The organism is Streptomyces sp. NPDC005262 (assembly GCF_042872425.1).
GTDB lineage: Bacteria > Actinomycetota > Actinomycetes > Streptomycetales > Streptomycetaceae > Streptomyces.
Genome location: NZ_JBIAKK010000007.1, coordinates 228,198 through 341,430 on the forward strand (window position 1 = coordinate 228,198; position 113,233 = coordinate 341,430).

The 113,233-nt window shown below is 69.7% G+C and carries 97 protein-coding genes, 1 tRNA gene and 3 pseudogenes (2 of these 101 only partly in view); 43 read left to right on the forward strand and 58 right to left on the reverse strand.

Features of this window, described 5'->3' with window-relative positions; genetic code table 11:
* Window positions 1-519, reverse strand: partial view of a molybdopterin oxidoreductase family protein gene (locus ACFYP5_RS19985; protein ID WP_389037547.1) — the 5' portion only. The gene continues 1,791 nt to the left of window position 1, outside the view; 519 of the gene's 2,310 nt are visible here — the first part of the coding sequence; the start codon lies at window positions 517-519; the stop codon falls past the left edge of the window.
* A complete protein-coding gene (locus ACFYP5_RS19990) occupies window positions 516-1,652 on the reverse strand; it encodes an MFS transporter (RefSeq protein ID WP_389037550.1) in 1,137 nt (378 codons plus the stop codon). The genes ACFYP5_RS19985 and ACFYP5_RS19990 overlap by 4 nt, the downstream gene beginning before the upstream one ends.
* Before the next feature lie 198 nt (window positions 1,653-1,850).
* Between ACFYP5_RS19990 and ACFYP5_RS19995 the strand changes: the two genes are divergently transcribed.
* The 3 genes from ACFYP5_RS19995 (at window position 1,851) to ACFYP5_RS20005 (ending at window position 5,077) form a co-directional block, all read left to right on the forward strand.
* Window positions 1,851-3,032 carry a low temperature requirement protein A gene (locus ACFYP5_RS19995; protein ID WP_389037913.1) on the forward strand — a complete coding sequence of 394 codons (1,182 nt, stop codon included), beginning with the start codon at window positions 1,851-1,853 and terminating at the stop codon, window positions 3,030-3,032.
* Window positions 3,033-3,042: 10 nt separating this feature from the next.
* The gene (locus ACFYP5_RS20000; protein WP_389037553.1) at window positions 3,043-4,149 is read left to right on the forward strand and encodes a P1 family peptidase; all 1,107 of its coding nucleotides are present in this window, start codon (window positions 3,043-3,045) and stop codon (window positions 4,147-4,149) included.
* 157 nt (window positions 4,150-4,306) lie between these two features.
* Window positions 4,307-5,077, forward strand: a complete 771-nt coding sequence (locus tag ACFYP5_RS20005) for a DUF6227 family protein (protein ID WP_389037556.1) — start codon at window positions 4,307-4,309, stop codon at window positions 5,075-5,077.
* A gap of 121 nt (window positions 5,078-5,198) precedes the next feature.
* Here ACFYP5_RS20005 and ACFYP5_RS20010 read toward each other — a convergent pair whose 3' ends face one another.
* Window positions 5,199-6,755, reverse strand: a complete 1,557-nt coding sequence (locus ACFYP5_RS20010; protein ID WP_389037559.1) for an MFS transporter — start codon at window positions 6,753-6,755, stop codon at window positions 5,199-5,201.
* Window positions 6,756-6,816: 61 nt separating this feature from the next.
* Here ACFYP5_RS20010 and ACFYP5_RS20015 point away from each other — a divergent pair, with 61 nt between their 5' ends.
* Window positions 6,817-7,788 (forward strand): helix-turn-helix transcriptional regulator, encoded by a 972-nt coding sequence (locus tag ACFYP5_RS20015; RefSeq protein WP_389037562.1) that lies wholly within the window; start codon window positions 6,817-6,819, stop codon window positions 7,786-7,788.
* Window positions 7,789-7,889: 101 nt separating this feature from the next.
* Here the strand turns inward: ACFYP5_RS20015 and ACFYP5_RS20020 are convergent, their stop codons facing one another.
* Window positions 7,890-8,888, reverse strand: a complete 999-nt coding sequence (locus ACFYP5_RS20020) for an RNA polymerase sigma factor RpoD/SigA (protein WP_389037565.1) — start codon at window positions 8,886-8,888, stop codon at window positions 7,890-7,892.
* 148 nt (window positions 8,889-9,036) lie between these two features.
* Here ACFYP5_RS20020 and ACFYP5_RS20025 point away from each other — a divergent pair, with 148 nt between their 5' ends.
* Both ACFYP5_RS20025 and ACFYP5_RS20030 read left to right on the forward strand, forming a co-directional pair.
* Window positions 9,037-9,585, forward strand: coding sequence for a GNAT family N-acetyltransferase (locus ACFYP5_RS20025; protein ID WP_389037567.1), 549 nt, complete (start codon window positions 9,037-9,039; stop codon window positions 9,583-9,585).
* A gap of 72 nt (window positions 9,586-9,657) precedes the next feature.
* A complete protein-coding gene (locus ACFYP5_RS20030; RefSeq protein WP_389037570.1) occupies window positions 9,658-10,812 on the forward strand; it encodes a questin oxidase family protein in 1,155 nt (384 codons plus the stop codon).
* Here the strand turns inward: ACFYP5_RS20030 and ACFYP5_RS20035 are convergent.
* Window positions 10,760-11,542 carry a dioxygenase gene (locus ACFYP5_RS20035; RefSeq protein ID WP_389037573.1) on the reverse strand — a complete coding sequence of 261 codons (783 nt, stop codon included), beginning with the start codon at window positions 11,540-11,542 and terminating at the stop codon, window positions 10,760-10,762. The two genes, ACFYP5_RS20030 and ACFYP5_RS20035, sit on opposite strands and share 53 nt — an antisense overlap.
* Window positions 11,543-11,692: 150 nt before the next feature.
* On the opposite strand from ACFYP5_RS20035, the gene ACFYP5_RS20040 reads away from it, so the two are divergent.
* Window positions 11,693-12,196, forward strand: coding sequence for a MarR family winged helix-turn-helix transcriptional regulator (locus ACFYP5_RS20040; RefSeq protein ID WP_389037575.1), 504 nt, complete (start codon window positions 11,693-11,695; stop codon window positions 12,194-12,196).
* Between the two features lie 123 nt (window positions 12,197-12,319).
* Here the strand turns inward: ACFYP5_RS20040 and ACFYP5_RS20045 are convergent, their stop codons facing one another.
* Together ACFYP5_RS20045 and ACFYP5_RS20050 are read right to left on the reverse strand one after the other, a co-directional pair.
* Window positions 12,320-13,852, reverse strand: coding sequence for an MFS transporter (locus tag ACFYP5_RS20045; protein ID WP_389037577.1), 1,533 nt, complete (start codon window positions 13,850-13,852; stop codon window positions 12,320-12,322).
* Between the two features lie 218 nt (window positions 13,853-14,070).
* Window positions 14,071-14,745, reverse strand: a complete 675-nt coding sequence (locus tag ACFYP5_RS20050; RefSeq protein ID WP_389037580.1) for a TetR/AcrR family transcriptional regulator — start codon at window positions 14,743-14,745, stop codon at window positions 14,071-14,073.
* 284 nt (window positions 14,746-15,029) lie between these two features.
* Here ACFYP5_RS20050 and ACFYP5_RS20055 point away from each other — a divergent pair, with 284 nt between their 5' ends.
* Window positions 15,030-16,304, forward strand: coding sequence for a M6 family metalloprotease domain-containing protein (locus ACFYP5_RS20055; protein WP_389037583.1), 1,275 nt, complete (start codon window positions 15,030-15,032; stop codon window positions 16,302-16,304).
* A gap of 17 nt (window positions 16,305-16,321) precedes the next feature.
* Here the strand turns inward: ACFYP5_RS20055 and ACFYP5_RS20060 are convergent, their stop codons facing one another.
* On the reverse strand, window positions 16,322-18,076 hold the full coding sequence (locus ACFYP5_RS20060) for a class I adenylate-forming enzyme family protein (protein WP_389037586.1): 1,755 nt from the start codon (window positions 18,074-18,076) through the stop codon (window positions 16,322-16,324).
* Window positions 18,077-18,270: 194 nt separating this feature from the next.
* Between ACFYP5_RS20060 and ACFYP5_RS20065 the strand changes: the two genes are divergently transcribed.
* Window positions 18,271-18,343 (forward strand) — tRNA-Arg (locus tag ACFYP5_RS20065).
* An 81-nt stretch (window positions 18,344-18,424) separates the two neighbouring features.
* On the opposite strand, the gene ACFYP5_RS20070 is transcribed toward ACFYP5_RS20065, so the two are convergent.
* From ACFYP5_RS20070 to ACFYP5_RS20090, 5 genes are all read right to left on the reverse strand, one after another.
* Window positions 18,425-19,552 carry a tyrosine-type recombinase/integrase gene (locus ACFYP5_RS20070; protein ID WP_389037915.1) on the reverse strand — a complete coding sequence of 376 codons (1,128 nt, stop codon included), beginning with the start codon at window positions 19,550-19,552 and terminating at the stop codon, window positions 18,425-18,427.
* Window positions 19,552-19,761 carry an excisionase family DNA-binding protein gene (locus ACFYP5_RS20075; protein ID WP_389037918.1) on the reverse strand — a complete coding sequence of 70 codons (210 nt, stop codon included), beginning with the start codon at window positions 19,759-19,761 and terminating at the stop codon, window positions 19,552-19,554. The genes ACFYP5_RS20070 and ACFYP5_RS20075 overlap by 1 nt, the downstream gene beginning before the upstream one ends.
* A 2-nt stretch (window positions 19,762-19,763) precedes the next feature.
* Window positions 19,764-21,176 (reverse strand): replication initiator protein RepSA, encoded by a 1,413-nt coding sequence (gene repSA / locus ACFYP5_RS20080; protein WP_389037921.1) that lies wholly within the window; start codon window positions 21,174-21,176, stop codon window positions 19,764-19,766.
* Window positions 21,177-21,202: 26 nt separating this feature from the next.
* Window positions 21,203-21,457 carry a hypothetical protein gene (locus tag ACFYP5_RS20085; RefSeq protein ID WP_389037588.1) on the reverse strand — a complete coding sequence of 85 codons (255 nt, stop codon included), beginning with the start codon at window positions 21,455-21,457 and terminating at the stop codon, window positions 21,203-21,205.
* Window positions 21,458-21,588: 131 nt separating this feature from the next.
* Complete coding sequence (locus ACFYP5_RS20090) at window positions 21,589-21,843, reverse strand: hypothetical protein (protein WP_389037591.1); 255 nt, start codon at window positions 21,841-21,843, stop codon at window positions 21,589-21,591.
* Window positions 21,844-22,010: 167 nt separating this feature from the next.
* On the opposite strand from ACFYP5_RS20090, the gene ACFYP5_RS20095 reads away from it, so the two are divergent.
* The gene (locus tag ACFYP5_RS20095) at window positions 22,011-22,367 is read left to right on the forward strand and encodes a winged helix-turn-helix domain-containing protein (RefSeq protein ID WP_356320668.1); all 357 of its coding nucleotides are present in this window, start codon (window positions 22,011-22,013) and stop codon (window positions 22,365-22,367) included.
* A gap of 129 nt (window positions 22,368-22,496) precedes the next feature.
* Here the strand turns inward: ACFYP5_RS20095 and ACFYP5_RS20100 are convergent, their stop codons facing one another.
* On the reverse strand, window positions 22,497-23,717 hold the full coding sequence (locus tag ACFYP5_RS20100; RefSeq protein ID WP_356320670.1) for a helix-turn-helix transcriptional regulator: 1,221 nt from the start codon (window positions 23,715-23,717) through the stop codon (window positions 22,497-22,499).
* 1,059 nt (window positions 23,718-24,776) lie between these two features.
* Here ACFYP5_RS20100 and ACFYP5_RS20105 point away from each other — a divergent pair.
* Both ACFYP5_RS20105 and ACFYP5_RS20110 read left to right on the forward strand, forming a co-directional pair.
* Window positions 24,777-25,316 (forward strand): hypothetical protein, encoded by a 540-nt coding sequence (locus ACFYP5_RS20105; RefSeq protein WP_389037595.1) that lies wholly within the window; start codon window positions 24,777-24,779, stop codon window positions 25,314-25,316.
* Between the two features lie 95 nt (window positions 25,317-25,411).
* Complete coding sequence (locus ACFYP5_RS20110) at window positions 25,412-25,981, forward strand: SMI1/KNR4 family protein (RefSeq protein ID WP_389037598.1); 570 nt, start codon at window positions 25,412-25,414, stop codon at window positions 25,979-25,981.
* Between the two features lie 355 nt (window positions 25,982-26,336).
* On the opposite strand, the pseudogene ACFYP5_RS20115 reads toward ACFYP5_RS20110, so the two are convergent.
* The 3 genes and pseudogenes from ACFYP5_RS20115 to ACFYP5_RS20125 form a co-directional block, all read right to left on the reverse strand.
* Window positions 26,337-26,771, reverse strand: a pseudogene (locus tag ACFYP5_RS20115) (tyrosine-type recombinase/integrase); the annotation flags it as partial.
* 86 nt (window positions 26,772-26,857) lie between these two features.
* Complete coding sequence (locus tag ACFYP5_RS20120) at window positions 26,858-27,268, reverse strand: VOC family protein (protein ID WP_389037601.1); 411 nt, start codon at window positions 27,266-27,268, stop codon at window positions 26,858-26,860.
* Between the two features lie 465 nt (window positions 27,269-27,733).
* A complete protein-coding gene (locus ACFYP5_RS20125; RefSeq protein WP_389037604.1) occupies window positions 27,734-28,726 on the reverse strand; it encodes a hypothetical protein in 993 nt (330 codons plus the stop codon).
* A 513-nt stretch (window positions 28,727-29,239) separates the two neighbouring features.
* Here ACFYP5_RS20125 and ACFYP5_RS20130 point away from each other — a divergent pair.
* The gene (locus ACFYP5_RS20130) at window positions 29,240-29,530 is read left to right on the forward strand and encodes a hypothetical protein (RefSeq protein WP_389037607.1); all 291 of its coding nucleotides are present in this window, start codon (window positions 29,240-29,242) and stop codon (window positions 29,528-29,530) included.
* A gap of 327 nt (window positions 29,531-29,857) precedes the next feature.
* Here ACFYP5_RS20130 and ACFYP5_RS20135 read toward each other — a convergent pair whose 3' ends face one another.
* The gene (locus ACFYP5_RS20135; protein ID WP_389037610.1) at window positions 29,858-30,721 is read right to left on the reverse strand and encodes a site-specific integrase; all 864 of its coding nucleotides are present in this window, start codon (window positions 30,719-30,721) and stop codon (window positions 29,858-29,860) included.
* Between ACFYP5_RS20135 and ACFYP5_RS20140 the strand changes: the two genes are divergently transcribed.
* Both ACFYP5_RS20140 and ACFYP5_RS20145 read left to right on the forward strand, forming a co-directional pair.
* Window positions 30,714-30,977, forward strand: a complete 264-nt coding sequence (locus tag ACFYP5_RS20140; protein WP_389037612.1) for a hypothetical protein — start codon at window positions 30,714-30,716, stop codon at window positions 30,975-30,977. The two genes, ACFYP5_RS20135 and ACFYP5_RS20140, sit on opposite strands and share 8 nt — an antisense overlap.
* A 537-nt stretch (window positions 30,978-31,514) precedes the next feature.
* A complete protein-coding gene (locus ACFYP5_RS20145) occupies window positions 31,515-33,566 on the forward strand; it encodes a PA14 domain-containing protein (RefSeq protein ID WP_389037615.1) in 2,052 nt (683 codons plus the stop codon).
* Window positions 33,567-33,933: 367 nt separating this feature from the next.
* Here ACFYP5_RS20145 and ACFYP5_RS20150 read toward each other — a convergent pair whose 3' ends face one another.
* Window positions 33,934-34,437, reverse strand: coding sequence for a GNAT family N-acetyltransferase (locus ACFYP5_RS20150; RefSeq protein WP_389037617.1), 504 nt, complete (start codon window positions 34,435-34,437; stop codon window positions 33,934-33,936).
* Between the two features lie 227 nt (window positions 34,438-34,664).
* Between ACFYP5_RS20150 and ACFYP5_RS20155 the strand changes: the two genes are divergently transcribed.
* The 3 genes from ACFYP5_RS20155 to ACFYP5_RS20165 all read left to right on the forward strand — a co-directional run bounded on the left by ACFYP5_RS20155 (window position 34,665) and on the right by ACFYP5_RS20165 (window position 37,895).
* Window positions 34,665-36,500, forward strand: coding sequence for a serine/threonine-protein kinase (locus ACFYP5_RS20155; RefSeq protein ID WP_389037620.1), 1,836 nt, complete (start codon window positions 34,665-34,667; stop codon window positions 36,498-36,500).
* A 39-nt stretch (window positions 36,501-36,539) separates the two neighbouring features.
* The gene (locus tag ACFYP5_RS20160; protein WP_389037623.1) at window positions 36,540-36,764 is read left to right on the forward strand and encodes a hypothetical protein; all 225 of its coding nucleotides are present in this window, start codon (window positions 36,540-36,542) and stop codon (window positions 36,762-36,764) included.
* A 636-nt stretch (window positions 36,765-37,400) separates the two neighbouring features.
* Window positions 37,401-37,895: a cupin domain-containing protein gene (locus tag ACFYP5_RS20165; RefSeq protein WP_389037626.1), complete on the forward strand. Its 495-nt coding sequence runs from the start codon at window positions 37,401-37,403 to the stop codon at window positions 37,893-37,895.
* A 307-nt stretch (window positions 37,896-38,202) separates the two neighbouring features.
* Here ACFYP5_RS20165 and ACFYP5_RS20170 read toward each other — a convergent pair whose 3' ends face one another.
* Window positions 38,203-38,553: a hypothetical protein gene (locus ACFYP5_RS20170; protein ID WP_389037629.1), complete on the reverse strand. Its 351-nt coding sequence runs from the start codon at window positions 38,551-38,553 to the stop codon at window positions 38,203-38,205.
* Window positions 38,554-38,873: 320 nt separating this feature from the next.
* A complete protein-coding gene (locus tag ACFYP5_RS20175; RefSeq protein WP_389037632.1) occupies window positions 38,874-41,690 on the reverse strand; it encodes an AAA family ATPase in 2,817 nt (938 codons plus the stop codon).
* A 210-nt stretch (window positions 41,691-41,900) separates the two neighbouring features.
* Between ACFYP5_RS20175 and ACFYP5_RS20180 the strand changes: the two genes are divergently transcribed.
* Together ACFYP5_RS20180 and ACFYP5_RS20185 are read left to right on the forward strand one after the other, a co-directional pair.
* Entirely contained in the window at window positions 41,901-43,100 is a 1,200-nt protein-coding gene (locus tag ACFYP5_RS20180) for an epoxide hydrolase family protein (RefSeq protein ID WP_389037634.1), read from the forward strand.
* Between the two features lie 368 nt (window positions 43,101-43,468).
* Window positions 43,469-43,678 carry a hypothetical protein gene (locus ACFYP5_RS20185; protein ID WP_389037637.1) on the forward strand — a complete coding sequence of 70 codons (210 nt, stop codon included), beginning with the start codon at window positions 43,469-43,471 and terminating at the stop codon, window positions 43,676-43,678.
* Window positions 43,679-44,024: 346 nt separating this feature from the next.
* Here the strand turns inward: ACFYP5_RS20185 and ACFYP5_RS20190 are convergent, their stop codons facing one another.
* The gene (locus ACFYP5_RS20190; protein WP_389037639.1) at window positions 44,025-44,600 is read right to left on the reverse strand and encodes a hypothetical protein; all 576 of its coding nucleotides are present in this window, start codon (window positions 44,598-44,600) and stop codon (window positions 44,025-44,027) included.
* Between the two features lie 233 nt (window positions 44,601-44,833).
* On the opposite strand from ACFYP5_RS20190, the gene ACFYP5_RS20195 reads away from it, so the two are divergent.
* The gene (locus ACFYP5_RS20195; protein ID WP_389037642.1) at window positions 44,834-47,722 is read left to right on the forward strand and encodes a BTAD domain-containing putative transcriptional regulator; all 2,889 of its coding nucleotides are present in this window, start codon (window positions 44,834-44,836) and stop codon (window positions 47,720-47,722) included.
* 188 nt (window positions 47,723-47,910) lie between these two features.
* Here the strand turns inward: ACFYP5_RS20195 and ACFYP5_RS20200 are convergent, their stop codons facing one another.
* From ACFYP5_RS20200 to ACFYP5_RS20225, 6 genes are all read right to left on the reverse strand, one after another.
* Window positions 47,911-48,738, reverse strand: coding sequence for an isocitrate lyase/phosphoenolpyruvate mutase family protein (locus ACFYP5_RS20200; RefSeq protein WP_389037645.1), 828 nt, complete (start codon window positions 48,736-48,738; stop codon window positions 47,911-47,913).
* Entirely contained in the window at window positions 48,735-49,280 is a 546-nt protein-coding gene (locus tag ACFYP5_RS20205) for a hypothetical protein (protein WP_389037648.1), read from the reverse strand. Before ACFYP5_RS20205 ends, ACFYP5_RS20200 begins: the two co-directional genes overlap by 4 nt.
* A gap of 281 nt (window positions 49,281-49,561) precedes the next feature.
* The gene (locus ACFYP5_RS20210; RefSeq protein ID WP_389037651.1) at window positions 49,562-49,843 is read right to left on the reverse strand and encodes a hypothetical protein; all 282 of its coding nucleotides are present in this window, start codon (window positions 49,841-49,843) and stop codon (window positions 49,562-49,564) included.
* 66 nt (window positions 49,844-49,909) lie between these two features.
* Window positions 49,910-50,818: an adhesin gene (locus ACFYP5_RS20215; protein ID WP_389037654.1), complete on the reverse strand. Its 909-nt coding sequence runs from the start codon at window positions 50,816-50,818 to the stop codon at window positions 49,910-49,912.
* Window positions 50,819-50,962: 144 nt separating this feature from the next.
* Window positions 50,963-52,846 carry an MFS transporter gene (locus ACFYP5_RS20220; protein WP_389037657.1) on the reverse strand — a complete coding sequence of 628 codons (1,884 nt, stop codon included), beginning with the start codon at window positions 52,844-52,846 and terminating at the stop codon, window positions 50,963-50,965.
* A gap of 161 nt (window positions 52,847-53,007) precedes the next feature.
* Window positions 53,008-55,578 (reverse strand): D-alanyl-D-alanine carboxypeptidase, encoded by a 2,571-nt coding sequence (locus tag ACFYP5_RS20225; RefSeq protein ID WP_389037660.1) that lies wholly within the window; start codon window positions 55,576-55,578, stop codon window positions 53,008-53,010.
* 195 nt (window positions 55,579-55,773) lie between these two features.
* Between ACFYP5_RS20225 and ACFYP5_RS20230 the strand changes: the two genes are divergently transcribed.
* The 3 genes from ACFYP5_RS20230 to ACFYP5_RS20240 all read left to right on the forward strand — a co-directional run bounded on the left by ACFYP5_RS20230 (window position 55,774) and on the right by ACFYP5_RS20240 (window position 58,076).
* Window positions 55,774-56,496: a GPP34 family phosphoprotein gene (locus tag ACFYP5_RS20230; protein WP_030927908.1), complete on the forward strand. Its 723-nt coding sequence runs from the start codon at window positions 55,774-55,776 to the stop codon at window positions 56,494-56,496.
* Window positions 56,497-56,710: 214 nt separating this feature from the next.
* Entirely contained in the window at window positions 56,711-57,580 is an 870-nt protein-coding gene (locus ACFYP5_RS20235; RefSeq protein ID WP_356496261.1) for a helix-turn-helix transcriptional regulator, read from the forward strand.
* Window positions 57,581-57,869: 289 nt separating this feature from the next.
* Window positions 57,870-58,076 (forward strand): DUF397 domain-containing protein, encoded by a 207-nt coding sequence (locus tag ACFYP5_RS20240; RefSeq protein WP_313937809.1) that lies wholly within the window; start codon window positions 57,870-57,872, stop codon window positions 58,074-58,076.
* A 107-nt stretch (window positions 58,077-58,183) separates the two neighbouring features.
* Here the strand turns inward: ACFYP5_RS20240 and ACFYP5_RS20245 are convergent, their stop codons facing one another.
* The gene (locus ACFYP5_RS20245) at window positions 58,184-59,023 is read right to left on the reverse strand and encodes a hypothetical protein (protein WP_389037663.1); all 840 of its coding nucleotides are present in this window, start codon (window positions 59,021-59,023) and stop codon (window positions 58,184-58,186) included.
* A 79-nt stretch (window positions 59,024-59,102) separates the two neighbouring features.
* On the opposite strand from ACFYP5_RS20245, the gene ACFYP5_RS20250 reads away from it, so the two are divergent.
* The gene (locus tag ACFYP5_RS20250; protein ID WP_389037666.1) at window positions 59,103-59,885 is read left to right on the forward strand and encodes an SDR family oxidoreductase; all 783 of its coding nucleotides are present in this window, start codon (window positions 59,103-59,105) and stop codon (window positions 59,883-59,885) included.
* A gap of 351 nt (window positions 59,886-60,236) precedes the next feature.
* Entirely contained in the window at window positions 60,237-61,811 is a 1,575-nt protein-coding gene (locus ACFYP5_RS20255; RefSeq protein ID WP_389037669.1) for a sodium:solute symporter family protein, read from the forward strand.
* Between the two features lie 96 nt (window positions 61,812-61,907).
* Here ACFYP5_RS20255 and ACFYP5_RS20260 read toward each other — a convergent pair whose 3' ends face one another.
* The gene (locus tag ACFYP5_RS20260; RefSeq protein ID WP_389037672.1) at window positions 61,908-63,023 is read right to left on the reverse strand and encodes an ADP-ribosylglycohydrolase family protein; all 1,116 of its coding nucleotides are present in this window, start codon (window positions 63,021-63,023) and stop codon (window positions 61,908-61,910) included.
* Between the two features lie 172 nt (window positions 63,024-63,195).
* Here ACFYP5_RS20260 and ACFYP5_RS20265 point away from each other — a divergent pair, with 172 nt between their 5' ends.
* Window positions 63,196-63,564 carry a tyrosine-protein phosphatase gene (locus ACFYP5_RS20265; protein ID WP_389037675.1) on the forward strand — a complete coding sequence of 123 codons (369 nt, stop codon included), beginning with the start codon at window positions 63,196-63,198 and terminating at the stop codon, window positions 63,562-63,564.
* Window positions 63,565-63,682: 118 nt separating this feature from the next.
* Here the strand turns inward: ACFYP5_RS20265 and ACFYP5_RS20270 are convergent, their stop codons facing one another.
* A complete protein-coding gene (locus ACFYP5_RS20270) occupies window positions 63,683-66,277 on the reverse strand; it encodes a bifunctional FO biosynthesis protein CofGH (RefSeq protein ID WP_389037678.1) in 2,595 nt (864 codons plus the stop codon).
* A 244-nt stretch (window positions 66,278-66,521) separates the two neighbouring features.
* Here ACFYP5_RS20270 and ACFYP5_RS20275 point away from each other — a divergent pair, with 244 nt between their 5' ends.
* Complete coding sequence (locus ACFYP5_RS20275; RefSeq protein ID WP_389037681.1) at window positions 66,522-68,114, forward strand: phosphodiester glycosidase family protein; 1,593 nt, start codon at window positions 66,522-66,524, stop codon at window positions 68,112-68,114.
* 173 nt (window positions 68,115-68,287) lie between these two features.
* Here the strand turns inward: ACFYP5_RS20275 and ACFYP5_RS20280 are convergent, their stop codons facing one another.
* The 3 genes from ACFYP5_RS20280 to ACFYP5_RS20290 all read right to left on the reverse strand — a co-directional run bounded on the left by ACFYP5_RS20280 (window position 68,288) and on the right by ACFYP5_RS20290 (window position 70,379).
* The gene (locus tag ACFYP5_RS20280; RefSeq protein WP_389037684.1) at window positions 68,288-68,641 is read right to left on the reverse strand and encodes an ArsR/SmtB family transcription factor; all 354 of its coding nucleotides are present in this window, start codon (window positions 68,639-68,641) and stop codon (window positions 68,288-68,290) included.
* Complete coding sequence (locus ACFYP5_RS20285) at window positions 68,638-69,084, reverse strand: SRPBCC domain-containing protein (RefSeq protein WP_389037686.1); 447 nt, start codon at window positions 69,082-69,084, stop codon at window positions 68,638-68,640. The genes ACFYP5_RS20280 and ACFYP5_RS20285 overlap by 4 nt, the downstream gene beginning before the upstream one ends.
* Window positions 69,085-69,533: 449 nt before the next feature.
* A complete protein-coding gene (locus ACFYP5_RS20290; protein WP_389037689.1) occupies window positions 69,534-70,379 on the reverse strand; it encodes an LLM class F420-dependent oxidoreductase in 846 nt (281 codons plus the stop codon).
* Between the two features lie 181 nt (window positions 70,380-70,560).
* Between ACFYP5_RS20290 and ACFYP5_RS20295 the strand changes: the two genes are divergently transcribed.
* The 3 genes from ACFYP5_RS20295 to ACFYP5_RS20305 all read left to right on the forward strand — a co-directional run bounded on the left by ACFYP5_RS20295 (window position 70,561) and on the right by ACFYP5_RS20305 (window position 73,320).
* Window positions 70,561-72,105 carry a CehA/McbA family metallohydrolase gene (locus ACFYP5_RS20295; protein WP_389037691.1) on the forward strand — a complete coding sequence of 515 codons (1,545 nt, stop codon included), beginning with the start codon at window positions 70,561-70,563 and terminating at the stop codon, window positions 72,103-72,105.
* A 92-nt stretch (window positions 72,106-72,197) separates the two neighbouring features.
* On the forward strand, window positions 72,198-72,824 hold the full coding sequence (locus ACFYP5_RS20300; RefSeq protein WP_389037924.1) for an alpha/beta hydrolase: 627 nt from the start codon (window positions 72,198-72,200) through the stop codon (window positions 72,822-72,824).
* Window positions 72,802-73,320, forward strand: coding sequence for a hypothetical protein (locus ACFYP5_RS20305; protein WP_389037694.1), 519 nt, complete (start codon window positions 72,802-72,804; stop codon window positions 73,318-73,320). Before ACFYP5_RS20300 ends, ACFYP5_RS20305 begins: the two co-directional genes overlap by 23 nt.
* A gap of 108 nt (window positions 73,321-73,428) precedes the next feature.
* On the opposite strand, the pseudogene ACFYP5_RS20310 reads toward ACFYP5_RS20305, so the two are convergent.
* Both ACFYP5_RS20310 and ACFYP5_RS20315 read right to left on the reverse strand, forming a co-directional pair.
* Window positions 73,429-73,551 (reverse strand): annotated as a pseudogene (locus ACFYP5_RS20310) (IS5/IS1182 family transposase); the annotation flags it as partial.
* Between the two features lie 67 nt (window positions 73,552-73,618).
* Window positions 73,619-74,956 (reverse strand): MFS transporter, encoded by a 1,338-nt coding sequence (locus ACFYP5_RS20315; protein ID WP_389037696.1) that lies wholly within the window; start codon window positions 74,954-74,956, stop codon window positions 73,619-73,621.
* A 200-nt stretch (window positions 74,957-75,156) separates the two neighbouring features.
* On the opposite strand from ACFYP5_RS20315, the gene ACFYP5_RS20320 reads away from it, so the two are divergent.
* Both ACFYP5_RS20320 and ACFYP5_RS20325 read left to right on the forward strand, forming a co-directional pair.
* Complete coding sequence (locus tag ACFYP5_RS20320; RefSeq protein ID WP_389037699.1) at window positions 75,157-75,795, forward strand: DNA polymerase ligase N-terminal domain-containing protein; 639 nt, start codon at window positions 75,157-75,159, stop codon at window positions 75,793-75,795.
* On the forward strand, window positions 75,792-76,442 hold the full coding sequence (locus ACFYP5_RS20325) for an endonuclease (RefSeq protein ID WP_389037702.1): 651 nt from the start codon (window positions 75,792-75,794) through the stop codon (window positions 76,440-76,442). Before ACFYP5_RS20320 ends, ACFYP5_RS20325 begins: the two co-directional genes overlap by 4 nt.
* An 81-nt stretch (window positions 76,443-76,523) precedes the next feature.
* Here ACFYP5_RS20325 and ACFYP5_RS20330 read toward each other — a convergent pair.
* The 7 genes and pseudogenes from ACFYP5_RS20330 to ACFYP5_RS20360 all read right to left on the reverse strand — a co-directional run bounded on the left by ACFYP5_RS20330 (window position 76,524) and on the right by ACFYP5_RS20360 (window position 87,568).
* A pseudogene (locus ACFYP5_RS20330) lies at window positions 76,524-79,228 on the reverse strand (GNAT family N-acetyltransferase).
* A 193-nt stretch (window positions 79,229-79,421) separates the two neighbouring features.
* Window positions 79,422-80,987 carry an APC family permease gene (locus tag ACFYP5_RS20335; protein ID WP_389037705.1) on the reverse strand — a complete coding sequence of 522 codons (1,566 nt, stop codon included), beginning with the start codon at window positions 80,985-80,987 and terminating at the stop codon, window positions 79,422-79,424.
* Between the two features lie 248 nt (window positions 80,988-81,235).
* Window positions 81,236-82,699, reverse strand: coding sequence for an aldehyde dehydrogenase family protein (locus tag ACFYP5_RS20340; RefSeq protein WP_389037708.1), 1,464 nt, complete (start codon window positions 82,697-82,699; stop codon window positions 81,236-81,238).
* Entirely contained in the window at window positions 82,696-84,435 is a 1,740-nt protein-coding gene (locus ACFYP5_RS20345; protein WP_389037710.1) for an amidohydrolase family protein, read from the reverse strand. Before ACFYP5_RS20345 ends, ACFYP5_RS20340 begins: the two co-directional genes overlap by 4 nt.
* Window positions 84,436-84,587: 152 nt before the next feature.
* Window positions 84,588-85,709 (reverse strand): LLM class flavin-dependent oxidoreductase, encoded by a 1,122-nt coding sequence (locus ACFYP5_RS20350; protein WP_389037713.1) that lies wholly within the window; start codon window positions 85,707-85,709, stop codon window positions 84,588-84,590.
* Window positions 85,710-85,823: 114 nt separating this feature from the next.
* Window positions 85,824-86,609 carry an SDR family NAD(P)-dependent oxidoreductase gene (locus ACFYP5_RS20355; RefSeq protein WP_389037716.1) on the reverse strand — a complete coding sequence of 262 codons (786 nt, stop codon included), beginning with the start codon at window positions 86,607-86,609 and terminating at the stop codon, window positions 85,824-85,826.
* Window positions 86,610-86,620: 11 nt separating this feature from the next.
* A complete protein-coding gene (locus ACFYP5_RS20360; RefSeq protein WP_389037719.1) occupies window positions 86,621-87,568 on the reverse strand; it encodes an LLM class F420-dependent oxidoreductase in 948 nt (315 codons plus the stop codon).
* A gap of 278 nt (window positions 87,569-87,846) precedes the next feature.
* Between ACFYP5_RS20360 and ACFYP5_RS20365 the strand changes: the two genes are divergently transcribed.
* Window positions 87,847-88,284, forward strand: a complete 438-nt coding sequence (locus ACFYP5_RS20365) for a VOC family protein (protein ID WP_389037722.1) — start codon at window positions 87,847-87,849, stop codon at window positions 88,282-88,284.
* 11 nt (window positions 88,285-88,295) lie between these two features.
* Here the strand turns inward: ACFYP5_RS20365 and ACFYP5_RS20370 are convergent, their stop codons facing one another.
* The 3 genes from ACFYP5_RS20370 to ACFYP5_RS20380 all read right to left on the reverse strand — a co-directional run bounded on the left by ACFYP5_RS20370 (window position 88,296) and on the right by ACFYP5_RS20380 (window position 92,674).
* A complete protein-coding gene (locus ACFYP5_RS20370; protein ID WP_389037725.1) occupies window positions 88,296-89,057 on the reverse strand; it encodes a class I SAM-dependent methyltransferase in 762 nt (253 codons plus the stop codon).
* Between the two features lie 311 nt (window positions 89,058-89,368).
* Entirely contained in the window at window positions 89,369-91,291 is a 1,923-nt protein-coding gene (locus ACFYP5_RS20375; protein ID WP_389037726.1) for an AMP-dependent synthetase/ligase, read from the reverse strand.
* 114 nt (window positions 91,292-91,405) lie between these two features.
* Window positions 91,406-92,674: an acetyl-CoA C-acetyltransferase gene (locus ACFYP5_RS20380; RefSeq protein ID WP_389037727.1), complete on the reverse strand. Its 1,269-nt coding sequence runs from the start codon at window positions 92,672-92,674 to the stop codon at window positions 91,406-91,408.
* Window positions 92,675-92,760: 86 nt separating this feature from the next.
* Between ACFYP5_RS20380 and ACFYP5_RS20385 the strand changes: the two genes are divergently transcribed.
* Together ACFYP5_RS20385 and ACFYP5_RS20390 are read left to right on the forward strand one after the other, a co-directional pair.
* Entirely contained in the window at window positions 92,761-94,089 is a 1,329-nt protein-coding gene (locus tag ACFYP5_RS20385) for a 3-oxoacyl-ACP reductase (RefSeq protein WP_389037730.1), read from the forward strand.
* 5 nt (window positions 94,090-94,094) lie between these two features.
* Window positions 94,095-94,967, forward strand: coding sequence for a MaoC/PaaZ C-terminal domain-containing protein (locus tag ACFYP5_RS20390; RefSeq protein ID WP_389037733.1), 873 nt, complete (start codon window positions 94,095-94,097; stop codon window positions 94,965-94,967).
* A 12-nt stretch (window positions 94,968-94,979) separates the two neighbouring features.
* Here the strand turns inward: ACFYP5_RS20390 and ACFYP5_RS20395 are convergent, their stop codons facing one another.
* The 6 genes from ACFYP5_RS20395 to ACFYP5_RS20420 all read right to left on the reverse strand — a co-directional run bounded on the left by ACFYP5_RS20395 (window position 94,980) and on the right by ACFYP5_RS20420 (window position 100,405).
* Window positions 94,980-95,615 (reverse strand): TetR/AcrR family transcriptional regulator, encoded by a 636-nt coding sequence (locus ACFYP5_RS20395; protein WP_389037927.1) that lies wholly within the window; start codon window positions 95,613-95,615, stop codon window positions 94,980-94,982.
* Window positions 95,616-95,859: 244 nt separating this feature from the next.
* Complete coding sequence (locus tag ACFYP5_RS20400; protein WP_389037736.1) at window positions 95,860-97,209, reverse strand: dicarboxylate/amino acid:cation symporter; 1,350 nt, start codon at window positions 97,207-97,209, stop codon at window positions 95,860-95,862.
* A 425-nt stretch (window positions 97,210-97,634) separates the two neighbouring features.
* A complete protein-coding gene (locus ACFYP5_RS20405) occupies window positions 97,635-97,931 on the reverse strand; it encodes a DUF4229 domain-containing protein (RefSeq protein WP_389037739.1) in 297 nt (98 codons plus the stop codon).
* Between the two features lie 87 nt (window positions 97,932-98,018).
* Entirely contained in the window at window positions 98,019-98,543 is a 525-nt protein-coding gene (locus tag ACFYP5_RS20410) for a GNAT family N-acetyltransferase (RefSeq protein ID WP_389037741.1), read from the reverse strand.
* 140 nt (window positions 98,544-98,683) lie between these two features.
* Complete coding sequence (gene mqnE / locus ACFYP5_RS20415; RefSeq protein ID WP_389037744.1) at window positions 98,684-99,847, reverse strand: aminofutalosine synthase MqnE; 1,164 nt, start codon at window positions 99,845-99,847, stop codon at window positions 98,684-98,686.
* 102 nt (window positions 99,848-99,949) lie between these two features.
* Window positions 99,950-100,405 (reverse strand): Lrp/AsnC family transcriptional regulator, encoded by a 456-nt coding sequence (locus tag ACFYP5_RS20420; protein WP_030928011.1) that lies wholly within the window; start codon window positions 100,403-100,405, stop codon window positions 99,950-99,952.
* Window positions 100,406-100,537: 132 nt separating this feature from the next.
* Between ACFYP5_RS20420 and ACFYP5_RS20425 the strand changes: the two genes are divergently transcribed.
* Window positions 100,538-100,672, forward strand: a complete 135-nt coding sequence (locus ACFYP5_RS20425) for a hypothetical protein (protein ID WP_256224108.1) — start codon at window positions 100,538-100,540, stop codon at window positions 100,670-100,672.
* Window positions 100,673-100,695: 23 nt separating this feature from the next.
* On the opposite strand, the gene ACFYP5_RS20430 is transcribed toward ACFYP5_RS20425, so the two are convergent.
* Window positions 100,696-101,358: a UbiX family flavin prenyltransferase gene (locus ACFYP5_RS20430; protein ID WP_389037747.1), complete on the reverse strand. Its 663-nt coding sequence runs from the start codon at window positions 101,356-101,358 to the stop codon at window positions 100,696-100,698.
* Window positions 101,359-101,504: 146 nt separating this feature from the next.
* On the opposite strand from ACFYP5_RS20430, the gene ACFYP5_RS20435 reads away from it, so the two are divergent.
* A complete protein-coding gene (locus ACFYP5_RS20435; protein ID WP_389037750.1) occupies window positions 101,505-102,113 on the forward strand; it encodes a rhomboid family intramembrane serine protease in 609 nt (202 codons plus the stop codon).
* On the opposite strand, the gene mqnP is transcribed toward ACFYP5_RS20435, so the two are convergent.
* Window positions 102,103-103,020 carry a menaquinone biosynthesis prenyltransferase MqnP gene (gene mqnP, locus ACFYP5_RS20440; RefSeq protein WP_389037753.1) on the reverse strand — a complete coding sequence of 306 codons (918 nt, stop codon included), beginning with the start codon at window positions 103,018-103,020 and terminating at the stop codon, window positions 102,103-102,105. The two genes, ACFYP5_RS20435 and mqnP, sit on opposite strands and share 11 nt — an antisense overlap.
* Window positions 103,017-104,474 carry a menaquinone biosynthesis decarboxylase gene (locus ACFYP5_RS20445; RefSeq protein ID WP_389037756.1) on the reverse strand — a complete coding sequence of 486 codons (1,458 nt, stop codon included), beginning with the start codon at window positions 104,472-104,474 and terminating at the stop codon, window positions 103,017-103,019. The genes mqnP and ACFYP5_RS20445 overlap by 4 nt, the downstream gene beginning before the upstream one ends.
* 88 nt (window positions 104,475-104,562) lie before the next feature.
* Between ACFYP5_RS20445 and ACFYP5_RS20450 the strand changes: the two genes are divergently transcribed.
* From ACFYP5_RS20450 to ACFYP5_RS20470, 5 genes are all read left to right on the forward strand, one after another.
* Window positions 104,563-104,967 (forward strand): PLD nuclease N-terminal domain-containing protein, encoded by a 405-nt coding sequence (locus tag ACFYP5_RS20450; protein ID WP_389037759.1) that lies wholly within the window; start codon window positions 104,563-104,565, stop codon window positions 104,965-104,967.
* A gap of 148 nt (window positions 104,968-105,115) precedes the next feature.
* Window positions 105,116-105,607 carry a nucleoside deaminase gene (locus tag ACFYP5_RS20455; protein ID WP_389037762.1) on the forward strand — a complete coding sequence of 164 codons (492 nt, stop codon included), beginning with the start codon at window positions 105,116-105,118 and terminating at the stop codon, window positions 105,605-105,607.
* A complete protein-coding gene (locus tag ACFYP5_RS20460) occupies window positions 105,600-106,565 on the forward strand; it encodes an isopenicillin N synthase family dioxygenase (RefSeq protein ID WP_389037765.1) in 966 nt (321 codons plus the stop codon). Before ACFYP5_RS20455 ends, ACFYP5_RS20460 begins: the two co-directional genes overlap by 8 nt.
* Window positions 106,566-106,693: 128 nt before the next feature.
* Entirely contained in the window at window positions 106,694-108,832 is a 2,139-nt protein-coding gene (locus ACFYP5_RS20465; protein WP_389037768.1) for a hypothetical protein, read from the forward strand.
* Entirely contained in the window at window positions 108,825-110,390 is a 1,566-nt protein-coding gene (locus ACFYP5_RS20470; protein ID WP_389037771.1) for an ABC transporter substrate-binding protein, read from the forward strand. The genes ACFYP5_RS20465 and ACFYP5_RS20470 overlap by 8 nt, the downstream gene beginning before the upstream one ends.
* A 36-nt stretch (window positions 110,391-110,426) precedes the next feature.
* On the opposite strand, the gene ACFYP5_RS20475 is transcribed toward ACFYP5_RS20470, so the two are convergent.
* The 3 genes in view from ACFYP5_RS20475 to ACFYP5_RS20485 are tightly spaced (at most 57 nt apart) and all read right to left on the reverse strand, a layout consistent with a single transcriptional unit that may run on beyond the window.
* Window positions 110,427-110,966 carry an SRPBCC domain-containing protein gene (locus ACFYP5_RS20475; protein ID WP_389037773.1) on the reverse strand — a complete coding sequence of 180 codons (540 nt, stop codon included), beginning with the start codon at window positions 110,964-110,966 and terminating at the stop codon, window positions 110,427-110,429.
* A 57-nt stretch (window positions 110,967-111,023) separates the two neighbouring features.
* A complete protein-coding gene (gene ccsB, locus ACFYP5_RS20480; protein WP_389037776.1) occupies window positions 111,024-112,115 on the reverse strand; it encodes a c-type cytochrome biogenesis protein CcsB in 1,092 nt (363 codons plus the stop codon).
* On the reverse strand, window positions 112,112-113,233 hold the 3' portion of the coding sequence (locus ACFYP5_RS20485) for a cytochrome c biogenesis protein ResB (protein ID WP_389037779.1). It continues 612 nt past the right edge of the window; only the last 1,122 of its 1,734 coding nucleotides appear in the window; the start codon falls outside the window, past its right edge; its stop codon occupies window positions 112,112-112,114. Before ACFYP5_RS20485 ends, ccsB begins: the two co-directional genes overlap by 4 nt.

Below are 113,233 nucleotides of genomic sequence, written 5' to 3' on the forward strand. Positions count from 1 at the left end.
GCCGTTGTAGTCGACATGCCGGGACTTGAGGGCGACCCGGGCGAACTTGCCGACGAGATACGTCTTCTCGGAGAACAGGCTGGCACCGCCGAGGAGCCCGAAGGCGTCGTTGCCGTGGGCCTGTTGGATGCGTTCGATCTCGGAGACCGTGAAGTCGAGCGCCTCGTCCCAGGAGACCTCGCGGAACTCCTCGTCGCGGGAGCGGCGCATCAATGGAGCGGTGAGCCGGTCGGGGTGATTGACCTGCTGATACGCATTGATGCCCTTGGGGCAGAGCCGCATCCGGTTGATGTCGTGGTTACGGGGTTCGACGCCGAAGACCTTGCCGCCGCGGTCGACGCGCAGATACATCCCGCACTGGACGCCGCAGAAGCAGCAGTGGGTGGGGACGAGCGTCTCGCCGTCCTGATCGGCGTGCCACCGGTCGGCCGGGATGCCGCCGGCGTCCCGGAAGGCCCGGGTGCCCGGTGGTGCGAGGGAGGGGTCGAGCGGGACGACCGGGCCCGGGTCGGCAGTCACTTGAAACCCTTCTTCACATGGGAGAGATAGGCGCTGCCGCGCAGCACCCGCTTGCAGCGCGGGCAGTATTCGGCCCATTCGTCGAAGTCGAGGCTGAGATCGCGCATGGTGCCGCGGAGGTTCTGGACGTACGGCCCGGTGTCGATGGGTTCCTCACAGCGACGGCAGCTGAAGATCTCCAGTTCCTGTCGGCCGGTGTACTTGAACAGCTGCATACCGACCGCGGCCGGGCGCTGGACGATATGGAAGAACTTGCCGAACGGGATGTAGATGAGGGTGAAAACCACCGACACCATGTGGAGGATCCCCAGGAATTCGTATCCCCCGCCGTGCAGGAAGATCGACGAGAAGGTGAGCAGCAGACCGGTCACCGAGATGACGATCAGGGCGATCAGCGGCACCAGGTCGTAGCCGAAGCGCTGGCCGGTGATGGCGCCGCGGTCCTTCATGCGGCGCCAGAGGAAGTAGGACGCACCGGGGATGACAAGCACGGCGGCGATGTCCAGGCCGTGGAACATCAGCCAGCCGAGGACGTTCAGCGAATCGAAGCTGATGATCTTGAAGCCCCAGATGCGCATCTCGTAGCCGGGACCCGAGCCGGTGCCGGAGGTGAAGGTGAACCAGCCCCAGGTCAGCGGGAAGGTGATCAGGGAGGCGAGGATGCAGCCCCAGAAGATCAGCTGGTGGGCGGCCCAGCGGGCGTGCGAGCGGGCGCCGAGGAACTTCTGGAAGCCCAGATAGGTGGCGATCATCCTCGGCAGAGCGGTAGGGCCTTTGCGGAAGTTGGCCATGGAGAAGAAGCTCCGCCAGCCCTGCTTGAACAGGCGGCGTGCCCCGGGCGCGGAGACCCAGACCGTGTAGCGGTAGGCGACACCGAAGGCGAGGAAGACCGTGGCGACCGCATACGGGAGGAGGGCGGAGTCGAAGTTCTCCAGAAGCCGGCTGCCGAACACGATCGCGAGGATCAGCAGGACGGAGACGATGACTCCGACCGCGGTGGCACGGGAGGTGACGGAACGGAGGACCGCGGTGCGGGCGCTGCCGGGTGCGGGCGGTACAGGCGTGGCCACGGCCGGGTTCGGCGCGGCGACTGCGGTTGGGCCTTCGTCTGCGGCGTCTGGGGGCTCGGTCACCGGCCCACCGTAGGGCTGGATGGGACGGTTGGTCCTGATTTGACGTCCGGCTGAGTGAGCGCGTCACCCAGCGGCACGAAGCCCGGACGCGCGACGGTCCGCGGCGCGGGACCTGACGCGGGACGCTTTCCCCGTACGATCTGCGCGTCCCGGCACCGACCACCGGAATGGTCTGCTGTGCTGGGCCCCATGCCCCGGATGACCGCCCGCAGCCGCACCGAGAAGCACCGCACCTCGACCCCGCTGGAACTCTTCTTCGACCTGTGCTTCGTCGTCGCCGTCGCCCAGGCGGGCGGTCGCCTCGTGCACGCCGTCGCCGAGGGGCATCCCGGCACCGGGATCGCCGGCTATCTGGCCGTGTTCTTCGGGATCTGGTGGGCCTGGGTGAACTTCTCCTGGTTCGCCTCCGCGTACGACACCGACGACACGCTCTACCGCCTGGTCACGTTCGTCCAGATCACCGGTGTGCTCATCTTCGCCGCCGGGGTGCCGCGCGCCTTCGACGACGGGGACTGGACGCTCGGCGTCATCGGCTACGTGGTGATGCGGCTCGCGCTCACCAGCCAGTGGCTGCGGGTGGCCCACTGTTCCGAGGGCCCGGAACGCAGGGTCGCGCAGCGGTACGCCATCGGGGTCGTCCTGGCCCAACTGGGCTGGATCGGCATGCTGTTCGTGCCCGCCGGCATGGACGGCACCCGTACCGCGGTCTACCTGGTGCTCGCCCTGTGCGAGCTGTCGGTTCCAGCCGTCGCCGAGCGCGACCGCAGGACGAGCTGGCATCCGCATCACATCGGCGAACGGTACGGCCTGTTCACCATCATCGTGCTCGGCGAGACGATCGCCGCGGCAACGGTCGCCGTCCAGGAGTCGGTCGACGAGCACGACGCGCTCGGCGAACTGCTGCCGGTCGCCGCGGGCGGACTGCTGATCGTCTTCGCCGCCTGGTGGATCTACTTCGCCGTGCCGATCCACGACTATCTCCGTGGCAGCAGGCAGGCGTTCGTCTGGGGATACGGCCACTACGTGATCTTCGGCTCGGCCGCCGCGATCGGTGCGGGCATCGAGGTCGCGGTGGAGGAGGCCACCGGAAAGGCCCATCTGTCGACGGCCGCCGCCTCGGCCGCCGTGACCGTCCCGTCGGCAATCTTCCTGCTCACGGTCTGGGTGCTGCACGCCCGCCATTTCAAGCGCGACCTCGCGGAGCAACTGCCCCTCCCCCTGGCCGCGGTGGCCATCCTGGCCTGTACGTTCGCCGGGGAGTACGCAGTCTTCGCGGCCGGCCTGGTGGCAGCCGCGACCGTGGCGGCCGGAGTGGCACTGTCGCGGCGCCCGGCACCGGGCGGACGGGTTTCCACCTCCGTTCCGCCGACCCACGCGTGAGGAGCACACGATGGCCGGACAGCACACCGGGCAGGGCCGGGCGCAGGGCGCGCAGCCGTCGACCGCCCTCCCCTCGGCCGGGAGGGACGCGCTGACTGATGTCGCCGGACTGCGGGTCGGTCATGCGCGGGTGTCCGGCGACGGCGCGCTGAGCGGCACCACCGTCGTCCTCGCCCCCGAGGGCGGAGCGGTCGCCGCTGTCGACGTACGGGGCGGCGGCCCGGGCACCCGGGAGACGGACGCCCTCGACCCCCGCAATCTTGTGCAGCGCATCGACGCCGTCGTCCTGACGGGCGGCAGCGCTTACGGACTGGACGCGGCGTCCGGCGTGATGGCCTGGCTGGAGGAGCAGGGGCGGGGCGTGCGGGTCGGTCCCGATCCCTCGCAGGTGGTGCCGGTGGTGCCGGCCGCGTGCATCTTCGACCTGGGGCGGGGCGGCGACTGGCGGGCCCGCCCGGACGCCTCGACCGGCCGCGCCGCGGTGGAGGCCGCGGCCGGTACGGAGTCGGGCGCCCCGGTCGCGGAGGGCGGCGTCGGCGTCGGCACGGGAGCGGTCGCCGGCCGGCTCAAGGGCGGTGTGGGCACGGCGAGCGCGCTGCTGCCGTCGGGGATCACGGTTGGCGTGCTGGTCGTGGTGAACGCCGCGGGTTCGGTGGTCGATCCGGTGACCGGGGTGCTGTACGGGGAGTACGGAGCCGCCGAACCTCCCGCGTATCCCTCGGCGGAGGTCCACAGGACCGCCGGGCTCCGGCTGGCCGAAGCGGGGGACTCCGAAGCCCGCCCCCCGCTCAACACCACGCTTGCCGTCGTCGCCACGGACGCCGACCTCACCCGCGCCCAGGCGCAGAAGCTCGCGGGCACGGCGCATGACGGACTGGCACGCGCCGTGCGTCCCGTACATCTGCTGAACGACGGGGACACGGTCTTCGCGCTCGCCACCGGTGAGCGACCGCTGCACCCGGACAACCCGATCGCGCTGAACGAACTCCTGGCGGCGGGCGCGGACGTGCTGACGCGCGCCGTCGTGAAGGCCGTACGGGCGGCCGAGAGCGTCGAAGCCCGCCACCCCGGCGCGGGCACGTACCTCTCGTACAGCGATCTCTACGGCACCGGCTGACCGCCGACTCGCCGTCCGCACAAGGAAGTTCGGACGAAACGCCAGGAACTATCCGTGCGTGCCGTACGTTTTCCGGAACCCCGGTCTCGATGTCAGACCCAGGGACTACGTTAAGCACGCATCGTGTGACACGCGGCGACGGCCTGGAGACAGCACCTTGAGCGATCCGTACGAGACAACCGAGCAGCACCTCGAGCGACTCCTGCGACGCGCACTCAACTCTTTCGACCTGCCCGACTGCACGGTCGAGAGGCTCGGAACGGCACTGGCCCACAGCAGCTCCCTGCACTCCTCGCACCACAGTTCCGTACTGCACCGCGAGACCTACCGGCATACGTATCTGCTGGCCGACGGCTCGGCCCTGACCCTGTGGGAGCTGGTCCACGGGGGCGCCAGGGACGCGACGGACCCCCGGTCGCGGACGCGGCCCGGCCCCCAGCGCCACGAGCTGTACGACGACGAGGCCGACGCCCATGTCGCCGCCGCCCGGTTGGCCGGCAGCTTCTCCGACATGCCCGCGTTCGGCGACGACGTCCCGCAGGCGGACCTGGAGATACACACGGTCCTGATGGCCGCGCCGCCGGCGCCGCTGCCCCGGATGTACGCGCCGGACAACTCCGCGGATCACGCCCGCCGCGTACTGCGCCGCGCGGAGAACGGCGACGTGCCGGGCGAGGAGACCGCGCGTCTGCTGCGGGCCGCCTTCGCCCACCACATCACCCAGATCTTCGGCCGGCAGTGCCGGGTCGACGGGCGGGACGCCGGTTTCACCCTGTACGAGCACGCCTTCCTGCTCCTCGACGGCAGCGAGACGAGCCTGTGGGAGGTCGAGCACACGGCGACACCGGACGGCCGCCACATGTGCGAGGTGTACGGGGACGAGCAGGCGGCGCGCGAGGCGATGGAGAGCCGCACGCACATCTGCTGACGGGTGACGGCGCCCACCCGCCGCAGCGGGCGAACGGGCCACGCCTCACGCAAGGGTGCCCGCACCCCCCGAGAGGTGCGGGCACCGTGCCGACCGGGCACGCGCCGCCCGGCAGACGCACTCAGCGCGTCAGTGCGGCCTCCTTGGCCACCTCGCCCTGCGTGGCGTCGGCGTCCTGAACGTCCTCGCCCTCGCCGCCCTCCACGTGCTGCCGCGGCCGCGCCGGCAGCGCGAACATCACCAGGAAGATCAGCGCGAGCACCCCGGCCACCCACCACAGCGAGTGCTGGAACGCCTCGACGAACGCCGGGCCCATCGCCTGGGGCGCCAGCCGGTCGCTGATCGACCCGAAGAAGACGACCGAGACGAGTCCGAGCCCCAGCGCGTTGCCCATCTGCTGCACGGTGTTGATCAGCCCGGACGCCGATCCGGAGTGCTCCTTCGGCACCTCGGACAGCACCGCGTCCGTCAGCGGGGCCACGATCAGCCCCATTCCGAGCCCCATGACGACCAGTGGCAGAGCCATCTGCCACGGGGCGATGCCCATGCCGTACCGGTCGGACTCCCAGATGTAGAGCAGCAGTCCGGCGACCATCAGCAGCGCGCCCGCCTGCAGGACCTTGCGGCCGAACCGGGGTACCAGCTTCTGTACGGAGATCCCGGCGGCGAACGAGACGGCGATCGAGAACGGGATACCGGTCGTGCCCGCCCGCAGCGCGCTCCAGCCGAGTCCCATCTGCATGTACAGCGTCCAGACCAGGAAGAAGATGCCGAGGCCGATCCCGAAGGTCAGCTGGACGGCGATGCCCGCCGCGAAGCTCTTGACCCGGAACAACGAGAGCTCGACGAGCGGCGAACCGTCCTTGCGTACCTTCGCCCGCTCGAACAGCACCAGGGCCGCGAACACCAGGACACTGCCGATCATCGACATGTACCCCCACAGCGGCCAGCCCAGCTCGCGCCCGCGGGTCAGCGGGTAGAGCAGCATCAGCAGTGCCAGCGTCACCAGCGCGACACCGACCAGGTCGAGGCGGAGCGCCTTCGGGGCCTTGGACTCCGTGATGAACTTCCGGCCCAGGAGCAGTCCCGCGATGCCGACCGGCAGGTTGATCAGGAAGATCGGCCGCCATTCCAGGCCCGCGATGTTCCACTCGGTGAGCAGCGCGCCAAGCAGCGGTCCCGAGACCGCGCCGAGGCCGACGACCGCACCGAAGAGGCCGAAGACCTTGCCGCGCTCGTGCGCCGGGAACGTGGCGTGCACGATCGACAGCACCTGCGGGACCATCAGCGCGGCGGTGCCGCCCTGCAGGATGCGGGAGGCGACCAGCATCTCCGGGTTCGCGGCGAAGCCGCAGAGCGCGGAGGCCAGCGTGAAGCCGCCGATGCCGATGAGGAAGAGGCGCTTGCGGCCGTAGATGTCCCCGAGCCGGCCGCCCGTGATCAGACCGGCCGCGAAGGCCAGTGCGTATCCGGCGGTGATCCACTGGATCGAGCTGAACGAGGCACCTGTGTCGCGCTTGATGCTCGGAATGGCGATGTTGACGATCGTGACGTCGACCAGGTCCATGAAGGCCGCGGTCATCACGATGGCGAGCGCGAACCACCGGCGCCGGTCCGACGGGCCCGAGGACACCGTGGGATCGGCCGCCGTGGACGGCAGCGATGCGGAAGAAGTCATATGAAGAAGTTAAACGTCCATTAGGTCAGGTCATGACCCAATGGACCGGCACCCTGGATCCATGACCGATACCCCGGCACGACTGCTGAATCTGCTGTCGCTCCTCCAGACGCCGCGCGAGTGGCCGGGCAGCGAGCTCGCCGAGCGGCTCGACGTCAGCCCGCGCACCATCCGCCGCGACATCGACCGGCTCCGCGACCTCGGCTATCCGGTCGAGGCGTCGCGAGGCTCGGTCGGCGGCTACCGGCTGGTCGCGGGCGCCGCCATGCCGCCGCTGCTCCTGGACGACGAGGAGGCGGTGGCGATCGCGGTGGGGCTGCGGGCGGGGGCAGGGCATGCCATCGAGGGGGTCGACGAGGCATCCGTGCGGGCCCTGGCGAAGCTGGAGCAGGTGCTGCCGTCCCGGCTGCGACACCGGGTCTCGACCCTGCAGAACGCAACCATGCCGCTGACCCGCGGTGACGGTTCGACCATCGATCCGCACACGCTGACGGTCATGGCGGCGGCGGTCACCGGCCGGGAGCGGCTGCGGTTCGCGTACCGGGCGGGGGACGGCGCCGAGACGAGACGGGAGGCCGAGCCCTACCGGCTGGTGAGCACGGGGTGGCGGTGGTATCTCGTCGCGTACGACCTGGGGCGCGAGGCGTGGCGCACGTTCCGCGTGGACCGGGTGAGCGAGCCGTTCGCCACGGGGGCCCGCTTCACACCGCGCGAGCTGCCCACGGGGGACGCCGCGGCCTTCCTCACCGACTCCATCCGGCGCCGGCAGCCGGAGCTGGCGGTCGAGGTGAGCTTCGCGGCCCCGGCGGACTTCGTGTCCGCACGGCTGCCCCCGGCGTTCGGTCCGCTGGAACCGACCGGCGAGCACAGCTGCCGGCTCCGTGCGGTCATGGCGGACTCGCTGGAGTGGGTGGCACTCCGACTGGCGCTGGTCGACTGCGAGTTCACCGCGCATCAGCCCGCGCAGCTGGTGGAGTTCCTGAGCGATCTGGGCGCCCGGCTGACCCGTGCGGCAGCACTCTCCTCACCATGACGGCAAAGAAATGAGCCCCGGCGCCAGGGGGGGTGGGCGCCGGGACTCAGCTCATGGAGTCCGCACGAAGCGGCTCATATCGGAGGCTACTGGACTCGGGCTCACGCCGCAGCGTCAAAACCCGTGTCGTGGGCCATTCGCTTCAGTTCGAGCAGTGCGTGCTTCTCGATCTGCCGGATCCGCTCACGGGTCAGCCCGTGCTGCTTGCCGACCTCGGTGAGAGTCCGCTCACGGCCGTCCTCGATGCCGTACCGCATACGGATGATCGACGCGGTGCGGTTGTCGAGCTTGCCGATCAGGTCCTCCAGCTCCTCGCTGCGCAGCAGCGTCATCACGGACTGCTCGGGCGACACCGCGGAGGTGTCCTCCAGCAGATCACCGAACTGGGTCTCGCCCTCGTCGTCCACGGACATGTTGAGGCTGACCGGGTCGCGGGCCCAGTCCAGGACGTCGCCGACCCGCGTGGGCGTGGAGTCCAGCTCGGCGGCTATCTCCGCGTGCTCGGGCTCGCGCCCGTGCTCGCGGTTGAACTCGCGCTGGACACGGCGGATCCGGCCGAGCTCCTCCACCAGGTGGACGGGGAGCCGGATCGTACGGGACTGATCGGCTATGGATCGCGTGATGGCCTGACGGATCCACCACGTCGCATACGTGGAGAACTTGAAGCCCTTGGCGTAGTCGAACTTCTCGACCGCGCGCACCAGGCCCGCATTCCCCTCCTGGATCAGGTCGAGCAGGGGCAGCCCGGCCCGCGGATAGCGGCGGGCGACAGCAACCACGAGTCGAAGGTTGGAACGGATGAATATGTCCTTGGCGCGCTCGCCCTCGGCGACCAGCGCCTCCAGCTCCTCACGCGTCGCCCCACCGGCTTCGCTCTCCACCACACCGTCGAGAACCTGCCGGGCGAATACGCCCGCTTCGACGGCTTGGGACAGCTCTACCTCCTTGGCGGCGTCGAGCAGCGGCGTGCGCGCGATCTCGTCCAGGTACATGCCGACCAGGTCGCGATCGGCGATTTCCCCGCCTCCGGCGCGAACACTGCTTGCCCGGCTGCTCCCACCAGTGGTGGACGAACGACGGGCGACGGCACGGGTTGCCATGCGTGCTCCCTTGCTGAGTAGGTCGCGACACCCTTTCGGGTGCCCTGCATCCGTTGGAAACAACGACTGGAATCCGGACAGAATTCCCATGACTCGCATTCATTTTCGCGATCATGCAGTACCCTGTCGCGTCGAGAGGGGAGGGTCCGTGCCGGAAACGTCGGAACTCCGCACAGAGGTGCAGGTCAGGCCAGGCGTCGCGGGGGATTTGGCGGCCCTCACCGACGTCTACAACCATTACGTCCGTGAGACTGCGCTCACATTCGACACCGTCCCCTTCACACCCGAACAGCGGATGCCGTGGCTGCTCTCTCACCCTGAAGACGGTCCGCACCGTCTTCTGGTTGCTCAGGATGTCCGCATTGTCGGCCCTGCATCGGTGCTGGGCTACGCGACCAGCAGCGCCTTCCGCCCCAAGGCGGCGTACGCCACCTCGGTCGAGGTGAGCGTGTACTGCACGCCACAGGCCGCCGGCCAGGGCATTGGCACGCTCCTGTACGAGTCGCTCTTCGAGGCCCTCGCGGACGAGGATCTCCATCGCGCTTATGCGGGCATCGCCCTGCCCAACGACGCCTCGGTGCGGTTGCACGAACGTTTCGGCTTCCGCCATGTCGGTACGTACGCCGAGGTGGGCCGGAAGTTCGGCAAGTACTGGGACGTGGCCTGGTACGAGAAGCCTCTGGGCCCGGAGCCCTAGGACCCGGCGGAGTCGCGGCTTAGGTCCGCAGCCCGTTACGGGCGACGGGCCGCGCGCCTAGCGTGTTCCGGCATGACCGACACGACAGGCACGACAGGCACGACAGGCAGGGCAGGCCTCGAAGGCGCACCGGGCACGGCATCGGCCGACCCCACCGGCACGCTCGACGAGGCGCTGGAGCGGCTGCACGCCGCGGGTCCCGAGCGGAACGGCTGGCTGAGCAATCACGGCCCGATGGCCGTCGAGGCGCTCGTACGGCACGGCCAGGCACCGGCCGTCCACCGTTGGCTCGACCACTACAGCCACAAGCTGGAGGACATGCCGGCCCCCGCCGTACGGGTCACCGCTGAGAACTGGCACGAGGCCCTCGGCGACCCGCGCAGGATCGCCGACTGGACGATGTACTTCGAGCGGGAGACCGCCGGGCGCCCCTGGCAGGACGTCCTCACCGAGTGGTGGCCGCGGCTGCTGCCGGGCATCGCCGCGGGTGCCACCCACCCCGTGATCCGGGTCGGCCACGCCGTACGCACCCTGCTGGACGGGGAAGCGAACGCACCCCGGATCGCCGAGCTCGCGCACGGGCTCGGCTACTGGGCCGCCCGCCATCAGCCGCTGCCCGCACTGAACCCACCGGCCTCGCTCGTGCCCGCGCCGAGCGCGGCGGCCGCGCTGGACGCCGTACCGCCGGTGGCCGACCAGACGGGCGGGATCCGCGACCGGCTGGCGCAGCTCACCGTGTTCCCACTGTGGCCGCAGCAGTTCGCGGACGACCCGGATGTGGCGCGAGCCCGGCTGGCGGAGCTGGTCAGGGCCGCGACCCACCGCTACGCCACCCACGGCCATGGCGCACCGATCATGCTGGTGCACGCCGCGACCGCACCCAACGCCGTGCTGCGTACGCTGCCCGCCCTCCCTCGTGAACTGTGGGGACAGAGCCTGGCCGCGGCCTGGGCCGCGAGCGCCGCGGTCACCGCCGCGTACAGCCCCGCCGACCCCGTCCCCTGCACCGCATCGCCGTCGGCACCCTCCGCGGACGAGATCTTCGCGCGGGCGGCGGCGCACGGCGACGACCACACGATCAAGTTCACCGACACCGCACTGGACGTCGGTGACACGACGGCCCTGGCCGCCGCGCTCCGCTCGATCGAGCTGAACCCGCCGGCCCTCTCACCACTCAGCCGAACTGCACCGATCGCTTCGCGAGCCCCATCCAGAACCCGTCGATGACGCTGCGCCCCTGGTCGAGCTCCCCCTCCGAGGCGCCCAGCGTCACGAAGAGCGGCGCGAAGTGCTCGGTGCGCGGATGGGCCAGCCGGCCCGCCGGGGACTTGTGCTCGAAGTCGAGCAGCGCGTCGATGTCCTGGGCCTGCAGCGCCCGGTGCCCCCAGTCGTCGAACTCCACCGACCAGCCGGGGTTGCCGCCACCCGTGTGCCGCAGTGCGGCAAGGTTGTGGGTGAAGAAGCCGCTGCCGACGATCAGTACGCCCTCGTCTCGCAGCGGCGCGAGCTTGCGCCCGATGTCCATCAGCTTCTGCGGGTCCAGCGTCGGCAGAGAGATCTGGAGTACGGGGATGTCGGCGCCCGGGAACATCTCCACCAGCGGGACGTACGCCCCGTGGTCGAGCCCGCGGTCCGGGATGTCCTGGACCGGTGTACCGGCGCCGCGCAGCAGCTTGCGCACGTTCTCCGCCAACTGCGGGGCGCCCGGGGCCGCGTACCGCACTCGGTAGTAGTGCTCGGGGAAGCCCCAGAAGTCGTAGACGAGCGGGACGGTCTCGGTCGCGCCCAGGGCGAGCGGGGCCTCCTCCCAGTGGGCGGAGACCATGAGGATCGCACTGGGACGGGGCAGGTCGGCGGACCACGCGGCCAACTGGCCGGGCCACACCGGGTCGTCGGCCAGCGGCGGCGCACCGTGGGAAAGATAGAGGGCGGGCATGCGCTCCGCGGTGACAGTCATGGCACTCCCCATCCACTGCTACTGAAGACAGATCTTCTACGGGCCCTCGAAGCTCCGAAGTCGAAGTTTCTTGAAGCTTCAAGTTCCCAGCTACGGAGACCTTAGCCCTATCTAGTTCAACTTTCAAGAAAAGGTCGTACAGTGTAGTACATGACCACGGCATCCACCGGCGGGCCCCGCTGGCTCTCCGACGAAGAACAGAGCGTCTGGCGCGCCTATCTCCAGGCCACCACGCTCCTGGAGGACCATCTCGACCGCCAGCTGCAGCGCGACGCCGGCATGCCGCACATCTACTACGGACTGCTCGTCCAGCTCTCCCAGGCGCCCCGGCGTCAGATGCGGATGACCCAGCTGGCCAAGGACGTCAAGATCACCCGCTCACGGCTCTCGCACGCCGTCGCCCGGCTGGAACGCAACGGCTGGGTGCGTCGGGAGGACTGCCCTTCCGACAAGCGCGGACAGAACGCGGTCCTCACCGACGAGGGTTACGAGATGCTCCGCCGGTCCGCGCCGGGTCATGTGCGTGCCGTCCGCCAGGCGATGTTCGACCGGCTCACCCCCGAGCAGGCGCGCTCGTTCGGCGAGATCATGCAGGTCATCGCGACCGGACTGGAGCCGGACAGCACGGACGCGGACCTGCCCTGGCTTCGCTAGGGGTGTCCTGGCGACGCACCGCGCACCGCGCACCGACGCGGGTCTGCCCCGGCTCCGCTGAGCGGAACCGGGGCAGACCCATGTTCACGTCACTTCAGGTGACTCCACGCCGCGCGCCCTGCGTCAGTGCGCGACGACCGGGACCTTGAACTCGTCCTCGACCCCGTCGGCATCCCCCGAGCCGGAGCCCGAGTTCACCGCGGTCGCCGAAGGACGTCCGGCGTTGATGAACGTCACCGCGATCGCGGACGCCACCACCAGGATGCCGACCGCCCACCAGATGGCTCCGGTGAAGCCGTGCACCATCGCCTGGAGCTTCAGCAGCTTCGGGTCCGTGGCGGCCAGCGCAGCGTGCGAGGTGGCGTACGCCGTGGCGGCCGAGGCGGCGATCGTGTTCAGCAGCGCCGTACCGATCGCGCCGCCCACCTGCTGCGAGGTGTTGACCATCGCAGAGGCCACACCCGAGTCCCGCGGCTCGACCCCGTGCGTGGCCAGCGACATGGCCGGCATGAACGCCGTACCCATGCCCAGACCCAGCAGGAGCTGCGCCGGCAGGATGAGCGCCAGGTAGGAGGAACCGATCTCCAGCTGCGTCAGCAGCAGCATGCCGACGGCGGCGGTCAGGAAGCCCGGACCCATCAGCTTGCGGGCCGCGACCCGCGTCATCAGCCGGGCGCCGATCTGCGTCGAACCGGTGATCATGCCCGCGATCATCGGGAGGAAGGCGAACCCCGTCCGGATCGGCGAGTACCCCTTCACGACCTGCAGGTAGTACGTCAGGAAGAGGAACAGCCCGAACATCGCGATGATGGCCAGCCCCAGCGAGAGGTAGACACCGCCGCGGTTGCGGTCCATCACGACGCGCAGCGGCAGCAGCGGCGACTTGACCCGGGCCTCGGTCAGCACGAACGACAGGAGCAGCACACCGGACGCGACGAACATGCCGATGGTCACCGGGTCCGACCAGCCGCTGGACTCGGCGCGGGTGAATCCGTACACCAGCGAGACCAGACCCAGCGCGGAGAGCACCACGCCCGGGATGTCGAGCGGCGAGCGGTTACGGCTGCCGACCGGCTCGCGGATCACGAAGTACGCACCCGCGGCCGCGACGATGGCGAACGGGATGTTGACGAAGAACGTCCAGCGCCAGTTCAGCGTCTGGGTGAGGAAGCCACCGAGGATCAGGCCGACGGCGCCACCGCCACCGGCGATCGCACCGTAGATGCCGAACGCCTTGGCGCGCTCCTTGGCATCGGTGAACATCACGGCGAGCAGCGAGAGCGCGGCCGGGGCGAGCAGGGCGCCGAAGACACCCTGGAGCGCGCGTGAGCCGAACAGCATGCCCTGGTTCTGGGCCGCGCCACCGAGCGCGGAGGCCAGCGCGAAGCCGATCAGACCGACGACGAAGGTGCGCTTACGGCCCCACAGGTCGGCGATCCGGCCGCCGAAGAGCAGCAGTCCTCCGAAGGCGAGGGCGTAGGCCGTGATGACCCACTGCTTGTTGGCATCGGTGATGCCCAGGGCCGTCTGTGCGTGCGGCAGCGCGATATTCACGATCGTGGCATCGAGCACGACCATCAGCTGCGCGAGTGCGATGAAGGCCAGCGCTTTCCAGCGGCTGGGGTCAGGGAGTCGTGGATCAGCTGTTTTTGACATGGGAATAGCCACCTAAGGACGCGCGTGGACGCGAAGGGTCGTGAACCGTGACCGTGAACGCAGAACGTCCCGGCCTGTGAACGGTGAGGGTGAAATGTGCGAAGGGAGAGAGCTGGAAGAACTGGAACTGGACGTGAGGTCAGTCGTGAGGTGGGGGTGGTGAGGGCGCGTCGGACACGCAGCCGGGCGGCGTCTGCTTCAGCAGCCCGGCGCGGGCCTCATGGCCGGCGCCGCAGATCCTCCAAGGTTGCCGCCGTACCGGGCAGTTCGGACCGGGCCGGAGCCTCGAGACCGTCCAGGAACAGCTGGATATGACGGTGGGTGAACCGGTCGATGTCCAGGCACGCGGTGCCTGGCAACGGCCGGGTGAGCTGGGAGAGGCCGACCAGTACGTCACCGACGGCGATGTCGGTACGCAGGCGCCCCGCGGACATGGCGCGCGCCACGAGCCCTTCGACGGCCTCTTCGAGGCGACGACGCTCGGCGAGCAGTTCGGGATGGTCCTTGTCGAAGCCGCCGGACAGCATCGGGCAGAGCGCCCCGACGCGTTCGTCGGCTGCCGCATGGACGAAGCGGCTGAGCGCAGCGAAGGGGTCGGCCTCCTCGGCCGCCGCCTCGTCCGCACGGTCCGTCGTGCGGGAGGTGACCGAGAGAACGACCTCATGGGTCAGCGCGGACCGGTCGGGGAAGTTCCGGTAGAGCGTGGCGTTGCCGACGCCTGCGCGGCGGGCGACCTCGTCGAGCGGCACGTCCGGCCCGAACTCGACGAACATCTCGCGCGCCGCCGTCACGATCCGCTCCCGGTTGCGCAGCGCGTCCGCCCGCGGGCGGGGCGTGCGGCGCGGCGCCGTCCCGGTGTCGGTGTCGGCGGTGATGCGAGTGACGGTCTCCACGACGGCAGCCCTTCCCTTCCGGCTCTTACTGCTCCTGCTGGCTCTTGCGGCGGCCCGGACGATCACAACCGGGGAGCGCCTCCCCGTTTCGCGGGGACACGGGTGCAAACGGGGAATCGATCCCCGGTTATTTCCCATCTCGAATGTGACCTGCGTCACATGCATCGAATGGGGAATCCACCGATCGGCGCACCCAACGCGCGGCCACGCACCGGCCGCCAGAGGGTGATCAGCAGAGCGCAGTCAGGGCCCGTCGGCTGCCGCGGACCCCGGAAGGCGACTCTATGCAGCGACCCCGCCACCGGATACCCAGCCGCCGCACCCTCGTACTCGCCGGGGCAACCACGCTGGTCATCGCAGCCACAGCCTCGGCCAGCAGCACGCTCTCCCCCTCCAACCACGCCTCCGCGGGACCGGTGGCCATCACTGACGAGGCGGGGCTCGGACCGTGCCGGATATCCGCGACGATGGGCGTGCAGATGTCGGAGGGCATGCCGACCCCGGCCGGCTACTCCCGGTCGACCGGCGAGGTGCATGCGCTCAACCTGATGATCGACTTCCCGGACGCACCGGGACTCGGGTCGGCGATGGACCGGCTCGCCGAATTCTTCCCGCAGACCACCGCCTGGTTCCGGGCCAGTTCGTACGGCCGGCTCGTCTACCGGCCCGAAGCCCCGGTGAAGAGCTGGCTGCGGATGCCGCTGCCGTTCACCGCGTACGGGATAGAGCGCGGCTCACCGTACGAGCCGGGCTACCGCCGTCTGGTCCAGGACATCGTGGCCATCGCCGACCAGAAGGTGGACTTCAGCGAGTACGACCTGATCAATGTCCTCGTCACACCGAACGCCGGACCCTCCGCACTGGACACCGTCCTGTCCGTAACCTTTTCAGGCAATTCCGACGCCCCGCTCGCGGACGGCGTCCCGCTCGCCAACACGTCCTTCATCTACAGCCGGCAGGACGACGGCTCCGGGTCGTACGCGCAGACCGGCTACCGCGTCCTGCCGCACGAGAACAGCCATGTCTTCGGCCTGCCCGATCTCTACACCATGGAGGGCGGCGGCTCGGTCGGGCACTGGGACATCATGTCCGAGGACTGGGGGGCCAACAACGATCTGCTCGGCTGGCACAAGTGGAAGCTCGGCTGGCTCGACAACAACCAGATCAGCTGCGCCTCGAAGCCCGGCACCACCGACCGCATCCTCGGGCCGCTGGCCACCCGGGGCGGCGTGAAACTGGCCTTCGTGCCGCTCAGCGCGGAGTCGGGCTACGCGGTGGAGGTACGGACCCAGGCGGGCAACGACCAGGCGGTCTGCAGGCCCGGGGTACTCATCTACAAGGTGCGCTCCGACGTGGACACCGGCCTGGGGCCGATCACCATCGCGGACAGCACCAAGGGCAGCCGAGGCTGCACACGGTCTCCCAATGTGCAGGCCGAACTCTCAGACGCCCCGTACCAGCCCGGCCAGACGTTCGCCGACGCGGCCGAAGGGATACGCATATCTGTGGTCGGCAAGGACTCCAAGGGCAACTACCGGGTCCGTATCACCCGCTCCTGACCGCGCCCCTCCCCCTGCTACCCGCTCTTCGTCCCCTTCCCCCGCACCTCGTCGTCGACCGGCCCGCGCAGCTCACGCTTGAGGATCTTCCCGGTCGGGTTCCGCGGCAGCGGTTCTTCGCGTACGAGGACATGGGCCGGGACCTTGAACGCGGCCAGGGTCCGCCCGACGTGCGCCCGCAGCTCGTCGGCCGTGACGGTGGCACCGGGCCGAAGCCGGACGATCGCGGCGACCTCCTCGCCCAGGACCGGGTGCGCCACGCCCAGCACCGCCGCGTCCTCGACGTCCGGGTGATCGTGGAGCACGGCCTCGACCTCCGCGCAGTACACGTTCTCACCGCCGCGGATCACCATGTCCTTGAGCCGGTCCACGACACTGACCCGCCCGTCACGCACCAGCGCGAGATCGCCGGTCCGGAACCATCCGTCCGTGAACGCCTCGGCCGTCGCCGCCTCGTCGTGCCAGTAGCCGCGGACCAGTGACTGGCCGCGCAGCCACAGCTCGCCGATCTCACCCTCGGGCAGTGCCTCACCCGCCGGACCGGCGATCCGCACCTCGGTGGTGGGGGTCGGCCGGCCGACGCTCCCCGGGTGCAGCCGGTAGTCGGCACCGAAGTTCGCCAGGACGCCACCGCAGGTCTCGGTCAGGCCGTAGCCGTTGCGCGGCTCGATCCGCTCGCCGTAACGGGTGGTGAGCTGCGCAACCAGGTCGGGCGGAGCGGCGGCCCCGCCGGTGTTCACCATCTGGAGGCTCGCCAGCTCGTCGCCCGCCCGCTCGGCAGCGGCGAGCAGCTGGAGGGCGGTGGCCGGGACGCCGGCGTAATGCGTGACGCCGTGCTCCCGGATCAGCCGCAGCGCCTCCTCGTCGTCCCACTTCCACATGAGCACGAGCGCACCGCCCGCCGCCATCGCCGCGTAGAAGGAGGTGAACGCGGCGACATGGAAGAACGGAAAGGTCATCAGGGTGACCGGCGCGGGCCCCTGTCCCGGAATCATCCCGCGGCGGAGTGCGGAAGCGGTCGCGTGGAACCGCGGGTTGAGTGCGGCGCCCACCTGGGCGAGGTGGGTGGCGACGGCCCCCTTGGGCCGCCCGGTGGTGCCCGAGGTGTAGATGATCGTCGCATCGTCCTCGGGGCGGATCTCGACCTCGGGCGGTGCGGCGAGCGGGTCGGGCGCGGGCAGGTCCTCGTATCGCTCGGCTCCCTGCGGAACCTCACCGTCCCGGTGGTGGAAGACGACCACGCGCGCCTCGTTCTTCCCCGCCCACGCGGAGACGCGCGGCAGCCGCTCCCCGTCCACCAGCAGCACCCTCGGTCCGCAGTCGTCGAGCGCGTACGTGAACTCGTCCTCGGTCCACCAGGCGTTGAGCGGTACGGCGACGAGACCGGCCAGCTGGGCGGCCCAGAAGGCGATCTGCCACTCAGGGTGGTTGCGCATCGCGACGACGGCCCGGTCGCCGGGGCGGAGCCCGTACACCTCGGTCAGCCGGCACGCCAGCGCGGACGCCGCGGCGAAGAACTCCGCGTACGAGTAGCTGCGCTCGGCGGCGATCAGGAACGGCTGGTCCCCGAAGGCCCAGGTGGTCTCCACGAATTCGCGGAGCGTTCTGGGCCCGTCCGCATACACGAGCGCCCCGGCCTGCGGGCCGTCCTGCAACCGCACGACGGCGAACGGGGCTCCCGGCCCGGTCAGCGCCGCCTCGATGCGGTCGGCGGCAGACAGGCCACCGGCGTCGGGGGCCGGTTCGGCGGGGATCGGGTCGGTGTGCGGCACGAACGACCTCTCCAAGCGGTTGCTCAGTACTTTCGTGACGCTATGCCTGCCCCCATGCCCCGTCAAGGCAACCCTCTCCCCCCACCGCGCGAGCACCCGGCAGCACCTTCACCGAATGCACCGCCCGCCTGCCTCCATCACCCCTGCGCCTCATCCGCTACCCTGTCCTCGACTGCCGTCAGCGGCAGATCTCCGCCTTCGTAGCTCAGGGGATAGAGCACCGCTCTCCTAAAGCGGGTGTCGCAGGTTCGAATCCTGCCGGGGGCACAGCACTAAGGGCCAGTTCGGAGGCTTGATCCTCTCGAACTGGCCCTTTCGCATGATCACGTCCGTGCCACACACGTGCCACTACGTACCGGCATCTCCCTGCCGCTGGCGGATCATCGACCCCAGCCGATCGGCGATCGCACGGTCCCGGTCGGCGGTCATGTGCTGATAGATCAACGCGGCACGGGCGGTGCTGTGCCCCATGCGCGTCATCAGCTCACGCGTGCTCGCCCCGGCAGCGGCCAGGGTGTTTCCCGTGTGCCGCAGATCATGGAAGTGGACATCGGCAGCGATGCCCGCATCCTTGCGCGCCTTGATCCAGTCGTCCCGGAAGTTGCTGCGCCGCAGCTGTCCGCCCTGGGGGCCAAGGAAGACGTGGCCGTCACGGCCCGCCCCCGCATAGAGCTCCAGGTGCTCAATGACGTCGGCCAGGATCTCGTCCGGGAAGGCGACGGGGCGGACGCCGGCCGCCGACTTCGGAGCCTTGTCGAAGAGCTTGCCGTCCTGCATCTCGGCCTGGGCTCGCTGCACCAGGACCGCCCGCCCGGCAGTATCGATGTCCCGGCGGCGCAGAGACGCCAGCTCACCGAACCGCAATGTGGTGAAGGCCGCGAGCAGGACGAGCAGCCGGTAGCGCGGCGCCATGGCATCAGCCACCGCGTACACCTCGGCCACGGTCAACACCGGCCGCTCGGGCACGTCGTACCGGTCGGCCCCTTTGACCCGGCAGGGGTTGCGGCGAACGAGTTCATCGTCAACAGCCGTGTTCATGATGGCGCGGAGGACCTGATACGCCTTGACGACGGTCGGCTCCCCCACCCCGGCCGCGAGCAGTTGGCCACGCCAGGACCGGACACGGGACGTGGTGACGTCGGCCAAAGATCCCGAACCAAACGTCGGCCTGATGTGTAGCCGGATCACTGCCTCGTTCCGTTCCCTGCTGCGGGCAGCCAGCTTTCGGTCCCGCAGCCACGCATCGGCGTACTCGGCGAACGGAACGGCCTGCTTTTCCGGGGCTTCCCACTGGCCGCGCGAGATATCGGCCTCGATGTGCGTCAGCGCGACTTCCGCGTCCGTCTTCGTCGCGTAGGTCTGTTCGGCACTGCGAAGCTGTCCGGTCGCAGGGTCGCGGTACCGAGCCTGCCAACGACCAGACTTGAGTTGCCGGACCGAACCAAAGCGCCGACGGTTTCCCTTCCTGTTGGCCATCAGGCGACCCTCCGAAGGCCAGCCGAGCAAGGACCGACCGGCTCGACGGTGTGGGCGTCGATGAAGGCGGTGACGGCTCTCTCAGGGATGCGGACGTGACGGCCTACCTTCACGAAGGTGATCCGGCGTTCCTCGATGAGCCGCCGTGGGAACCGGACGGTGGTACCGAGGAGTTCGGCGACCTGGTCAACAGTGAGCAGCCGTTCCATGGTCACCACTCCCCCACGGTGTCGAAGGCTTCCAGCTCGGTGCGGTTCTCTCGCGCAAGTTCGCGGTTCTGCCTGATCTCGGTGGCGATGGATTGGGCAAGCCAGGATTCGCCGGGGGTGTGGCCCTGTCCGGCGTACTCCCAGTGCGCGATGACCAGCGTCGTGCCCTCTCCCGAGCCCTCTGCCATGTCGTCGTCCTGGTCGATGGGATCGAGGCCGCGTTCCCGGCGTTCTTGCTGGGCGCGCCAGTCGGCGCGTGCTCCGCGCAGGGCTCCGAGGGTGGTCGAGTAGCGGGGTGTCTTGGTGGAGAAGTGGCCGCGGAAGCCGAGCATGTGGGACCAGTGGGCGAGGAGCCGGTCCGGGTAGGCGGTGTCCAGTTCCCAGCAGGCTTCGATGAGGCGTCGGGTGTGGTCGGGCAGGTGGGGGTGGAGGTCGAGTTCGCGGAGTTCGCCGATGCGGCGGTCGAGGGTGCCGGTGGTCTCTGCTGCCTTGGTGGCGTATTTGGCGACGTAGGCGCCCACGGCCTGTTCACTGACGTCGGCCTGGCCTTCAAGGGCGCCGATGGGCTGCACGTCGATCTGTGTGCCCCAGCGCAAAGTCCGGGCGGGGAATCTGCCGGCAGAAGGGACGGGAACGGTGGCTCGTGCTGCGGCGGCCCGGATCGCGTCGTCGAGGAGTTCGACGGTGGCCCAGGCCGGGGCCGGGGTGTCGGGCCCGTCCGGTCCGTCGATGCGGATGACCGCGTGGAAGTGGACCGCGCCGCGCTTTTGGAACTCGGCGACCTTCCCGAACGAGACCCGCGCCTCTTCCTTGCAGGCCGCCTGCGTCAGTCCGGCGCTGGCAGCGACCTCACGGCGCAGGTAGATGGTGAAGCGCTGCCACAGAGCTCCCGCGTGGTTGTTCCACAGGACAGCCCCGGCGTAGTCGTAACGCTCAGGGTTGATGGCGGTACCCAGCGCGGGATCGTCCTCGCGGTGGGCGGCGCCGCAGCGACAGCGACCGGAGTCGGGGCGATTGTGGACCGGGCCGAACGACGGGGCGGTCAGGGTGGCGAAGACCCGGGGGCGTTCGGCCACCGTGTCGGGGATGCCCTTGCCGCCGACGAGTCCGGCCATGATCAGGTGATAGGTGTCCCCCGCGTAGGTCCAGGCGCAGGACGGGCAGCGCGAGGCACGGCGGTTGCCGCAGGCGATCCGCAGCCGTCCACCGGGTTCGCTGCTGGTCGAGTACTCGAAGAACTCGCCCGTGCGGGTGTCCACGGTCTGGGAGTGGCCGCTGAGATGGATGGGCTGGGCGCAGCCGCCGGTGCGGCGCACCTGTTCTTTCCAGCGCTCGAAGCGTGGGGAGTTGGCGACGCGCAGCATGTCGACCAGGGTCAGGGGATCAACGCCCACCGCGGCCGCGGTGTCGGCCACGGCCGCCGAGGACAGCGCTGGAAGGGTCACGCAGCCACCTCCCCGAGCCGCTCGGTGAGGCCCTCGATCACCGATTCCAGTGCGGTCAGCCGCTCATTGAGCGTGGACGCGGCGGCGGGACGGGTGAAGCCCAGCTCGGCCGGGGTGGCACGGAAGATCGCGCAGAGCAGGACCTGATACGCCTGTCCCGGGCGGTGGGTGTCGTTCTCCCAGCGGGAGACGAAGACCTTGAGCGAGTTCTCGGCCGCGATGTCCCAGCCCCAGTGATCAGCCAGGAGCATCAGCGCCCGGACCACCTTGACCTGCGACCAGCCCCGAGCCAGCCGGGCACGGCCCAACGGCGTGTCCGGAGCCCGCAACGCAGGCGGCTGAACCGGAGCCGGACCAGCAACGAGAGGGACGATCGAGGCGTTCATGCGGCCACCGCCTCAGTCAGCGCGGGCAGCGGCTTACCGGTCTCCCAGACGAACGGCACGGCCACCGGGCATCGCTCCCGGCCACGGGCGTTGTGCACCAGGACGCCGATGCCGTCCACCTTGATCCAGTCCGCACCACCGGCGACCCCACACGCCTGGCACGGCGAGGCCTCGTAGATGACACCGTCTTCGGTGCGGGACAGCGGAGCGGTTAACGGTGCAGGGTGCAAGACGACGAGCGTCGCGGGCATGATGGAAGCTCCCTTCGAGGGACGGGAGCGGCGTATCTGCTTGGCGGTAGGGCGCCGCTCCTGACCAACTTCTCTAACTTCTCTTGTGTTACCTAGATTAGTTGGCGCATCGAAGAGTGCAAGCCCCTGGGGCAGACTTCTTTAGGTCACTTAGATAACCTGGGGATGTGACTGTGACCCCGGACGATCCCCGCAGCGCCTACACGCAGGTGGCCGACGACCTTCGTAGGCAGATCGCGAATGGTGCGCTGATGGCCGGCCAGCGGCTCGACGGCAACGCCAAATTGGCCGAGCGGTACGGCGTAGCAGCCATGACCGTCCGGCACGCGTTGGGAATCCTCCGCGACGAAGGCTTGATCGTCAGTCAGCAGGGACGCGGAACCTTCGTAGCCAGCGACCCGCCCGGCGGCGGGAATGAACTGGACGGAGCCTTGGACACCGAGCTTGCCGAGATCAAGGCCGCCTTGAATCTGATCAACTCGCGGCTTGATCGCCTCGAAGGGCACCTCGGCGATCAGCCTTGACGGAGGCCGACAGCCGATCGACTCGCTGCCCCGCCTCTGCCAGCTTCTTCCGGATCTCGTGCAACTCCACGAGTAATCGCGCCCTGTCTGCCACCCGCACTGCGGCGACCTCCTTTCCGTCCTAACGGATCAGCCGAGCTTCATGTGTCCGGCCAGGCGCCGGATCTCCTCCGCGTGCGAGTTCCTGTTGACAGACCGAAGGTCGTCCACGAGGTTGCGTGCAACCGGGCGATTCCGAACATGCTGGGGTGCAACCGCGTCAGCATGAAGGATGGACTGCGCCGCGTCTTCGCTCTTCCCGTTCATCATCTGGCCGGCCGCAGTGCAGACCCAGAAGTGCGACTTCCGTTCGCCTGAGGCGATCCGCATGACGTCCACTAGCTCAGACCGCGAAAGCACGTCACGAGGGTGTCCGAGCTCCAAACTGACCTCGACGCTGTGGATCTCAGTGTTCACTGCGTTGAACTGAGTCTGGAAGACATTCCCTTCAGGAGGCAGACCGGCAGCAATCCGGCGTGCCTCCTCCAGGTGGGATTCTGCCTCTGCCCGATCCCAGAGGCGAGACCACGCGACGGCGGCCCGGAGGTGCATGGCGCCCCAGAGCGACCGGATGCTCTCATCGGCAGCGCCGAGGTCAGGTTCAAGGTCGTCGAGCGCCCGCAGCGCCATGTCCCGAGCCGCGGTGACTTCCCCTTCATAGAGCCAGACACCGCAGAGGTCCCATCGGGCGGCGGCCCGGAGGGTCGGAGACTCTGCCCGCTCAGCCGCAACCAGTTCCCTTTGAACAGCACTCCAGCCGAGATCGTGATGACCGAGAAGGTTCGAGGAAACCCGGGCCATGTGGCTCGCGCGAAGCATCAGCCCCTCAGCGCGCCGGAGGTCATCCCCCTCAGCGGTGTCACACGCGACGATGAGGTCTCGGAGGATCTGAGGAAGGACGTCGCCAAGGGCCGTGAACTTCGCGTCTTGGCGGAGCCGCTCCGCTGCCAGCACCCGGGACGAGACATCATCCAGGGACGGCGGTTCCAGCGAGCGCAGGAGGAGGGCACCTCCGGGCATGGTTGCCTGCTGGAGGGCGAGGCGAAGGCCAGGAATCGCGGCATGCCCGGAGTCGAGTTCCGAGCCGTCATGGCGATACGGCTGGCCGGTGAGTTCGACGACCTCGATGCCAAGGGCTTCGGCGAGCTGGCCAACGACGCTCATACGGTCGAGCGGCAGTCTCCCGGTTTCCACCTTCGAGACCCAGCTGACCGAGCGACCGACAGCAGCGGCCAGTCGCGCCTGATCCCATCCAAGTCGGCGACGTGCTCGCGCCACCCTCTGCCCCGTGCTCAGATCCGCCCCCACCATGGGCTCCCTTCGACGCTTTGAAGGTACCCATACCCCAGAGGAGGCACTGTCAGAAAAAGTGCCAGTGGATGCACGAAGTTCCCATGCCCACAAAGCTGTTACAGGTTTCTCTACCTCATCAAGGCTCCTCGCTCCGCTCGTCGCGCGCTCCCCGGCTCACCGCCGGGGCCCTGCGCTCCTGTCTCCGCCCCGCTCTGGGCCCCGGCTACGCCGGTCGCGCAACTAGAGCGAGAGAGCCTGGACGAGGGAAACGGGGCAGGCACGAGCGGTGCCTCCGGCGGGGGCGCTCAGACTCCGGGATGGATCGGGCGCCGTTGGCGAGTGCCGGCCGGATCGTGGTGAGCGTTGAGGGCTCCCATCCCGACCACCTTCGCCCCAGGCAGAGCCGAGCAGCCGCGGCCCAGGGCGTCAAGGTCGTACGTACAGTGGCGCGCTCCACCTTGACGCCCTGAACCACGCCCGCTCCACGACGTGTGGGCCGAAGGCGGACGGGATGGGAGCTGAGGTGAGTGCGGGTTGTGGGGTGCTCGATGAGGTACGAACTGGATAGGTAGAGGGCAGCTACACCGGATGGCCAGGACCGCAGCACCCGCCCGCCGCCCTGCTCGATCCGCACCGGCTGGACGAGGAAGCCCTGAGGATCGTGAGGTCGATCGAGGACGAGCTCGACGAATGGGCCCAGGATGCATACGAGGAGTTGATGAGGGGCGGGAACCTGTGACTTCCGGCTGAGTAATTCCGGAGCCACTTTTAAGGCCGACCCGGGAATTCCGCACCTGCCACTGTTCCCCGACCGCGGCGCCTCCCAGCAGTGAGGCGCCGCCCATTCTGTTCCCGCGTCACGACGGCGGCACGCCGGTGAGGCGGCCGGGGCCACCTGGCGCTGGTGCACGTCTGCCAGCCGGTGCGGTCTATGATCTCGCGGGCCTTCACAGCATTCATGGCACCTCTCAGGGCATACCGGTCGTCTGTGGAGGAAGCGGATGGTATCTATCTGTGACGGATGCCAGCGAGGTTGGCTCTGGCACCGATTCAATCAAGGGGGGAACGATGCGTTCCATGAAGTGGCCCGCTTGCTCAGCTCTGGCCGTCCTGATGCTTGCCGGGTGCAGCGCCGAGGGGGCGGCGAAGGACTCAACGGCCGCGTCCAAGGCGGCCACGTCCAAGACGGCGCCGTCAGAGGGCATGTCCGATGCCAAGCCGGCGCTCGCGGCGGAGCAGGTCAGTGACGAGCTTGCGAAGGTTATCCCGTCGTTCAAGACGTTCCGCGTGTACAGCGAGCGGGACGACCCGAACCAGCTGATGGGTCGGCCGGGCGGCTACACGTCGAAGACCGCGTTCTACGACATGCGTATCGCCAAGGGCGATCTTCAGGGGCTTGAGGATGACGACATCCGCCGTGGCGGGTCCGTCGAGGTGTTTGACACTGAGAAGGCGGCCAAGACTCGTCACGAGTACGTGAAGGCGATCGCGGAGTCGTCCAGCATGTTCGCCGAGTATGACTACCTGCGGGGCACGATGGTGGTACGTGTGAGCAGAGAACTTACTCCGGGTCAGGCCGCCGAGTACGAGGCGGCCCTGAAGAATCTACCGCGCTAGGCAACACTGATCGGCGGCGTGGCATCGACGCTTCGAACGGTAACCCCGCAGTGGCGCAGTCGTATTGGGCAGCCGTCCAGAGAGGGCAGAGGGGAATGAGTGTGGTGGAGAGCTGGTCCCGCGTGATGAATCTTCTTCGGCAGCACGCCCCGGCCGATCACGCGGACCTGCCTGGGCCCGCTACGGAACAGATGCTCGCGGCCGCCGAGGAACGGATGAGTATCCCCCTCCCTCAGGATCTGCGGGCGTGGCTGCTGCAGAACAATCTGGATCTTCCTGAAGAAGATGTGGACGACGATGTGGCATGTTGCGGCTTCGCCGGGTTCCCGGATGAGGGCAGCTTCTTTCTGGGCATCCGGGCGGTGGAGAAGCTCTACGCGAACCGCTCCATGCCCGGTGGATTTGACCCCCCAGACCAGCCGGGCAATCCGTTCTGGCGTAATGAGTGGATCCCGTTCCTGTCGGACCAGGACGGCTGGATGGGAAAGTTCATCGACGTGCGGGACGGGCGTATCGGCAAGTGGTTCGTGGGTGAGATCACGATCACGGGCGAGTACGAATCACTGGCTCACTATTTCGACTCCGTGGCGGAGATGCTGACGAAGATCGCCGATGGAAACCATCCGGTCTGTGAGGTCGCCGAAGGGCGACTCGTCTGGTCGTGAAGCAAAAGCGCTCCCCGCGATCGGCGGCGATGCCAGGCAGGATGCCGTGATGGTCACTCCATTCGTCAACATTCAGGGGAAGGCCGAGGACGGTCCCTAGCTACGGACCAGAAGTTTCCCGTGCCACAACCGTGCCAGATCAGGCGGGGAGTCACGGGGAACTGCGGCGGCTGGCAGGAAGCGCGGTCAGCTTCCGCCGAAGTCGGCGACCCGCAGGTCAGGGCACAACTCGCCCCACCACGCTCCTAAAGCGGGTGTCGCAGGTTCGAATCCTGCCGGGGGCACCAGGCAAAAGGCCCCGGACCGATCATGGTCCGGGGCCTTTGACATCAGTTTTTGACATCAACGAGGGCGGTCACTCAGGGCCGGGGCGCCTCTTGAGCAGCCGGTCCATGTGGCTGATGGCCTCGCGCTGCGTGTCGTGAACGACGTGCGTGTAGACGTCCATGGTGATGCTGATCTGGCTGTGCCCGAGGATCGCCATGACGACGCGGGGCGCGACCCCGGCCGCGGAGAGGAGCGTCGCGCAGCCGTGCCGGGCATCGTGCAGCCGGACGACGCGGAGGCCGGCGGAGTCGGCTACGCGGGTGAAGGAGCGGTACACGTTGCGCGGCTCGACCGGGCGACCGGTGCGGGTGGTGAAGACGTGGCCGTTCTCGTCCCATGACTCCCCCGCACGCTGCTTCGCGGCCGCCTGGCGCATCCGATGCCAGCGCAGCGGCGGGATGCACATCGCCGGGAGTGGCAGGGCACGATGGCGACGATTCTTGGTCTCGTCGTCGTAGAGGACTCAGCAGCCCGACGGCTCTGCCGCGTAGCCGATGCGGGTGCATCGCGCCCCAGCCCCAATGCGGTAAGAAAAAATGAGATGACTTCTTAGTCGCGCGTGGGCCAGGTCGGGCCCTGGTCGGTCCAGATGACGCCCTTGTTGCGGCACAGGCAGAAGGGGTGGCCGATCGGATCGGTGTAGACCTGCCAACCGTAGCCGTTGGGGCCGATGAAGTCCTGCTTCAGCGTCGCGCCGAGGTCGAGGACGCGGCGCTGCTCGGACTCGATCTCGTCCACTTCGAAGTCGAGGTGGAACTGCTTGGGGTGCTCGCTGTCGGGCCACTGCGGAGCGCGGTAGTCGTCCACCCGGATGAATGCCAGCTCGATCTCGCCGAACTGGATACCAGCCCAGTCCTCGGAGCTGCCTTCCTTGATCGGACGGCCCGTCACCTCGGAGTAGAAAGCCGCCAGCTTCATCGTGTCCGGGCAGTCGATAATGAAATCGGTGAGTCGCAGCATCCCGCGATCTTGTCACAAGCTCACACCCGACTTCGAGACACTGCGGTTCTTCTGTGCGATGGCGGCACTGACGCTCGCCGGGCTGCTCGCCATCTAGAGACTTCCAGTCAACGTGCCCCTCCCGTGCCCGTTCGGTCGGAAAACAACGGGGAACCGCGATCGCTGGCGGACAACGCACACGAGAACGGCCCCTGACCGAGTTACCTGGTCAGGGACCGTTCACCTGCGGTGGGTGCGGGATTTGAACCCACGGTGACATCGCTGCCACGACGGTTTTCAAGACTGCCGTGCCGTTGTTGGGACTCTCTGAAAAGAAAAAATTCCCAATGGTGTTCACCGCCCCACTAGGTTGCAGGCTTCAACCAAGAGGTGTGGCCCGCATCTGATCTGATGGCCAGCCGGATCTGAGCACGTCGGCCGCAGGGCATGCCTCGCATCGAAGCGATCGAGCCGTCTTGCGGGATATCAGCCGTGGTCTTCCCACTCCGCTTTGCAGAACCGGGCCTCGCTGACCGCGGTGTCCCCGGTTCTCGTGGCCCGTACGTACATGTTGAGACCGTCCGGTCCGAGGTCTCCGCCGCAGCCTATGACCAGGCCCACTTCGCGCTCTTCGAGGTGCTGGACCAGAGCTGCGTCAACGGCTGAGACTCTCATGCCGATCAGCCGGATGCCGTCGAAGCCGACCTGTGGGCCGGTGCGTCCGTGCACGGTGACAGCGCCCAGGGTGGGGGGCGTGCCAAAACCGCAGGCGTAGTGCGCGGTCACGCCGGCCTCATCGAAGCGATCGTCGTGCAGCATCCACGCTCCGAAGCCTTCCCATGACTGCCCAAAGGGGTACCGGCCGTGGCGGGCGGCCGGTACCTCGTTCAGCGCGGCCGCCACCTGCTGCGGGGTCATGCCGAACCGGAGCGGACCGATGCCCTCCAGTGGTGTCCAGTCCCAGTGTGGCCGGTCCTGCTCGGCCTTCACGGGCCACGCCCCCGGGTTCGGCTTCTCCTCGCGGACGTCGCGCCACTTGATCACCAGCTCAGACCCGTACGGGTCCTCGGCCAACTCAGGGCCAACCAGCAGTGCATGGGTGATCATCGTATCCCGCCGCTCCGCGTACCCCTCGGGCGACAACCCCATCTCATGTCCGGCGCCCATGGAGACTCCCCAGGCCGTGACCTCGGGATCACCGCTCCAGTTCACCCGCACGCAAGCCCCCTCCAGGCGTGCAAGGTCGTGAATATCCGAGCGCACCTCGGACGGCACCCGGGCGATCAGTTCAACGTCCCGCAGTCGCACCAGCGGTCCATCCATCCAATCGATCGCCACCGCGACCAGGCCAGAGTCCTCCCCGTAGATTGCGGTCACACCCCAGTCGCTATAACGCCCCCAGCCAGCCCCGTCGCCCAGGCCAGTCGAGACGTGGGCGATCGCCCCGTCCAGAGCCGATGCCACCTGGTCGGGGTTCATCCCGAACCGCAACGGCCCCACCCCCACCAACGGCTCAAGCACCCACTGTGCCCGTACTTCCCCGGGCTTCCTGTTCCACCAAGGCATCCCAACCCCCACGATCGCTCCGAACACCCCCGACACCACCTGCCGGTGATTTTGCGGGAACCCTAAGTGCAACCTCTGACAACGCAGTCCTCAACAACATCTGCGGCGGCACACGTTCTGTCAGTACCAGTCCGCCCAGTGACTTGCCGAACTCCAGCACCGCGCACTTCAGGGGATAGGGAGGGAACATGAGCAGGTCCGTGGAACGAGATGATCGAATTTCAGGGAGCTGCAACACCGTCCCCGCCCGCAGGCGCCTCTGTCTGCCCGCGATGATGTCCTCCTCATCACGACATCCCTGGGGGACCATGCGCACCCGCACCGCAGCCACCATCACGGTCGGCCTGCTCCTCGCCACGCTCGCCGCATCCAGCAGCGACCTGGAGGACAAGGGGGGTAGGCACGCCCAAGCCGCCGGCCTACACCGTGACGAACAAAATCGAGAAGTTCGGAGTCGGCAGCGTAGACCTCGTCGTCTCGAACGCCACCGTGGACGGCGCCAAGGCAGCCATCCAGGACTACGCCAAGACAATCGACGGCCAACTAAACTACGGCATCAACGTGATCCGCGACAAGGACGACAAGGGCATCGAGGATTACGTCTGTCACGGCGAGTGGGTCAAACACGAGCAGGCCGCCCGGGTGTACACCGCCGGCCGCGTCACCTCGGACACCTGGCCCGCCATCGGAATGTACTGCTCTGCCCCCAGGGGCTGACCCATCGCTTGCCGCTCAAGTACCAAGTTCTGGTGCCCCGGCCAGAGGTACGGCTCAGAAGTTCTCCGTGCCACAACCGCGCCAGATCGGGCGGGGACTCACGGGGAACTGCGGCTGCTGGCGGAGGCTACAGCCAGCAGGCGCCGCAGTCAGCGTCCTGCAGGTCAGACCTCAACTCGCCCCACCTCGCTCCTAAAGCGGGTGTCGCAGGTTCGAATCCTGCCGGGGGCACCATGCCTGATCAGGCACGGAACATCAGAAAGGCCCTCGGAGTTGAGCTCCGAGGGGCCTTTTGGGCTTCAAGGGGAACGAATGGGGAACGCGCCGTTATGCAGCGTCCTCCTGGGGAACGTCGGCCTTTCCTTCCGGCTCCGGGGCGAGGACCCGTTGCGCCGGCGACTTGCGCGGAACGAGAGCAAGCGGCGCCTCGGCCTGGGCTTCCTCGAACTGCGGCAGCACCGAGGTGTATGTGTCAGCGGCCAGCGATAAGGAGGAGTACCCGAGCAGCACCTGGATGGACTTCATGTGCAGGCCGGCGGCCAGAGACAGCGTCGCCGCGCAGTGCCGCAGGTCGTGCAGGCGCACCGGCGGCAGGTCGAGCTTCTTCATCAGGCGCATGAACACCTGCGACAGGTATTCGGGGTGGTATGCGGTTCCGTCCTCCCAGGTGAACACCAGGCCCGTGTTCTTCCAGGCTTTGGTGTTCGCCTCCCATTCGGCACGCTCCTTGTCCTGCCGCTCGCGCCACAGGTCCAGCAGGCTCCGCGTCTCCGAGTCGAGCTTGATCGTCCGCGCGCCGCTTTCGCTCTTGGGGGTGTCCTCCCACACGTCGTATGAGGACGCCACCAGTTGCTCACTGATGTGGACGGTGCCCAGAGTCAGGTCGGTCTCCGCCCACGGAAGGCCGACCGCCTCGCCGCGGCGCAGCCCCCGGAAGACCATGAGGTGGAACATCGGGTACAGGCGGTGCTCGGCGACAGCGTCCAGGAACTCCCCTGTCTGCTCCGGCATCCACACCATGACCTTGCCGGGCTTCTCGCCGGTCTGGCGCCACGCCTCGATCCGGGCCCGTGTCCATAGGACCGGTTTGGGGCGGACGTACTTCGGCAGGACAACGTGCTTCGCCCAGTTCTCGGAGATCAGCTTTTCCTTCACGGCGTCCTCCAGGGCGCCGGAGAGGGTGTTGAGCATTCTCACCTGCGTGCCGGGGCCGGCCACATGCCAGGGCTGGGCGCGGGCTTCCTTGTGGCTGCAGAACCATCTCCGGCTCACGCTTGGAGAACGGGCGCGGACCCGCCGCACCAAGACGGACCCCGCCACCGAACCCAAGCCGCGCCCCACCCGCAAGCGCACCACCACCAAGCCCGCCCCCGCGGCCGCCGCCGAACCCAAGCCGCGCGCCGCCCGCAAGCGCACCACCATCAAGCCGAAGCCCGCCACGTCCTGACCACCCCGCCCGGCCGCCCGCCCACCACAGCGGGCGGCCGGACCCAACCGGCAAGGGGTGCGTTTCTTTCTGAGTGACCGCCATGTACCTGCCCGTCCCCTCGATGCCGGTACTTCGAGCGTCCGATAGCTCCGGCTGTTTTGACTTTCAGCCGAGGGCGGACACCGAGTTGTCGGCGCAGTACTGCGTTCTCATGGCGCAGCGCGAGTAGCTCTACGTCCCTTGCCCGGTCGGCACGGGGGAGGAGCAGGATCAGCCCGAGGAGCCGAATGAAAATCAGATAGAGCATGCGCAAGGCCATGCAGTCCGAGCCTGTCAGGACTGCCGACCCCCGTAAAGTTCCTGGTCAACAGCCCTACATGAGTTTCGGCACCCTACAGGGCCGGCGGAGGACCGAGCCGAGTCACGCAGTGAGATCATCCTCGCAACGGCCGGGCTCGGAGCACACAGGTCAGACGTACAACCAAGCGCGTCCCTCACCAGTCTTGATCGTCGGCGGCGTCGCCCTGCCGCCGACGATGAGGGACGAGGGAACGCATGAACCGACCCAGACGCACAACGGTCGCCACCGCAGGCGCCGTCGTGCTCGCCACCTCGGGCGGGCTGCTCGCCGCGGCCGGCCCCGCCTCCGCCGCAGTGACCTGCGCGTCACCTGTCTTCAAGCGGACGTTCTACGCGAACACCACCTTCTCCGGGACCCCCAAGGGCACGGACTGCGACTCCGTGATCGACCAGAACTGGGGTAACGGCGCACCCGGCTTCAAGGGCATGCCCGCCAACAACTTCGGCGTCCGCTGGTCCACGACCCGCGACTTCGGCTCCGGCGGCCCCTTCACGTTCACCGCCTCCTCCCGCGACGGCATACGCGTCTACGTCGACGGCGTCCGCAAGGTCGACATGTGGAAGAACGTCGCCACCACCGTGTCCAAGACCGTCAACGTGACCATCCCGTCGGGCAAGCACAGTCTCCGCGTCGACTTCGTCAACTGGACCGGCGCAGCCAACGTCAAGTTCGCCTACACCCCCCGCACTTCGGCGACGGTCGACAAGGTCAAGCCGCTCGTCCCGACCGGGACCACCGTCACCTACAGCACGGCGACCACGTCCACGAAGGTCAGCTGGGCCAAGAACAAGGAGATGGACCTCGCCGGGTACCGCGTGTACCGGCGGCTGAAGGGCACCTCCTACCCCGCGAAGCCGATCGCGACCACGACTGCCACCTCGTACACCGACACGACCGTCCCGAAGGACGGCAACGTCTACTACTACGAGGTCCGCGCCTACGACAAGGCCGGCAATGCCTCCTCGGGCACCGCCGACCTCGGCATCACCACCCTCGACCGGACCGCTCCCGCCGCCCCGAAGGGCGTCGAGGACAACTGGGCCATGGGCTACCCGAACAAGATCACCCTCTACTGGGACAGCAACACCGAGTCCGACCTCGCGGGCTACCGCGTGTACCGCTCGACGTCCTCCCCGGTCGCCCTCACCCCTGAGAACCGGCTGACCGGCGACACGTTGTCGGGCGGCGGTTACACCGGGCCCCTACCGCAGACCGGCGCCATCTACTACTACGTCGTCACCGCCGTCGACACGCACGGCCTGGAATCGGCGGCCTCGGGCGCGGCGATGTACTACACCCGCGACCTGACGGGCCCGGTGGACACCGCCCTCAACGCGCGGGCGTCGGAGAGCGAGGCGGGTGTCACGCTGACCTGGGACGCCTCCGAGCGGACCAGCAACGACTTCGACGGCTACGCCGTGTTCCGGTCGACCGAGCCGCGCGGTACCGCCGGCAGCGCGCGTACTGAGGTGGGCCGGTGGGTCATGGGCACCACCTTCACCGACGCGGCGCCGCCGCCCGGCGCCACCTACTACTGGGTGGTCGCGCTGGACCACGAGGGCAACGCGGGCACTCCGTCCCAGGACGTCGTCATCACCGTCGCCGGGAACACGACGGCCCCTGCCCCGGTCACCGGACTGACCGCAGTCCCGAAGGAGAACGGCATCGCCTTGTCCTGGGGCGCCGACACCTCTCCCGGCTTCGACCACTACCGCGTGCTGCGCGGGACGTTCGTCGACGGGCAGTGGACGTACCGGCCGCTGATCGACCCGTACACCCTGCGACCCCGGGAGATCGAGGCGACGACGTTCCACCACAGGGTGGCAGCCGACGGCCAGCAGGTCCGCTACGCCGTCGTCGCCGTCGACCAGTACGGCAACCAGCTCACCCCCGACACCGGCGCCGCTGCCGCCGAGGTCACCGAACTCGACCTCCGCCCCACAGCCCCGCCCGCGACTGGCGCCCCGATCCAGCTCAGCATCGACTCGAACGGCGGCATCCACTGGCTCCTCACCAACGACGAGAACACGGACGGCAGTCCGGTTACGTCCTTCACCGTCCGCCGATGGAACCGCGAGAGCGGGACCTTCGACATCCTCGACACGGTGCTCAGAGGTGACTCCACGGGCTGGGACTGGTACGACCGCCCCCAGCCATCCGCCACCACGGTCTACTACCGCGTCACGGCCCTCTATGCGGACGGCACCGAGTCGGGAGCGTCCGAACGCGCCGTCGTGACCAACTGAGCCTGCCAGCGTCGGCGGCGGCATCGTGGGAGGGGACCGGACACGAGCGTCCGGTCCCCTTCGCCGTGCGGCACGACGGTGTACAGCAGCGGCCGGGACGAGGCACTCGGCACCTGCAGCGACCACGACCTGGTCGTGTTTCTCGAGGGCGCCGGCATTGCCGCCCCGAGGCGGTTCTGGACGACCCGCAGTGGGTCGAATGGCGCGGCGGTCACGCCCACGGCGCCTGCCGAGCCCGCCGCGAAGCGGCCCCGCAGCGCCAAGGCCACTCCTGCGGCTGCCGAGCCCAAGCCGCGCCCCACCCGCAAGCGCACCACCAAGCCCGCTATCAGGCACGATCACAGGCCCTCGAGAGCATGCTCTCGCGTCACGGCAACGAACGCGTGAGCCAGACCACTTCACCGTTGTCTTCCGTGGAAACGTGATCCCGCTCGAACCCGAGCTTCTCAAGGACACGGAGCGACGGTGTGTTCCACGCGCCGACGGTCGACCAGAGCCGTTTCCGCCCGGTCGCGATAGCGGCATCGAGCACCGCGCTGCCCGCCTCGGTAGCGTAGCCACGCCCATGCACGCGCTGGAACAGCTCATAAGCGATCTCAGGCTCCTCTAGGGTGGAGCGGCCGATAATCAGCCCGCAGTAGCCGATGAAGTCACCTTCGTCACGGCGCTGGATGGGCAACAGGGCGATCCCCGTAGCCGCCGTCGCGGTGAGCAGCTCCGCGATGGACGTCCGGATGCGCTCAACCGTAGGGGTCCCCTTGCCACGTTCGGAGAGGAGGGCGCAGAACTCAGCGGCGTCCGACTCGGCCCACGGCCGCAGTATCAGCCGCTCAGTCTCAAGGTGGAACGCCATCGCGTCGTACGTAGTCATGGCCCCACTGTCCCCCACGGATCATCACCAACTACAGCTGGAGTACAAACCGCCTCCGCGAAGCGACCGGGCTCCCGAGCGCGTGACCTCCGGGGTCGCAGTCGGGACAGACGCGGAACGGTACGGTTTCAAAAGCGGAATGGACATGCCAAATCTCTGTTGGCAGACTCCCGACTCCGAGGCGCACACGTCTGACGTGCAGCCCACAGACTGATGAGGAATCAGCCGTGAACTGGGACAACGTTCCGCTGCCGCACTGGATAGGGCCATACCGCATCGTCGGACGGCTCGGCCAGGGCGGCATGGGCCAGGTTTACATCGGCCGCAGCCCCGGCGGCATGAAGGTCGCCGTGAAGGTGATCCGGCCACAGCGCGTCGACGACGCCGAGTTCCGCCGCCGTTTCGCCCGCGAGGTGCAGGCAGCCCGCCAGGTCAACAGCGCCTACACGGCGGCCGTCGTGGACGCCGACCCCGAGGCCGACGAGCCGTGGCTTGCCACAGTCCACGTGGCCGGAGTCTCCCTCGACCAGGCCCTGAGGCAGCACGGGCCGTGGCCCGCATCGTCGGTACGAGCCCTCGGCGCCGGACTGGTGGAGGCACTCTCCGCGATTCACGGGGCCGGTGTCGTCCACCGCGACCTCAAGCCGTCGAACGTCATCCTGACCTCGAACGGCCCACGCGTCATCGACTTTGGTATCTCCGCGGTGGCAGGCGCCACCAAGATGACCACTCCCGGCGCATTCGTCGGCACCCCGGGCTTCGCATCGCCGGAGCAGATCCAGGACCAGCCCATCGGTCCCGCCTCCGACATCTTCTCGCTCGGAGTACTGCTCGCCCACACGGCCACCGGGCACAACCCCTTCGGCCGACACACCACCGATCCCAGCGTCGTCTTTTACCGCACCTTGCACGAGCTGCCGACCCTCGACGGGATGCCGGCCGACCTGCACGCCGTCATCACGCCCTGCCTTGCAAAGGACCCGGCTGCCAGGCCGACCACAGCCGCACTGCTCCGGCAACTGGTCGAGCCGACCGACGACATAGTCACTGTGCTCGGCACCGACGCCTGGCTGCCGCCCTCGGTGGCCGAGCTGGCCGCCCTGAGCGGCGCCGAACTCACCGGTGCCACCCCGCAGGCCACCGCACCGGCGACTGAGCAGGCTACGCCCGCCGCCACACCGACCGCCGCTCCCACCGTCCGGGACGACACCCCCGGAGTGGGCCAAGCTGGAGCCTCGACGAATAGTGTCGGCACCAACCCCGCCTTCCATCAGGCCGACACCGCACCCGACTCCTCCTCGCCCTCCCCATCCCCTCGCTCTGATTCCGAGGTCTCCACCGACGATCACCGGGCCGCAGACCGTCGTGGGCACCGTGCCAATCGCACGCGCCGCCGCCGGATCCTCCCCGGTCTCACCGCCGTCGTCGTCGCCCTCGCCCTGCTGGCCACCGCGGGCTGGTGGTGGAACCAGCGTGAGGACCACCACGGCACAACGGCCGCCGACGGGGTATCCACCACGCCTGCCTCTACGCCGTCCTCCTCCCCCACGCGCTCCCCGTCCGCAAGCGCCTCGCCCACCCCGAAGAGTTCACCCACGCCCAAGCGCAGCCCCGAGTCCGAACCCTCCAAACATCCCACTGCCCACAGCGACGACGGGCCCGAGCCGCCGTCCGAGATCTCGGACCCGGACTGGCGCTGCCGCAGCGGCTGGATGGTCGACCAGCTCCGCAAGTTCTACTTCAATCCGTGCGTTGCCCCCTGGCAGCCGGGCGTGGCCTACAAGGTCAAGGTCAACTCGCCCACAGCCCAGACCGTCACGATCTACTACTGGCTCGGCCGCGCCGTCGGGGGCCAAAACGACGACGTGCTGATCAGCACCCGCCAGAGCTGCAAGCTGGAACTCAAGGCCGGCGAAACCAAGGAATGCTCGATCCGCTCCAGTCAGCCACCGACCCCGGGCGAGGTCCACGCCGCTGCGACCGGCTCACCGACCAGCAAGGACGGAGCCAACAGCACCGCCTGGTACTACGACGGCAATACCCTGACCGACCGTGCCGGATAGCGCATGCCGAACGATGCGCCCGATCCTTTCAAGGAAGTCATGACGCGAGAGTCCCTCGCCGCCGTGATCCGCGACCTCAGCGACGACTTTCACCGACGAGGCGAGGAGTGGGAGAACCGCACTGTGGAGGACTACCTCAGTGCACTCGCCGCGTGGATCACGGACTCGCCCGGCTCGTACCGGTACCTCGGCGAAGAGATGCCGGCGGACGGCGACTGGACGTTCTTTGCGCGGGCTCTCAGCGCGGCCGTGGTCTACGAGTAGCCGAAGGCCGTGCCCCTGCCATGCCCGATCGACCGGTAACTGGCGGGGAATCCCGGTGATTGACGGGCACCGCACATGAGAACGACCCCCGACCGAGTTGCCTGGTCAGGGGCCGTTCAGCTGCGCGGTGGGTGTGGCATCTGAACCCACGGCGACTCGCGCCACGACGGATTTCAAGATCGTGGACTAAACCTGGGGCGGGGCCGGACGTTCGTGCCCAAAGATGGGCGGGGACTCACGGGAATCAGGGCGAGGAGCGGGCAGTATGGCCGCCGTGCGCCAAGCCAGGGAACCCCCGGCTCGGTCCCAACCTCGCTCCGAAAGTGGTTTTCCGGCGCGCTCACCGAGTCCACACCCGCTGGAACTCTTCGGCCGGGATGGCTTCCGACGGCCGGCGGGCGGGGGATGGCGCCAGCGGGGTTCGAGCGGCTCCACAGAGCGATCTTCAGAAAACGAAGGTTAGCTGAAGGGGTGTGCATCCTCCGGTGAGCCGGCTTCGCGGTTCGGTGCGTGGTCGATTCGGTATGTCCTCGTAGTCCCGCAGGTGGGCCGCGACCGTTTCGTCGGTCAGATCCTTGCCCCGCTGGCTGAGGCGTCCTGTGCGGTGCTGCACCGCCGACCCGAAAGGAAGTCGCCATGTCCTATCCAGAGCCCCGCTATTTCGGCGAAAGGGGCCAGGTCAGCGCACTGTTCCTACCTGCATCCCCGCAACCCGGCACCGGTTCCGGCGGCTTCGGGATCAGCTACGTGGCCAAGCAGGAGAACACCAACGGCGAGTTCGGCCTGTACAAGATCGACATGGGGCCGAAAGCCATGGGCGCCACGGAACACTTTCACCGTACGATCTCCGAGTCCTTCTACGTCCTGTCCGGCGAGATCCGGCTCTACAACGGTGAACGCTGGGTCACAGGTGGCGAGGGAGACTTCCTCTACGTACCGGCCGGCGGGCTCCACGCCTTCCAGAACGACAGTGACGACCCGGTGTCGCTGTTGCTCCTCTTCACGCCGGGAGCTCCCAGGGAGGAGTACTTCGAGAAACTTGCGGAGTACTCACAGCGCAGCAGGGAAGAGCTGAAAGCCTTCCGGATCAGGCACGACCAGTACAACACCACCGACATGCTCGACGACTAGGCTGCACCGAGTGCTGCGGTCCCTGCGTCACACGCCCGGGACTGCCCGAAACTCCAGCGGCACGACCGGACTGTAACCAGCACCGATACCGGCCCGGCGGCCTTTCCGTGAACCTCAGCGGCGCCCCCGGCAGATGCGTTAGCCGCCAAGATCGATGTCACTGGGATTTCCTGCACCTCAACTACTCACACCCGGAAGCCCAGAAGCGATCACCGATACAGAAGACCCGGTATCTCTTCGGTGATACCGGGCCTTCTGCGTTCGGTGGTGTACGGGGTGTTTGCGCGTGTCGGGGCTGGCTACGCCGTCAGGGCGCGGCGCAGTACACGAAGGCCTTGATCAAGCCGTCCCGGGCGTTCGAGTTCGTGCCGAAGACGATCCAGCCCTCAGGAGAACCTTCCTGCTTGTAGGCGGCACCGGGGGTAATGAAAACCGTTTGAGAGCTGGTGAAGCCCCTGGAGATCGCCTCGTAGCCGTCTGGGCACAGTGCCGTACTGGACGCGAATCCACCCGCGGGCACAGTTACGGTGGGTCCGTCGAATCGTTGAACGTCGATGTCGGCTTGCCGGCACTCCTTGTCGCCATGCATCATCAGATTCTCAGCGGCTGGTCGGTCCTTGCACGCTTCCGTGCTGTCTGCGCGGACCGACGCGCTCACGTGGTCACGTGGGCTCTGGGCGGCGGCGCCGGCAGAATTGGCCGCTGCGGGCGCGAGGACCAGCGCCAGCGACGCGATTGCGCCGCCGATCCGGATGGGCTAACCCGCCCAGTCGGGCTCCTTCACCGCAGAACCACCGAACTAGCCGGTCTTGGTATCAGCCGTTGCCCACTCGGGGAATCCACGGCAGCTCTCAACAACTGCCCGGGGCCGCCTGTGGACCGTCGGAGGCGAAACAGCCACGGTCAATCAGCCCCAGGGCCGTCAGAGCCGTAATGACGGCAGAATCTGATGGCAACGAGAGCAGCGACACCGGCCGGTCACCGACCCCTGCCGACCATGCCATCAGTCTTGCCGGCCCGGAGGGGGAACACCGAGCGCAGTTGCCTGCGGGAGCTGACTCCGAGCTTGGTGAACACGTTGCCGAGGTGCCATTCCACGGTGCGTGGGCTGATGAACAACTGGGCGGCGATCTCGGGATTGGTGTGCCCGTCTCTGGCCAGCCTGGCGATCTGGGTTTCCTGGCCGGTGAGTTCGGCGAGTGCGCCAACCGTCCGTTTACGTACGGTTTCTCCGGTAGCCAGAAGCTCCCTGCGGGCGCGCTCGGCGAACCCGGCGGCTCCGATCCGGCTGAACGTCTCGTAGGCGGTGCGCAGTTGGGTGCGGCTTTCCTGACGCCGGCTCCGGCGGCGCAGCCACTCGCCGTACAGCAGGCGGGCACGGGCCAGATGGACGGTGATCCGGCAGCGTTCGAGACGCTCGATCGCCTCCTGGTAGAGCACGTCGGCGGCCTGGTCATCGCTCAGCAGCGCGCGCGAGCAGGCCGCGGTGCCCAGGGCCCAGTCGGTGCCGCTCGCACCGGTGCGCTCGGTGAGCTTGTCCAGCGCCGCCGCAGCAACCTCCGGCTGTTCGCTGCGGGCGGCCGCCTCGATCAGTTCGACCAGCGCCCACCCGAAGATGCCCAGGTCCTCGTACTGGCATGCGCGCGTCGCGGCTGTCAGCGCGGCGTCGTATCGGCCCAGGCCGTTGTACAGCAGTGCCCTCGCGTATTCCGCGAGGCCGAGAACGCGTCCCTCGCCCCGGGCGCGCACTTCTTCGATGGTGGCCTCGATGAGACCCAGTGCCTGGGACTCCTCTCCTCGCCAAGCGCCGAGCACGAGTGACGTGTACATCATGGGCACGCCGCCTGCCGCCTCCGAGATCGCCGTGGCCTCGTCGATCAGAGCCGCGGCGGTGTCGAATTCGCCGGCGTGCACGTCGAAGCACGCCTGGTACGTCAGCGCCATGGGGAGGACGGCGAGGGCCCCCGCCTCACGGGCGATGCCCACGGCGCCGGTCGCCAGTTCCTGCCAGGCATCGTCGTCCCACAGCTCCGGCGCGACAGGCTCCGGTGTCACCCGGCACGCCAGCCACATCCAGCGCCGGTCCTCGTCCGTCGCGCCGGATCCCTGCTCGCGCTCGACGAGCCGCAGCGCTTCCCGGAGAGCGCCGACGCCGACGGCGTGGCCGTCGATGGCCAGGCTGGTCATGCCCTCCAGGAGGACGTCCACCATCCGCGGCGGGGACAACGGCGGCGGTCCGGCGCGCACTGCCTCCGCCACCTCTCGCAGCCCGGGTCCTTCACTCAGCCGACCGGCGAACATCGCGGCACCGAAAGCTTCCAGCAAGGTGTCGCGGGCGAGGGCGGCGTCCAGCGGTGCCAGCCGGTGCGCGGCGTCGAGCAGGAGGCGGGGCGCGCCACCGCCGCGTACCTGGGAGAACACCAGCCGGGCCCGAAGCCGCTCCAGCCGGGCGCGCTGCAGGTCGTCGAGGGGACCGGCCTCCGCCACCGCCAGCATGCTGTGGGCCTGATCGACGCCGCCGGCATCGATCGTGGCCTGGGCGGCGGCCAGCGCCCGGGTGACGCGGCGCGCGGGATCGGGCGTCAGCTCGGCTGCCCGCCGCAGGAACGCCGCCGCCGCGGCAGCACCTCCCCGGCCCCGGGCCCGGCACGCCGAGCGCTCCAGGTCGAACGCGACGCTCTCCTTGGGCCGGGCGGCGGCGTGGGCGCGGTGCCAGGCCCTGCGGTCGGGGTCGAGGTGGGGATCGGTGGCCTCCGCCAGCGCCTGGTGCGCCGCCCGGCGCTGCGGTGCGGACGTCCTCCGGTACACGACCGAGCGCACCAGGGGGTGGTGGAACCTCACTTTCGCGCCGAACTCGACCATCCCCGCGGCCTCGGCCGCCGCGGCGGCCGAGGCCGCGGGGATGCCTTGCAGGCCGGCCGCGCGCCACAACAGGTCCACATCCCCGGTCGGCTCGGCCGCGCCGGTCGTCAGGAGCCGTCGGCTCTCCTCCGGCAGCGTCTGGAACCGCTGATCGAGGACTGTCTCGATGTAGCCGGCCACGGGGCCTTCGCCGGGGAAACCGAAGCCGCCCGCCAGTTCGGCGGGGGCGAGCGCGCGCGGCAACTGCAGCAGAGCCATCGGGTTGCCCTGCGCCTCGGCAACGATCCGTTCCCGTACCAGCGGATCGAACGGCACGCGGACAGCCGACGCCAGCAGGGCACGCGCATCGGGCTCCCTCAGACCCTTGACGATCAGTTCCGGAAGACCTTCCAGCTCACGGTCATCAGCAGAATCCCGCCGGGCAAAGACCAAAGCCACTGGTTCGGCCACCAGCCGCCTGGCGACGAACGCCAGCACCTGCAGCGACCCGTCATCAAGCCACTGCGCATCATCGACGATGCAAGCCACGGGCCGGTCCAGGGCGGCGCGGGCCAGCAGACTCAGCACCGCCAGGCCCACCAGGAAGCGCTGCGGCGGCCCTCCCTCCCGCAGCCCGAAGGCGACGGACAACGCAGCGCACTGGGGTGCCGGCAGATCGCCGAGCCGACCCAGCAGGGGTGCGCACAGCTGGTGGAGGCTCGCGAACGGAAGTTCCATCTCCGACTCGATGCCCGCGACGGCGACGGTGCGGAATCCGTCGGCTCGGCCGGCTGCGTAGTCGAGCAAAGCTGTTTTGCCGATACCCGCCACTCCGCGTAGCACCAGTACCGCGCTGCTGTCCGCCCGCGCCGTGGCCAGGACCCGGTCCAATGCGGCCATCTCCTGGCCCCGGCCTCGTAGAGACACCTGCGAATCGATGGCGGGCACGCCCATGGGCCGGTCTCCCCGATGCGTCGATTTACCCCTTCATATGACTTTATTCCCTTTCAGGCGTTATTTAGGGTTTCGCGAGCTCCGACCGGCCCCGGGGTCCGGCCACGGGGCCACCCCCGGGAGTTCCCCCGGGGCGACGCGCACCGCCCCCCGTCCACTGTGGAAGAGCCCGCGGCACAGAGCCGCTGACACAGCAAGGAGAATTTCGACATGTCTGACACTTCCGCGTCGACGGCGATCCGTCCGTTCACGTTCGAGTTCCCCGAGGCGGAGCTCGCGGATCTGCGTACACGCATCAAGGCGACGCGTTTCCCCGAGAGGGAGACCGTCGAGGACCAGTCCCAGGGCACCCAGCTCGCCACCGTTCAGGAACTGGCGCGGTACTGGGCCGAGGAGTACGACTGGCGCAAGGTCGAGGCGAAGCTGAACAGCTACCCGCAGTTCATCACCGAGATCGACGGGCTGGACATTCACTTCATCCACGTCCGCTCGAAGCACGAGAATGCGCTGCCGGTGATCGTCACGCACGGGTGGCCGGGTTCGGTCATCGAGCAGCTGAAGATCATCGAGCCGCTCACGAACCCGACGGCCCACGGCGGCGACGCCTCGGACGCCTTCCATGTGGTGATCCCCTCGATGCCCGGCTACGGCTTCTCCGGCAAGCCGACCGCGAAGGGCTGGGACCCCGAGCGCATCGCCGCCGCCTGGGGCGAGCTGATGAAGCGCCTGGGCTACACCAAGTACGTCGCGCAGGGCGGCGACTGGGGCGCGGTCGTCACCGACCTCATGGGCGTGCAGGAGCCCGAAGGCCTGGTCGGGATCCACACCAACATGCCCAAGGTGATCCCGCCCGCCATCGAGCAGGCCATCATCACCGGCGGCCCGCTGCCGGCCGACATCGTTCTCGCCAATGACGAGGAAAAGGCGGCCGTGGAGCAGCTGGACTTCGTGTACCGGCACGTCTACTACGCCTACATCATGGGCTCGCGCCCGCAGTCGTTGACCGGGCTCGCGGACTCCCCCGTCGGCCTGGCGGCCTTCCTGCTCGACCACGACAAAGCCAGTCTGGCCCTGATCACCCGGTCCTTCAACGGAGTGAGCGAGGGCCTGTCCCGGGACGATGTCCTGGACAACATCACGCTGTTCTGGCTGACAAACACGGCGATATCCGCGGCCCGTCTCTACGCGGAGAACAAGACGCCGTTCTTCGGCTCGAAGGGCGTCAAGCTCCCGGTCGCCGTGAGCGTCTTCCCCGACGAGCTCTACCAGGCCCCCAAGAGCTGGGCGGAGCAGGCCTACCCGAACCTCGTCCACTACAACCGGCTCCCCAAGGGCGGCCACTTCGCCGCCTGGGAGCAGCCGGAGCTCTTCGTGAACGAGGTCCGCACCGGCTTCCGCTCCATGCGCTGACCGGCCCGCGCCTGGCGCCTGCGGGCGCCGGTCCGACGGGGCGGCCGAGTGTCCGGACTCCGGGTCCGCGCTCGGCCGCCCCGCGCTCCCCTGCCGCTACCCGGACGGCTGGATCCAATTGCCAATGAGTGAGGGCTCTTCTGCTCACCCGAGGACGTCTTGCGCGGACTGTCCGACGTTCGCGGTCTCGTCGCTGAAGAAGTGCTGGGGCGCTTCAATGTCTGCTGATCAAACCCGGAACAGGGTTCCTGCCGGCCACGACTCGCGGGGCAGCTCACCGTCACCCATTCTGAGTAGGAGAGCGTCCCCGGCATGAGCCCGGTCATCCCGAAGCCACCCGAACCGGGGGCACTCGAGAGGAGAAAGCCATGCGTATACGACGACTGCTGGGCCTCGCCCTCGCCACAGCAACCCTCGCCGGCGTGAGCGCCGTCGGCGCCGCCACCGCTCAGGCGGCGACGTATCCGACCATCTCGTCCGAGCAGTGCACGGCCCAGGGTGGAACGGTCAATCAGGGTGGCCCCTACCGCGGCCCCACGTGCAGCCTCCCCGACGGGCACTCGGAAGCCATTACCTGAGCGCGCCCGACCGGACGGGCGGGGCATGGCAGCCCCGGCATGCAGGATCAGCACGCACAGACGCTCTTTGATGGCCCATCGGATCGGCCGGGGCTCTTCGTTCGGAGCCTGACGAGCACGCACCGGTACAGCCTTCGGTGGGACGGAACAGCTCGGAGCCGGCCTCCTGCCGGGCACGCACTCCCTCCACAAGCTGCGATGACGGCAATCCCCGACGGCAACGTCTGCACACCGAAGCGGTCCCGGCCGCTTCCCGGAGCACGTACCGCGCCGCCGTCGGATCGGCAGGCAGGCGAGCCGTCCGGACGGTCGCCCGCCGCCCCCGCGGCCGCCGACTCGGACTCGGTCAGCCCGTGCCTCCTTCAGCGCATGCTTCGACGGTGTGCCGCGTCTCGCGGATCAACCGGTACGACTCTCCGCCCAGCCGGATCCTGCCCCCGTCGTCCACGTGGCAGCCGACGCGTTCCGGAAGTCCGCGCAGATACGCGACGGCGGGGCCGGTGAAGCGGACCCTGCCGTTGCCGAGGTGGGTGATGCCTTCGGGCTCGGCGAGCGCGGCGAGCCAGGTGGCGTGGGCCCGGTGCACCTCGGCGGTGTACGTGGTGTCGGAGCCGGCTCGCTGTTCCAGGGCGAACAGGACGTCCCCGTAGCGGGCGTGATCGAGGACGGCGCGTACGGCCTCCTCGACACTCGACAGGCCGGCGTCCACCTGGTCGTTGGCGAAGACGCGGCCGGGGCGGGCTCGGGCGTACGCAAACCAGGTCCCCGCACGGGACGGGATGACGTAGCCGACCGGATAGCCACCGGGGAGTCCGTCGTCCACGCATACGTAGACGATCTCCGCGGCATCGCTCCGCTCGCGCGTGAGGAAGAGCCTCCGCTGTTTCAGCAATCTCGTGAGAGACCTGTCGATGACGGTCACGTCCGGTTCCTTCCTCGGGGGGCGGCGGCCATTTCCCCCGCCAACGGCCGCCGCCCGGTACAGCGCCCACCGGTCCTTCCCGCGGTTGAACCCCGGGGTTTCGATGGGCACTTGCAAACCATGACGGCACACGCTGCAATGCCAATGAAATTCTGATGATGCGCGGAGCGGAGCGGAGGCTTCGGGTGGGCGCGGGTTATTGTCGACGGCTCCGGCTTGCCGTGCTCGGGCCGGTGCGGGCCTGGCGTGGCGGGGCTCAGCTGCCCCTGGGGCCCGTCCGGCGACAGGCGGTGCTGGCCGCACTGGCGCTGCGTCCGGGCTTTCTGGTGAGCCACGAGCAGTTGCTCGACGGGGTCTGGGGGGCCGAGCCGCCGAGAACCGGCCGCAAGGTACTGCCCAGCTACATCTACGAGTTGCGGCAGACCCTCGACGCGGAGGGCACCGGGCCGGCGGAGTCCGTGATCCGCGGGGAAGGGGGCGGGTACCGCCTCGTCGTCGACGATGTCCAGCTCGATGCGGCGGACCTGGCCGAGCACATCGAGGGCGCTCAGCGCGCGAAGGCGTCCGGCGATCCGGCCACCGCGGTGGACCGGTTGTCGGCCGCACTCGCCCTGTTCGACGGCGAGCCGCTGGCCGGGCTGCCCGGACCGTTCGCCGACGTCGAACGGCAGCGGCTGCTGGAGCGTCTCCTCAGGGTTCGGGTGGAGCGGCTCGAGTGCTTGGTTCTGCTCGGCCGATTCGCCGATGCCCTGGACGGTCTCGCCGCCCTGTCGGCGTCCAGTCCGTACGACGAGTCGCTGGTGGCGTTACGCATGCGCGCCCTGTACGGCAGCGAACGCCAGGCGGACGCCCTGGCCGTCCATCAGGACATGTGCGAGCGACTGCGCGACGAGCTCGGGGTCGATCCAGGTGATGAGCTCCGCCGGGTACACGAAGCGGTGCTGCGCCGGGACGACGAACTTCTCCTCGGTCGGGCCACGACGCGCTCCGCCGCTCCTTCCGTCCGGTCCCGGCCCGGTCGCACAGTCAATGAACTGCCGGGCGACGCCGGTCACCTGATCGGGCGGGAGGCCGAGCTGGCGCAGCTGATCGCACCTTCCGCGCCCGGATCCGTATCGATCGTGACGGTGGACGGCACGGCCGGCGTCGGCAAGACCGCGCTCGTGGTGCGCGCGGCCCGGGAGCTCAGCGCCCATTACCCGGACGGCTGCCTGTTCGCGGACCTGCGCGCGCACAGCACGCAGCGGCGGCAATCGCCGGAGCAGGCGCTGCAGCGGCTGCTGCGATCGCTCGGCGTGGCCAAGGGCGAGTTGCCTAGCGACCTCGAAGAGCTCACCGCCGTCTGGCGCGCGGCGACGAGCCCGCTGCGACTGCTCCTCGTGCTGGACGACGCCCTGGACGCCGACCAGATACGACCGCTGCTGCCGGCAGGGGCGGGAAGCAGGGTGCTGGTGGCCGGCCGACGACGGCTGGCCGAACTCGACGCCGACCGACGGGTCACCCTGGAGCCCCTGGACAGCGGGGACGCGGTGTCCCTGCTCACCCACATCATCGGAGAGGAGCGCGCGGGCAGGGAGCCGGAGGCGACGCATCATCTGGTCGGGCTCTGCGACGGACTGCCGCTGGCACTGCGCATCGCCGGCTCGCGGCTGCAGAACCGCAGCACCTGGACGGTGGGGTACCTGGCAGGCCGCATGGCAGGCGACGAGCACCGGCTCGGCGAACTGAGCGTCGGGGATCGCAGTGTGGAGACGGCCTTCACCCTGTCGTACGAACATCTCGCACCCGAGCAGCAGCGCGCTTTCCGCGCCCTGGGCCTGGTACCGACGGTCGAGTTCGACGTGCTGACGCCGGCGACCATGCTCCACGGGCCGTCCCACGCCACCGAACAGATCCTGGAAAGCCTGGTCGACACGAGTCTTCTGCAGCAGCCACGTCCGGGCCGCTACCGATTGCACGACCTGGTTCGCGTGCACGCACGGCACCTCGCGGAAGCCGCGCCCGCCGAAGCGGCCGCCGCACGCACGGCCGCACTCCGCCTGTACCTGGACGCGGCCCGGATCGCCAGCGACTGGGGCTCCCGCAACTTCCCCACCGGACCCCGGCCCGATGGAGCTCCGTTCACGACCTGGCAGGAGGCGGAGGCCTGGCTGGACGCGGCCGGTGGAGAGCTCGCCGACGTCGTCGGACACGCCGCGGCCTTCGGCGAAGCCGACTACGCCTGCTGGATCGCCGAGGCGCTGGTCGACTACTTCGTACGGCAGGGCCGCTACCACGAGTGCCAGACGGCTCTCGAGATCGCACTCGACCACGTGGACGAGGCAACCGACGGGCGGATGGCCGTCGCACTACGGAACTGCCTGGGCTACACCGCGATACACCAACGCAGGTACACACAGGCACGCACCTGCTTCACCGAGGCACTGGACCTCATGCGGCGCCGCCCCGACCCGGGCGAAGAGGTCCGGACGCTCGCCGGGCTCGGGGCTCTCGACCTCAGTGTGGGCGACGGCGACCGGGCGATTCGCCACGTCACCGCGGCGGTGGACCTGGCCGGGCGACTGCGCAACGACTGGGTCGCCTCCACGGCACTCGTCATCCTCGGCCTCACCCACCAATTCGGGGGACGGAACGAGGAGGCGCTGGCCTGCTTCGCCGAAGCCCGCACCCACGCCGAGACGGACGGCAGACCGCGCATGCTCGGCAGGCCCTTGAGCTGCGCCGCCGACGTCCACCTCCGCCTCGGCCACTACGGTGAAGCCAAGAGCCTGTACCGCGAGGCGATCCGCCTGGTCGAGCAGGTCGGGGACGTCTTCCTCTGCGCGCGCAGCCTGACCCGGCTGGGCACGGCGGAGCAGGGTGAGGGAAACCCGGGCGCGGCCATCGCCCTCCATCACCAGGCCCTCCTCCAGCACCAGTTGCTGAACCCACTCACCGACCCCAGTTGCGACTGGCTGGAGATGGACATCCGTAGCCGTCTGGGCCGCGCCTACCTGGCGACAGGCCGCGTCCGCGAGGCGCACGAGCAGTTCCGGACCGTGCTCGACGTGCACGGCGCCCGTACACACCGCGCGGACCGTGCACCGGCGGCTGAACGGCTCAAAGGCCGCGAGCCCCGGTAGCCCGCAGGGGCCTTCCACAGGAGCCTCTGCGAGGGCGGCTCCGCCGGCCTCAAGGCGTCGAGCGAGCTCGCGGGCGGCTACGCGGCCGCCATCGCCGACGTCGACAAGGACGGTTGGTCCGGGTTCGGTCGGCGGGCCTGCCGGGCTCTCCTGCTTCGGCGACGTCTTCGCCGACCGACCGCCAGGGCTCAGCCGGAGCTCGGGCCCGAGCCGTGCCCACGTACGCTCAGGTTCTGCACCTGTGCGTACGTCGGTACGTCCCCGCCCACCGGCCGGCCCGCCCGGACGTTCGCCGCCACGGCCATCGCCTGCCCGAGTGCCGCGCGGTACAGCAGCGAGCCGAGACTCACCCTGCGCACGCCCAGCTCACCGAGCTGCGCGACCGTGGGCCCGGACGGCGAGTAGAGGATGTTGAGGGGTACGTCCAGGGTCTTCACCAGCTCGGCGATCGCAGTGGGGTCGATCAGACCGGGAACGAACACGCAGTCCGCGCCCGCCTGTTGATACGCATCGAGCCGGTCCGTCGTGCCGGCCACCGCCGCCCCCGGGCCGCCGAGCCAGTGCATGTCGGTGCGGGCGTTCACGAAGAGATGCGGGACGGCGGCCTTCACCGCCGCGATCTTCGCCGCGTGCAGCTCCACCGGCGTGAGAGTGCCGTCGCCCCTGCCGTCCTCCAGGTTGATGCCGACCGCCCCTGCCGCCGCCAGTTCACGGGCCAGCTCGGCCACCTCGGCCGGGTCGTCGCTGAACCCACTCTCGGCGTCCACCGAGAGCAGGTACGGCCCGGCGCCCAGGCGCCGGGCCAGAAGCACGGTCTCCGCGCGGGTCGCTCCCGTACCGTCGGGCAGTCCGGCCGCCGCGGCCACTGCGAGGCTTGTGGTGCCGATGGCGGGGAAGCCCTGCTCGCGCAGGGCCGTCGCCGAGGCGTGGTCCCAGGCGTTGGGGAGCAGCAACGGTGACGCGGTCGTCGCACGGTGCAGGGAAGTGAACGCCGTGAAGGCGGCGAAGTCGGTCATGGTGTCAGGGTCCGTTCGGCGCGCTCGGGCATGCGGGCGGGTGCGAGGTCTCCTACGGCATCCGCGTAATAGATCGATTCCGCTACGTGGAACGCGAGTTGGCGGAACGTCCAGCCGGCGCCGGGAGAGTGGTCCAGCTGCTCGGGCGTCAGCGCCTCGAGACGGTTCACCCAGATCATGGCCAGTCGCGTCAGCCGACTGCGGGCCTCGTCGAGATCGGCCCCGGTGAACGGGGCGAGGTCCGCCCCGGTGGTGGTCGCCGATGCGTGCCAGTGGTCCGGCTGCGTCTCCTCCCCCACGAGCCGCGCCTCCATCTCGGCGAGGTGGTCGACCAGATGGTCGGCGACGCGGCGGATCGCCTTGTGCGGGGTGTGGACGCGGTCGTCGGCGGGGATGGGGCGCCCGTCCCAGGCCGTCCAGGTCGCGGCGAGGGCCAGGACGTGGTCGACCATGTCCGCGACGATCCCGGCGGGGTCGCGGCCGTCGGTCGCCGGGGTGGAGCGGGGTGCGGTGCCGGAGGTGGAGCCGGTCGTCGTCGTCATGGTTCGACGCTAGAGGCGGGACTCTTCGGTGGTCGCCGAACCGTGCCGCGATGCGCTGCGCCGCCTGGGGTCTTTCGTCCGGATCAGGCGTGAGGCCGGCATGATCCGGACGAGACCCCAAGGGCTGTCCCGTAATCCCTGGTGGATCAGCGCGCGGCTTCGGACGCGGCGCATCGCAAGACGGAGAGGTGTCCTCGTACCGGTCGTATTCGGGCGTTCCGGCAACGCAGTGAGGTGCTGTGGCTGTCGTCGTGCGCCCGCCAGGGACTACGGAACAGCCCTCAGGAGGATGTGATGCCCCTCGGCCTCGGCCGACGGCCCGGGGCGGCGCAGCCCGGGCACCAGTAGCCCTCCTGCTGGACGTACTTCCAGCCGAGCTCCTCGATGTACGGGGAGGCGATGGTCGCGCTGTGGAGGACGTGACCGAAGAGGTCCGACTCGATGTCCGGTGGCGGGTCCGCGATGACCAGGTCGAACACGGCGCGCGCCTGGCAGCCCCGGCGATCGCACAAAAGGTGGAACCGCACAGGGCCGGGTGGCTCTCCGTCGGTGGTCAGGCTCATGCGTCCACTATGACTCCCGAGCCGGACGGATAGCTGCCGTTCCGCTCGACACCCGGGCCATCGGCCTCAGCGGCAGTTCACCCTCAACTGCGCTGCTGCGTGATGCGCGCCAACCAGTTCCTCGTCACCCCAGTCGCGCCCCCGGTCGATCAGCTGCACCGCGAACGTGTCGCCCTTGACCGGGTAGCTGCTCACATCGACGGCGGTGCCGCGATGCACGGTCTGACGTACGGCGAAGCCGGTATATGCGGAGTCCGCGTCGTCCGGGTTCGAGAGCACCCGGTACACGGTGGGGTTCCCCGCGACATCGCGGTCGCGGCCGCTGTCCGGCACGAACACGGTCAGCGCGCACTCACGGTAGCCACTGCCCAGGTGCCAGGACCAGGTGGCGGTGTTACCCCGGTCCTGGGTCGTGCTGCCCGACATCGGCACGGCGCTGAACCGCCCGTCGCACGTACTGCCCCGGTAACCGCCCGAGTCGACCGTGTACCAGCCGTCGTCACCGTCCTCGAACCGGCCGTGCTCGTGGTATTCGCCCGTCGAGCAGCCGGGCCCGGCCCAGGCCGTGTACGTGTAACCCCCCTTGTCGGGCGGTGACTTGACGGTACGAGACGGGCTGGGCGCCGGATACCGGGGCGACGGTGGTGACGACGGCGACTCCGAAGAGGCGGGTGCCGGGTCCGGGCTCTCCGTTCCGGACGGACCGATCCGGGTCGGGGCGCCGCCCCCGATGCCGTCCGGCGGGATACCCGCGCGTCCCACCGCCCCGGTACGCCGACCGCTGTCGTCGCCGCCTGAAGCGAGCAGCGAGGCGCCCGTGACCAGTGAGCCGGCCACCACCACAACTCCCGCCGCCAGCAGGGCCTTTCTGCTCCGCGGCAACGTGGACAGCCGGCCCGCGAGCGTCTCACGGGCGATCCAGGAACCGTCCTCGCCGGCCGACCGGGTTACCGATCCGCAGTCCGGACAGATCAATCCCGGCAGCGCACCCCGCTGTTCACTGCCGCACCGTTGGCACCTCATGGCAGCACACCATGCCAGGGCTACGCCCTCGGAGGGAGGGACCGTGCACGATTTGCACGCTCTCCCCTTGTCCGCGCTTCCCTGTCCGCGCCCTCCTCAGCGCAGCTCCTCCGGGCACGGCGTACCGGGCGACAGCTGGTACGGGGCCGCCAGCCGGTACACCCCGGGGCGCGGCGCGAGCAGTTCCGTCCACTCGTCGCCGTCCTCGTCCTCGTCCACCTTGAGCAGGCAGCCGTTCGTGTTGACGAAGGTCCGCGGGCTGTCCTGGTCCGCGCGCCGCTTGGACGACTCCGTCTCCTGCGGCCGCTCCACGCTCTTGCCCTCGTAATCGACCAGGGCGAGCCAGCGCGAGTACGGGATCCGGATCAGCACCCGGCCGGCCCGCTGCACATGGATGGTCAGCTCACCCGCACCCGCCCGGTCCACCGTCGCCGGCGGGTCGGCCAGCGGCACCGGGCTGTCGACCTCGAAGAGCTGCCAGTTGGGGTCGGACCAGATGGCCTTCAGATACGGCTGGCCCTTCTGGATCAGCGCCGCCTCCTGCGCCGCGCCGGTGGAGTCCGGCTCCCCCTTGGGCAGCACCACGTAGTGCACCGCCCAGCGGTCGAGCCACTGACGGTAGTTCACCGGGCCCAGCGTGTCGTCGTAGAAGAGCGGGTTGCGCTCCATGTCGGCCTGCCGGTTCCAGCCGCGGGCCAGATTGACGTAGGGGGCGAGCGCGGACGCCTCGCGGTGGCTGCTGGCGGGCACCACCTCGACCCTGCCGCGTTCCGCGCCGACCTCCTGGAGCTCGTTGACCAGCGGGGCCAGTTCCCGCGTCCAGGAGGCGGCAGGGGCGGTACGGACGATGTCGTCGACGCCCTTGACGCCGATCCAGATGTTCATGCCGGCGAATGCCAGGACCAGCGCGTACCAGCGCCGCGAACGCGGCACGGCGTACGGCAGCGCGGCGAGCAGCACCACCCCGGCGAACAGCATCGCCATCCGCGTGACGTTGGAGCCGATCTGCGAGTCGACCACATAGGTCAGCAGGGTCCCCGACCCGTAGACCGCGGCGGCGGTGCGGACCGTGCGCCACTCGCTCGGCACGAGGACGAGGACGAGAACGGCGAAGACGAACGGCAGGGACAGCGTCGCGAGCGACATCGGCTGCGTACCGGAGAACGGGAACAGCCACGCCGACAGTGCGACGACGACGACCGGCGCCAGGCCCAGTGCGTACGCGCCGGGGCGCCGTTTGTTCAGGAACAGCGCGGCGGCCACCACACCGAGGAACAGCCCCGCCACGGGGCTGCCCGCCGTGGCCAGCCCGGCGAGCGGTGCGGCGACGGCCGCCTTCGCCCAGCGCTTGTGGCGCCACCGGTACGGCCAGCAGAACACCGCGGCCACCGCGCCCAGCGCGAACATCATGCCGAGCCCGAACGTCACCCGCCCGGACAGCGCGTTGCACAGGTACGCGAACACTCCGGCGAGCGAGCAGGCGAGCGGGTTCCGGACGGCCCGGACCCGCACCACGATCAACGCGGTCAGCCCTGCCGACACCGTCCCGGCGATCATCATCGTCGTACGGACGCCGAGCACGGACATCAGATACGGCGAGACCACGCTGTACGAGACGGGGTGCATGCCCCCGTACCAGGCGAGGTTGTACGCGGTACCGGGATACCGGCCGACGAATTCGGCCCAGGCGTCCTGCGCCGCGAGATCGCCGCCACTGTTCGCGAAGAGGAAGAACCAGAGGATGTGGGTGACCGCGGCGGCCGCCGTCGCGATGGTGACGGGGTGGCGCAGCAACTGCCGGGTACGGGCCTGCCGACCGCCGGTCGGCTCGGGCGGTTCGGTAGCCGTGGCCTGCGGTTCCGGGGTACGCGGGGCGGGCAGCCGGACATTCATGCCGCCACCACCGCCGCTCGTCACGTCGCCTCGCACATCGCTGTTCCCGGCCGCCTCACGGCCGGGTCTCGGCTCCGCGGTGGTCACTACGGCTTCTCCCCGTCTCCGTACCACCTGTGAGGACGCCGTCCGGCGCTCCCCGGTTGTCCGGGGACGCTAACACGTACGCAAAGAGGAAGTCCGTGCCGGTACCGGCACGGAAAAAAGGGGAGAGGGTGCCGGGAACGGCACCCCCTCCCCCTTCCGCGTCAGCTGATTCGGGTCAGCTTCTGGCCGAAGGACGGGTTCGTCAGATCGCTCTGCAGCGCCACCGCCACCTTCACCTGGCTGGTCCCCTCACCCACGGTGAGCGTGCCGACGTGGGTTCCGGCGGCAGCCTCGTGCGGGAGCGTCTTCCCGTCGTCGGTCAGTTCGAGCTTGACCGTCAGACCGGGCCAGCCGACCGCCGCCACGTCCTCGGTCGCGACGACCGGGGTGGTACCGCCGAACCCGTCGTCGATCGCACCGACGACATCGCCCTTCCTGACCACCTTCCCGCTCTTCAGCAGGTTCTCGGTCGCGACCATCACGTCCTTGCTGACGGCGTTGACCGTGTCGATGATGGAGGGCCCCTTGTGCTGGCCCAGCACCGCACCGACGATCAGCTGGTCGGTGTCGCCGACCATCTTGTGCGCGGCAAAGAGCAGGTTGCCGCCCGCCTTGGTCGTGGAGCCGGTCTTGATGCCGAGGGCGCCGTCGTACGGCACGAGGGTGTTGTAGTTCCGCCAGGGCTTGCCCGACGGGTCGGTCCACGACGGCAGCTTCGTGATCGCCATCAGCGCCGGGATCTCCACCAGCTTCTGGCCGAGCTTCACCTGGTCCTCGGCCGAACTCACCGTGGTCGCGGTGAGTCCGGACGGGTCGGTGTACGTGGTGTTCTTCATGCCGAGGGACTTGGCGGTGTCGTTCATCTTCTTGACGAACGCTTCCTCGGAGCCGGCGTCCCAGCGCGCCAGCAGCCGCGCGATGTTGTTCGCGGACGGAATCATTATGGCCGAGAGGGCCTCCTGCTCGGTGAGCTTGTCCCCGGCCTTCACGGTGTTGAGCGTCGACTCGCCCGTGGTGTCCAGCTTGCCGTCCGACTCCCCCTTGGCATCGACCGTGATGGACGGACCGGCCTGGCCCTTCTTGAGCGGGTGGTCCTTGAGCACGACGTACGCGGTCATCGCCTTGGCCACACTGCCGATCGGCACGGCCTTCTGCTCCCCGAACGAGTCCACCGTGCCGAGGCCGGTCGCCGCCATGTAGCCCTGGCCCTCGTTCGGCCACGGAAGTGAGGGCTTGCTGCCGTCGAAGGCGTACGTCGACTGCGCCGTCAGCCGGAGCTCGGGCGTCGGCAGTGGGCGCACCGCCTGCACGATCGCAAAGACGATCAGCAGGAGCACCGCGAGCGGGGTCCAGATCTTGACCCGGCGCACGGCCGTACGGACGGGCGTCTCCGGCGGCGGAGGCGTGTTCGTCAGCTCGGCCAGCAGGTCGAGCGGCGGCCGGGGCGGCATCGGCTGCTGCCGGGTCCGCTCGGCACCGCTGAGCGAGGGCGCGGCGGCCGACGCGGGTGTCTCGGGCTTGCGGACGGCGGGGGCGGGCCGCGCCTCGTCGCGGCGCAGCGGCACGAACTGACTGGTGCGCTCCGCGGCACTCTCGGCCTCGGCCTCCGGCCTCTGCCGAGGCTTCTGCTCCGGCTTCGGCACGGGCGGGGTGATCTTCAGCGCGGTCGTCGGCTGGTCGACCCGGTCCGGCCGGACCGTCCTGAAGACAGCCGTGGGCTGATCGATCGCGCGCTTGTCCTCGGCAGGCTCGGAGGACTCGGCGGACTCGGCGGACTCGGCGGACTGGGACGTCTCGGCGGCATCGGCTGCCTCGACGCTCTCCCCGCCCTCGGGGCTCCCCTCGGGGGCGCCGGGGACCTGGGCCCCGTCGGCAGCGCCGTCGGCTTCGTCGTCCTCCGCCTCGCCCGCGTTCTCGCCCGGACCCTCGTCCGCGGCATCGGCATCGTCGGATGCCGCAGGCTTCACGGCGCCCTCGGCATGCGCCTCGTCGGCTTCGTCCTCATCCGCAGCAGCGGCATCGGCTGCGTCCGATGCGACCGGCTCGTCAGACTCATCCGACTCGTCCCCGGCCGTGCCGGCGGACGTCGTCCCGCTGTCACCCGCCTCGTCGACGACCTCGGGCGTGTCGCTCCGCGTGACATCGTCACTCTCGGTGACCGCGACCGCGTCGGGCTCCTCGTCCCGCTCGGCCTGCTCGGCCGTCTCCGACTTCTCGTCCTTCTGGGCCTGCTCGGCCTTCTCGGCCGTCTTCGCGCCGGCGGTGCCCTTCCCCACCCATGCGGCGACCGCAGCACGCAGCCGCGCGTCGCTCTCCTCGGGCGCTGCGGTCCCGGTTCCCGCCTCTTCGGCCGACCCGGCCGTCTCCGCGGCCCGGGCGCCCTCCTCGGACCCCTCCGGTTCCTCGGGCCCAGAGGCCGCCTCCGGGGCCTCGGGGGCGTCCTCGGCCCGCTCGGGACCGTGGGAGCCGTGAGAGCCGTTCCTCGCCCCTTCGAGGCCCTCGCCGAGGCCTTCGCGAGAGTCCTGCCCCTCGCCCTCGCCGGCCTCCACGGGCCTCGTACGGAACACCGCCGTCGCCGTATCCGGATTGCCTCGGGTTCCACCCGCGGCTCCGGTTCCGGCATCCGCCACGGCTGCCGCGTCACGGAAGACGGCGAGTCGCGGATCGCTTTCGCTCCGAGCCGCGCCCGACGACTTCTGCTGCTCCGACCTGTCGGGGGACTCGCCCGCCACCGATGCCTCCTCCATGCGCCGCGGGGACGCCCCCCGCACTGTCCGAACCAGCTACCAGTGTCCTGTGTGAACCCTCGGCCGGGCTGCTAGACGAGAACGACATACCTACTGGTTCCCGTACGAAGCACCCAGGCGCCCTCGACAGACCAATGTGAGAGGGGTCACCCTGTCATTCATCCACGCGGGGAGGCATGGATGGGCAGGAGCCGCAGAACAATTCCGGAGGAGCTTCTGCTGCTCGCTCTGGACCCGACCACGGGTACCACAGCGCAGCCGCAGTCGCTCGACCTCGGCCTCGCCGGAGCACAGCTAGTGGAGCTGGCTCTGGCAGGACGGATAGCCCCTGACGGGGATCGTATCGCCGTGGTGATGCCACGGCCGACAGGAGATCCGACACTGGACTCCGCACTGGAACTGCTGCGCCGACGCGGCAGCCCGGTCCGGGCCGTCCACTGGATTGGCGGGCCCCGGCTGGGGCTGCGTCAGACCTATCTCTCGCATCTGGAGCGGTGCGGCATGGTGCATGCCGTGGCGGGACAGATGTGCGGGGTGCTGCCGACGACTCGCTACCAGGCGACGGACACGGCAATCAGCCGGGAGATCAGATCCCGGCTGGACAGTGCGATCCGCACCGGTGTACCGCCGGACCCGCGGACCGCGGCGCTCGCCGCACTGGCCCACGCGGTCGGACTCGGCAAGCACCTCTACCCCGGGAACGAGGGGCGCTCGTCGCGCTCCCGGCTCCGGGACCTGATCAGACACGACCCGATGGGCGGTCTCGTGGCGCACGCCGTGATGGACGTCCAGAACGGGGCGGTCGCACAACCGCGCCGCAACCAGGCGGCGGGAGCGCCATTGCAACCGCAAGTGCAGTCGCAGTCACGCCGCGACAGCATGGTGCACACCGCGGCCCATTAGGGCAGCGGATCGCACCGCACCGCCGGGACAACCGAATACCGCCGCACCGACGTCCCCAAGACCCGGTTCGGGAGCCGCACCACGCGCGGGGCAGCCGGTCCACCGGCTGCCCCGCGCGCCTGCGTGTGGCCATTTCCCAGCGCAACCCGGCCCATGGGTGGCAATCTGCTGAGCAGTAGATACGCACAGCTACACAGCCGGAGGTGCCGTTTCCGTGCCGACCAACGTCAATCCCACCGTCAGGCGACGCCGGTTGGGTCAGGAATTGCGCCGCCTCCGCGAGCTCAAGGGCATGACGGCCGAGGAGGTGGCGGAGCGGCTGCTGGTCTCGCAGTCGAAGATCAGCCGCCTGGAGAACGGCCGCCGGTCCATCAGCCAGCGCGACGTCCGCGACCTCTGCGGGGTGTACGAGGTCGAGGACCACCGGATCGTCGACTCGCTCATGCAGATGGCCAAGGACTCCCGCCAGCAGGGCTGGTGGCACGCCTTCGGCGACATCCCGTACAGCGTCTACATCGGCCTGGAGACGGACGCCGAGTCGCTGCGGGTGTACGAACCCCAGGTCGTCCCGGGCCTGTTGCAGACCCGGAGCTACGCCGAGGCGCTGATCAACGGCGCGCTTCCGGAGGCGCCGCCGAACGACATCGACAAGCGCGTCAGCGTCCGCGCCCGGCGCCAGGACCGGATCACCGACCAGGAACATCCACTGCGGCTCTGGGCGGTCATCGACGAAGCCGCGCTGAGCCGGCAGGTCGGTGGCCGGCAGGTGATGATCGAGCAGTTGGAGCAGCTCGTCGAGCTGTCGCACCTGCCGCATGTGACCGTGCAGGTGCTGCCTTTCGAGATGGGTGCGCATCCGGGCATCAACGGGCAGTACGCCATTTTGGAATTCCCGGACGCCGCGGACTCCAGCGTGGTCTATATCGAGGGCGTCACCAGCGATCTCTATCTGGAGAAAGCGAATGATGTGCAGCGATACAGCGTCATGTATGAGCACTTGCGGGCACAGGCGCTGAATGTGGAGCAGACCCGGCACTTCATCGCCGACATCGCGAAGAAGTACGCCCGGCTGAGCACCGACTGAGCAGTTGCTGAACGCCGGGCGAACACCGGCTGAATGACAGCCGACAGCAGCCGACGGCAGTCCGGAGCCGGTATTCCGCAAAGTCCGTTATGCGGAAAAAGAAGCGATGTTACGGGTGGGGCGACGGCACGGTACACCGTCGCCACCTCAAAGTGGAAGGCCCGAATGGAATATGCCATCCGGTCGAGTGAACGGCGCCTTCACGCAACGATGTTGGCGAGTAGCGTCGATCACGCCAACAGGTTTTGCGGTTGGTACCTCTCACACAACTCTCTGAACCGGAGTGAACATGGCTATTCGTCAGGGTGCTACGGACAATTGGACGAAGTCGTCGTATTCCGGGGGCAACGGCGCATGCGTCGAGGTCAGGTCCCCTCTCGCCCAGGCGATCGCGGTGCGTGACTCGAAGGCCCCCGAGGGCCCCTCGATCACGTTCGTGCCCGGCGCGTGGAACGCCTTCGTCTCCGACATCGCGAAGGGCTCCGTCGACGCCTGACCCAATGCCCTTCCACAGACCGGGGTGCGGCACCGATACCGGTGCCGCCGGAAGCCCTCTCGACTGGTCCGCCGTCCTGGCCGAGGGGGCTCCTCCAGCAGATCCGGTCAACGCAGCTGATCCACGTACCGGTCCGTGCCGGGCACGGTCGGAATGAACGGCGCCACCAGCTCGACCCGGCCCAGGCCGGATTCCGCGACCGCCGCGTCGAGCCCGGTGAAATGCTCCGCCCAGCAGTCCCGCGGGTCCTCCTGGAGGAACCAGAGCAGGGTCAGCCGGGTGTCGACGCCCTCGACCTGCTTCACATAGGTCATCCGGTCACCCGGCAGCGGTGTGGGGCGGAAGACGGTCACCATCGCCGCCGGTGAGCCGCCGAGCCGCTTCGGCAGATGCCGGGAGCGCAGCCACTCCAGCAGCTCGGCCCGCTGCACGGCGCCTTCGGCGTCGATCACCTGGAGCACCAGTCCGCGGTACGGGTGGTCGAGGGCGTGGTAATCCCTGGGGCCCGCGGCGCCGTCCCGGTAGACCGTCGCCTCGTGGTCCTGGAACGCGGTGAACACATGGGTGCGGTCCTGGTAGACCCGGCCGTCCCGGTTCAGCCGCTTGTTGATCCCGACGGTCCACTTCATGTGGTCGTCGTAGCGCCCGTCCGTCACCCAGTACGTGGACAGGTAACACCCGGCGCCGACCGGCTGCGCGACCGCGGACTTCTCCGGGTAGCGCAGCTCCTGGAGCTCCCGGGTGGCCACCCAGCGCCGCCCGGCGAACATCCAGGGCATCGCCATCGCGCCCGCGTAGTAGTGATCATCTTCGTACCATCGGTTGTACGCGTATTCGTGGCCCGGACGCGGTTCCACCATGGTGATCAGCGCGTGGCCGGGATGGACTCCGTACGGCCCCAGCGCGGCCAGTTCGGCGTACGTGTCGCTGCGAGTCCCGTCGCTCATGCCATTCCCCTTCCGCACTCCGCCACAGCGCCCTACTCTGACGCCCCGTCAGGAAAATCGCCAGGGCCGGGAGGCACCGATGTTGCTCGCGGGGAAGACCGTCGTGGTGTCCGGGGTCGGTGCCGGACTGGGGCACCGGATCGCGGAGACGGTGGTACGGGACGGCGGCAGCGCGGTGCTCGGGGCGCGCACCGCGGAGCGGCTCGCCAAGTCGGCCGCCGAGATCGATCCCGAAGGCCGGCACACCGCCCATCTGGCCACCGACATCACCGACGAGGCACAGTGCGAGGCTCTTGCCGCGCTGGCTCTGGAGCGGTTCGGGCGGATCGACGCGGTGGTCCACGTCGCCGCCTGGGACAGCTACTTCGGCGGCGTCGAGGACGCCGACCTCGCGACCTGGCAGTCGGTGATCGACGTCAATCTGCTCGGCACGCTGCGGATGACGCGCGCCTGCCTGCCCGCCCTCAAGGAGCGGGGAGGCTCCGTGGTCGTCATCGGTACGCAGTCGTCGGTCGCCGCGCCGTCCCAGGTGCGGCAGGCGGCGTACGCGGCGTCCAAGGGTGCGCTCACCTCGGCGATGTACTCCATGGCGCGGGAGTTCGGCCCGCACCGGATCCGGGTCAACACGGTGCTGCCCGGCTGGATGTGGGGCCCGCCGGTGCAGGCGTACGTCCGGTTCACCGCGCACTCCGAGGGCCTGCCGGAGGCCGACGTGCTCGGCAGACTCACCGAACGGATGGCGCTGCCCGAGCTGGCCACCGACGGTGACGTGGCGGAGGCCGCGGTGTTCCTGGCGTCCGACCGCGCCCGGGCGATCACCGGGCAGTCCCTGCTGGTCAACGCGGGCGAGCTGATGCGCTGATCCGCTGTCGTTAAGGGCAGTTCTCCTCCTTCTCGGCCGCACGGGACCCGCATCCCGTGCGGTCTTTCTGCGCTCTCCGGTGCTCGTGATTGCTCTGCACAGCCTGACGAAGTGCCTGCTCATCGTGTGGCCGCCGTCACGTTCACGACAACGCCCCCGTGGGTCAAGAACAAGTAAAATCGTTCGACTTACTGATTGGCGTTCACATCCCTGATCGCCAAAAACCTTGACCGAGGTACCGAACAGGCGGTTCAATCCCCGATGTCCCCGCTCCCGCACGGGGCCCCGCTGGGCGGCCGTACTGACGAAGTGCGTAACCCCGTTCATAAGGCGGACCCCAGGAGGGGGCACATGAACAGTCTCGACTGGGTCGTGCTCATCGGCTACTTCGGCGTGATGATCGCGATCGGACTCTGGTCCCACAAGCGTGTGGACAACGTCAGCGACTTCTTCACGGCCGGCGGCAAGATGCCGTGGTGGCTGTCCGGCATCTCGCACCACATGTCCGGCTACAGCGCGGTGATGTTCACCGGGTACGCGGGCATCGCGTACCAGTTCGGCGTCACGTCGTTCGTGACGTGGTCGCTACCGATCGCCATCGGCATCGGCATCGGCGCCCAGCTCTTCGCACCGCGGCTCAACCGGCTGCGCTCGCGACTGCACGTCGCCTCGCCGCTCGAGTACCTCAAGAACCGCTACAACATCCCGACGCAGCAGGCGCTCGCCTGGTCGGGCCTGCTGCTGAAGATCGTGGACGTCGGCGCCAAGTGGGCGGCCATCGCCACCCTGCTCTCCGTCTTCACCGGCATCTCGATCTCCCAGGGCATCTTCATCACCGGCTGCATCACCGCCGTCTACTGCACGGTCGGCGGACTGTGGGCCGACGCGCTCACGGAACTCGGGCAGTTCATCATCCAGTTGTTCGCCGGTATCGCGATGCTCGTCACCGCCATGGCCAAGCTGGACGGTGTCAGCACGCTGTGGACGGTCTGGGACAAGCTGCCCGAGGGCCACACCGACCCCACGGCGGGCCCGTACACGGTGACCTTCCTGCTGGCATACCTCTTCATCAAGACGTTCGAGTACAACGGCGGCATGTGGAACCAGGCCCAGCGCTACATGGCCACGGACTCCGCCGCGTCGGCGAAGCGTTCGGCACGGCTCTCCGCCGTTCTGTGGCTGGTCTGGCCGACGGTCCTGTTCTTCCCGATGTGGTGCGCCCCGCTGCTGGTCCACGCGCAGAAGCCGGACGCCTCCGACAGCTACGCCCTGATGACCGAGCAGCTGCTGCCGCACGGTCTGCTGGGTCTGGTCGTCGTCGGCTTCTTCTCGCACACGATGGCCATGTGCTCCTCGGACGCCAACGCCATCGCGGCGGTCTTCACCCGGGACATCGCCCCGGTCCTCTCGAAGGCGGCCCGGACCTGGAGCAGCCGCACAGGTCTGCTGGCTGCCCGTGTGTCCACGCTCGGCTTCCTCGGTCTGTCGATGGCGCTCGCCACCCAGATCAACTCGCCGACGTTCAAGGACATCATCTCCGTCGTCATCAAGTGGGTGGCCGGCCTGATGGGTCCGATCGCGATCCCGTTCATGCTGGGTCTGCTGCGCAGGTTCCGTAAGTCGGGTCCGACGGCGGCGCTCGTCAGCTGGGCCGCGGGTCTGCTGGCGTTCTACTTCACCAACTACAACTTCGACGGTTCGGTGAAGACGAGCGTCGCGCTCCAGTACCAGGTGGCGCTGCCGCTGGCGATCTCGCTGGTGCTCTACATCGCGATCGGCTTCATCAAGCCGGAGGACACCCCGGAGCGCGACGCGCTGATCGAGCAGATCAACACGGACGGCGACGGTCCGTCGGCGGCCGGCGCGACGGTTCCGGCGCAGGCCGGTGCCGGCGACACCACCGTCGCGGAGGGCATGAAGGACTGATCTGCCCGCACGGAGCCGAGGGGCGGGGTACGGACACGGCGGTGTTCGCACCCCGCCCCTCGTACGTGCTCCGCGGGTCGGCCGCGAGCGCGGTGGTCACCCCCGCGGGTAGCGGGTCAGCCAGCCCGGTGCGGCGGCCGACGGGCTGTGCAGGGCCGGGCCCTGGGTCATCTCCATGGCGAAGTCGTCGGCGAGTTCGAGGAGGGTGGCCCTGCCCTCCAGTTCGGCGAGCCAGGCCGGCGGCAGCGCGGTCTCGCCGTGCAACGCGCCGAGCAGGGCCCCGCACAGGGCCCCGGTGGCCGCGGAAGGGCCACCGTGGTTCACCGCGAGCCGCAGCCCGTGCCGCACGTCCTCGCCGACCAGGGCGCAGTACACGGCGACGGCCAGCACTTCCTCGGCGGAGTCCGTGTCGCCCAGCGCCTCGATGAGGGCCGGGCCCGGGATCCCCTGGCGTACGGAGCCGAGAGCCTGTTTGAGCGCCTCGGTGACCTGTTCATGGCCGGGGCGCTCGGCCAGCAGCGCGAGGGCGTGCTGCACGGAGCCGTCCAGGGTCTCGCCGCGGGCCAGGCCGTGCACCATGACGGCAAGGGCCCCCGCGGAGAGCAGGGCGGTGGGGTGACCGTGGGTCTGGGCGGCGCATTCGACGGCCAGCTGGAGGACGAGCTGCGGCTCCCATCCGACGAGCAGCCCGAACGGGGCGGACCGGGTGAGGGCCGCCGAGTCGCGTGCGGTGGGGTTCTTGGGCCGGTCGAGGGTGCCCATCGTGGCGTCGCCGAACCCGGTGAGGCATTCCCGGGTGGGGGCGCGGCGGGCGTACAACCACTCCTTCTGGGCGAGCCAGCCGTTCTCCTGGCGGCGTTCGTCGGGCCCCCACTCGTGCTGGGTGGCGGCCCAGCGCAGATGGGCACGGTGCACATCGGTGGGCGGGTGCCAGGCGCCGGTGTCGCGACGGACCTGGGCGCGGATCAGCCCGTCGACGGTGAACAGGTTGAGCTGGGTGACCGCGGTGACCGCGCCGCGTCGGCCGTGGACGGGGGCGAAGTCGGTGACGGCGTCGGCTCCGTGGATCGCACGGATCTCTTCGAGCGAGAGACCGGCGACGGCCGCACCGAGCGCGTCGCCGATGGCGCCGCCCAGCAGACAGCCCCGTACCCGGCTGCGGAAGTCCTGCTGCTCGACACGGCCCCAGACAGCTGTGGCTCCTGTGCTCACCGTGCCCCTTCCCCGTCCTCGTACGGCTGCGCAGCTTCGACACCGCAGCACTTTAATCGAACGGGGAACGGGCGGTTGAGGGCCGGAACGGTATGTACGGAGTGACTCCCACGGTCACCTTTGAACGGCAATCTCCGGGGATTTCCGTACCTCGGACAACGGTCACCCCACGGTGTTCTGCGGCGTCGCGGACGACGACGCGCGTGCGGTCGTCTTCCACTGCACGGCGGGCAAGGACCGCACCGGCTGGGCGAACGCCGCCCTGCTGACGGCCCTCGGCGTGCCGCGATCCACCGTGATGGCGGACTACCTGGCCTCCAACGACTACCGGGCCCAGGCGAACGCGGCGGCGCTCGCGTCGATGCCGGCCGAGCAGGCCGCGGTCTACAAGCCGCTGCTCGACGTCCGCCCCGAGTACCTCAACTCGGGATTCCAGGAGGTCTCCGAGAAGTCCGGCTCCTTCGGGGCGTACGAGAAGCAGGCCCTCGGTCTGGACGGCGAGGGTCTGCGCAAGCTGAAGCGGGATCTGCTGGCCGGCTGACGATCAGCCCGCTTTCCCGCGGCCCTGCGCCCGCCGTTCCCGGTGGCGCAGGGCCGCGGTCGTCACCGCGAGGTCGGCCACGGCCGTCACCACTCCGGGGCGGGGCGCGCCGGCGTCCTCACGGACACGTCTCCCCCGACAGGACCGGCAGCAGTTCCGGCAGGTGCCCGTCCGAGGCGGCGGCGGCCGTCACCCGCTCCTGCGGCACTTCCCCGTACAGCGTCGTACGCGGCTTCGCCGGCCGGCCCGCCAGCTCCGCGATGGCGACCAGGTCCTGGACCGAGCGGTACGAGCCGTAACTCGACCCGGCCATCCGGGAGATGGTCTCCTCCATCAGCGTGCCGCCCAGGTCGTTGGCGCCCGAGCGCAGCATCTCGGCCGCACCCTGTGTGCCGAGCTTGACCCAGCTGGTCTGGATATTGGTGATGTGCGGGTGCAGGAGGAGCCGGGCCATGGCGGTGACGGCCCGGTTGTCACGGTCGGTCGGGCCCGGCCGGGCGATGCCCGCGAGGTACACGGGGGCGTTGGTGTGGATGAACGGCAGGGTCACGAACTCCGTGAAACCACCGGTCTCCTGCTGGAGGCGGGCCAGGGTCCTCAGATGGCCGAGCCAGTGGCGGGGCTGGTCGACGTGGCCGTACATCATCGTCGACGACGATCGCAGCCCCACCTCGTGGGCGGTCCTGATGACGTCGAGCCAGGTGGCCGTCGGCAGCTTCCCCTTGGTGAGGACCCAGCGGACCTCGTCGTCGAGGATTTCGGCAGCGGTGCCGGGGATGGAGTCGAGCCCGGCCTCCTTCGCGGCGGTCAGCCAGTCCCGGACGGACATCCCGGTGCGGGTGGCGCCGTTGACGACCTCCATCGGTGAGAAGGCGTGCACATGCATGCCGGGCACGCGCTCCTTCACCGCGCGTGCGATGTCGACGTACGCGGTGCCGGGCAGGTCCGGGTGGATACCGCCCTGCATGCACACCTCGACGGCACCGACGTCCCATGCCTGTGCGGCCCGGTCGGCGACCTGGTCCAGCGACAAGGTGTACGCGTCGGCGTCCGTGCGCCGCTGGGCGAAGGCGCAGAAGCGGCAGCCGGTGTAGCAGACGTTGGTGAAGTTGATGTTCCGCGTGACGATGTAGGTGACGTCGTCACCGACCACGTCCCGCCGCAGCTGGTCGGCGATCCGGCACAGCGCGTCGAGAGCCGACCCGTCGGCGTGGAGCAGGGCGAGTGCCTCCTCGTCGGTGAGCTTCGTCGGATCGTCGGCGGCGGTGGCCAGTGCGGACTTCACGTCCGTGTCGATCCGGGACGGGACCATGCCGGGCGCGGCGGCCTCGCGCAGCGCCTCCCAGTCTCCGTACACCTCGTCGAAGTCGTCCCGGCGGTCGCCGGTGCGGCCCTCGGTGTCGATGGTGCGGTGCAGATCGGTGCGCCCGGAAGCGTTGAACCCCTCGTCGGGCTCCTGCCAGGGCAGTCCGGCCGGGATCGCTCCTTCCTTCGCGAGACCCGTCTCCGGGTCGGCGAGCGCCCGGACGTGCGGGAGGAGACGGGGGTCGAGCCACGGCTCGCCGCGCTGGATGAACTCCGGATAGATGGTGAGCCGTTCGCGGAGCGTGAAGCCCGACTCGGCGGTCCTCGCGGCCAGCTCGTCGATGTGCGGCCAGGGCCGTTCGGGGTTCACATGGTCCGGGGTGAGCGGCGAGACACCGCCCCAGTCGTCGATCCCGGCACCGATGAGCAGCGCGTACTCGGCATCGACGAGGTTCGGCGGGGCCTGGATGCGGGCGGACGGGCCGAGGATGTGGCGGGCGACGGCGACGGCCGCGGCCAGCTCCTCCAGTTCGGCGTCCGGCATTCCGCGCATCGCCGTGTCGGGCTTGGCGCGGAAGTTCTGGACGATGACCTCCTGGATGCCGTGGTAGGCGCGGGCGGTCTTGCGGAGCTCGAAGAGGGAGTCGGCGCGTTCCTCGTACGACTCACCGATCCCGATCAGGATCCCGGTGGTGAACGGGACGTTGGAACGGCCCGCGTCCTCCAGTACCCGCAGCCGCACCGCGGGCTCCTTGTCCGGGGAGCCGTGGTGCGGGCCGCCCGGCTCGGACCACAGGCGGGTCGCGGTGGTCTCCAGCATCATGCCCATGGAGGGGGCGACGGGCTTGAGCCGCTGCAGATCGGTCCAGGTCAGCACGCCGGGATTGAGGTGCGGGAGGAGTCCGGTCTCCTCCAGGACCCGGATCGCCATGGCCCGCACGTACGCCAGGGTGTCGTCGTACCCCTCGGCCTCCAGCCACTCCCGCGCTTCGGGCCAGCGGTCCTCGGGTCGGTCGCCGAGCGTGAACAGCGCTTCCTTGCAGCCCATCGCGGCGCCGTCGCGCGCGATGTCCAGCACCTCGTCGGGCGACAGGAACATCCCGTGCCCGGCCTTGCGGAGCTTGCCGGGGACGGTGACGAAGGTGCAGTAGTGGCACTTGTCGCGGCACAGCCGGGTCAGCGGGATGAAGACCTTGCGCGAGTACGTGATGACGCCCGGCCGGCCCGCGGCTTCGAGGCCTGCGTCCCGCACCCGGGCGGCGGACGCGGCGAGGTCCGTCAGGTCGTCGCCGCGCGCCTGGAGCAGGACGGCGGCCTCGGTCACATCGAGAGCGACCCCGTCACGGGCTCGTTTGAGAGCGCGCCGCATGGAGTTGGTGGTCGGGCGTCCGCGCTGAAGATCGGTCATGAACCGAGCATACGAGCGATGCGGACGAGCGGAAGGAACGCCTGCGGGGTGGCCTGGAACCCTGCCCCGCGTGACGGCCGCTCCTGTGCGGCGCGGCCTTCCCGAGGACAGGATCATGGCCGGGACCCTCGCCGACCGGACCGGCCCCGGCTCGAAGCGCGTCCGATCCCGGAAAGGGCTTACGGGCCACGGGTTCCCGTGTTTAGGTGAGGCCGCCATCAGCGGATCAAGGACGAGGTGTCATATGCGGTTCGGACCCAGGAAGTTCGCAGTCGTAGCAGCGATAGCCCTCGTGGCCGGGACCGTCGGCGGGCCGACGGCGGCCGCCGATCGGGACCACGGGCTGCCGCTCGGCCCGCGCGGCCTTCCCGAGACACGTACGGTCGAGACGCTCCAGCCCGGCGTGACCCTGACCACGATCGTCCGCGGCGAGTCCGATCCGGCCGACGGCTGGACCGTCGAGGTCGCCGTCCCCGGTGGCGGCGACGACCCCGACCCCGACGCGCCGCCCACCGCCGTCGCCGACCGGGCGCATGCGGACGCTCTCGCCGGCGCCCTGTCCGGCAAAGGGTTCGCCGCTCGCGTCGAGGACGTCACGACCCCTGCCGTGGCCGACTTCGCCGGCGGCAGCCTCGGCTTCCGGGTGCGGATCGGGCTCGACGCCGACAAGGCGGCCGCCGCCACCCTCCTCGCGCGGGTACGGGCCGCGGGTTTCACCGCCTCCGCCGTCTTCACCGGGTGGGACGGCGCCTCGACCGACCGCGGTCCGTGGCGCGTTCAGGTACTCACCGTCGACCCCGAGAAATTCCGCGGCGATCTCGTCGGCGACTTCGGGCCGGACATCGAGCGGCGCGAGACCACCAGTGTGCTCGCCCGGGCCCGGAACGCGACTGCGGGAGTCAACGCCGGGTTCTTCGTGCTCGACCCCGCCGCCGGTGCGCCCGGCGACCCGGCAGGTCTGGGTGTCTACGGCGGAAAGCTGCTGAGCGAGTCCACCAACGGCCGACCGGTGTTCACGTTCACCGCCGACGCGCGGCACGCGGGCGTCGGCCGGTACAGCTGGACCGGCAAGGTCAGCGGACGCGGCACCACGCTGACGCTCGACGGCATCAACCGCGTCCCGGGCCTCGTCCGCAACTGCGGCGGCACCCACGACGACCGGCCCACCAGCCACCCGCTCCACGACACGACCTGCACGGATCCCGACGAACTCGTCGCGTTCACCGCGGACTACGGCACCGGCACCCCGTCCGGCCCCGGCGTGGAAGCCGTCCTCGACCGGCAGGGCCGGGTGACCGAGGTCCGCGAGCCGCGCGGCGGCGCGCTTCCGGCCGGCGCCCGCTCGGTCCAGGGCACCGGCACCGAGGCCACCGCCCTCCGCGCGATGGCCGTGCCGGGTGCCCGCCTCGCCGTCAGTGGCCACCTGACCGACGGGCGGGGACGACCGGCCCGCGTCCCGCAGATGGCCGTCAACGGCGGCCCGGAGCTCGTCCGTGACGGCCGTCCCCATGTGACGCCGCAGGCCGACGGCATGGTCCGGCCCGGCGACCCGAGCTTCTACTACGGCTGGGCGGCCAAGCGGAACCCGCGCACGATCGCCGGCGTGGACGGGCACGGCCGGACCATGCTGGCCACGGTCGACGGCCGCGCGGTCGACAGCCTCGGTCTGTCCATCGCGGAGAGCGCCGCGGTGGCCGACTCCCTCGGCATGGAGAACGCCGTCAACCTGGACGGTGGCGGCTCGACGACGATGGTCGTCGACGACAAGGCGATCAACCACCCGTCCGACGCGGCGGGCGAGCGCCCGGTCGGCGACGCGATCCTGGTGCTGCCCTGACCCAGCGGCGGCCGGCGGCCACGTCACGCGTGACCGCCGCCCCCATCCGCCGTGACCGGCGCCGATCCGGCCCGACCGGCGTCAGAGGACAGAAACCGTGGCCCGGGCATCCGGCCCCATGCCGGGGCCGGATGCCCCCGTCCGGTCCGTCCGGCGCACGTCGCGCCGCAGCACTAGCGCGAGTCCCGCTCCGCCGCCTCGGCGAGGCGCTTGATGCGCGCCAAGCGCCGATCCCAGTCGGCCGCGAGCGCGGCCATCCACCGCGCCGTCGCGTCCAGCGCCTCGGGCCGCACCGCGTACCGCACCTCGCGCCCGGCCCGTCTGCCGGAAACCAGTCCGGCGGCGTCCAGGACGGCGAGATGCTTGACCACCGCCTGCCGCGAGACGGGCACTCGTTCGGCGAGCGTCGTCGCACTGACCTCGCCCTGCGCGGCGAGCAGATCAAGCAGCTGCCGTCGCATCGGGTCGGCCAGCGCGCCGAGAACGCTGTCGACCGCTTCGCCAGGGCTGCGGCGTTCGTCCGTCACACGGATGACTGTTCGGCACGCGTCTTGAGCGCGTCGAACACCTGTGGCCAGCCGCCGCTGTTGTCCTTCACCGCCTGGGTGCGCAGCTCCTCGGACCCGGCCAGCGCCTCGAAACCGCTCTCGACGACGCGGAGCCTGGTCTTGTCGCCTTCCGGGGTCAACGTGAACTCCAAGAGGGTGCTGTTGTCCTCGCGCAGCTCTTGTCCGGGGAACGCGCTGGCCCAGCGGTACGCCACGTACGTAGGTGGCTCGACCTTCTCCACGCGCACCGGGAAGTCGCCGTACTCGGCGTTCTTCGCCAGCACCGACTCGCCTTCTTCGGCCACGGTGCCACGGAGGCTCGCCGGCTCCGCCACCCAGAACCCGGGTTCGGTCACCAGCGACCAGACCCGCTCCAGCGGTGCCGCGATCAGGGTTTCGCACTCGATCCGTTGTTCGCCCATGAGGGGACTCCTTCATCGCCGCCGTTGAATGCAACCCCAGAGTTGCACATCCAACTCCCTGCCGCAATCCACGGGTTGCACTTGGCTCGACCATTCGTCCCGACACCATGGGCGGACGCGGGTCCGGTCTCACCGACCTGACGTGAAGGGGCGCCCCACCGGCGGTGGGGCGCCCCTTGTGCATACGTACCGCTACCGCTTCCCCCGTCCGGTCGGCGGGCGACCGCCTTGGTCGCGCTGCTGGTGGCCGATCGCGTACCACTGGTAGGCGTACGAGGTCCCGGCGTCCAGGCGCCGTGGCCCGCCTTGAGGGTGCGGCCCGCCTTCGCCGTGCCGGAGATCGTGGGCTTCCTGGTGGTCTTCGAGGCACTACCCGTGGCGATCTTCACCGGGGCGGTCGTCGCGGAGCCGTGGGCGTGGCCGCCAGGGATTACGGGACAGCTCTACGGTCAGAGATACTGCGCGTAGTCGTCCAGCGTGCGCAGTACCTCCGCCTCCCCTGCCGGGGGCAGCTGCAGCACCACCTCCTCGATGCCCAGCTCCGCGTAGTGCGCCAGCTTCCCCGCGCTCGGCAGCACCGCGTACGGCACCACCTGGAGCTGCTTCGGGTCGCGGCCCGCCGACTCCCAGGCCGCGCGCAGCACGGGCACCGACTCCGTGAGCCCCCGGCCGCCGATCGGCAGCCAGCCGTCCGCGTACTCCGCGATGTGGGAGAACAGCTTGGGGCCGGCCGCGCCGCCGATCAGGGTGCGCGGGCCGGACACCGGTCCGCGCGGTTCCTGGACCGGCTTCGGGTGCGCGTGGCTGGCCCGGACCGAGCCGAACTCGCCTGCGTACCCCGTGGGTTCGTCCGCCCACAGGGCGCGCATCAGCGCCATCCGGTCGCGGCCCAGCTCCCGCCGCGTCGACCAGGTCACCCCGTGGTCCGCGGCCTCCTCGACGTTCCAGCCGAAGCCGAGGCCGAGCGTGAACCGGCCGCCGGAGAGATGGTCGAGCGTGGCGATCTGCTTCGCCAGGTCGATCGGGTCGTGCTGGGCGATCAGCGTGATGCCGGTGCCGAGCGCGAGGTGTTCCGTGACCGCGGCGGCCTGGCCGAGGGCGACGAACGGGTCGAGGGTGCGGCCGTACTCGGGGGGAAGTTCGCCACCCGCCGGGTACGGGGTGTCCCTGGTCACCGGGATGTGGGTGTGTTCGGGCAGATAGAGCCCGGCGAAACCGCGCTGTTCGAGTTCGCGCGCGAGCCGTACCGGCGTGATCGTCTCGTCGGTGAGGAAGATCGTTGTGGCGATCCGCATGCGAGGGCACCTCCGTCGTCGTCTGGCCCCAACCTATGCGGTGCCGGTCAGGACGCCCAGGGCCTCCCGGGTCACGGTTCTTGTCCGTGAACCTTCTTCCGTTCGCCGTGAGTTCATGGCCCCATAGCAGGGTTCGGATCCGTCACCCTCGTCACTCACGACACCCCGGGGAGCCACTCGCATGACCGGATCGCACACCCCGCAGAACGGCCCGCTCGGCAGGCGCGGCCTGCTCGTCGGGACCGCCGCCACCGCCCTAACGTTGTCCACTGTGAGCTTCGCGCACGCCGCGCCCGGCGAGGACAACGGCAAAGGTGGCGGAACGGACCAGGCCGACCTGACGAAGACCGTGCGCGGCACCCTGCCGACCGGTTCGCCCGACTTCGTCTATCTGCCGGTCGAAGTGCCGCGCGGGGTACGGGAGATCGCCGTCTCGTACACCTACGAGAAGACGCCCGTCCCGGCCGGCACCCAGGGCAACGCCCTCGACATCGGCATCTTCGACGAGCGTGGCACGGCGCTGGGCGGGCGCGGGTTCCGTGGCTGGTCCGGCGGGGCGCGTGGCGACTTCTTCATCCGGGCGGACGAGGCGACGCCCGGTTATGTCGCGGGTCCGGTACGGGCCGGGACCTGGAACATCGCGCTGGGCCCGTACACCGTCGCGCCCGAAGGGCTCCCGTACGAGGTGACGATCACCCTCCGCTTCGGCGAGCCCGGCACCACGCCGACGCCCGGGTACCCGCCCGAGCGCGCCAAGGGCCGGGGCCGCGCCTGGTACCGCGGCGACTGCCATCTGCACTCCGTCCACTCGGACGGCAAGCGCACCCCCGCCGAGATCGCCACCGCCGCGCGCGCCGCCGGGCTCGACTTCATCAACAGCAGCGAGCACAACACCCACGCCGCACACAGCGCGTGGCAGGGCCTGTGGGGCGACGACCTGCTCATCCTGACGGGCGAGGAGATCACCACCCGCAACGGTCACGTGATCGCACTCGCCACGGACGCGGGCACCTTCGTCGACTGGCGCTACCGGGCCCGCGACAACCGCTTCGGGCACTACGCGAAGGCCGTTCGCCGGGCGGGCGGTCTGGTGGTCCCCGCCCATCCGCACGCCACCTGCATCGGCTGCCACTGGAAGTTCGGCTTCGGCGAGGCGGACGCGGTGGAGGTGTGGAACGGTCCGTACACCCCGGAGGACGAGATCGCGCTCGCCGAGTGGGACAACTCCCTCGTGGCGGCCGTCCGCGCGTCGAAGCCGTGGATCCCGGCGATGGGCAACAGCGACGCGCACCGCGAGCCGGACAAGGTGGGGCTGCCGCAGACCGTCGTCCTCGCCGAGGAGCTCTCGCGCGACGCGATCGTCGCGGGCATCCGGTCCGGGCACTCGTACATCGCCGAGTCGTCCGCCGTCAGCCTCTCCTTCGGCGCCTCGGGCGGGCGGGGCGGGCACGCGGGGATCGGTGAACGGCTGCGGGCCGACGCGGACAGCCCGGTCACGGTACGGCTGGAGGTGACCGGGGCGCCCGGCTGCACCGCCCACTTCGTCACGGACCAGGGCACGCTGTTCACCGCAGCGCTGCCGGAGTCGGGGACGGGGGTGGTGGAGTGGCGTACGACGCCGGCCTACGCCGCATATGTGCGGGCCGAGGTCCGGCACCCGGCGACGGTGCCGGGGTTGCCAGGAGCGCCGGCGGCGCTCACCAATCCCGTGTTCCTGGAGGGTTAGGGGCAGCCCCTCCTGGCTCTCGCCCTTTCGGTAGCTGGGACGATGAACCTTGTCGATCCTACGTCCCCGGTACATTCGCAGGCACAGAATCCATCGGCGGCGGCGGGGATACTCATGGGGACCTCGGCCGTGGCGAACGACTCTGGGCCGAGAGTCACCGCCTCACTCCCGGCCAGAACGTCTCCACCATCACGTGGCTCGACTACAACGCGCCGGACAGCATCGTTCCGGAGGCGACACGCGGGCAGTACGCGGACGAGGGCGGCCCACGACTCTACGACTTCCTGCAGGGGAACGGAGCTGCGCAGCAGACTGCCGACGGCACTCGCGCGCACACCACTGTCATCGGGCACAGCTATGGCAGCACGGTGGTCGGCGTCTCGGCACAGTCGGGGAATTGGAATGACCCCGAGGCCGCCAACGACTTCGTCTTTGCGGGCAGCCCCGGTGTCCAGGCGGATCACGCGGCGGACCTGGGCGTCGGAGCCGACCACGTGTGGGCAATGGGCGCCCCCTGGGACGATCAGGTGGTCCGGCAGGGCGGTCGGCTGATGGGGCTCGGTGACAACGGGGTCATTCCCACCGACGAATCCTTCGGCGGGAACATCATGGAGAGCGACTCCGGCGGCCACACCGGGTTCTTCGACGAAAGCTCTCTCAGCATACGAAACCAGGCAGCCATCATCGCCAGCCAATATGACAAGGTACAACTTGAATAGGCGAATTTCGAAATTCGGATTCATTATCGCGACGTGCGCGCTGGCGATGGCGTGCTCGAACGGAAAAGAGGCGGCGGTGAAGACACAGGACGGCGATACCGTGAAGGCGGACGTCGAGAGGACGTCCAGCCGGATTCTCGAGATCCTCGACGTCAGGGGGAAGGTCACGGAGACGGGTGCGATGACGTCGCGTTGCTCGGACTACGACTCCGACGAGGAGGTCTACCGCGCACGTCACCCCTGGAGCATCTACAAGGCCCCCTTTGCCGATATGCAAAAGGGCATGGATCGCCTGCGGGTCGAGCTCCCGAAAGACGGCTGGAAGATCATCAAGGACGGCGTGGACGCCAGCAAGGCCAAGAGTCCGCAGATCGTCGCGGAGTCCAAGGGGGGTGGATTCGCAGTCGACGTACGGTTGCACAAGGCGAGCAAAGTCGGAAACGCCCCGGACCTCCTGGAGGTCACCGTCGAATCAGCTTGCTACCGGCCGAAATAGCCCACCGTGAGGCAAGACGACCTGCCCTGCGGGCTGCCCCTAAAGCGGGTTGCATAAGGGTGTGGGTAAGGGCTGCCCCGTAGGCAGGTTGAGCTGCGGTTCGGAGCCTTGCGCCAACGGCAGGCACCACGGACGACCAGTCCGCGGACCATCACCACCTCGTTCCCGGACAGCTCCCAGCGACCCGTCGAACTGCCGCATCCGCAACCCGGTGAACGTCTCCACCCACAACGGCTCAGCACTCGATACCGCACCCCTGCAAGGGAATTGCCCGGTCCAAGCCCTTCCGCAACACGCTTCAGGACACCGGCGCGGGGACGGTCCGCTTCGGGACAGGTGGTGGGAGAGTCCGAAGCCGTCGCGTGCAGGCTCGTCGTTGCACGACCGAGAGGCTCGCGACCAGTGCGCCCAGCACCAGCCATCCCGCCGGCCCGGCAGCCATCACCGCCCCGGTCAGCAGCGGTGGCCCGGCGGACTTCTGGATGGACTGGGACATCCCCGCCACCCCCAGATACGCGGCGCGGGCGTCCTGGGGCGCGAGGAGGACCGCCAGCTCCCAGGAACTCACCGAGCGCATCAGTTCCGCGAGTGTGACCACCAGCGCCGCGGCGAGCAGCCCGGCAGTGGCCACCCAGGTCCCGCCCCGGGTGGCCGCTGCCAGGAACGCACAGCACACGAACATCATGGCCCCGTACAGCAGCACCGCCCGGGTGGCCCGGCGCGGACCCTCGGCCCGCGCCGACACGCTGATCTGCAGCACCACGACCGTCACGGTGTTGATGATCAGGAAGGCCGGGGCGAGGGCGTGAGGTGCCGAGGTGCGGTTCACCAGCCACAGCGGCAGGCCGACGTTGAGGATGGAGTCGTCGAGGCTCATCGGGATGTCCAGCAGCACGAAGGTGAGATAGCCACGGTCCCGCCACGGGTTGCCCCTGCGGACGGGCGGCTGCTTCCCGGCCGGGGCCCCGACGCCGTCGGACCGTGCCACCTCGACGGCCTTGTCCCGCGGCTCGCTCGTGCGCCACACCAGCGCCGCGGCGACGACGAAGGACAGCGCGTTGCCCAGGATCAGGGCCCGGTAGGCGTCGCTGGTCCCCACGGCCAGGCCGATGGCCGCAATCCCCGCTCCCAGGGCGTATCCCCCGTTGGCCACGCTGCGGGACAGCGCCTGGTAGGCCGCGCGCCGCTCGCCCGCCGTCCTGGTGGCGAACAGCATCTCCAGCATCTTCGCCGCCCTGTCGCCGAGGTAGGTGACGGCGATGACGGGCAGCAGTGCCTCGAAGCCGCTGCACACCAGCACCAGGACGAGCGTCACCAGACGGAGCAGGTGGCAGCCGATCAGCAGCGGGCGCACCGGGAACCGGCCGGCCAGACGTCCCGCCAGCGGTGAGCCGGCGATGCCCGCCACTCCGGCCACACCCAGCAGGACGCCGATCTGCTGGGCGCTCAGGTGCGTCACGAAGGTGAGATACAGGACCGAGGACGCGGCCCACAGCCCCGAGCCGGTCCGGTCCAGGGCGAGCGCGAGCAGCATGACGCGCGCGTTGCGACCGCCCGGCGGATTGCGCAGCCGGGCCGGCAGACCCTGCCGGCCCTTCCGGGTCTCCGGTTCCCCGCTCCCGTTGCCGTGCCGCATCGGATGCCCCCTCGGATATGTCTCGACATCAAGCGATCAACGAGCCAAGAGAGGAGCCTGCGGGAGAGCCATCTCGATGTCAAGATACTTGACGTCAACACACCTGCACCGGCCCACCCCGTCCCTGTGCGCTTCGGCGACGGGCGCGACACAGTGGAAGGGGGACACCGGGCGGGGCTGCCGGGAGGAGGTGTCCGGACATGACCGGTGAAAACGACGACCGGCTCCGGGACTACCGCGGCAAACGGCACTTCGACGCGACCGAGGAGCCACGCGGCAACACCGGACGGACGGGTGCGGCGCCCTGCTTCGTCGTCCAGATCCACCAGGCGCGGCGCATGCACTTCGACTTCCGCCTGGAGGTCGACGGCGTACTGAAGTCGTGGGCGGTGCCGCGCGGCCCTTCGGAGAACCCGCGCGAGAAGCGGCTGGCCGTCCCCACGGAGGACCACCCGCTGGAGTACCGCACGTTCGAGGGGGTCATCTCGAAGGGCGAGTACGGCGGCGGCACGGTGATCGTCTGGGACCAGGGCACCTACCGGCCGCTCAGTCACGACCGCTGGGGCGCACCCGTGCCGTTCGAACAGTCCCTGGAGGACGGGCACGCCACCTTCTGGCTCGACGGCACCAAGCTGCACGGCGAGTTCGCCCTCACCCGCTTCAAGGGCGGCGGTGAGAGCGATGCCCCGGGCGAGGAGATATGGCTGCTGATCAAGGCCAGGGACGGGCGCGCCACCCATGACGGGCCCGGCACGCCCGACCCCTACCGGGCACGTTCGGCCCGTACGGGGCGCACCCTGCAGCAGGTCACCGCCGAGGAAGGGGGCGGACCTTCATGACCGCCCGCAGGACCATGGAGATCCTTCTCAGCCGCTACGGCACCACCTATGCCGCCGAGGCCGGCATCCAGCTGCGGGACACACCGCAGCCGCTGTACCAGCTCCTCGTGCTCAGCGATCTGCTGAGCGCCCGCATCCGAGCTTCCGTGGCGGTGGCGGCGGCACGCGCACTGTTCGCCCACGGCATGCGGTCCCCGGACCGGATGATCGGGGCGACCCGGCAGCAGCGCGTCGACGCGCTGGGCGAGGGCGGCTACCAGCGCTACGACGAACGCACCGCCACCCAGCTCGGCGACGGTGCACAGCTCCTGCTGGTCGAGTACGGGGGAGATCTGCGGCGGCTGCGCAAGGAGGCCGACGGCGACCTGGACATCCTGCGGGGCGGACTGCGCAGAACCCCGGGCATGGGCCCGGCCGGTGCGGACATCTTCGTGCGCGAAGTGCAGGCCGTGTGGCCGGAGACGGCACCGTTCCTGGACGCCAAGGCTCTTCAGGGCGCCGAGAAACTGGGGCTGCCCACCGCGCCGGAAGAGCTCGCGCGGCTGGCGGAGCAGGCCGACGACCGCGGGCCGGCCGTGCTCGCGGCGGCTCTGGTGCGCGCCGCGCTGGACAAGCACGTCGTCGAGGACGTCGGAGCGCCGGCCTGAGGGGGCGGCCGTCGGCGCGGGCCTGGCACCGGTTTCCGGCGGGGTGGGCCGACCCGCACGGCCCATCGGCCCCCTGCGCCCCTACGCTCCCGCGACAGCCCTCCGGCTCAGGAATGCCAGCCGGGCCCGCTTCTCCGGCTTGTCGATCTCCGGGCCCAGCTCGAAGCCGGCCCGGACCATCCTCGCGACCCCCTTCGCGTTGCGGGCGTCGGGCTCGACGACGATCCGCAGATGGGCGGGGTCGCTGAAGACGTAGTCGATGAGTACGGAGAGCAGCGCACCGGTGAAGCCCGCCACGGGTCCGCCGGCGCCGGCGGGACCGATCAGCAGGTGGACACCGTGGTCCCCGGGCTGGACGTCGTAGCACTCGCCGAGCGGGTCGGCGTCCGGCTCGTACGTCTGGAAGAGCGCGACCGGGACACCGCCGCGGTACGCGAGACAGGCGTGATGCGTGGTGAGCGAGTCCAGGAACTCGTAGGTCTCCAGGACCTGTTCGCGGCTGTACCCGCCCATGCCCCAGAAGCGGGCGCGGTCCTCGGTGACCCAGGCGTGGAGCACGTCGAGGTCGCGGGCCGGATCGACGGGGACGAGGGACACGGTGCCGAATCCGTCGACCTCTCGTTCGAACACGGCCGACTCGGTTCTCGCCCGGGGGCCTGTCTCGGCACTCACGTCACATCTCCCTCTTCTCGGTGCAGCAGATTCCAGTCCGTGACGACGGGGACGAGCTCCCCCCGTACCCACAGCGGAAGTTGATCACGCCGGTGCGCGCCCCCCGCGACACCGGACGCCCCGAACGGGACCACCCAGAGGCTGTCCTCGCGCCGCGCCAGGTCCCATACGTAGCGGGCGGCGGGGCCGCGGGCGCTGCGATCGGTGACGCCGGGGACGCTGGACGTGGACAGCACACAGTCGTGGTCGCCCGCGAGCCCCGGCAGGCTCTCGTCGGAGTCGGTGCCGGGCAGCGCCTGCCAGGGCGCGAGCCGGTGCAACTCACCCCAGGGACATGTCACTTCCGCGCCCGCGACGCGCACCATCGCGCCCGCGACCACCGCCACCCGGTCCGCGTGCGTCAGCGGCCCGTCCTCCCCCGTCAGCAGTCCCTCCAGGGCGTAAGCGATCCTCGGCACCGTCGCCAGCCACGGGCGGAACAGTTCCGGGTACGGATCCGAGTGCGCCGAACCGTGCAGCGGAGCGAGGGCCGGGTGGGCCGCCAGCCGGTGCACGACCTCGGCGCGCAGCACCGCGTACAGCGTGGCGTCCGTGCTGTCGGCGTCCATCCTCCGGTCCCAGCGCAGCAGCCGGTCGCGCTGTCGTACGGCCTCCGGGCCGTCGAGCTCCGGCACCTCTTCCAGCAGCCTCAACAGGGGTCCGGCGGAGGCGAGATGGGTGTCCATGTGGAGGGCCGCCATGTCCTTGGCGGTCCAGCGGGCGGACTCGTCGAGCAGTTCCTGAATCCGGTCGGCGCGGTGCGGGGGCGCGAACTCGACGCCGAGCGGGGCGGCGATCCCGCGCTGGTTGGCCATCACCGCCGTGCCGTGGACGTCCGCGCGCACCATCGGCGCGCGGCGGGCCTGCCAGGCGTACGCGGCCTCCCAGGCGGGCACGGTGCGCAGCCGGTTCGCTTGCGGGCGCATGGGTACGTGCCCGGCGACCCGGTGCAGCGTCGCACCCGTCGTGTCCGCCGCCAGGACCACGTTGACTGGCTCCACCCAGCGGTCCAGGGCGAGGTCGAGGTCGGCGACCGAGCGGGCGCGGAGCAGTGCGGGCAGGACGTCGAAGCCGAGTTCGCCGGTGACGCGGGGCGGGTGGCGGAGGCTGACGGCTTCCTCGCCGGTGTCCGGTCCGCCGCTGATCACCGGCCCGCGGCCGGTCTCGAGGACCTCGACGGTCACGGTGGCGGCACCCGCCACCTCGATGGTCTCGATGTGGGAAGCGGCGGTCTCCCAGCCGTCGGGACCGAGCGCCTGCACCCCACCAGCCGGCGTACGCCGCAGCCGTTCCCGGTAGAGGTCCTGGTAGTCGGCCATGGCATTGGTGATCGCCCAGGCGACGTCCCCCGTGTGCCCGAAGTGCGCGATGCCGGGAACGCCGGGGACGGCGAGGCCCACCACGTCGAACTCGGGGCAGGCGAGCCGGATCTGCTGGTAGACGCCGGGGTCCTCGATGAACCGGTGCGGGTCGCCCGCGATGATCGGCGCCCCGGTCGCGGTGCGCTCGGCGGCGACGAGCCAGCCGTTGCTGCCGGAGGTGCCGGGACCGTCGGTGGCGAAGAGTTCGATCGCGTCGTCGCCCAGCCGGCGGGCGACCTCCTCGCGCCAGAGCTTGGTGGGGAAGCCCGCGAACAGGATGTGGGTGGCGAGCCAGACGCCCAGCGGGGTCCACGGCTGCCAGGTGCCCGGGGCGAGCCCGGCGGCGGCGAACTCGGGTGCCCCTCCCGCCCCTTCGCCCAGTCCCGCGTTGACGCCGTCGACGTACGCCCGCACCCAGTCGGCGGTCTCCGGAGCGAGACGCTCGAAGCAGCGACGGGCGGTGTCGTCCAGTCGGGCCCGGCGGGCGAACCGGTCCCACTCCACGGCCTCCGCGCCGAGGAAGGCGGCCGTCGTGCCCTGCACCCGGTGGCGTTCGACCTCGATCTGCCAGGCGCGGTCCAGGGCGGCGTTGCGCCCCTGGGCATGGGCGAGTTCGCGGGCACCGGCCGCCCGCAGATGGGGTATGCCCCAGTCGTCCCGGTAGACCCCGTTGCGCATGCCGTTCCCGCCCTCCTTCGACTCCCCAGCCCCCATAATTTAGGTTAGCCTAACCTAAAAGACGAGATGGTTCTCTGGGGAGGAGACAGCTGTGGGGCATGGCTGGGCCACGTACGTATGCAAGGAACTGGCCGTCGCCAAGGAGCGGGTGAACGCGCTGGGTTACTGGCGCACGGCCGCCTGAGCGCCGCCCGCACCGCCTCGCGCCGCTACCGCCGCGGGCGGCCGCTCAGTCCTCGACGACCAGCGCGGGAGTCTCCTTCGTCAGCACGTCTCCGCGGAAGAACGCAGGGCTCCTGCGCTGCATCACCAGCATCAGGACCACACCTAGCAGCAGCAGCCCGACGCCGATCACGAACACCGAGCCGACGCCGAGCACCGACGAGCCGGAGCCGTAGGCCGGGTCCCACATGTCGTAGAGGGTCTTGGAGAACACCGCGGTGAGCAGGATGCCGCCGACCGCCGGGAAGAGGCCCTTGAGGACCAGGTCCCGGGCGGAACGGGTGAGTTCGGCGCGGAAGTACCAGGCGCAGGCGAAGGCCGTCAGCGCGTAGTAGAAGCAGATCATGAGGCCCAGCGCGTAGATCGTGTCGACCAGGACGTGCTCGCTGACCAGGGTCATGACGGTGTAGAAGACACCGGTGGCGACACCCGCCGTGACGGTTGCCTTCCCCGGGGTCCTGAAGCGCGGGTGGACGCGGGCGTACGAGGCGGGCAGCGCCTCGTACGTGGACATCGCCAGCACCGTGCGGGCCACCGGGATGAACGTGGTCTGCAGGCTCGCGGCAGCCGAGGCGAGGACGGCGACGAAGAGCAGGATGCCGAGGCCGGGGCCCATGACCGGGCCCGCGAGCGCGGCGAAGACGTTGTCGGAGGTGTCCGGGTCGGCCAGGCCGGGACCGGTGGTACCGGAGCCGACTGCCATCTGGGCGGCGACCGCGGTGGCGAGATAGGAACTCACCAGGACGACCATGGCGATGAGGGCGGCACGCCCCGGCGTCCTCTCGCTGCCGGTCGTCTCCTCATTGGCGGTCAGGCAGGTGTCCCAGCCCCAGAACATGAAGATCGACAGCGACAGACCCGCGGTGAAGGCCGCGAAGGACTTCACGGCGAACGGGTTCAGCCACGACCACGAGAAGCCGGCCGACGTCGCGAGGTCGCCGCTCGTTCCCTTCTGTACCGCCATCGCCACGAACAGGGCGAGGACCAAGAGTTGGAGTCCCACCAGCGCGTACTGGAGGCCCTTCGTGGTGGTCATCCCCCGGTAGCTGATCGCGGTGGCGGCCGCGATCAGGAGGAGACAGGTGAGGATGTGGACGGGCTTGCTGTCGTCCAGCGCGGCGATCGGACCACTGCCGGTGATCTCGCCGGCGAGCAGCCAGAAGTACGAGGTCGCCACGCCTGCCAGGTTCGACAGGACGATGATCGTCGCGATGACCAGGCCCCAGCCGCACATCCAGCCGATGCGCGGGCCGAACGCCTTCACCGTCCAGGTGAAGGAGGTGCCGCAGTCCGGCATGACCTTGTTGAGTTCGCGGTACGCAAACGCGACCAGCAGCATCGGCAGGAAGCCGGCCAGGAAGACAGCGGGCATCTGGACGCCGACCTCGCCCGCGGTGGAACCGAGGGTGGACGTCAGGCAGTAGACGGGCGCGACGGTCGAGATGCCGATGACGGCACTGCCCATCAGGCCGACGGAGTTCCCGCCGAGGCCCTTGCCGCGTACACCGCCGTCGGCCGGGGCGGTGCCGCGTACCGCCTCTCCGGCCCGGGGCCGCGCGTCCAGCTGAGTCATACAGGGGACGTTATGCGCTGCGATATCCACATCCGGAGGACTGCACTCTGAGACCCACCTCTTGGATCATCACCCGAATTACAGCTGTGACTCAATGAATTGAAGGCAAATCGAGCACTACACCTACCAATAGAGGGTCGACTCTCGATCAGAATCCCGTGCGAGAACCGCAGCACCGTCCGCTTTGTGCCGTTTCAAAATTTTCCCGCGCCTGTCCGCATAGCGGACGGCCTGCGCCGCGGCGGTGCTCAGCCGGGCCACACGATCGCCTGCAGTTCGCTGTACGCGTGCAGCGCGTACGAGCCGACGTCCCGCCCGACGCCGCTCCTCTTGAACCCGCCGAACGGCGCCTCCATGTTCCGGCCGATCGTGTTCACCCCGACGCCGCCGGCGCGCAGCCGCCGCGCCACCCGGAAGGCCCGGGCGACGTCCCCGGACCACACGTAGTCGATCAGTCCGTAGTCGCTGTCGTTGGCGAGTGCGATGCCTTCCTCCTCGTCGTCGAAGGGGACGACCACGACGACCGGGCCGAAGATCTCCTCACGGACGACCCGCATGTCGTTGGTGCAGTCGGCGAGGAGCGTCGGCGTGACGTAGAAGCCGCGGTCGACGTGGGAGGGCCGCCGGCCGCCGGTGACCACCCGCGCGCCCTCCTTCCGGCCGAGCTCGATGTACGACTCGATGTGGTCGCGGTGGGCCGCGGAGATGACCGGCCCGACGACCGTGCCCGGCGCCGCCGGGTCGCCGACCGTCAGACGACCCGCATACGCGAGAAGCTTCTCGACCAGCGCGTCATGGCTGCCGCGCTGGACGAGGACACGCGTCGGAGCCGTACAGATCTGCCCGCTGTAGAAGGAGAACGTCGTGCCGATGCCCGCCACCGCCGCGTCCAGGTCGGCGTCGTCGAGGACGACCGCGGCGCCCTTGCCGCCCAGCTCCATCAGCTGCCGCTTCATCCCTCGCCCGCACACCTCGGCGATGCGCTGCCCGACGGGCGTGGAGCCGGTGAAGCTGACCATGTCGACGTGCGGCGAGTCGACGGCCGCCTCGCCGGCCTCGGGGCCCGAACCCGTGACGACGTTGACGACGCCCGGCGGGACGCCCGCCTCGGCGAGGGCCTCGGCCATCCGGTAGACGGAGAGCGGGTCCTGCGGGGCCGGCTTCACGACGACCGTGTTGCCCATGGCGAGCGCGGGCGCGACCTTGCCGGCCGGGTTGGCCCACGGATTGTTGTACGAGGTGATGCAGGTGACGACGCCGACCGGCTGACGTACGGCTACCGCGCCGAAGACACCGGCCCGGCCCATCGGACCGGCCTCGTTGATCTGTGGCGCGATCGCCTCCTCCAGCGGCTCCAGGGCGCCCTTCGCGTACCGCCGGAAGCGGGCCGCACCGACGGCGACCTGCATGGACCGCGCCGTTGCCGTCGTCGCGCCGCTCTCCGCCCGGGCGAGTGCGGCGTTGGCGGCGAAGTCGCGGTTCATCAGGTCGGCGGCGCGGTCGAGGATCACGGCCCGCTCCTCGGGGCGGGTGCGGGACCAGGCGGGGAAGGCCTCGTGGGCCGCGGCGGCCGCCGCGTACACCTGTTCGCGGCTCGCCTCGGGTGCGAGACCGACGACCTGCTCCGTGGCCGGGTTGATCACCTCGTAGTGGCCGTGGTCGGGTTCGGTCCACTCTCCGCCGATGAAGAGGCGCTGGGGTGCGTTGGTCATCGGGTACTCACCGTCCGGGTGTCACGGCCGGAGCGGAGCACCGTACCGGGAACCGCGCCGGTCACCTTGTCGTCGCGCAGCGTCTCGACGCCGTTGACGCGGACCGACACGATGCCGATGGCCTTGGAGTCGAGGCGTGGACTGTCGCCGGGCAGATCGTGGACGAGGGTGGCGGGCCCGGCGTCGATGCGCTCGGGGTCGAAGAGGACGAGGTCGGCGTGGAAGCCTTCCTGGATCCTGCCCCGGTCGAGCAGCCCGAAGAGCTGGGCGGGGTCGTCGGTGAGCATCTTGACGGCCTGTTCGAGGGGGACGAGTTTCCGGCCGCGCAGGCAGTCACCGAGGAAGCGGGTGGTGTACGGCGCGCCGCACATCCGGTCCAGATGGGCGCCCGCGTCGGAACCGCCGAGCAGGACGTCCTCGTGCTGCCAGGTCTGCCGGCGCAGCGTCCAGGAGTCCGGGTCGTTGTCGGTGGGCATGGGCCACAGCACCGTACGCAGCTCGTCGGCGGCGCAGATCTCGACGAGGCAGTGGAACGGCTCCTGGCCGCGCTCGGCGGCGATGTCGCGTACGACGCGCCCGCTGAGGCCCTCGTTCGCCGCGCTGTACGTGTCGCCGATGACGTACCGGCCGAAGTCGGCGAGGCGCCGGAAGACACCGGCCTCCTTGCTGTCGGCGCGGCGGAGCATATCGGCGCGGGTGGAGGCGTCGCGGAGCCGCTCGATCCGTTCGGGGACGGGGAGGGAGAGGACCTCGCCCCAGCCGGGGATGAGGTTGAGGGCGCAGAAGGTGCCGAGCGACATGTTCATGGGGGTGAGGATCGGCATGGTGAGGGCGACGATCCGGCCGCCCGCCCGGCGGGCGCGCTCGCTGGGGACGAGCTGGCGCGGTACGCGTTCGGGGACGGCGGCGTCGATGGTGAGGACGTTCCAGTTGAGGGGGCGGCCGGCGGTGGCGGTCATGTCGACGAGGAGTTCGATCTCGTCGTCGGAGAACTGGTCGAGGCAGCCCGCCACGATCGCTTCGAGCTGGGTGCCCTCGTGTTCGCCGACGGCGCGGGAGAGAGCGAGGAGCTCTTCGGGCAGCGCGTGCCGGGAGGCCACGGGCTTGCCGTCGCCGTCGGAGTGGGTGGCGGACTGAGTGGTGGAGAGCCCCCAGGCCCCGGCGTCCATGGCGTCGTGGAGGAGTCGCAGCATCGCGTCGAGCTGGGCGGGTCCGGGCTGTCCGCCGACCGCGTCGGCGCCCATGACGTGCCGGCGCAGGGCGCAGTGGCCGACCATGAACCCGGCGTTGACGGCGATCCGCCCTTCGAGGGCGTCGAGGTACTCACGGAAGGTGGACCAGGACCAGTCGACGCCTTCCTCCAGGGCCTTGAGGGCCATCCCTTCGACCTTGGACATCATGCGGCGGGTGTAGTCGGCGTCGTCGGGCCGGTCGGGGTGGAGCGGGGCGAGGGTGAACCCGCAGTTGCCACCGGCGACGGTGGTGACGCCGTGGTTCATGGACGGGGTGGCGTACGGGTCCCAGAAGAGCTGGGCGTCGTAGTGGGTGTGGGGGTCGACGAAGCCGGGGGCGAGCACGAGTCCGGTGGCGTCCTCCGAGGTCACGGCCTCCTCGGTGAGGGTGCCGGGCTCGGCGATGACGGCGATGCGGCCGTCGCGGACACCGAGGTCGGCGACGTACGAGGGAGCACCGGTGCCGTCCACGACGGTCGCTCCGCGGATGAGGTGGTCGAGCATGTCGGGTTCCCTTCTGATCTGTACGGGATGCAGCCGGGGTGCGTACGACCGCGGTACGCACCCCGGCTCGCGGAGCGGCGGTCCGGGAAGACGCCGCTCCGGTTCAGGCCGCTCCGGGGATGGGGAGCGGGGATCCAGGGGCGGCGCCCCGCCTACGCCGCCGTACGGAACCGTGTCGTCCGGTGCACCGGATCCGTATCGATCTTCGGAATCACGTGCTCACCGATCAGACGGATCGAGTTCATCGTGTCCTCGCGGCTGATTCCGATCGGCAGCCCGAAGCTCAGCTGATCCGCCCCCGCCTGCTCCCACCGCCGGCACTGCCGCAGCACCTCGTCCGGGTCGCCGCAGATCATCAGCTCCTCGGCGATCAGCAGCTCGATGATCTCCTCGCTGTACTCGGGCAGCAGCTCCGGCCACTCCGGAATGCCTTCGGGCCTCGGGAACGTGTCGTGGTACCGGAACAGCAGCGACTGCAGGTAGTTCAGCCCGCCGCCGACCGCGATCTCGACGGCCTCGGCATGCGTCTCGGCGCATATGGCCGTCGACGTCACCATGACGTTGTCGTTGACGAAGCCGCCGACCGGCTCCGCGTCCTTGACGGCCGTCTTGTACGAATCGACGACCCACTCCATGTCGGAGACCTTCTGCACGCTGAATCCCAGCACGCCGAGCCCCTTCTTGGCGGCCATGGCGTACGAGGACGGTGACCCGGCCGCGTACCACATCGCCGGGTGCGACTTCCCGTACGGCTTCGGCAGGATCTTGCGGGGCGGCAGGGACCAGTGCTTGCCCTGGAAGCCGACGTACTCGTCCTGGAGCCACATCTTGGGGAACTCGGCGATCGTCTCTTCCCAGAGTTCCTTGGTGTGGTTCATGTCGGTGATGCCCGGCATGAACCCGAGGATCTCGTGGCTGCCGGCCCCGCGCCCCGAGCCGAACTCGAATCTCCCCTCCGACAGATGGTCGAGCATGGCGACCTTCTCGGCCACCTTCACCGGGTGGTTGACGGGGGCGAGGGGGTTGAAGATGCCGGAGCCGAGGTGGATCCGTTCGGTGGCGTGCGCGAGGTATCCCAGGTACACGTCGTTGGCCGAGAGATGCGAGTACTCCTCCAGGAAGTGGTGCTCGGAGGCCCAGGCGTACTTGAAGCCGGACCTGTCCGCCTGGATGACGTACTCGGTCTCCTCGATCAGCGCCTTGTGCTCCGCCTCGGGATCGACCTCGGCGCGCGCGGCGGGTACGTACCCCTGTACAAACAGCCCGAATTCCAAGGAGGTTCACCGTCCTCAATCATTTCTGACACACCGTCAGATTGTGATGCGACCGACTGTTCCATCGCCGGTCCGACCCGTCAATACCTGACGCCTCGTCAGGTATTTGCCTTTTCAGAAAAGGCTGACGCCGGCCAGCCACCCGCCGTCGATGACGAACGGCTGCCCGGTGATGTACGAGGAGTCGTCCGAGGTCAGGAAGAGCGCGAGGGCCGCCACCTCCTCCGGCTGCCCGATCCGCCCGAGCGGCACGAGCTTCTTGTAGAGCCCGGCCACCGCCTCCCGCGACTCCTCCGGGTCCGCGGCCGGGTCCAGTGCGGCCGGGTTGGTCATCGCGGTGTCCACGGCCCCGGGACAGACGGCATTGACCCGTATCCCCTTCGCCGCGAGCTCGACCGCCGCGACCCTGGTCAGCCCCAGCACGGCATGCTTGGTGGCCGCGTACGCCCCCACGAAGGCCATCCCGGTGAGCCCCGTGTACGACGCGGTGTTGACGATGGTCCCGCCGCCCGCGGCCGCTATCTCGGGCGCGACGTTCTTGATCCCCAGGAAGGCGCCGACCTGGTTGACCTGCACGACCTGCTGAAACTCCTCCAGAGGCGTGGACACCAGCTCGTTGAACCGCAGGATCCCGGCGTTGTTGACCAGACCGTCGATCCTCCCGAAGGCGTCCTTGGCGGCGGCCACGGCGCGCTGCCACTCCTCCTCCCGGCTCACATCGAGGTGCACGAACCGGGCGACCTCCTCCCCCAGCTCCTTCGTCAGGGCCTCCCCCTGGCCGTCGAGCACATCGGCGATCACCACCCGCGCGCCCTCGGCGACGAAGAGCCGCGCCTCCTGCTCGCCCTGCCCACGCGCCGCGCCGCTGATGAGGACGGTGCGCCCATCCAGCTTGCCCATGTCCCTACTCCTTACTGCTGGTCGAGGTACGGAGCGACATCGGCGGCGAACGCCGCCATCTGATCGGTCAGTTCGCCACGGCTGCGGCTGCGGAACCGCACCTGGATCTGGTGCGCACCCATCGCCCCGTACGCGCGCAGCGACTCGGCGATGGCCTCCGGCTTCCCGCTGAGCGTTCGCCGCCCCACGGGCCACGCCGGCTCCCCCACGTACAGCGGCTCGGTGATGGCGCCGACGACCAGCGGCTCCTCGATGCCGGCCTCCTCCCGCAACGCCCGCACCACGGCGATCTGCTGCGGCAGCCGGTCCCTGGGGTCCCCCTGCGGCAGCCACCCGTCCCCGCGCAGCGCGGCCCGGCGCACCGCGGCGGGCGAGGAACCGCCCACCCAGACGGGCACCCGCTCCTGCGCGGGCCGCGGCCGCTGCCCCAGCCCGCTGAACGAGAACCGTTCCCCGGCGAACTCCGGGTACTCCTCCGGCCCGAGCGCGGCCTTCAGCGCGTCGATGGTCTCGTCGAGCACGCCGCCGCGCCGGTCGAAGTCCGCCCCGAGCGCCTCGAACTCCTCCCGCACATGCCCGGCCCCGACCCCGAGGATCAGCCGGCCGCCGGACAGGTGGTCGAGGGTGGCGTACTGCTTGGCGGTGGCGAGCGGGTGGCGCAGCCCGACGACGGCGACATGACTCATCAGCAGAACGCGTTCGGTGATCCCCGCGAGGAAGGCGAGGGTGGCCACCGGGTCGTACCAGACGGTGCTCATGACCTCGGCAAGCCGCCGAGGAATCGCGACATGGTCACAGCTCGCCAGGTAGGCGAAGCCGGTGCGGTCGGCGGTGCGGGCGATCTCGGCGAGATCACCGGGCCCGGCCGAGGCCTCCCACGCTTCCGTATAGATGCTGCTCTGCGACTGGACCGGGAGCTGCATCCCGTACGACAGCCGCCCGGCGGGCAGTATCGGCACCGGGTCGCCTCCCTTCCTCCGTGTCCGCCCCGACCGGATCTGACGTTCCGTCATTTTCGAGGCGGGTGCCATCGTCGTACCTGACGGTGCATCAGACAAGAGGGAGGGGAGTACGGCGGATCCGTCGCCCCGGGCGGCCGCCGGAGAGCCGTGGCCGGCAGATGAAGCCGGCATCGCCCCCGGCCGGTCGGTCACGACCGGCCGGGGGCGATGCCGCACGGGTGTCAGAGGCGCGCGATACGGTCCCTGTCATCGACCCGGAACGAGGAGGAACCGCCATGTCGACGAGGTGGACCGTGACGCTCGACTGTGCGCATCCGGCCAGGCTGGCGGAGTTCTGGGCGCTCGCCCTCGGCTACGTGCCGAAGCCTCCGCCCACCGGTTTCGGGAGCTGGGAGGAGTGGTTCGCCCACCACGGCATCCCGGAGGAGGAGTGGGACGACGGCGCCTACCTGGGCGATCCGGACGGAGTGGGGCCCTCGTTGTCCTTCCTCAAGGTGCCGGAGCCGAAGGTGGCGAAGAACCGCGTGCACCTGGACGTCCAGGCCGGTGGCGGCCGCGAGACGCCGTGGGAGGTGCGGTGGCCCCGCGTGGCCGAAGCGGTCACGCGCCTGACCGCCGCCGGCGCGACCGTGGTGCGCGAGCACGAGATGGACGGCCGGCCCGATCACGTGGAGATGGCCGACCCGGAAGGCAACGAGTTCTGCGTGGTCTGACTCCGGCTCCGTCACTGCGTGGGTGACCCGCCGGGCGGTGTCTGCGCGTCACGGCGGAACAGGGCCGTCCACAGGAACGGCTCACCGAAGTACGGGGACTCGGGCGGCTCGTCGTGCATGCGGCGCAGTTCGACCTCCGTCAGGTCGGAGAAGATCCGGCGCAGGGACTCCGGCGTGTAGGCGAGCCCGCCGTGGAGAGCCGAGCGGCGGTAGAACTCCGCATCGGGGAGTTCTGAGCCCATTCCTCCGGCTGCGAAGCAGGTGAGGGCCAGATGGCCGCCGGGGGCGAGGACGCGGTCCAGCAGGGCGAGGTAGCTGATGCGGCGGTGCGGCGGCAGGTGGTGGAAGCAGCCGGAGTCGTGGATCAGATCGTACGGGCCGTCCGCCCCGGCCTCGATGAGAGCGAAGGCGTCACCGCAGCGGAACCGGATGTCGGCCCCGGCCTCACGGGCGCGCTCCTCGGCCCAGGAGATGGCTGCCGGGGAGAGGTCGACGGCGTCCACCTGGAAACCCAGGGAAGCGAGATGGAGAGCGTTTCGGCCCGGGCCGCACCCGAGGTCGAGCGCCCGGCCCGGCGTGATCAAGGACCGGTCGAGGTACGAGACCAGGTTCTCGTCCGGCTTCGCCACGAAGAACGGCACCGGCTTCGAGCGGTCGCCGTAGAAGCCGTCCCACCAGCCGGCCCCGTCCGCCGTCCAGCGATCGGCCTCCGGCGCGAACAGGCCGTCCATCAGCTTCAGGACGTCGTCGATCGTGCGTACGTTCCGGTCCATCGGATCCCCTTTCACGATGGGGACACGGTAGGGCTGAACGACACAGAAGCCCAGCTCAGGCGGTATGCGGAAAGGCCACGACGGGGTGTCCGGGCGGACCGTCCGGACCCGGTGAGGGCCTCGTCCACGACCGCCGCGCACGGTCGCCCACACCCCTGTCGAAGGCCGTCACGGTGGCATCCCCGGACACGCTCACGCGGGTTTCTCGACGAATTTCCCGAGCCCGCCGCGCCCTCGCAGCCGCTCCCCTCGACCGGACGCGGCCTGCCGGGCCGACCCTCGTGTCCGGTCCGCCCGCCGGCATCGTCCGCCTACCTCCGGTACAGCGCCTCGATCTCCGCCTCGAAGTCCCGCAGGATCGCATCCCGTTTCAGTTTCAGCGACGGCGTCAGATGGCCGCCCTCCTCCGTGAAGTCCACCGGCAGCACGGCGAATTTGCGGATCGACTCGGCGCGCGAGACCAGGCGGTTGGCCTCGTCGACCGCGCGCTGGAGCGCGCCGCGCAGCTCCTCGTCCGCCACCAGGTCCCGCATCGGCACGTCCTGCTTCTTGCGCATCTGCCGCCAGTGCAGGAGCCCGTCCGGCTCCAGGGTGATCAGGGCGGTGATGAACGGGCGGTTGTCGCCGACCACCATGCACTGGCCGACCAGCGGGTGCGCGCGCAGCCAGTCCTCCAGCGGCGCCGGGGCGACGTTCTTGCCACCCGTCGTCATGATGATTTCCTTCTTGCGGCCGGTGATCGTGAGGTAGCCGTCCTCGTCGAGGGCGCCCAGGTCGCCGGTGGCGAACCAGCCGCCGTCCAGTGCGGGGACGGGCGCGCCGCGTTCCATGTCCCAGTAGCCGCGGAACACCTGGCCGCCGCTGAGCAGCACCTCGCCGTCCTCCGCGATCCGCACCGCGGTGCCCGGCAGCGGCCAGCCGACCGTGCCGAGGCGCGGTTTGAGCGGTGGGGTGACGGTGGCGGCGGCCGTGGTCTCCGTCAGCCCGTACCCCTCGAAGATCTCGATGCCCACGCCGGCGTAGAAGGCTGCGAGCCGGCGGCCCAGCGGGGAGCCGCCGCAGATCGCGTACCTGACGTGCCCACCGAGGGCCGCCCTGATACGGCGGTAGACCAGCGGGTCGTACAGGGCCCGGGCGGCCCGCAGGCCCCAGCCCGGTCCGGGACCCGTGCCGTGTTCGGCGGCCTCGACGGCCTGTCCGTACCGTTGGGCGATCCTCGCGGCGCGGTCGAACGACGAGGCGCGGCCCATCTTCTCGGCGGTCGCCCGGCCGGTGTTGTAGACCTTCTCCAGTACGTACGGGATGGCCAGCAGGAACGAGGGCCGGAAGCCCGCCAGATCGGCGAGGAGGTCCTCGGTCCGGATGGACGGGGCGTGGCCGAGCCGGACCCGGGCGCGCAGACAGCCGATCGCGACCATCCGCCCGAAGACGTGCGAGAGCGGCAGGAAGAGAAGGGTCGAGGCCGGTTCCTTGCTGACCGAATTGAAGACGGGGTGGAGGAGTTCGATGGCGTTGTCGACCTCGGCGAAGAAGTTGCCGTGGGTCAGGACGCAGCCCTTGGGGCGTCCGGTGGTGCCCGAGGTGTAGATGAGGGTGGCGGGTGTCTCCGGTCCGAGGGCGGCCCGGCGGGCGGCGACCGCGTCGTCGGGGACGTCCCTGCCGAGCGTCTTCAGCCGGCCGAGTGCGCCGGTGTCGAACTGCCACAGGTGGGCGAGATCGCCGAGCTGTTTGCGTTCCTGACTGATCAGCCGGCCTTCGTCCGCCGTCTCCACGGCGCAGGCGACGGCGCCCGAGTCCTGGAGGATCCAGCGGGCCTGGAAGGCGGACGACGTGGGGTAGATGGGAACGGTGACGAGTCCGGCGGCCCAGCCGGCGAAGTCGAGCAGCGTCCATTCGTACGTCGTACGGGCCATGATCGCGATCCGGTCGCCCGGCCGCATGCCTTCCGCGATCAGGCCCTTGGCGACGGCGAGCACCTCGCCGGCGAACTGTTCGGCCGTCACGTCCTGCCAGCTGCCGTCCGGCTGCTTACGGCTGAGGACGGCGTCGCCCGGGGCCTCGCGGGCGTTGTCGAAGGGGATCTCGGCGAGCGATCCGTGCCGGACGGGCGGCGCGATCAGCGGTACGGAGACCTGCCGTACCGATCCGTCCGCCGCCCTGACCTTCGTCGGCTCGACCAGGGCGGGTACGGCAGGCGTCGCGGCAGGTACGACGGCAGAGGGTGGCGTGGACACGAGCGGCTCCTCAACAGGGGGAAGGGCGGTTCGGCCGGTCCGTCCAGCGGCCGTTTCGTCCTCGGCCGCCGGTCGGGCTTGAAGTTGTCCTCGATCGCTGAAAGGACTGGGGAATCAGGGACGTTCGAGAATCGCGGTGACTCCCTGGCCGCCCGCGGCACAGATCGAGATCAGCCCGCGCCCCGGGGCTTCCCTCTCAGCGAGCAGTTTGGCGAGGGTGGCGACGATCCGCGCCCCGGTCGCGGCGAACGGATGCCCGGTGGCCAGCGACGATCCGGCCACATTGAGCTTGTCCCGGTCGACCGGGGCGAGTCCCCGCTTCTCCCAGGCGGCCAGGGTGGCGAGCACCTGGGAGGCGAAGGCCTCGTGGATCTCGAAGAGGTCGAAGTCCTCGATGGTGAGCCCGGCGCGCTCCAGCATCCGCGGTACGGCGTACGCGGGAGCCATCAGCAGCCCGTCATCGCCGCCCACGTGGTCGACGGCGGCGGTCTCGTACAGCGAGAGATACGCGAGTGGCTCCAGGCCGTGCGCCTCGGCCCACTCGTCGCTCGCCAGCAGCACGGTGGCGGCGCCGTCGGTGAGCGGGGACGAGTTGCCGGCGGTCATCGTCGCGTCGGGGTGGTCGGCGCCGAACACCGGATCGAGGGTGGCGAGTTTCTCCACGGTGGAGCCGGGGCGGAGGTTCTGGTCGCGGGCCAGGCCGAGGTGAGGGACGACGAGGTCGTGCAGAAAGCCCCGCTCGTACGCGGCGGCGAGCCGCTGATGGCTGGTGGCGGCGAGCAGGTCCTGCTCGCCGCGGCCGATTTCCCACTGCCGGGCGGTGATCGCCGCGTGTTCGCCCATCGAGAGCCCGGTGCGGGGTTCGGCGTTCCGCGGGATGTCGGGGACGAGATGCCGGGGCCGTATCCCCGCAAGTGCCTTGATCCGTCCGCCGGTCGACTTCGCCCGCCGGGCCGCCAGCAGCAGTCTGCGCAGCTGGTCGTTGACGCCGAGCGGTGCGTCGCTCGTGGTGTCCGCGCCGCCCGCTATCGCGGAGTCGACCGCGCCGAGCATGATCTTGTCGGCGGCGGCGATGACGGCCTGGAGGCCGGTGCCGCAAGCCTGTTGGATGTCGTACGCGGGGGTGCGCGGGTCGAGCGCGGAGCCGAGGACGGTCTCGCGGGCCAGGTTGAAGTCACGGCTGTGCTTGAGTACGGCGCCTGCGACGAACTCGCCGACCTGCTGCCCCTGAAGCCCGAACCGCTCGACCAGACCGTTCAGTGCGGCGGTGAGCATCTCCTGGTTGGAGGAGCGGGCGTACGGGCCGTCGGAGCGTGCGAACGGGATCCGGCTGCCGCCGATCACCGCGACCCGGCGCGGCTGCGGGAGAGCAAGGGGGATCATCTCGACCAACTCATCTCGACCTGCTCCTGACTCTTGAGTAACCTTACTCCGCAGTAAAATCTACGACCGCGCAGGGAGTCTGGACAATGGCCGACCGCTATCTGCACTTCACCGGCACAGCACCCGGCCGATTTCTGACCCGGAAGCTCGGCCTGCCGCAGCCGGCTCGGCTGCGTCGCTGGTCGCTGGAGACGCAGTCACTGGACGGCCCGCTGCTGCACCTCACCGCCGGGGACTCCGCCGTTGCGCAGGAGCTGGATACGGCTCTCTCCGCCACCGGCCTCACGGTGGCCCGGAGCGCCGAACTGGCATCCCGTCCTGCGGGAATCGTGGTGGACGCGACGGCAGTCGCCACTGCCGCCGGGCTCGGTGACGTGCACGCGGCGCTGCACCCTGTCGTACGTTCGCTTGCGCCGGGCGGCCGGATCGTGATCGTCGGGGTGCGGCCGTCCGCCGACGACCATCATCAGGCGGCGGCCCAGCAGGCTCTTGAGGGGTTCGTGCGCTCGCTCGGCAAGGAGATCGGCAGGGGCGCCACCGTCCAACTGGTCCGGATCGAACCGGGTGCGGCCGCTTCGGCGGAGTCCACCTTCCGGTTCCTGCTCTCTCCCCGGTCCGCGTACGTCAGCGGCCAGGTCGTCGAACTCACCGGTGCCGCGCCCGATCCGGCCACCGACCCGGCCGCACCGCTCGCCGGACGCACCGCACTGGTCACCGGTGCGGCTCGCGGCATCGGAGCCTCGGTCGCGTCGGTCCTGGCGCGGGACGGAGCGCAGGTCATCTGCCTCGACATCCCTCAGTGCCGGGACGAGTTGGCGCGTACCGCCGACCGGCTCGGTGCGTCGGCGCTGCCGCTCGACATCACGGCGGACGACGCCGCCGAGCGGATCGCCGCGGCGGCCCCCGACGGCCTGGACATTCTCGTCCACAACGCGGGCATCACCCGCGACCGGCGGCTCGCCAACATGCCCGCCGACCGCTGGGCCCAGGTCGTCGAGGTCAACCTCGACAGCGTGCTGCGCACCACGGATGCGCTGCTCGAGGCGGGCACCATCAACCGGGGCGGCCGGATCGTCGCCACCGCCTCCATCGCCGGTATCGCGGGCAACACCGGTCAGACGAACTACGCGGCCAGCAAGGCGGGCATCATCGGCCTGGTCCGCTCCCTGGCCCCGCGCGCCGCCGCCGATCACGGCGTCACGGTCAATGCGGTCGCCCCCGGTTTCATCGAGACCAAGATGACCGCCGCCGTCCCCCTCTTCATCCGGGAGGCCGGCCGCCGGATGAACTCCCTCGCACAGGGCGGCCTTCCGGTCGATGTCGCGGAGACGACCGCATGGTTCGCCCAGCCCGCTTCGGCGGCCGTGAACGGCCAGATCGTGCGGGTCTGCGGCCAGAGCCTGCTCGGGGCGTGACGTCGATGTCGACCACTGCCATTTCCCGGGGTCTGACGGCATCACTGGTGCGGGGCGCCGTCACGTCCCCGTTCAAGCGCGCGGGCCGGCCCGGCGCCGCGCTGCCCACCGACCGCCTGGTCGTCCGGGACGTACGGATCGCACCCGGCCCCCTCGCCTCGTACAGCAGGATCTGCGGTTTCTCCGAGTCGGGCACACTGCCGCTGACGTACCCGCATGTGCTGGGCTTCCCGCTCGCGATGAGGCTGATGACCGGACGGAGCTTCCCGCTTCCCGTCGTCGGGCTGGTCCACACCTGGATCGAGATCACGAGGCACTGGGCGCCGCACTCCACGGAAGCACTCGAACTCACCGTGTACGCGGATGCGCTGGCGCCCCATCGGCGGGGCACCGAGGTGACGATGGTGACCGAGGCGCGGTCGGGCGGCGAGCTGGTGTGGGAGTCCCGCAGCGGCTATCTCTCCCGCCACTCGACACGCGGGACCTCGCCCACTGCCGAGGCCGGTCCCCCCGCCCTCCCCGCGGTCGAACTCCCCGCCGCCGCCGAGTGGCTGCTGCCCGGCGATCTGGGCCGTCGTTACGGCGCCGCGTCGGGCGACCGGAACCCGATCCACCTGTATCCGCTCACCGCCCGGCTGTTCGGCTTCCCGAGGGCCATCGCACACGGCATGTGGACGGTCGCCCGCTGTCTGGCCGAGTCCGCCGAACCGGACAGGATCAGTCACGTCCGGGCCGACTTCAGGGCCCCCGTCCTGCTCCCGGCGACCGTGACGTACGCGGTGGACGACGCAGGCACCGCCTTCCAGCTCCGCAGCGGCGGCGGCCGCGTCCACCTCACCGGGTCGACGGCACGGGACGGTGCGCGGCCGCGGTCCTGACCCGGTCAGCCGCTACGTCCGAGCGGCTGCCTGGACCCGCGGCGCCCACGGGCGGCCGTGCATGAGGTTCTCCAGGCCCGCCCACGAGAAGTTCATCAGCGTGGCCGCGGCTTCCTTCGCCGAGACGCCCGGGGTGTCGTTCGCCCAGCCGGCGAGCGACTCCGCGGCCCCCACGAGCGCCTGCGCCAGCCCCGACACGTCGCGGTCCGGGAGCGCCGGATCGTGGTGCGCCTCGCGCGCAGCGGCGCCGATCAGACCCGTCACGAACGCAACGATCTCGTCCCGCATCACCATGACCTCGGTGGCGAACGGCTCCCCGTGCGTACGTGCCTGCCGGTGCAACACCGCCCAGCCGTCCGGGTTCTCCGCGGTGTGCGTGAAGAATGCCCGTAGCCCGGCCCACAGTTGCCGGTCCGCCGACAGCCCCGGCTCCACCCCCGACCGCACCGCTGCGACCAGCGCCTTTGCCTCGCGCTGGATACAGGAGGTGAAGAGCTCCTCCTTGGAATTCAGGTACAGATAGACCAAAGGCTTGGACACACCGGCCAGCTCCGCGATCTCGTCCATCGAGGCGGCCCGGTAGCCACGCTGCCCGAAAGTCTGCACCGCGGCGTCCATCATCTGCCGCTCGCGCACGGCGCGCGGCATCCGTTTGCTCTTCACAGCACCCACGTCCGACTTCCTCCCACCCCACTGCGCCACTCCTCGGTAAGAGTACGGCGCAGGCCCCTCGGGCGGCGTACGGAGAAGCCTTCCCGGACCGTCCGGTGGCCGGTTTCACCTCCACCGAAAGCCAAGTCCTCGCGCGCCCCGGATCCCCTTCCCGTACGCGTACAACGGCGAGCGCCCCCGGTCCTCGAAGGACCGGGGGCGCTCGCCGAAGGTGTGCCCGTTACGCGGCGACCGGGACGCTCACCGGCTCCGCGTCGCGCACCTCGTCGTCGACCGGGGAGGACGAGGCCGAGTTGTACGCGTCGAGGTCGAGGATCTTCTCGCGTGCCGAGACGATCACCGGGACCAGCGCCTGGCCGGCCACGTTGGTGGCTGTACGCATCATGTCCAGGATCGGGTCGATGGCCATCAGCAGGCCCACGCCCTCCAGCGGCAGCCCCAGCGTGGACAGCGTGAGGGTCAGCATGACGGTCGCACCGGTGAGACCGGCGGTGGCCGCCGAACCGATCACCGAGACGAACGCGATCAGGATGTAGTCACCGACACCCAGCTGGACGTCGAAGATCTGCGCGATGAAGATCGCCGCCAGCGCCGGGTAGATCGCGGCGCAGCCGTCCATCTTCGTCGTCGCCCCGAACGGGACGGAGAACGAGGCGTACTCCTTCGGGACACCGAGACGCTCGGTGACCTTCTGGGTGACCGGCATCGTGCCGACCGAGGAGCGGGAGACGAAGGCCAGCTGGATCGCGGGCCAGGCGCCCTTGAAGAACTGGAGCGGGTTGACCTTGGCGACCGTGGCGAGCAGCAGCGGGTACACGCCGAACAGCACCAGGGCGCAACCGACGTAGACGTCGACGGTGAACGTCGCGTACTTGCCGATCAGGTCCCAGCCGTAGTCGGCGATCGCGTAGCCGATGAGGCCCACGGTGCCGAGCGGGGCGAGGCGGATGACCCACCACAGGGCCTTCTGGAGGAGCTCCAGGATCGACTCGCTGAGGGTGAGGATCGGCTGGGCCTTCTCGCCGAGCTGGAGCGCGGCGATACCGGCGACTGCGGCCATGAAGACGATCTGCAGGACGTTCAGCTCGGTGAACGGGGTGATCACGTTCTCCGGGATGATGCCGGTCAGGAAGTCGAGCCAGGAACCCGCGTGCTCGGGCTTGGCGCCGTCCTTCGGGGTCAGGCCGGTACCGGCGCCCGGGTTGGTGATCAGGCCGATCGTCAGGCCGATGGCGACTGCGATCAGCGAGGTGATCATGAACCAGAGCAGGGTGCGGGTGGCCAGCCGGGCGGCGTTGTTGACCTTGCGCAGGTTGGTGATCGACACCAGGATCGCGAAGAAGACCAGGGGCGCGACGGCCAGCTTCAGCAGCTGGACGAAGATGTGGCCGACCTTGTCGAGGGTGGTGTACAGCCAGCCGATGTCGTAGCTGCGGGCGAGCCAGCCGAGCAGCACGCCGAGGACCAGACCGGCGACGATCTGGGCCCAGAACGGGACCTTGGGTATACGGAAACCGGAGCCGGACTGCCGGCCGGTGCCGGCGGTGGCGGACGCGGGATTCGCGGACACGGACACACTCCAGATGTGACGCATCGGGGCGCACGGGGACGGCGCGGGGGGACGGGGGTGCGGCGCCCGCGTCAGGGGCGGCGCCGCTGCATGATGCCGGTTCAGACGTTGCGGCAACAGACCGCGGACATACAGCGGCAGAGATCGACATGCAGGCGCACCACGAGCTCGTTGCCGGCTCGATGGCGGATGCGCACAGCTGTCTTCATGTCGAACACGTTAACACTTGAACTTTGAGAACCTCAAAGGTGTTCTTTGGGGAGACCCCGGCGAGAACGCGTCGCGCGCCAGGCGACGGAACGCAGAAACCCCAGCACAGGAGTGTGTGCTCCGGCACTGGGGCGTCGAACGGATAGGCGTGCGTGTGAGGAACCTTACGTAACCCTCACTCCGGCCTCACACGGGCTTCACGCGGCACTGCGGCACTACCGGGCGACGCCGTCCTCCTGGCCCTGGTTCGCCGCCAGCCGGGCCTTGGCGCGGTCGATCTTGGGGGCGATCTGCGCGGACATCTCGTCGCGCTGCTTGCGCAGCAGGACGTAGCTGAGCGGCGCGGAGAGCAGCAGGGCGAGCAGGATGATCCACATGACGTTGGATCCGCCGAGCCCGGAGGGCAGCACACCGTAGGTGACGGCCACGGCGACGACGGCGAGACAGCCGACGAAGATGCTGAGGCGCATCAGCGTGTACCGGATCGTTGCGCTCGGCTTGGCAGCGGACACGGCTGGCCTTCTCTCTACGTACGACAACCCTGCCCGACCAGTGAAGCATGCCCCGAATTCGATCGCTTCGGCGGGCGGCCCGGCGAGTCACCCCAGCGGGAGCAGCATGATGATGTCGTCGCGGTCGTCCCCGTCGGCGACCCGGATCGCGCCGGGCACCCGGCCGACCTCCTTGTATCCGCACGTCGCATAGAAGCGGTCGGCCCCGGTGCCGCCCCGGCAGGTGAGGCGGATGGCCTCTATCCCGTCGGTCCCGCGGGCGGCCTCCGCCGCGGCGGACATCAGCTCGCGGCCGTAGCCCTTGCCCTGGTGGCCGGGATGGACCATCACCGTGTAGAGCCAGAGCCAGTGGGACATCAGCCGGTGGGTGTTGCGGACGAGGAAGGCCGTGGCGGCGACGGCGCCCTTCTCGTCGTACCCGACCAGCAGCCGGGTGCGGCCCTCGGCCATCGAGACGAGGTGCTTGACCAGCTCGGGCCGGACGTCCTCGGTGGTGACGGGTGGCACGAAGCCGACGGCACCACCCGCGTTGGAGACATCGGCCCAGAGTGCACAGATGCCGTCCCGCAGAGTGCTGTCGAACTTGGGATCCACCTCAAATGTAAGCGCCATAGCGGCAGATTAGCCATTACAACAAGGTTGCCTCAAGCGCCGTCCACAACGCGAGAAAGCCCCGGCCGGGGACGGCGGCCGGGGCTTTCGTACAGAGAGATCCGCGCGGGGCAGTTCGACGGCGGAGCGTACCGGCCGCGTCAGACCCGCATCGGCTGCGGCGACTCACGGCGGTCCGCGTCCGGCCCCGGGTACTCGCGGATGATCTCGTACCGGGTGTTCCGCTCGACGGGGCGGAAGCCCGCGTCCCGGATCAGGTCCAGCAGATCGTCGCGGCCGAGCTTGTTCGGCGTGCCGTAGTTGTCCGCGTCGTGCGTGATCTTGTACTCGACGACCGAACCATCCATGTCGTCCGCGCCGTGCTGGAGAGCGAGCTGGGCGGTCTGCACCCCGTGCATCACCCAGAAGACCTTGACGTGCGGGACGTTGTCGAAGAGGAGACGCGAGACGGCGAACGTCTTCAGCGCCTCGGCGCCGGTCGCCATCGTCGTCCGCGCCTGCAGCTTGTTGCGGACCTTGCCGTCCTTCATGTCGACGAAGTCGTGCTGGTAGCGCAGCGGGATGAAGACCTGGAAGCCGCCGGTCTCGTCCTGCAGCTCACGCAGCCGCAGCACGTGGTCGACGCGGTGACGCGGCTCCTCGATGTGTCCGTACAGCATCGTCGCCGGGGTCTTCAGACCCTTCTCGTGCGCGAGGCGGTGGATGCGCGACCAGTCTTCCCAGTGGGTGTCGTGGTCCACGATGTGCTGGCGGACCTCCCAGTCGAAGATCTCCGCGCCGCCGCCGGTCAGCGACTCCAGGCCGGCCTCGATCAGCTCGTCGAGGATCTCGGAGGCGGAGAGCCCGGAGATGGTCTCGAAGTGGTGGATCTCGGTTGCGGTGAACGCCTTGAGGGAGACCTGCGGAAGGGCTTCCTTCAGCGCGCTGAGAGAGCGCGGGTAGTAGCGCCACGGCAGCGTGGGGTGGAGCCCGTTGACGATGTGCAGCTCGGTGAGGTTCTCGCCCTCCATCGCCTTCGCGAGACGGACGGCCTCCTCGATACGCATGGTGTACGCGTCCTTCTCGCCCGGCTTGCGCTGGAACGAGCAGTACGCACACGACGCGGTGCACACGTTCGTCATGTTGAGGTGCCGGTTGACGTTGAAGTGCACGACGTCGCCGTTCTTGCGCGTGCGCACCTCGTGGGCGAGGCCGCCGAGCCAGGCCAGATCGTCCGACGCGTAGAGGGCGATGCCGTCCTCACGGGTCAGCCGCTCCCCTGCGCGGACCTTCTCCTCCAGCTCGCGCTTGAGCCCGACGTCCATGCGGCTGCCTCCCAGGTGTCTCTGACGTGCTGTGCGGTACGTGCGCTCCCCCGGAACCCCCGGTGGAACCCCCGGTCACCTGGGGGCTCCACCACGTTACGCCTACGACTCCTCGGGGAGTTCCCCGACCCGGTTCTCCCACTTGGTGGAGAGCACGATCGTGGTGCGGGTACGGGAGACGCCCTTCGTACCGCTGAGCCGGCGAATGGTCTTCTCCAGGCCGTCGACATCACCGACGCGCACCTTGAGCATGTACGAGTCGTCGCCCGCGATGAACCAGCAGTCCTCGATCTCCGCGAGGTCCTTGAGCCGGCGCGCGACGTCCTCGTGGTCGGCGGCGTCGGAGAGCGAGATGCCGATCAGGGCCGTGACCCCGAGACCGAGCGAAGCGGCGTCGACGGTGGCGCGGTAGCCGGTGATGACACCGGCGGTTTCCAGCCGGTTGATGCGGTCGGTGACGCTGGGCCCGGAGAGCCCGACGAGCCGCCCCAGCTCGGCGTACGAGGCCCTGCCGTTCTCCCTGAGGGCCTGGATGAGCTGCCTGTCCACCGCGTCCATATGACTGAAACCTTCCATTGTTCAGCAGTACCGCGAGTTTACGTATAGAATCTAAGGCACGCAGGGTCCACACCCTGCAGATCTTTCAGATTTTCAAAGAAGTTCTTTCGAATCCTCAGGAGTGAAGACACCGTGTACACGATCGAGATGGCCTACGCCCGGATGCGCGAGCTGCAGGACCTGGCCAACCGCTCGCGTGCCCACCAGCCCGCCGCCGCGCGCGAGATCGACAGGACCCGCACCCAGCGCGCCCCGAAGAAGCGCTGACCCCCGGCCCCACCGGGCCGGCCTCAGCCACGGGAGCCACCGAGCTCCCCCTCCCACCGGCGGTACAGCCGATGCGGCACCCCTGCCGCGTCGAGCACCCGCCCCGCGACGAAGTCCACCAGATCCTGGATGTGCGTCGCGCCCGCATAGAACGCCGGAGAGGCGGGCAGCACCACGGCGCCCGCCTCGTCCAGGGCCACCAGATGCTTCAGTGTCTGACCGTTCAGCGGAGTCTCACGCACCGCGACCACCAGCTTCCGCCGCTCCTTGAGCGTCACGCTCGCGGCCCGCTGCAGCAGATCCTTCGAAAGCCCGAGCGCCACACCGGCCACGCAGGCCGTCGAGGCCGGCACGATCAGCATCCCCTTCGCCGGGTACGAGCCCGAGGACGGCCCGGCCGCGAGATCACCGGCCGCCCAGTGCCGCACCCGGTCGACCTCCACATCGAAGGTGTGCGGTTTCCCGTCCGCCCCGCGCGCCAGCCAGCTCCGCAGGTCCTCCTGCCAGTGCCCGTCACGGAAGGCGATCCCGGTCTCGTCCAGCAGGGTCAGCCGCGAGGCCCGGCTCACCACCAGATCGACGCTCTCCCCCGCGGCCAGCAGACCGCGCAGCACGGCGGCGGCGAATGGTGTGCCCGAAGCACCGGAAACCCCGACAATCCAAGGCTGCCGCTGCTGCTGACTCACTGAAGTCCCGGATTCCACACACCCGAGCCTATCCGGCGCACGGCCTGCGGAACCGAGCGAGGGGTTTCGGGCGTTCCGACAGATGAAGGACAGGCCTGGGACGGAGCCGAGGACGGCTGTGAACAGGCCACGGACAGGGGGCGGCCATGACCGGAACCCGCACAGGCACCTCCGCACGGGCGGTGACGGCCGGCGCGCTGATGCTGGGCTGGATCGCTCTGCTGTGGGCGCTCGAATCCGTCGACATGGCGACCGGCCAGGCGCTCGATACCTACGGCATCACCCCGCGCGAGCCGGGAGAGCTGCTCGACATCGTGCCCGCCGCGTTCCTGCACAGCGGGTGGGAGCATGTCGCCTCCAACACCCTCCCGCTGCTGGTCCTCGGCTTCATCGCCGCCCTCGGCGGGATACGCCGGTTCGCCGCCGTCGCCCTCACCGTCATCGTGGTCAGCGGCCTCGGCGTCTGGCTGACCGCACCGCCGCACACGGTCACACTGGGCGCGTCCGGCGTCGTCTTCGGCCTCTTCGGCTATCTGCTGGTCCGCGGCTTCGTCGACCGCAGACCGCTCGACATAGTGGTGGGCGTCGTGATCGCCGTGGTCTACGGCTCGCTGCTGTGGGGCGTGCTGCCGACCGACTCCGGGATCAGCTGGCAGGGGCATCTGTTCGGGCTGATCGGAGGAGTGGGCGCGGCGTTCGCGTTCCGCCGCCCGCGCCGCGCCACCCGTCCCGCTCCCCCCGCGTTCACGGTGTGAGGCCGCGCACCAGCAGATCCAGCAGGGCGCATGCGAACAGCGCGATCCCGATGAACCCGTTGACGGAGAAGAACGCCCGGTTCAGCCGGGACAGGTCGTGCGGCCGCACCACGCGGTGCTCGTACACGAACGCCACGGCGACGATCACCATGCCGATCCAGTAGAAGAGCTCCGCGCCCGTCGCGAGCCCGAACCAGACCAGCAGCCCGGTCGTCACCACGTGGCAGACCCTGGCCCCCCAGAGCGCCGCCGGGATGCCGAAGCGGGCCGGGACCGAGAGCACGCCGTGCGCGCGGTCCGCCTGGACGTCCTGGCAGCCGAAGATCAGGTCGAAGCCACCGATCCAGACACCGACCGCGAGGCCGAGGATCACCGCGTCCCACGACCAGCTGCCGGTGACCGCGAGCCAGGCACCGATGGGTCCCATGGCCTGCGCGATGCCCAGGATGGCGTGCGGGTAGTGGGTGAACCGCTTGCCGTACGGGTACACGACCATCGGTACGACGGCGATCGGCGCGAGCGCCAGACAGAGCGGGTTCAGCAGCGCGGCGGCCCCAAGGAAGACGACGACGGCGACGAGCGCACCCGTCCACGCCGACCGCACGGTGACGGCACCGGTGACCAGCTCACGATTGGCGGTACGCGGGTTCCGCGCGTCGATCTCGCGGTCGATGATCCGGTTCGCGGCCATCGCGAACGTGCGCAGCCCGACCATCGCGACGGTGATGAGCAGCAGCCGCCCCCAGTGGATGTTCCCGTCGAGCTGGAACATCGCGCTCAGCGCGGCGATGTAGGCGAAGGGCAGCGCGAAGACCGAGTGCTCGATCATCACGAGCCGCAAGAACGCCTTGACCCTGCCGGTCGGTTGCGCGGGCCCGGGGCCCAGCGTCGCTTCGGCCGCACTCACAGCCCGTACTCCTTCCACCGGCGGTCGACCTTCGCCGCCGTCTCCGGATCGGACTCGACCATGTTCGGCCAGCCCCCGTCCCGGGTGTAGCCCTCCTCGGGCCACTTCTTCGTCGCGTCGATGCCGGCCTTGCCTCCCCAGAACTGCTGGTAGGAGGCGTGGTCGAGATGGTCGACCGGGCCTTCGGTGACGGTGAGGTCCCGGGCGTAGTCGGTGTTGCCGAGCGCCCGCCAGGAGACCTCGTGCAGATCGTGGACGTCGCAGTCGGAGTCCACGACGACGATCAGCTTCGTCAGCGACATCATGTGCGCGCCCCAGATGGCACTCATCACCTTCTGGGCGTGCTTCGGGTACTTCTTGTCGATCGAGACGATCGCACAGTTGTGGAATCCGCCGGACTCGGGCAGGTGGTAGTCCACGATGTCCGGCACGATGATCTTCAGGAGCGGCAGGAAGAACCGCTCGGTGGCCCGCCCCAGCGGGCCGTCCTCGGTCGGCGGCCGGCCCACCACGATGGACTGGAGCAGCGGACGCTTCCGCATGGTCACGCAGTCGATGGTGAGAGCGGGGAAGGGCTCCTGCGGCGTGTAGAACCCGGTGTGGTCGCCGAACGGCCCCTCGGGAAGCATGTTCCCGGGTTCCAGCCACCCCTCGATGACGACCTCCGCGTGCGCCGGGACCTGCAGCGGCACGGTCCTGCAGTCGACCATCTCGATCCGCTTGCCCTGGATGAACCCGGCGAAGAGGTACTCGTCGATGTCCCCGGGCAGCGGGGCGGTGGAGGCGTACGTCACCGCCGGCGGCGCCCCGAACGCGATCGCGACGGGCAGCCGCTCGCCGCGCTTGGCGGCGACCTGGTAGTGGTTGCGGCTGTCCTTGTGGATCTGCCAGTGCATCCCGATGGTGCGCCGGTCGTGGCGCTGGAGCCGGTAGAGCCCCAGGTTCCGTACGCCGGTCTCCGGGTGCTTGGTGTGGGTGAGCCCCAGGTTGAAGAAGGAGCCGCCGTCCTCGGGCCAGGTGAAGAGCGCAGGCAGCTGGTCCAGGTCCACGTCGTCGCCGGTGAGGACGACCTCCTGCACGGGGGCGTTGTCCGACTTCACCTTCTTCGGCGGTACGTGCACCATCGAGCCGAGCTTCCCGAACGCCTCGCGCACCCCGACGAAGCCGTGCGGCAGCTCCGGCTTGAGGAGGCCGCCGATCTTGTCGCTGATGTCGGTGTACGACTTCAGCCCGAGCGCCTTCAGTAGCCGCCGGTCGGTCCCGAACACGTTCATGGCCAAGGGCATCGACGACCCCTTGACGTTCTCGAAGAGCAGCGCGGGCCCGCCCGCCTTGTTCACCCGGTCGACGATCTCGCCGACCTCCAGGTAGGGGTCGACCTCGGCCTTGATGCGCTTGAGCTCGCCCTCGCGCTCCAGCGCCCGGAGGAGGGAACGAAGATCGTCGTAAGCCATGCGGACAAGTATCGGCCACGGGCTACCCTGGCCCCGTCACCGGGGCGGGACAGCGCCCCGCCATCTCTTCGCGGGGGGACCCTTCACCATGTTCCGGGCCTTGATCTATCTCCTGCCTCTGGCACTGACGATCTACGCGTTCATCGACTGCTTGAACACCCCGGAGGACGAGGCCAAGCATCTGCCGAAGATCGCCTGGGTCTTCATCATTCTGCTGTTCTGGATCGTGGGCCCGCTCGTGTGGCTGGGCGCGGGCAAGATGCGCCACGTGCCGGCCGGGGGCCGTACGCCGTCGGAATGGCACCGCAACCACCGCCACGAGTGGGTGGCACCGGATGACAATCCGGATTTCCTGAAGGCGCTGAAGGAGGAGAACAAGAAGGACGAGTCGCTCCTCAAGGACTGGGAGGCGGATCTGCGCCGCCGCGAGGAGGAGCTCAAGCGCCGCGAGAGCGGGGCCGGGCCGGAGGAGTCCGCTCCGCCCGCCTCGTGACCGCACGCAGGTTCACGGATACGGCAGCTGCCGGTTCGCGTTCCGGGGCCGGCCCGCTCGGAGATCAAGCCTGTCGGGCGATTGAGCACGGCGGGCGACCGGGTACCGCACGTTGCCGCGGTGCTCCGTGACCGGGAGAGTGAACGGCATGAGGGACAGGGACGACGGCAGCGGCGACGCCGGGGGCACCGGCCGTGACGTCGACAGGGAGCGCCTCGCGACCGCCGTCGCGGAAGCCCGCGCCGGACTGGCCGAGGGCGGCATCCCGATCGGCGCCGCGCTGTACGGAGCGGACGGCTCGCTCCTCGGCCGTGGGCACAACCGCCGCGTCCAGGACGGCGATCCGTCCATGCACGCGGAGACCGCGGCCTTCCGTGCCGCCGGGCGGCAGCGCTCGTACCGTGGCACGACGATGGTGACCACCCTTTCGCCGTGCTGGTACTGCAGCGGTCTGGTCCGCCAGTTCGGGATCTCCCGGGTGGTCATCGGCGAGACGGCCACCTTCCACGGCGGGCACGACTGGCTGGCCCGGCACGGCGTCGAGGTCGTGCTCCTCGACGACGCCGAGTGCACCGCCATGATGCGCGCCTTCGTCCAGGACCACCCGGATGTATGGAACGAGGACATCGGCGATGAGTGAGCCCGGGATTCCCACCATCGATCTGCGACCGTGGCTCTCCGGCGACGCCGGGGCCCGCCGCGAGAGCGCCGCGGCTGTCGACACGGCGCTGCGGGCAGCGGGCTTCCTGCTGGTCACCGGGCACGGCGTGGACCCCGCCCTGCGGACCGCGATCCGCGACGCCGCACGAGGTTTCTTCCGGCTGCCCGTCGCGGCGAAGAAGCCGTACGCCGTCAAGGTCGGCGGCCGTGGCTGGCTCGGGCCCGGTGCCGAGGCCAACGGCTGTGCGGAAGGTACCCGGACGCCCCCGGACCTCAAGGAGTCGCTCTCCTTCGCCGCCGAGGACCCCATCGGCGACCCGGAGATCGACGCCGAGTGGTTCCTGCCCAACACCTGGCCCCGGGAGGCACCCGGGCTGAGGGCCCTGGTGACGGAGTACCTCGCGCAGATGCGGACGCTCTCGGACCGGCTGCTGGAACTGCTCGGGGCCGCGCTCGGTGAGCCGGAGGACTTCTTCACCCGGCACACCACGCATCCCACCTGGGGTTTCAACATCAACTGGTATCCCGGCACCGAGGTGGTCGGGGAGCCGGAGCCGGGCCAGTTCCGGATCGGCCCGCACACCGACTTCGGTACCGTCACGGTCCTCGACCGGCAGACCGGCAAGGGCGGACTGCAGGTCTTCACGGACGACAACGGTTGGCAGGACGCCCCGTACGACCCGGAGGCCTTCACCGTCAACATCGGAGACCTGATGGCACGCTGGACGGGCGACCGCTGGCGCTCGGGCCGGCACCGGGTGCTGCCGCCGCCCTCCGACGCCCCCGCCGAGGAACTGATGTCGCTCGTCTATTTCTATGAGTGCGACCCGCGCACCACGGTCGAGTCGGTGCCCGCGCCCACCGGCCGGGTCACCCACGAAGCGGTGGACTCCCACACGTATCTGCGCGCGAAACTGGACGCGATCTCGGTCGGCTGACGGGGACATGGGCCGGCCGACGGCACCACCCGTATCGTTCGAAAATCTTCACCCCCCTCCAACACACCGTCGATATCCTGCTGTTGACGGTGTGACAGGTCATGCATGGGGTCGGCACTGGGGGTGCTGTGGACAGAGAGCTGTACGGGCGCGAGGCGATCTTCGGCAACGACGGACTTGCGGCGCGTCTGACAGGTCTCACCCCTACCGGCTCCGCCAGGGCCGGCTACGAGCACCGCGACGATCCGCCCGTCGTCGTGCTGACCGGCGGGCGCGGCATGGGCAAGACCGCGGTGCTCAAGCAGCTGCGTCATGTGTACCGGGAGATCACCCCGGTCGCCCTGGTCGACTGCGAGGCGGTCGTCCCGCCCGAGGACCCCGGCCCCGGCTGGACTCCGGTCACCGGCGCGCTGCCGGAGCTCGCGGCGCAGTTGACGGTGCGGGTGCACGGAGCGAAGCCCGTGCAGTTCCCGCGGCTGAGTCTCGGGCTGGTGGCGGTCGCCTCGATCTCCTGGAGCCGGGAGGACGAGACCCGGGCGCAGCGGGATCTCCAGTCGCTCGGTCCGGTGCTGGCCACGGTCGACACCAAGGGGGGCGCGGCGACCGGCTGGGTCGCGAAGGTGCTGACGAAGCTGGCGGCGAGCGCATTCGACTCGATGGTTCCGCTGGCGGGGCTGGTCGCGGAGGCGACCGTCGAGACGGTGCTGGAGGAGACGTTCAGCCGGTTCCAGCGGCGGTCGGCGGACTGGTACGGGAGCTATCCGCAGGCAGGCGGCAACGGCCGGATCGGCCTGCGGCAGCTGGCCGTGGACTTCGAGCGCGGCGGTGATCTGCGCCGCCGGGCCGAGGACCATCTGGTGCTGGCGCTGGTCGAGGACCTGGTCAGGGCCTACCGAGGTATGGCCCGCGGCGCCCGCCGGGGCCGTCCGGTGCTGCTGCTCGACAATGCGCACACGGCGCTGGGGCGGCAGCTGGTCGAGCCGCTGCTGCGGCAGCGCGGCGCCGGGGGCCGCGACCAGACAGCCGTTTTCGCCTCGTCGCGGGCCCGTGACCACGAGGGGCTGAGCCATGCGGTGCGGCGCCGGCTGCCCGAGGTGGCGCACGGCTCGCACTGGGCCAGGTCCACGGAGGTGACGTCCGGAATCCTCGCGGTGGGCCTCACCCCGCTGACCGCCACACAGGTGCAGGCGGCGTTCGACCGCTTCGATCCGGCTGGCCGCACCCCGGCCGGACTGGCCCGCGGTGTGCACCGGCTGACGGGCGGGCGCCCGCTCGGCGTGGCGCTGCTCGCGCAGGCGGCGGGCGAGGCGCGGGAAACGGCGGCAACGGTGCCCGGGGCACTGTTCGACTGCACGGTGGAGCTGCGGGAGGACCGGCCTCCGGTGCGGGTGGCGGACGAGCTGCTGGAGCAGCTGCTGCCTGGGCAGCGTCCGGACGTCCTGAGTGTGCTGGCCGCCGCGCACGGCGAGGAGTCCGCCCGGCTGCTGGCGAGGACGCGGCTGCGCGGGGTCTCGATGGACGGCGATGTGGCGCTGCTCGTACGGGATGTGCTGCGGTCGGAGGACTGGCAGGTCGGTCCCGACTACTTCGTCGCCGATCCGCTGCTGCGGTCGCTGCTGCTGCACCGGCTGCGGTTCCAGGACGGTGACCACCCGCATTACGCGATGTGGCGTGCGGTCCACGAGTCGCTCCGGACGGCCTACGTACCCGGGGGCAGCTTCCCGAGCGTCCCGCACCGCCTGCACCAGGAGTTGGTGCTGGGCGGGGCCGGGGCCTGTGTGACCCATCTGCGGGTGCAGTTCGCACTCACCGACGTGCTGCGCTGGCTGGGCGCGCTGCGGTTCATCGCCGCGGCGCCGTATCCGCGCGCGCCCGACAGCTCCGGCCCCGATCCGCGACGGGCGATAGCCCTGGGGCAGGAGCCGTCCGGTTCGCTGCCGGACGAGGAGACGGGGCTCGCCGGGCTCGACGAGCGGGCGACGGAGCTCCAGCTGCAGCTGCGCCGGCTGCTGCACGCCGTCTGGCTGCTCTCCGATCCGCTGGCGCTGCCGGACGACGAGGTCACCGAGAAGATGGCCTTCGAGCTGCGGCAGCTGTCCGGCAGGCATCCGACGGGCAACAGTGTGCTCTGGGACGCGGCGACGCACTGGCCGCAGGACATCAGGGCGTGGCGGCCGCTCTCCATGCCACCGGGGCCGTCGGCCCACCCGCCGGCCGCCGCGCACGGACCAGGACGGACACAGGGGGACGGTGGCTCGCATGCGTAATCCGCTGCGTTATCGCGTCTGGTACACGGCCCGGCAGAAGATCGTCACGACGATCGTGGTGGGGGCGCTCGTGATCACCTCCGGGTGGTACGGCATCAGCCGGCTGACGGCCCCGGAGAACCGGCGGTGCGTGCCGGGCGTCGAGCGTCCGCAGGGCAGTGACGAGTGCATCGGTGTCTCCGGCTCCGGCTACGACTTCGGGATGCCGAAGCTGACCGATGTCGCCGCGGCGATCGGACGGGAGAACGCCGGGCTGAAGCCGGGCCGGTACGTGTCGGTCGCGCTGCTGCTGCCGCTGACGTCGACCGACGGCTCGATGGGCACGAAGATGCGGCGGGAGCTGCAGGGCGCGTTCGCCGAGCAGTACCGGGCCAACCATCTGTCGAACGACCAGGTGCCGAAGATCCGTCTGCTGCTCGCCAACACCGGGAAGAACAACCTGCTCTGGCGCCCCACGGTGGACCGTCTCAAGACGATGACGGGCGCCCCGGACCGGTTGCGGGCCGTGTCGGGAGTGGCCACCAGCAGTACGCAGGTGAAGTCGGCGGTCAAGGAGCTGACCGCCGCGCGCATCGCGGTCGTCGGTTCGACGATCACCGCAGACGACATCGCCAACGGCCCGAAGGGCGACCCGTTCCCGGGGCTGGCCCGGGTCTCCCCCACCAACCGGGACGAGGCGCGCGCCCTCGCCCAGTTCGGCAAGGTACGGGCCGACAAGGCGCTGCTGGTCCAGGACACCCGTACCGGGGACCACTACACGGACACGCTGAAGGCTGCGTTCGCCACGCTGGTGAAGGGCACCCGGTACGAGCCTCAGCTGTTCACCTCGCCGGAGGACCCGACCGACGAAGGAACCACGGCCAACACGTTCCAGCAGATCACGCATCTGATCTGCGACTCGGGCGCGGACACCGTGTTCTTCGCCGGGCGCCACACCCAGCTGCGCCAGTTCATCAACGCGCTCGGGGCCCGCGGCTGTCAGAACCGGGCGTTCACCGTACTCACCGGCGACGAGGGCTCGTATCTCGGCGGCGACGAGAAGCTCGACCGGAACACGCTACGCCGGAAGGTGACGGTCCGATACGCCTCGCTCGCGCACCCGGACGCCTGGGCGGCGGGGAAGGGCGAGGCGAAGGAGAGGACGGGCGGCTCCCCTGCGGACTACCAGGAGTTCCTGGATCTGCTGGCGGTGGTCGGGAAGAAGCCGGTGGGTCCGATCGGCCCGGCCGGGCGCCAGGATCTGACCGACGGCCAGGTGATCATCGCCTACGACGCGATGGCTACCGCTGTGCACGGCATCCGGCAGGCGACCCCGGGCGGCACGCGTCTTCCGGAGCCCGCGGACGTGGGCGAGCAGTGGCCACGGGTGAAGGCGTCGTTGCGGGTGTCGGGCGCCAGCGGCTGGATCTGCCTGGACAACCATGGCAACCCCTACAACAAGGCGGTGCCGGTGGTGGAGCTGGCGCCCGAGGACGCCTCGCAGCGGTTCGTGGCGATCGCCTGGCCGGAGGGGAAGCCCCCGGAGCGGAACTGCCTGCCACCGTCCTCCGCACCCTGACCGCCACCGGCGCTCCGACCGCCGACGCCCGTACCGTCAGCCCGCGCCCCGACCCCCGTCCGCCGCGTACCCGTCCCGCAGCTCCTGCCACCGCGTGAGCGTCCACGCGGACCAGTCGGCGGGACGCCCGTCCAGCGCCTCGACCAGGTATTCGAAGTGGTTGTGCCAGCCCGCCAGGCAGTCCAGCCGCAGCGCGTCGTCGCCACGGAACTCATTGGTGAAGCGCAGCACCACGTGGTCGCCGCGCGGTGGCTCCAGGTGGAAGCGGACCCGGCCGTGCACCCCTCCGAGGGTGTACTCGGCGACCCGCTCGATGTCCCAGGCGGTGACGGTGCCGGAGGCGACCGTGGCGTTCCCGTCCTGGTCGGTGTTGAGCCAGCGCAGCGTGATGGCACCGCCGATGCGCGGTTCGAACGGTTCGGCGGCGGCGAGCCAGTCCCGCAGCCCCTCGGAACTGGCAACGGCTGCCCACACCCGTGACACGGAGTGGGGCAGCCGGAGCGTGAACCGCAGGATGTGGCGGTCGCCGTCGGTATCCGCCCCGCCACGTTCGATCACGGGGTGCGTGTCGCTCATGGTTCCAGCGTGGCCCGGCAGGGCGGGTTCCGCACCCGTACGGATGGGGCGTGGGGCTCAGACGCCGGCGTAGGAGTGCTTGCCGGTGACGAAGATGTTCACGCCGTAGTAGTTGAAGAGCCAGCAGCCGAAGGCGATCAGAGCCAGGTAGGCGGCCTTACGGCCCTTCCAGCCTGCGGTAGCGCGGGCGTGCAGGTAGCAGGCGTAGGCGACCCAGGTGATGAAGGACCAGACCTCCTTGGGGTCCCAGCCCCAGTAGCGGCCCCAGGCATCGCCCGCCCAGATCGCGCCCGCGATGATCGTGAACGTCCACAGCGGGAAGACGGCGGCGTTGACGCGGTACGAGAACTTGTCGAGGGTCGCCGCGGCGGGCAGCCGGGACAGCACGGACTGGGCGAACGAGCCGGGCTCGACGCCGTTCGCCAGCTTCCTCTCGTAGCTGTCGCGGAACAGGTACAGCAGTGTGCCGACCGCACCGATGTAGAAGACGGCGCCGCAGATGATGGCGGTGGAGACGTGGATCCACAGCCAGTACGAGTGCAGTGCGGGCACCAGCTGGTCGCTGGAGGTGTAGAGCACGGTGGTCGCGATGCCGAGGTCCAGCAGGACGGTCGTGACCAGCAGCAGGCCCATCCAGCGGACGTTCTTCTTCAGCGCGAGCAGGATCAGGTACGCGGCGACGGCCACCGTGGAGAAGGTGATCGAGAACTCGTACATGTTGCCCCAGGGGGCACGCTGCACGGACAGCGCGCGGGCGACGACCCCGCCGGCCTGGACGAGGAAGGCGAGCACGGTCATGGAGACCGCGATCCGTCCCCAGAGATCACCCTTGAACGTGCCACCGGCGGCGCCGGGCCCGTCCGGGACATCGCGCGAACCGGCGGCGGAACGCGTAATGATCTTCGGTCGGTCCAGTACGGCGGTGGCGCCGCCCTTCTGCGCGACCTGGACCTGGATCTTCGCCGAGGAGGCGCCGACGGCTCCGGCCCCGGTCAGCGCGGCGGCGGTGCGGCCGACCTTGCTGCGGCTGCCGAACACCCATTCCGCGATGTGCGCGAAGAAGGCAATGGTGTAGACGGCCATCGACGAATAGATCAGCACATTGCTGGTGTGTGCCAGATTCTCGTTGGTTGCGGCGGCGAGATTCACTTCTCAGCCCCTTCGGCAGGTTCTTCGGAAAGTGCTTCGGCAGATGCGTCGTCGGGCGCGGTGGGCGCCATGTCATGGAGTGTGACCGCGAGATCGGCCAGCTCCTCGGGAAGCTTCGCGGACTCGCTGCGGCCCAGGCCCGCCATCTCGACGACGGTGACGCCGTCCGCCCCGCGTACGGCCCGGACCCAGACCCGGCGCCGCTGGATGAACAGCGACCCGGCCAGACCGGCGATGGCACCGATGGCTCCGGTGAGCGCCCAGCCGCTGGCGGGCTGTTGCGAGATCTGGAAGCTGGCCCACTGCTCGATGCCCTCGAAGGTGATCGATCCGGCGCCGTCCGGCAGCTTCATCGTCTCGCCGGGCAGCAGCCGCTGCTTCAGCTTGTCGCCCTTGCTGTCCTTGAACGCCTCCATCTTCGAGGTGTTCAGCTGGTACACGTTCTGCGGCAGGCCGGAGTCGACACCGAGGCTGCCGTGGTACCCGTTGAGGGCCAGTACCGGGAAGTCCGCGGCCGGGAACTGGGAGAACATCGTCCCCTTGCCGTTGCCCGCGAACGTCGGCACGAAGAACGCCTGGAAACCCAGCTGGTCCTTCTTGCCGTTCTTGTCGCGGTAGCCGTCCATCACCTTGATCGCACCGGTCGAGGTGACATTGCTGTCGATCGGCAGCAGCGGAACGGCGGCCTTGTAGACCTGCTTGCCCGTGCCGTCCTTGACGGAGACGACGGGGGCGTAGCCGTGCCCGATCAGATAGACCTTGGAGCCGTCGACCACCAGCGGCTCGTTGACCTTGATGACGGCCTTCTCGGGCTTGCCGTACGCGCCCTCGGAGTACGTGACGTGGGCCTCGTACTTGCGTGGGGTGCCGATCTGCGGGCCGTTGCGCTCGTACGTGCCGACGAACTTGTCGAGGGTGAAGCTGAACGGGGCGAGCGAGTCCGTGTCGTACAGCGATCCGGACTTGAAGTCGTCGTACTGGGTCAGCGTGTTGGAGAAGCCGTCGCCGTCGACGATCAGCTTGCCGCCCTCGGACTTGAAGAGCTGCCCGGTGGCGAAGGCCACCAGCATGACGATCAGCGCGACGTGGAACATCAGGTTCCCGGCCTCGCGCAGATA

Excerpts from the sequence above, each read along its gene's own strand:
- ACFYP5_RS19995 (WP_389037913.1), top strand. The coding sequence starts at position 1,851 with ATGACCGCCCGCAGCCGCACCGAGAAGCACCGCACCTCGACCCCGCTG.
- ACFYP5_RS20000 (WP_389037553.1), top strand. The coding sequence starts at position 3,043 with ATGGCCGGACAGCACACCGGGCAGGGCCGGGCGCAGGGCGCGCAGCCG.
- ACFYP5_RS20010 (WP_389037559.1), bottom strand. The coding sequence starts at position 6,755 with ATGACTTCTTCCGCATCGCTGCCGTCCACGGCGGCCGATCCCACGGTG.
- ACFYP5_RS20015 (WP_389037562.1), top strand. The coding sequence starts at position 6,817 with ATGACCGATACCCCGGCACGACTGCTGAATCTGCTGTCGCTCCTCCAG.
- ACFYP5_RS20020 (WP_389037565.1), bottom strand. The coding sequence starts at position 8,888 with ATGGCAACCCGTGCCGTCGCCCGTCGTTCGTCCACCACTGGTGGGAGC.
- ACFYP5_RS20030 (WP_389037570.1), top strand. The coding sequence starts at position 9,658 with ATGACCGACACGACAGGCACGACAGGCACGACAGGCAGGGCAGGCCTC.
- ACFYP5_RS20035 (WP_389037573.1), bottom strand. The coding sequence starts at position 11,542 with ATGACTGTCACCGCGGAGCGCATGCCCGCCCTCTATCTTTCCCACGGT.
- ACFYP5_RS20040 (WP_389037575.1), top strand. The coding sequence starts at position 11,693 with ATGACCACGGCATCCACCGGCGGGCCCCGCTGGCTCTCCGACGAAGAA.
- ACFYP5_RS20045 (WP_389037577.1), bottom strand. The coding sequence starts at position 13,852 with ATGTCAAAAACAGCTGATCCACGACTCCCTGACCCCAGCCGCTGGAAA.
- ACFYP5_RS20055 (WP_389037583.1), top strand. The coding sequence starts at position 15,030 with ATGCAGCGACCCCGCCACCGGATACCCAGCCGCCGCACCCTCGTACTC.
- ACFYP5_RS20070 (WP_389037915.1), bottom strand. The coding sequence starts at position 19,552 with ATGGCCAACAGGAAGGGAAACCGTCGGCGCTTTGGTTCGGTCCGGCAA.
- ACFYP5_RS20075 (WP_389037918.1), bottom strand. The coding sequence starts at position 19,761 with ATGGAACGGCTGCTCACTGTTGACCAGGTCGCCGAACTCCTCGGTACC.
- ACFYP5_RS20085 (WP_389037588.1), bottom strand. The coding sequence starts at position 21,457 with ATGCTCCTGGCTGATCACTGGGGCTGGGACATCGCGGCCGAGAACTCG.
- ACFYP5_RS20090 (WP_389037591.1), bottom strand. The coding sequence starts at position 21,843 with ATGCCCGCGACGCTCGTCGTCTTGCACCCTGCACCGTTAACCGCTCCG.
- ACFYP5_RS20100 (WP_356320670.1), bottom strand. The coding sequence starts at position 23,717 with ATGGTGGGGGCGGATCTGAGCACGGGGCAGAGGGTGGCGCGAGCACGT.
- ACFYP5_RS20105 (WP_389037595.1), top strand. The coding sequence starts at position 24,777 with ATGAAGTGGCCCGCTTGCTCAGCTCTGGCCGTCCTGATGCTTGCCGGG.
- ACFYP5_RS20110 (WP_389037598.1), top strand. The coding sequence starts at position 25,412 with ATGAGTGTGGTGGAGAGCTGGTCCCGCGTGATGAATCTTCTTCGGCAG.
- ACFYP5_RS20120 (WP_389037601.1), bottom strand. The coding sequence starts at position 27,268 with ATGCTGCGACTCACCGATTTCATTATCGACTGCCCGGACACGATGAAG.
- ACFYP5_RS20125 (WP_389037604.1), bottom strand. The coding sequence starts at position 28,726 with ATGAACCCCGACCAGGTGGCATCGGCTCTGGACGGGGCGATCGCCCAC.
- ACFYP5_RS20135 (WP_389037610.1), bottom strand. The coding sequence starts at position 30,721 with ATGCTCAACACCCTCTCCGGCGCCCTGGAGGACGCCGTGAAGGAAAAG.
- ACFYP5_RS20145 (WP_389037615.1), top strand. The coding sequence starts at position 31,515 with ATGAACCGACCCAGACGCACAACGGTCGCCACCGCAGGCGCCGTCGTG.
- ACFYP5_RS20150 (WP_389037617.1), bottom strand. The coding sequence starts at position 34,437 with ATGACTACGTACGACGCGATGGCGTTCCACCTTGAGACTGAGCGGCTG.
- ACFYP5_RS20160 (WP_389037623.1), top strand. The coding sequence starts at position 36,540 with ATGACGCGAGAGTCCCTCGCCGCCGTGATCCGCGACCTCAGCGACGAC.
- ACFYP5_RS20165 (WP_389037626.1), top strand. The coding sequence starts at position 37,401 with ATGTCCTATCCAGAGCCCCGCTATTTCGGCGAAAGGGGCCAGGTCAGC.
- ACFYP5_RS20175 (WP_389037632.1), bottom strand. The coding sequence starts at position 41,690 with ATGGGCGTGCCCGCCATCGATTCGCAGGTGTCTCTACGAGGCCGGGGC.
- ACFYP5_RS20180 (WP_389037634.1), top strand. The coding sequence starts at position 41,901 with ATGTCTGACACTTCCGCGTCGACGGCGATCCGTCCGTTCACGTTCGAG.
- ACFYP5_RS20185 (WP_389037637.1), top strand. The coding sequence starts at position 43,469 with ATGCGTATACGACGACTGCTGGGCCTCGCCCTCGCCACAGCAACCCTC.
- ACFYP5_RS20200 (WP_389037645.1), bottom strand. The coding sequence starts at position 48,738 with ATGACCGACTTCGCCGCCTTCACGGCGTTCACTTCCCTGCACCGTGCG.
- ACFYP5_RS20205 (WP_389037648.1), bottom strand. The coding sequence starts at position 49,280 with ATGACGACGACGACCGGCTCCACCTCCGGCACCGCACCCCGCTCCACC.
- ACFYP5_RS20210 (WP_389037651.1), bottom strand. The coding sequence starts at position 49,843 with ATGAGCCTGACCACCGACGGAGAGCCACCCGGCCCTGTGCGGTTCCAC.
- ACFYP5_RS20230 (WP_030927908.1), top strand. The coding sequence starts at position 55,774 with ATGGGCAGGAGCCGCAGAACAATTCCGGAGGAGCTTCTGCTGCTCGCT.
- ACFYP5_RS20240 (WP_313937809.1), top strand. The coding sequence starts at position 57,870 with ATGGCTATTCGTCAGGGTGCTACGGACAATTGGACGAAGTCGTCGTAT.
- ACFYP5_RS20245 (WP_389037663.1), bottom strand. The coding sequence starts at position 59,023 with ATGAGCGACGGGACTCGCAGCGACACGTACGCCGAACTGGCCGCGCTG.
- ACFYP5_RS20250 (WP_389037666.1), top strand. The coding sequence starts at position 59,103 with ATGTTGCTCGCGGGGAAGACCGTCGTGGTGTCCGGGGTCGGTGCCGGA.
- ACFYP5_RS20255 (WP_389037669.1), top strand. The coding sequence starts at position 60,237 with ATGAACAGTCTCGACTGGGTCGTGCTCATCGGCTACTTCGGCGTGATG.
- ACFYP5_RS20270 (WP_389037678.1), bottom strand. The coding sequence starts at position 66,277 with ATGACCGATCTTCAGCGCGGACGCCCGACCACCAACTCCATGCGGCGC.
- ACFYP5_RS20275 (WP_389037681.1), top strand. The coding sequence starts at position 66,522 with ATGCGGTTCGGACCCAGGAAGTTCGCAGTCGTAGCAGCGATAGCCCTC.
- ACFYP5_RS20285 (WP_389037686.1), bottom strand. The coding sequence starts at position 69,084 with ATGGGCGAACAACGGATCGAGTGCGAAACCCTGATCGCGGCACCGCTG.
- ACFYP5_RS20290 (WP_389037689.1), bottom strand. The coding sequence starts at position 70,379 with ATGCGGATCGCCACAACGATCTTCCTCACCGACGAGACGATCACGCCG.
- ACFYP5_RS20295 (WP_389037691.1), top strand. The coding sequence starts at position 70,561 with ATGACCGGATCGCACACCCCGCAGAACGGCCCGCTCGGCAGGCGCGGC.
- ACFYP5_RS20305 (WP_389037694.1), top strand. The coding sequence starts at position 72,802 with ATGACAAGGTACAACTTGAATAGGCGAATTTCGAAATTCGGATTCATT.
- ACFYP5_RS20315 (WP_389037696.1), bottom strand. The coding sequence starts at position 74,956 with ATGCGGCACGGCAACGGGAGCGGGGAACCGGAGACCCGGAAGGGCCGG.
- ACFYP5_RS20320 (WP_389037699.1), top strand. The coding sequence starts at position 75,157 with ATGACCGGTGAAAACGACGACCGGCTCCGGGACTACCGCGGCAAACGG.
- ACFYP5_RS20325 (WP_389037702.1), top strand. The coding sequence starts at position 75,792 with ATGACCGCCCGCAGGACCATGGAGATCCTTCTCAGCCGCTACGGCACC.
- ACFYP5_RS20335 (WP_389037705.1), bottom strand. The coding sequence starts at position 80,987 with ATGACTCAGCTGGACGCGCGGCCCCGGGCCGGAGAGGCGGTACGCGGC.
- ACFYP5_RS20340 (WP_389037708.1), bottom strand. The coding sequence starts at position 82,699 with ATGACCAACGCACCCCAGCGCCTCTTCATCGGCGGAGAGTGGACCGAA.
- ACFYP5_RS20345 (WP_389037710.1), bottom strand. The coding sequence starts at position 84,435 with ATGCTCGACCACCTCATCCGCGGAGCGACCGTCGTGGACGGCACCGGT.
- ACFYP5_RS20355 (WP_389037716.1), bottom strand. The coding sequence starts at position 86,609 with ATGGGCAAGCTGGATGGGCGCACCGTCCTCATCAGCGGCGCGGCGCGT.
- ACFYP5_RS20365 (WP_389037722.1), top strand. The coding sequence starts at position 87,847 with ATGTCGACGAGGTGGACCGTGACGCTCGACTGTGCGCATCCGGCCAGG.
- ACFYP5_RS20370 (WP_389037725.1), bottom strand. The coding sequence starts at position 89,057 with ATGGACCGGAACGTACGCACGATCGACGACGTCCTGAAGCTGATGGAC.
- ACFYP5_RS20380 (WP_389037727.1), bottom strand. The coding sequence starts at position 92,674 with ATGATCCCCCTTGCTCTCCCGCAGCCGCGCCGGGTCGCGGTGATCGGC.
- ACFYP5_RS20385 (WP_389037730.1), top strand. The coding sequence starts at position 92,761 with ATGGCCGACCGCTATCTGCACTTCACCGGCACAGCACCCGGCCGATTT.
- ACFYP5_RS20390 (WP_389037733.1), top strand. The coding sequence starts at position 94,095 with ATGTCGACCACTGCCATTTCCCGGGGTCTGACGGCATCACTGGTGCGG.
- ACFYP5_RS20395 (WP_389037927.1), bottom strand. The coding sequence starts at position 95,615 with ATGCCGCGCGCCGTGCGCGAGCGGCAGATGATGGACGCCGCGGTGCAG.
- ACFYP5_RS20410 (WP_389037741.1), bottom strand. The coding sequence starts at position 98,543 with ATGGCGCTTACATTTGAGGTGGATCCCAAGTTCGACAGCACTCTGCGG.
- mqnE (WP_389037744.1), bottom strand. The coding sequence starts at position 99,847 with ATGGACGTCGGGCTCAAGCGCGAGCTGGAGGAGAAGGTCCGCGCAGGG.
- ACFYP5_RS20420 (WP_030928011.1), bottom strand. The coding sequence starts at position 100,405 with ATGGACGCGGTGGACAGGCAGCTCATCCAGGCCCTCAGGGAGAACGGC.
- ACFYP5_RS20435 (WP_389037750.1), top strand. The coding sequence starts at position 101,505 with ATGACCGGAACCCGCACAGGCACCTCCGCACGGGCGGTGACGGCCGGC.
- ACFYP5_RS20445 (WP_389037756.1), bottom strand. The coding sequence starts at position 104,474 with ATGGCTTACGACGATCTTCGTTCCCTCCTCCGGGCGCTGGAGCGCGAG.
- ACFYP5_RS20450 (WP_389037759.1), top strand. The coding sequence starts at position 104,563 with ATGTTCCGGGCCTTGATCTATCTCCTGCCTCTGGCACTGACGATCTAC.
- ACFYP5_RS20455 (WP_389037762.1), top strand. The coding sequence starts at position 105,116 with ATGAGGGACAGGGACGACGGCAGCGGCGACGCCGGGGGCACCGGCCGT.
- ACFYP5_RS20460 (WP_389037765.1), top strand. The coding sequence starts at position 105,600 with ATGAGTGAGCCCGGGATTCCCACCATCGATCTGCGACCGTGGCTCTCC.
- ACFYP5_RS20470 (WP_389037771.1), top strand. The coding sequence starts at position 108,825 with ATGCGTAATCCGCTGCGTTATCGCGTCTGGTACACGGCCCGGCAGAAG.
- ACFYP5_RS20475 (WP_389037773.1), bottom strand. The coding sequence starts at position 110,966 with ATGAGCGACACGCACCCCGTGATCGAACGTGGCGGGGCGGATACCGAC.